This is a genomic window from Mesorhizobium sp. M0208 (assembly GCF_040322015.1).
Lineage (GTDB): Bacteria > Pseudomonadota > Alphaproteobacteria > Rhizobiales > Rhizobiaceae > Mesorhizobium.
Genome location: NZ_JAMYSP010000009.1, coordinates 111510 through 192636, shown reverse-complemented (window position 1 = coordinate 192636; position 81127 = coordinate 111510). Strand labels below are relative to the sequence as shown.

General features: G+C 61.1%; 77 protein-coding genes and 1 pseudogene (1 of these 78 running past the window's edge). 38 read left to right on the top strand and 40 right to left on the bottom strand.

Annotated features, from left to right (window positions below; all coding sequences use genetic code 11):
- The 7 genes and pseudogenes from NKJ17_RS12475 to NKJ17_RS12445 form a co-directional block, all read right to left on the bottom strand.
- Positions 1-187: pseudogene (locus NKJ17_RS12475) on the bottom strand (hypothetical protein); the annotation flags it as partial.
- Between the two features lie 359 nt (positions 188-546).
- On the bottom strand, positions 547-1020 hold the full coding sequence (locus NKJ17_RS12470; RefSeq protein WP_352688547.1) for a DUF2269 family protein: 474 nt from the start codon (positions 1018-1020) through the stop codon (positions 547-549).
- Positions 1020-2306 (bottom strand): SDR family oxidoreductase, encoded by a 1287-nt coding sequence (locus NKJ17_RS12465; protein ID WP_352506813.1) that lies wholly within the window; start codon positions 2304-2306, stop codon positions 1020-1022. The genes NKJ17_RS12470 and NKJ17_RS12465 overlap by 1 nt, the downstream gene beginning before the upstream one ends.
- A gap of 34 nt (positions 2307-2340) precedes the next feature.
- Complete coding sequence (locus NKJ17_RS12460) at positions 2341-2679, bottom strand: hypothetical protein (protein WP_352506814.1); 339 nt, start codon at positions 2677-2679, stop codon at positions 2341-2343.
- Positions 2679-3041: a hypothetical protein gene (locus NKJ17_RS12455; protein ID WP_352475750.1), complete on the bottom strand. Its 363-nt coding sequence runs from the start codon at positions 3039-3041 to the stop codon at positions 2679-2681. Before NKJ17_RS12455 ends, NKJ17_RS12460 begins: the two co-directional genes overlap by 1 nt.
- Positions 3041-4261, bottom strand: a complete 1221-nt coding sequence (locus tag NKJ17_RS12450; RefSeq protein WP_352506815.1) for an NRAMP family divalent metal transporter — start codon at positions 4259-4261, stop codon at positions 3041-3043. Before NKJ17_RS12450 ends, NKJ17_RS12455 begins: the two co-directional genes overlap by 1 nt.
- On the bottom strand, positions 4258-4653 hold the full coding sequence (locus NKJ17_RS12445; protein ID WP_352506816.1) for a hypothetical protein: 396 nt from the start codon (positions 4651-4653) through the stop codon (positions 4258-4260). Before NKJ17_RS12445 ends, NKJ17_RS12450 begins: the two co-directional genes overlap by 4 nt.
- Before the next feature lie 223 nt (positions 4654-4876).
- On the opposite strand from NKJ17_RS12445, the gene NKJ17_RS12440 reads away from it, so the two are divergent.
- The 3 genes from NKJ17_RS12440 to NKJ17_RS12430 are packed head-to-tail and all read left to right on the top strand — an operon-like array spanning position 4877 to position 5427.
- Positions 4877-5089 carry a DUF2934 domain-containing protein gene (locus tag NKJ17_RS12440; protein WP_254818839.1) on the top strand — a complete coding sequence of 71 codons (213 nt, stop codon included), beginning with the start codon at positions 4877-4879 and terminating at the stop codon, positions 5087-5089.
- Positions 5090-5095: 6 nt separating this feature from the next.
- Entirely contained in the window at positions 5096-5230 is a 135-nt protein-coding gene (locus NKJ17_RS12435; RefSeq protein WP_352688544.1) for a hypothetical protein, read from the top strand.
- A gap of 8 nt (positions 5231-5238) precedes the next feature.
- A complete protein-coding gene (locus NKJ17_RS12430) occupies positions 5239-5427 on the top strand; it encodes a hypothetical protein (RefSeq protein WP_352688542.1) in 189 nt (62 codons plus the stop codon).
- A gap of 10 nt (positions 5428-5437) precedes the next feature.
- Here NKJ17_RS12430 and NKJ17_RS12425 read toward each other — a convergent pair whose 3' ends face one another.
- From NKJ17_RS12425 to NKJ17_RS12400, 6 genes are all read right to left on the bottom strand, one after another.
- On the bottom strand, positions 5438-6256 hold the full coding sequence (locus tag NKJ17_RS12425; RefSeq protein ID WP_352688540.1) for a GntR family transcriptional regulator: 819 nt from the start codon (positions 6254-6256) through the stop codon (positions 5438-5440).
- A gap of 71 nt (positions 6257-6327) precedes the next feature.
- Positions 6328-7110 (bottom strand): SDR family NAD(P)-dependent oxidoreductase, encoded by a 783-nt coding sequence (locus tag NKJ17_RS12420; protein ID WP_352506819.1) that lies wholly within the window; start codon positions 7108-7110, stop codon positions 6328-6330.
- 96 nt (positions 7111-7206) lie between these two features.
- Positions 7207-8121 (bottom strand): PfkB family carbohydrate kinase, encoded by a 915-nt coding sequence (locus NKJ17_RS12415; RefSeq protein WP_352688538.1) that lies wholly within the window; start codon positions 8119-8121, stop codon positions 7207-7209.
- On the bottom strand, positions 8118-9314 hold the full coding sequence (uxuA, locus tag NKJ17_RS12410; RefSeq protein ID WP_352506821.1) for a mannonate dehydratase: 1197 nt from the start codon (positions 9312-9314) through the stop codon (positions 8118-8120). The genes NKJ17_RS12415 and uxuA overlap by 4 nt, the downstream gene beginning before the upstream one ends.
- Before the next feature lie 148 nt (positions 9315-9462).
- Positions 9463-10122 (bottom strand): ThuA domain-containing protein, encoded by a 660-nt coding sequence (locus tag NKJ17_RS12405; protein ID WP_352506822.1) that lies wholly within the window; start codon positions 10120-10122, stop codon positions 9463-9465.
- Between the two features lie 11 nt (positions 10123-10133).
- A complete protein-coding gene (locus NKJ17_RS12400; protein WP_352506823.1) occupies positions 10134-11231 on the bottom strand; it encodes a Gfo/Idh/MocA family protein in 1098 nt (365 codons plus the stop codon).
- A gap of 264 nt (positions 11232-11495) precedes the next feature.
- On the opposite strand from NKJ17_RS12400, the gene NKJ17_RS12395 reads away from it, so the two are divergent.
- Positions 11496-12404: a dihydrodipicolinate synthase family protein gene (locus NKJ17_RS12395; protein WP_352688536.1), complete on the top strand. Its 909-nt coding sequence runs from the start codon at positions 11496-11498 to the stop codon at positions 12402-12404.
- Here NKJ17_RS12395 and NKJ17_RS12390 read toward each other — a convergent pair whose 3' ends face one another.
- The 6 genes from NKJ17_RS12390 to NKJ17_RS12365 form a co-directional block, all read right to left on the bottom strand.
- Positions 12405-12803 (bottom strand): DUF1801 domain-containing protein, encoded by a 399-nt coding sequence (locus NKJ17_RS12390; RefSeq protein ID WP_352506910.1) that lies wholly within the window; start codon positions 12801-12803, stop codon positions 12405-12407.
- A gap of 90 nt (positions 12804-12893) precedes the next feature.
- The gene (locus NKJ17_RS12385) at positions 12894-13364 is read right to left on the bottom strand and encodes a DUF1801 domain-containing protein (RefSeq protein WP_352688534.1); all 471 of its coding nucleotides are present in this window, start codon (positions 13362-13364) and stop codon (positions 12894-12896) included.
- Between the two features lie 4 nt (positions 13365-13368).
- On the bottom strand, positions 13369-13599 hold the full coding sequence (locus tag NKJ17_RS12380) for a hypothetical protein (protein WP_352506826.1): 231 nt from the start codon (positions 13597-13599) through the stop codon (positions 13369-13371).
- Between the two features lie 86 nt (positions 13600-13685).
- Positions 13686-14078 (bottom strand): VOC family protein, encoded by a 393-nt coding sequence (locus NKJ17_RS12375; RefSeq protein WP_352506827.1) that lies wholly within the window; start codon positions 14076-14078, stop codon positions 13686-13688.
- A gap of 74 nt (positions 14079-14152) precedes the next feature.
- A complete protein-coding gene (locus NKJ17_RS12370; RefSeq protein WP_352506828.1) occupies positions 14153-14563 on the bottom strand; it encodes an SRPBCC family protein in 411 nt (136 codons plus the stop codon).
- Positions 14564-14610: 47 nt separating this feature from the next.
- Positions 14611-14883: an ArsR/SmtB family transcription factor gene (locus NKJ17_RS12365; protein ID WP_352506829.1), complete on the bottom strand. Its 273-nt coding sequence runs from the start codon at positions 14881-14883 to the stop codon at positions 14611-14613.
- 193 nt (positions 14884-15076) lie between these two features.
- Between NKJ17_RS12365 and NKJ17_RS12360 the strand changes: the two genes are divergently transcribed.
- A complete protein-coding gene (locus tag NKJ17_RS12360; RefSeq protein WP_352475764.1) occupies positions 15077-15319 on the top strand; it encodes a type II toxin-antitoxin system Phd/YefM family antitoxin in 243 nt (80 codons plus the stop codon).
- On the top strand, positions 15319-15744 hold the full coding sequence (locus NKJ17_RS12355; RefSeq protein ID WP_352506830.1) for a type II toxin-antitoxin system VapC family toxin: 426 nt from the start codon (positions 15319-15321) through the stop codon (positions 15742-15744). The genes NKJ17_RS12360 and NKJ17_RS12355 overlap by 1 nt, the downstream gene beginning before the upstream one ends.
- Before the next feature lie 138 nt (positions 15745-15882).
- Here NKJ17_RS12355 and NKJ17_RS12350 read toward each other — a convergent pair whose 3' ends face one another.
- The 9 genes from NKJ17_RS12350 to NKJ17_RS12310 form a co-directional block, all read right to left on the bottom strand.
- Complete coding sequence (locus NKJ17_RS12350) at positions 15883-17139, bottom strand: RNA polymerase sigma factor (RefSeq protein WP_352506831.1); 1257 nt, start codon at positions 17137-17139, stop codon at positions 15883-15885.
- A gap of 85 nt (positions 17140-17224) precedes the next feature.
- Positions 17225-17626, bottom strand: a complete 402-nt coding sequence (locus NKJ17_RS12345; RefSeq protein WP_352475767.1) for a YciI family protein — start codon at positions 17624-17626, stop codon at positions 17225-17227.
- Between the two features lie 265 nt (positions 17627-17891).
- The gene (locus NKJ17_RS12340; RefSeq protein ID WP_352506832.1) at positions 17892-18674 is read right to left on the bottom strand and encodes an ABC transporter ATP-binding protein; all 783 of its coding nucleotides are present in this window, start codon (positions 18672-18674) and stop codon (positions 17892-17894) included.
- 10 nt (positions 18675-18684) lie between these two features.
- Positions 18685-19482: an ABC transporter permease gene (locus NKJ17_RS12335; RefSeq protein ID WP_352688555.1), complete on the bottom strand. Its 798-nt coding sequence runs from the start codon at positions 19480-19482 to the stop codon at positions 18685-18687.
- A gap of 97 nt (positions 19483-19579) precedes the next feature.
- The gene (locus NKJ17_RS12330; protein WP_502895563.1) at positions 19580-20581 is read right to left on the bottom strand and encodes an ABC transporter substrate-binding protein; all 1002 of its coding nucleotides are present in this window, start codon (positions 20579-20581) and stop codon (positions 19580-19582) included.
- A 224-nt stretch (positions 20582-20805) separates the two neighbouring features.
- Positions 20806-21537 (bottom strand): histidine utilization transcriptional repressor HutC, encoded by a 732-nt coding sequence (gene hutC, locus NKJ17_RS12325; RefSeq protein ID WP_352506833.1) that lies wholly within the window; start codon positions 21535-21537, stop codon positions 20806-20808.
- A 30-nt stretch (positions 21538-21567) separates the two neighbouring features.
- The gene (locus NKJ17_RS12320) at positions 21568-22590 is read right to left on the bottom strand and encodes a zinc-dependent alcohol dehydrogenase (RefSeq protein ID WP_352506834.1); all 1023 of its coding nucleotides are present in this window, start codon (positions 22588-22590) and stop codon (positions 21568-21570) included.
- 15 nt (positions 22591-22605) lie between these two features.
- Positions 22606-23928 (bottom strand): histidinol dehydrogenase, encoded by a 1323-nt coding sequence (gene hisD / locus NKJ17_RS12315; RefSeq protein ID WP_352506835.1) that lies wholly within the window; start codon positions 23926-23928, stop codon positions 22606-22608.
- A gap of 80 nt (positions 23929-24008) precedes the next feature.
- Positions 24009-24782 (bottom strand): SDR family NAD(P)-dependent oxidoreductase, encoded by a 774-nt coding sequence (locus NKJ17_RS12310; protein WP_352506836.1) that lies wholly within the window; start codon positions 24780-24782, stop codon positions 24009-24011.
- A gap of 198 nt (positions 24783-24980) precedes the next feature.
- On the opposite strand from NKJ17_RS12310, the gene NKJ17_RS12305 reads away from it, so the two are divergent.
- The 4 genes from NKJ17_RS12305 (at position 24981) to NKJ17_RS12290 (ending at position 31832) form a co-directional block, all read left to right on the top strand.
- Complete coding sequence (locus NKJ17_RS12305) at positions 24981-27041, top strand: N,N-dimethylformamidase beta subunit family domain-containing protein (RefSeq protein WP_352688530.1); 2061 nt, start codon at positions 24981-24983, stop codon at positions 27039-27041.
- Between the two features lie 1137 nt (positions 27042-28178).
- A complete protein-coding gene (locus NKJ17_RS12300; RefSeq protein WP_352475773.1) occupies positions 28179-29393 on the top strand; it encodes a glycosyltransferase family protein in 1215 nt (404 codons plus the stop codon).
- A gap of 1 nt (position 29394) precedes the next feature.
- Positions 29395-30639, top strand: a complete 1245-nt coding sequence (locus NKJ17_RS12295; RefSeq protein WP_352506838.1) for a glycosyltransferase — start codon at positions 29395-29397, stop codon at positions 30637-30639.
- Positions 30636-31832: a glycosyltransferase family protein gene (locus tag NKJ17_RS12290; RefSeq protein WP_352506839.1), complete on the top strand. Its 1197-nt coding sequence runs from the start codon at positions 30636-30638 to the stop codon at positions 31830-31832. The genes NKJ17_RS12295 and NKJ17_RS12290 overlap by 4 nt, the downstream gene beginning before the upstream one ends.
- 98 nt (positions 31833-31930) lie before the next feature.
- Here the strand turns inward: NKJ17_RS12290 and NKJ17_RS12285 are convergent, their stop codons facing one another.
- Both NKJ17_RS12285 and NKJ17_RS12280 read right to left on the bottom strand, forming a co-directional pair.
- On the bottom strand, positions 31931-32599 hold the full coding sequence (locus NKJ17_RS12285; RefSeq protein WP_352506912.1) for a class I SAM-dependent methyltransferase: 669 nt from the start codon (positions 32597-32599) through the stop codon (positions 31931-31933).
- A 145-nt stretch (positions 32600-32744) separates the two neighbouring features.
- Positions 32745-33038: a hypothetical protein gene (locus tag NKJ17_RS12280; RefSeq protein ID WP_352506840.1), complete on the bottom strand. Its 294-nt coding sequence runs from the start codon at positions 33036-33038 to the stop codon at positions 32745-32747.
- A 29-nt stretch (positions 33039-33067) separates the two neighbouring features.
- On the opposite strand from NKJ17_RS12280, the gene NKJ17_RS12275 reads away from it, so the two are divergent.
- From NKJ17_RS12275 to NKJ17_RS12265, 3 genes are all read left to right on the top strand, one after another.
- Positions 33068-35782, top strand: a complete 2715-nt coding sequence (locus NKJ17_RS12275; RefSeq protein WP_352688528.1) for an ABC transporter transmembrane domain-containing protein — start codon at positions 33068-33070, stop codon at positions 35780-35782.
- 156 nt (positions 35783-35938) lie between these two features.
- Positions 35939-36388, top strand: coding sequence for a cyclic nucleotide-binding domain-containing protein (locus tag NKJ17_RS12270; RefSeq protein WP_023675957.1), 450 nt, complete (start codon positions 35939-35941; stop codon positions 36386-36388).
- Positions 36389-36510: 122 nt separating this feature from the next.
- Positions 36511-37365 carry an MBL fold metallo-hydrolase gene (locus NKJ17_RS12265; RefSeq protein WP_352506842.1) on the top strand — a complete coding sequence of 285 codons (855 nt, stop codon included), beginning with the start codon at positions 36511-36513 and terminating at the stop codon, positions 37363-37365.
- Between the two features lie 51 nt (positions 37366-37416).
- On the opposite strand, the gene NKJ17_RS12260 is transcribed toward NKJ17_RS12265, so the two are convergent.
- Together NKJ17_RS12260 and NKJ17_RS12255 are read right to left on the bottom strand one after the other, a co-directional pair.
- On the bottom strand, positions 37417-38193 hold the full coding sequence (locus tag NKJ17_RS12260) for a polysaccharide deacetylase family protein (protein WP_352688526.1): 777 nt from the start codon (positions 38191-38193) through the stop codon (positions 37417-37419).
- On the bottom strand, positions 38190-39278 hold the full coding sequence (locus NKJ17_RS12255) for a glycosyltransferase family 4 protein (RefSeq protein ID WP_352506844.1): 1089 nt from the start codon (positions 39276-39278) through the stop codon (positions 38190-38192). Before NKJ17_RS12255 ends, NKJ17_RS12260 begins: the two co-directional genes overlap by 4 nt.
- A gap of 74 nt (positions 39279-39352) precedes the next feature.
- Here NKJ17_RS12255 and NKJ17_RS12250 point away from each other — a divergent pair, with 74 nt between their 5' ends.
- From NKJ17_RS12250 to NKJ17_RS12215, 8 genes are all read left to right on the top strand, one after another.
- Positions 39353-40531 (top strand): DUF3095 domain-containing protein, encoded by a 1179-nt coding sequence (locus NKJ17_RS12250; protein ID WP_352506845.1) that lies wholly within the window; start codon positions 39353-39355, stop codon positions 40529-40531.
- 105 nt (positions 40532-40636) lie between these two features.
- Entirely contained in the window at positions 40637-41980 is a 1344-nt protein-coding gene (locus NKJ17_RS12245; RefSeq protein ID WP_352506846.1) for a nucleotide sugar dehydrogenase, read from the top strand.
- Between the two features lie 51 nt (positions 41981-42031).
- A complete protein-coding gene (locus tag NKJ17_RS12240; RefSeq protein WP_352506847.1) occupies positions 42032-43372 on the top strand; it encodes an adenylate/guanylate cyclase domain-containing protein in 1341 nt (446 codons plus the stop codon).
- A 150-nt stretch (positions 43373-43522) separates the two neighbouring features.
- Positions 43523-45418, top strand: a complete 1896-nt coding sequence (locus NKJ17_RS12235; protein WP_352475783.1) for an ABC transporter ATP-binding protein — start codon at positions 43523-43525, stop codon at positions 45416-45418.
- Positions 45415-47313: an ABC transporter substrate-binding protein gene (locus tag NKJ17_RS12230; protein WP_352506848.1), complete on the top strand. Its 1899-nt coding sequence runs from the start codon at positions 45415-45417 to the stop codon at positions 47311-47313. Before NKJ17_RS12235 ends, NKJ17_RS12230 begins: the two co-directional genes overlap by 4 nt.
- A 2-nt stretch (positions 47314-47315) precedes the next feature.
- Positions 47316-48314, top strand: a complete 999-nt coding sequence (locus tag NKJ17_RS12225) for an ABC transporter permease (protein WP_254818875.1) — start codon at positions 47316-47318, stop codon at positions 48312-48314.
- On the top strand, positions 48311-49492 hold the full coding sequence (locus NKJ17_RS12220) for an ABC transporter permease (RefSeq protein WP_254818876.1): 1182 nt from the start codon (positions 48311-48313) through the stop codon (positions 49490-49492). Before NKJ17_RS12225 ends, NKJ17_RS12220 begins: the two co-directional genes overlap by 4 nt.
- A 208-nt stretch (positions 49493-49700) precedes the next feature.
- On the top strand, positions 49701-50180 hold the full coding sequence (locus NKJ17_RS12215) for a class I SAM-dependent methyltransferase (RefSeq protein ID WP_352506849.1): 480 nt from the start codon (positions 49701-49703) through the stop codon (positions 50178-50180).
- Between the two features lie 36 nt (positions 50181-50216).
- On the opposite strand, the gene NKJ17_RS12210 is transcribed toward NKJ17_RS12215, so the two are convergent.
- Complete coding sequence (locus tag NKJ17_RS12210) at positions 50217-51632, bottom strand: adenylate/guanylate cyclase domain-containing protein (RefSeq protein WP_352506850.1); 1416 nt, start codon at positions 51630-51632, stop codon at positions 50217-50219.
- Between the two features lie 198 nt (positions 51633-51830).
- Here NKJ17_RS12210 and NKJ17_RS12205 point away from each other — a divergent pair, with 198 nt between their 5' ends.
- The 5 genes from NKJ17_RS12205 (at position 51831) to NKJ17_RS12185 (ending at position 58972) form a co-directional block, all read left to right on the top strand.
- Positions 51831-52655, top strand: a complete 825-nt coding sequence (locus NKJ17_RS12205) for a hypothetical protein (RefSeq protein WP_352506851.1) — start codon at positions 51831-51833, stop codon at positions 52653-52655.
- A gap of 73 nt (positions 52656-52728) precedes the next feature.
- The gene (locus NKJ17_RS12200; protein ID WP_302895874.1) at positions 52729-53253 is read left to right on the top strand and encodes a GNAT family N-acetyltransferase; all 525 of its coding nucleotides are present in this window, start codon (positions 52729-52731) and stop codon (positions 53251-53253) included.
- A 123-nt stretch (positions 53254-53376) separates the two neighbouring features.
- On the top strand, positions 53377-54762 hold the full coding sequence (locus NKJ17_RS12195) for a hypothetical protein (RefSeq protein WP_352506852.1): 1386 nt from the start codon (positions 53377-53379) through the stop codon (positions 54760-54762).
- A 210-nt stretch (positions 54763-54972) separates the two neighbouring features.
- Complete coding sequence (locus NKJ17_RS12190) at positions 54973-58272, top strand: ATP-binding protein (protein WP_352506853.1); 3300 nt, start codon at positions 54973-54975, stop codon at positions 58270-58272.
- Between the two features lie 19 nt (positions 58273-58291).
- A complete protein-coding gene (locus NKJ17_RS12185; protein WP_254818884.1) occupies positions 58292-58972 on the top strand; it encodes a redoxin domain-containing protein in 681 nt (226 codons plus the stop codon).
- Positions 58973-59058: 86 nt separating this feature from the next.
- Here the strand turns inward: NKJ17_RS12185 and NKJ17_RS12180 are convergent, their stop codons facing one another.
- Complete coding sequence (locus NKJ17_RS12180; protein ID WP_352688553.1) at positions 59059-61887, bottom strand: trifunctional glycosyltransferase/class I SAM-dependent methyltransferase/polysaccharide deacetylase; 2829 nt, start codon at positions 61885-61887, stop codon at positions 59059-59061.
- 413 nt (positions 61888-62300) lie between these two features.
- On the opposite strand from NKJ17_RS12180, the gene NKJ17_RS12175 reads away from it, so the two are divergent.
- The 6 genes from NKJ17_RS12175 to NKJ17_RS12150 all read left to right on the top strand — a co-directional run bounded on the left by NKJ17_RS12175 (position 62301) and on the right by NKJ17_RS12150 (position 70104).
- Positions 62301-62492: a hypothetical protein gene (locus NKJ17_RS12175; RefSeq protein ID WP_352506855.1), complete on the top strand. Its 192-nt coding sequence runs from the start codon at positions 62301-62303 to the stop codon at positions 62490-62492.
- A gap of 37 nt (positions 62493-62529) precedes the next feature.
- On the top strand, positions 62530-63195 hold the full coding sequence (locus NKJ17_RS12170; protein ID WP_352506856.1) for a DUF3450 domain-containing protein: 666 nt from the start codon (positions 62530-62532) through the stop codon (positions 63193-63195).
- Positions 63196-63289: 94 nt separating this feature from the next.
- Positions 63290-65860 (top strand): OmpA family protein, encoded by a 2571-nt coding sequence (locus NKJ17_RS12165; protein WP_352506857.1) that lies wholly within the window; start codon positions 63290-63292, stop codon positions 65858-65860.
- 15 nt (positions 65861-65875) lie between these two features.
- Complete coding sequence (locus NKJ17_RS12160) at positions 65876-66367, top strand: Rab family GTPase (protein WP_254818889.1); 492 nt, start codon at positions 65876-65878, stop codon at positions 66365-66367.
- A 3-nt stretch (positions 66368-66370) separates the two neighbouring features.
- Positions 66371-67441, top strand: coding sequence for an adenylate/guanylate cyclase domain-containing protein (locus NKJ17_RS12155; RefSeq protein ID WP_254818890.1), 1071 nt, complete (start codon positions 66371-66373; stop codon positions 67439-67441).
- A 698-nt stretch (positions 67442-68139) separates the two neighbouring features.
- Entirely contained in the window at positions 68140-70104 is a 1965-nt protein-coding gene (locus tag NKJ17_RS12150; RefSeq protein ID WP_352688521.1) for a mechanosensitive ion channel family protein, read from the top strand.
- A gap of 202 nt (positions 70105-70306) precedes the next feature.
- Here the strand turns inward: NKJ17_RS12150 and NKJ17_RS12145 are convergent, their stop codons facing one another.
- Positions 70307-71203 carry a LysR family transcriptional regulator gene (locus NKJ17_RS12145; RefSeq protein WP_352688519.1) on the bottom strand — a complete coding sequence of 299 codons (897 nt, stop codon included), beginning with the start codon at positions 71201-71203 and terminating at the stop codon, positions 70307-70309.
- A gap of 270 nt (positions 71204-71473) precedes the next feature.
- Here NKJ17_RS12145 and NKJ17_RS12140 point away from each other — a divergent pair, with 270 nt between their 5' ends.
- Both NKJ17_RS12140 and NKJ17_RS12135 read left to right on the top strand, forming a co-directional pair.
- Positions 71474-72208, top strand: a complete 735-nt coding sequence (locus NKJ17_RS12140; protein ID WP_352473458.1) for an SDR family NAD(P)-dependent oxidoreductase — start codon at positions 71474-71476, stop codon at positions 72206-72208.
- 61 nt (positions 72209-72269) lie between these two features.
- Positions 72270-72866 carry an NADPH-dependent F420 reductase gene (locus NKJ17_RS12135; protein ID WP_352688517.1) on the top strand — a complete coding sequence of 199 codons (597 nt, stop codon included), beginning with the start codon at positions 72270-72272 and terminating at the stop codon, positions 72864-72866.
- 196 nt (positions 72867-73062) lie between these two features.
- Here the strand turns inward: NKJ17_RS12135 and NKJ17_RS12130 are convergent, their stop codons facing one another.
- On the bottom strand, positions 73063-74274 hold the full coding sequence (locus NKJ17_RS12130; protein WP_352688516.1) for a carboxymuconolactone decarboxylase family protein: 1212 nt from the start codon (positions 74272-74274) through the stop codon (positions 73063-73065).
- A 571-nt stretch (positions 74275-74845) separates the two neighbouring features.
- Between NKJ17_RS12130 and NKJ17_RS12125 the strand changes: the two genes are divergently transcribed.
- Both NKJ17_RS12125 and NKJ17_RS12120 read left to right on the top strand, forming a co-directional pair.
- Positions 74846-75205: an ArsR/SmtB family transcription factor gene (locus NKJ17_RS12125; protein ID WP_352645093.1), complete on the top strand. Its 360-nt coding sequence runs from the start codon at positions 74846-74848 to the stop codon at positions 75203-75205.
- A 16-nt stretch (positions 75206-75221) separates the two neighbouring features.
- A complete protein-coding gene (locus NKJ17_RS12120) occupies positions 75222-75701 on the top strand; it encodes an SRPBCC domain-containing protein (RefSeq protein ID WP_352506867.1) in 480 nt (159 codons plus the stop codon).
- Positions 75702-76301: 600 nt separating this feature from the next.
- Here the strand turns inward: NKJ17_RS12120 and NKJ17_RS12115 are convergent.
- Entirely contained in the window at positions 76302-77195 is an 894-nt protein-coding gene (locus NKJ17_RS12115; protein WP_352688515.1) for an NAD(P)/FAD-dependent oxidoreductase, read from the bottom strand.
- Between NKJ17_RS12115 and NKJ17_RS12110 the strand changes: the two genes are divergently transcribed.
- Together NKJ17_RS12110 and NKJ17_RS12105 are read left to right on the top strand one after the other, a co-directional pair.
- On the top strand, positions 77194-77382 hold the full coding sequence (locus tag NKJ17_RS12110) for a hypothetical protein (protein ID WP_352688513.1): 189 nt from the start codon (positions 77194-77196) through the stop codon (positions 77380-77382). The genes NKJ17_RS12115 and NKJ17_RS12110 overlap by 2 nt on opposite strands.
- Positions 77383-77483: 101 nt before the next feature.
- Positions 77484-78131, top strand: a complete 648-nt coding sequence (locus tag NKJ17_RS12105) for a TetR/AcrR family transcriptional regulator (protein ID WP_352688511.1) — start codon at positions 77484-77486, stop codon at positions 78129-78131.
- 358 nt (positions 78132-78489) lie between these two features.
- On the opposite strand, the gene NKJ17_RS12095 is transcribed toward NKJ17_RS12105, so the two are convergent.
- The 3 genes from NKJ17_RS12095 to guaA all read right to left on the bottom strand — a co-directional run.
- The gene (locus NKJ17_RS12095) at positions 78490-79437 is read right to left on the bottom strand and encodes a sigma-70 family RNA polymerase sigma factor (protein ID WP_352688509.1); all 948 of its coding nucleotides are present in this window, start codon (positions 79435-79437) and stop codon (positions 78490-78492) included.
- Positions 79438-79456: 19 nt separating this feature from the next.
- On the bottom strand, positions 79457-80335 hold the full coding sequence (locus tag NKJ17_RS12090) for an alpha/beta hydrolase (protein ID WP_352688507.1): 879 nt from the start codon (positions 80333-80335) through the stop codon (positions 79457-79459).
- Between the two features lie 329 nt (positions 80336-80664).
- A protein-coding gene (gene guaA, locus NKJ17_RS12085) for a glutamine-hydrolyzing GMP synthase (RefSeq protein WP_352688505.1) crosses the window boundary here: on the bottom strand, positions 80665-81127 show its final stretch. Its footprint extends 1100 nt past the window's final position; only the last 463 of its 1563 coding nucleotides appear in the window; its start codon lies off the right edge, out of view — the gene reads right to left on this strand; the stop codon is at positions 80665-80667.

Here is an 81127-nt window from a genome sequence, read left to right as displayed (position 1 = left end):
CCGCCTTGTTGAACAATGCTTGCTTTGCTTCCGATGCGTAATCTCCGGCTTTCCTGGTGATCTCGTCACGCGCATCGTGGAGCGCTTCCGTCGCGGTCTGCTTTTCCCGTTGTAGTCTTTCCGAAAGCTCGCTTCTGGCTGTCTCGAAATCGGCCGTCTGACGGCCTTGATCGTCTTTGTCCTGCATGGTGTCTCCTAGTGGAATCCGAGGAAGGAGAGGATCGCAAGCACGACGACGACAAGGCCGATGAGATAAATAACACTGTTCATGGCGCAATCTCCTCCACTGCGCACCGAACTTGCATGTGCTTCCCGTGTTCCCCTCAGGCGTCATCTTTTTGTAAGCGAAGCCTAACCAGCCTCAAGACGGGATCTTGTCCTGTGCCGATGGGGGTGAGCGCGCGGTTGGAAATGATACGAGACCGGACTCCGGTGCGACTTACAGGTCGAGACGCACGTCCGCTCCGGCAGATATTCGCGGTGCAGGGGCCGGAATTTTCCGCAGCGCTTTGACTGGGCATTATCGCAGTGGGACCTGCCTGCGACCTACCACTCGATCGCAGGCCGCGCGATCATCAGCCAGAAAATCCCGAGCACGGCAGCGAAGGCAGGGAAGCCGAAGGCGAACCACAACCAGAACAGCCGATGGTAGCGTGGCGGCAACGGCGCGCCTGCAGCGGCGGCTTGCGATGCCAGCTTGCGCATCTCCATTTGCATCCAGACGACCGGGAGCCAGAACATTCCGGTGAAGATATAGAGCGCGATCGAAAGTACGATCCAGCCCTCCGACAGCGAGTAGCCTGCCTGCCAGGCGAGCGCGGCTCCGGTCAAAGGTTGCGCGACCACGGCCGTCGCTGTGAAAAGGAAGTCGGCGACGACGACGATACGCGCCACCGCCGCAACCGTCGCGGCATTGCCGGTCCTGTGGGCGAACAGCATGAAGAAAGCGATGCCGGCGCCGGTGCCGAGCAGCACAGATGCGCTGATAACATGCAGAAATTTCAGCAGGAAATAGAGCATCAACGCTCCTCCAGCACTGCCAAGGCCACAAAGTGCAGCACCAGGATCGGCAGCACTTTAAGGAACGGCCCAAGCGGGTCGTTCCACAGATCGGGGCTCAGGAAGCTTCCGACGACCAGATAGAAAAGCGAGAGCGCGATGCCGCCATAGAGGCCTTTTCGCGCCGCCGGCCGCCAGGCTATGAGCACGCCGATGGCGATGTCGGCAAGAGCGCCGGCGATCACGATCGGTGCCGACAAGATGCCGGCGCCCGTGCCTTGCATCAGATCGACGCCGCTGCCGTAGCCGGTTGTCAGCGACACGATTCCGGTCATGATCCAGAAGACGGGCAGGACGACGAAGATCGCCGGCTTGATGAAATACAGCCGGGCAAACCATTTCTCCTGCACCGTTGCCGGATTGAGCGCGAGGAAGCCCGCCAGGGTTTGCGGGCGTATGCCAGTCGCGGCGGTCCAGTCCGAGGGATCTCCAACCGCTCCTCGGGCGATCTCCCTGGCCGCGTTGGTGCGCATCGGTGGACGCCAGCCGAACATCGCGGCAAGGTCGCCTAGGCGGTAGAGAAGCCTTGCAACAGCCGTCGGCAAGACAAACCTGGCTGCCAGACCCCAACCGAGCCACCGGCGATAACTGCCGACGACCTCGTCCATGCTCAGTTGTTCGGGACCGACAAGTTCCAGCACGACGCGAGACGGACTGGCGGGATCGAGAAGGAAAATGACCGTTGAGACCACATCGTCGAGTAGTACCACCTGGAGCCGGCCGGTGCCGGGCATGGACGGCAGCACTGGCAGCGAAGCGAGACCCCGAAACAATGCGCTGGCCCCAAACACCGGCCGGCCGAGCACCACGGACGGGCGCAGGACAACCCAATCCAGATCAAGCGTCATAAGCGCCTGGTCCCCGGCCAGTTTCGTCGCCGAGAACGCCGAAGGCTGCGCCCGATCGACGCCGATCGCCGAGAAGTGGATCACCCGGGCAACCCCTGCCCGCGCACAGGCGAGAAAGAGTGCGACCGCCGCATCGCGATGGACTTCGCGCGTCTTTTCACGGGGGCTGTCCTGGAGAACGCCGGCACAATTCACGACGGCGTCGACACCCCTGAGATGCGGTAGCCAGTCTTCGGGCTGCAGCGCCACCGCCATGTCCAGCACCAGCAATTGGTAATTGCCGGCCCGGTTTGCACCGGGGCTGCGGACCAATCCGATTACCTCATGCCCTTCGGAAAGAAGGCGTGCCACGACGGAGGCACCGATCAGGCCGGTGGCGCCGGTAACCAGGACTTTCACTGAACCCCATTCTCCGACGGCGGGAAAGTGTCGTTCATTCCGGTTTATCGCCCTCGATACTGCCCTTCATAGCGGAAAGTTCTTCCATCGCGCACAACAGTCGCGGCTGCGTCGGGTCGGAGATGTCGAGCTTGTCCCAGGGAATGCGGTACATGCTGTCGTGACTGCGCAGTCGAAAGACTTCGAGGACCGCCGTGCCGATGGCCGAAGCGGAAAGACGCTCGAACGCCGCGTGGATGCCGACGTGGTACTCGGTAACCACGAGGTCGTCGCCATCCGGTTCGGCGCGTATCTCCTCGATATGGCCGATGCTTTTGCCGCGCTGCGAAAGCACATTTCTGCCTGCCAATTGCTCAAGGTTGACGGTGGCCATCATCCGGCTCCCGGGATACGCCTTATGACATGGTCGCGCAGCCAATCCTGCCAGTCGAAAATCGCCGTTTCACGCACGTCGATGTCGAATTCGATGTCGACGCCGATGTCGCGCACCTTGTTCCAGGCGATGCGGTGCGGTTCGGCATGGCGCTTGCCGCCGAGCCTTGCCGCAAGGCGCGCCATCCAGCGCCCGGATCGCTCGCCAAGCCGACGCGCTAGCGTGATCGAGCCGAGCTCGACCGCAACGATTTTGGGTGGCTTGCCCGGCCTGACCTCGGCTACCAGCCCGTCCACCTTGCCGATCTTGACCTGCTCACGGTCAACCACTTGCTTGTCCAGGATGTCGCGCAGCAAATCCATCACGTGCCTCCGAATATCTGCAAAGGAATGGTCACGATCGCGAGCACGAAACCGAGCGCAATGATGAAGATGACCGCGGCATTCGCGATCATGCCATTGCGGTGCTCGCCGACATAACGCTCGTCATTCAGCAGGAAAAGGAACGGCACCACGGTCAGCGGCAGGCTGGCGGCCGTCAGCGCCATGGAAAAGATGGTTAGCTTCAGCGGATCGAGACCCAGGGCGATCGGAATGGCGGCGAGAAACAGCGAGACCGTGTAGACGGTGCTGAAGCCGGGATCGTCGCGCGGTTTCAGGTCCTCGCCCCAGGTCCAGCCGAAACCCTGCGCCACTAAGTACGCTTGCTGCAGCCCGATTTCGAGCGCAGCGCCGAAGCAGGCTATGCCTAGTGAAGCAACGAACAGGACGAATCCCCAGAAACCGAAGATCTGGATCAGCATCAGCGGCAATTGATGGTAGTCGTCGACCTGCTCTATGCCGTGCGCTGCCAGCACGAGCGCCGCCACGATCAGCACGCCGATCGAGATTGTGCCGCCAAAACTCATTCCCAATCCGGCAATGGCCCGATTGGTCCCGAGATAGCTCTTGTCCCACTGGTCCTCGATGGCTCCCGACGAATAGAACATGAACAGGTAGGGCGAGACCGACGCACCAAGAATACTGACCGCCATGAACCAGTAATTGGCCGCGTCGTGCTCGGGCAGAGTGGGGACGGCACCGGCCGCGACCTGCCCCCAATCGGGCTTCAGCATGACGGCGCCGACCACGAAGCACAACGTGACCAGGCCGAGGATCGAGACGCCCTTTTCAATGAAGCCGAACGTGCCTTTCCAGAGGAACAGCCATGCCAGAAAAGCGACCGGCAGGGCCCACCACTGAAAGCCGATGCCGGTGGCGAGCTCAAGCGCAATGGCGACACCGCCGATCTCGGCTGCCATGACCATGAAGTTGACCAGCAAAGTCGCAAGCAACGGCCACAGAAAGGCGGTGAAGCCAAACCGTTCCCGAATCCCGTCGGCGATGGTGTGATGGCTGACGGCGGCGAAGCGGCCGGCCATCTCGACCAGGAAGATGATGCAGATCGTGCCCAGGAGGACGGCCCAGATCAGCTGGAACCTGAACGCTGCACCCGCCTGTGCGGCGGTTGCCATCGATCCGACCTCTAGAAAGCCACCGACGCTGGTGACGATGCCCAGCGATATTTCGAGCAGCTTCTTCATGGTTTCGGCGCGAAATGTTTGGCGTAGGATGCATTCAGGGCGGCGGTGGCAGCCTGGATATCCTGCTGCGCCTGTTCCGCCTCCGATCGGTTGCCGTCCTGCACCGCCGTCGCGGCGCGTGTCACCGCCGCCGACAGCTGTCCGATTACCGCCGTCAGACCGGCTTGCTCGCTGGGCTCAGTCGACTTGGCGGACTGGATTTGCGCACCGGCATCGACGAGCGCCTTGCCGACCGATTGCAACGTGCGCGACGTATATGTCGAAGGGGCTGCCCCGGCGGCCCAGGCACCCAGGACCAGCGATGCGGTCTGTGCGGCCGAAGCCGCGGTTTTCGACTGCTGCTCGATCTGGTCGGAAGGCGAGCATGCCGTCAGCACAAACGTTGTCAGCAACAGGCACAGCCGGTCCGGTCGAAGACCAATAGCTGCAATGGCATCTACAATACGTGTTTGTAGCGTTGCTGCCACACGATTGTTCTCCCCGGCACCAGGCGACCTCGGCGTACAATTTCATCTAGGGCGCCTGGTGGTCACGTCAACTGAACCGTCGGGAACTGCCTGGCAACGCGGAACAAACCTTCGATCGCCGGATTAGGGATATCAGGAGGCAAAGGTCATGGACAAGGAAGAGCGTATCAGGCAGCGGGCCCATGAGATATGGGAGCGCGAAGGCCGTCCGCAAGGACGCGAGCGCGAGCATTGGGACCAGGCCGTGCAGGAGATCGAAGCTGAGGGCTCCGAAGCCGAACGCGGTCCGGTCGTGCCCGATCCAACGGTTGAGACCGGCTCCGATCCCGAGGTGCGCGGCAGCAAGCGGCGGGGGAAGTGAGCCCCAATGCCTCGTCTCGTCGCCTGGATCGTGGTCGTACTGGTCGTGCTCTTCGCCGCATGGCTGATGCTTGGGCGCGACAGGACCAGCACTGGTGGCGAAACTCAGCCCTCGCCACATGCAATAGACCAGAATGGATAGGAGCTGACATGACGGCTAGGGAAAGCCATCCCGAACAGGACCCTGCGGAAGGATCGCGATCGACGATAGAAAAGCAGCTCCGCAAGGAGCAAGGCGGCGAGGCGAAGAATCGCGAAGCCAAGCCAACTTCCGACAAATCCGGCAGCAAGGCCAAGTTGCCTCCGGAAGCGCCGAAGAAAGGCTCAGGCCTGGACTGAGCGGCTGGTTTCACGTTTCCACGTCGTCATTCCTCCTCGCTCCGTCGCGCGAATGGTTGTCATTCGGGCAGATCGCCGGCAGCCGCTTCTGTCCTCTTTCCAGCCGAGCCGGTGCCTTGAAATAATGAGGATAGCGTTCCCGGACGATTGCGAGCACCTCGAAGATGCGGCGAAGATGCGTTCGCATCGCCTCTTCCGCCGCAAATGCGTCGGCCTGCTCGAGCGCATCGACGATCCGCCGATGTTGGCCGAGAACCACCGACATGCTGTCGAGGCGCGGGAAAGACAGGAAGCGGAAACGGTCCATGTGCAGCTTCGCCGCGCTGATGTCGGCCCAGATTCCGGGGAAGCCGGCATGGCTGGCAATGTGCTGGTGGAACAGCTCGTCCGACTTGAAGAAGCGCCTGTCGTCCGAGATGGAGGCGAACGTCTCCTGGGCCGCCAGTTCGCCTTTGAGCATGGCGAGCAGTTCGGCGCGGCGCGGGCTCTCGACCGCACGCTTGACCAGGCCGACTTCAAGCGCTTCGCGCAGGAACTGCGATTTCTCGAGATCGGCGATCCGCAGCGGCGCCACCATGCTGCCGCGCTGCGGATAGATGTCGATCAGGCCAAGTCCGGCCAGCCGGGCGAGCGCCTCTCTGACCGGCGTGCGGCTCACGCCGAGGGCTTCCGACATCGCCTTTTCGGAAATCAGCTCGTGCGGCTTCAGGCGGAAGGTCAGGATCTGGTCGAGCAGGACCTCGAACGTCCTCGCCGCGACTGAAGCGCCGGGGCCGGTTTCGCCAAGCCGCCCCTCGGTGATGGTCCGCATTCCCAAAAGCCTTGCCATCGGCAATTCCCTTAAAGGCTCGGCAGCTTCAAGCCGTTCATGAAATGGCTGCGCAAGCAGCAGCGCCGATGTTATTCCTTGCGCGGAGAACCGCCGATGCGCGCCAGCAGGCCGCCATCGACGCGCACGACTTCGCCGGTGACGAAGGAGGCATCGTCGGACAGCAGGAAGGCAACGACGGCCGCAATCTCTTGCGGCTGGGCGGTGCGGCCGAGCGGATGCATGTTGTCAAGGATGCGCATGATCTCGTCGGGCTTATCGTTCAGCTTGACCGCATCCCGCAGCATCGGCGTGTCGACCGCGCCCGGAGCCACGGCATTGACGCGCACACCGAGCGGCGCATAGTCGACGGCCATGGATTTGACCAGCCCGATCAAGCCGTGCTTGGCCGTGCTGTAGGCCAGAACCCCTTCCTGGCTGGCCAGGCCTTGCACCGAGCTCATATGGACGATGGCGCCGCGGCTTTGCCGCAGCAGCGGCATCGCCGCGCGGGAGAGCAGATAGGCAGCCTTGAGGTTGACATTCATCACCTCGTCCCAAAGCGCCTCGTCCGTGGTCTCCACCGTTCCGTAACGCTGGATGCCGGCATTGTGGGAAAGCATGTCGAGCCCGCCGAACGCGGACCGGGCAAGCTCGACGGCGCGGCCGCAGGCTTCGGTGTCGGCGGTCGAGCCGAGCACGGTGTGCACGGTCACGCCGCGCGCCGCAAGCTGCGCCGCGACCTCGTCCAGCTGATCGCCCACACGGTCGAAGAGGATCAGGTCGACACCTTGCTGGGCCAGCCTTTCGGCGACAGCACGGCCGATGCCCATGGCCGCCCCGGTGACCAGTGCGCGTTTCTTGAACTCAGCCATTTCTCCTCCCACGAACAGTTGCAGCGGCTGCCATGGTAGTCGATCAGCGACGTATGACGTACCCTTTTCGCTGAGCCGGCCCGAGCGTATTCGGCGTCATGTCGATCCTTGCATGAAGGCCAGTGTTTCCGCGCGCGTCGGCGCGCCGAGCCGTCCGCCAAAACGCAGGCACTTCAGCGCAGCGGCGGCGCTTGCCACTGCTATGGCCTGCTCCTCATCCCAACCTTCAGCCAGCCCCAGAGCGAAGGTGCCGTGAAACACGTCGCCCGCCGCCAGCGTGTCGACGGCTTCGACTCGCGGCGACGGCAGATGACGGACATCATTGCTGCTCGGGTGCTGGAACGCGGTGCCGTTCGCCCCATCGGTGATCGCGACGAAGGCGCCGGTCCGTTCGCCCAGAATAGCGACGGCGGAACCGGCGGAAACCTCTGGACCGCAAAGGATACGCGCCGCGGGCAGCGAAGCAATGACATGCGAGGCGAGCGGCAGCAATCGGTCGAGCACCGGTCGCGACGCAATATCGGCGTCGAGGATCGCCGGAATGCAGCATTCGCGGGCCTTCGCCAGCGCCATCGCGGCGGCTCCGGGCCAACGAACGTCGACCAGGACGGCGTCGAAGCGGGAAAAATCCACGGGCGGAAGACGGTCCGGATCGGCTTGCGTGACGGAATCGTAGAAGGGCACAATCATGCGCTCGCCGGCGGCATCGACCAGGATCGTGGCAATGGCCGAGCGGCCATCTTCAACCCTGCGCACCAACGAACAGTCGACCCGCTCCGCCGCCATCTGGGCGATGACATCGCGGCCGACGGCATCGTTGCCGACGCTTGCCCATAGCCAGACCTGCCCGCCCTGGCGGCTTGCCGACGCGGCGGCACTTGCCGCCATGCCGGCGGCGATCTGCACGGCCTCGCTCGGCAGGAACTTGCCGGCGCCGGACGGCAGGACATCGAGGCGCAAGATCGTGTCGTAGGTGAGCGCGCCGACGCAGAGCAGGCGGGGCGCCCTCATTGCAGCCTATAACCGCGCTGATGGGCAATCGCCGTCATTACGCCTCTCAGTTCGGCAAGGCCGCGAAGACGGCCGATCACGGGGTAGCCGGGATGGGTGTGCCGCGTGGCGTCATCGATCAGCTCGTGGCCGTGATCCGGGCGAAACGGCAGCAGCGCCGGTTGCCCGGCGTCGCGGCGGCGTTGCTGCTCGTCGAGCAAGATCGAGACCACCGAAACCATGTCGACATCCCCGTTCAGATGCTCGGACTCCATGAACGACCCGTCCGGATCCTTGCTGACGTTGCGCAGGTGCACGAAGTTGATCTTGTGCGCAAAGCGCCTGGCGATGGCGGGCACGTCATTGGCCGGATTGGCGCCCAGCGACCCCGTGCACAAGGTAAGGCCGCTATGGGCCGATGGCACCGCATCCAGGATAAAGGCGATGTCGTCGGCGTTCTTGACGATCCGGCACAGGCCGACGAGATCGCGCGGCGGATCGTCCGGGTGGATCGCCAACGTGACGCCCGCCTCTTCGGCCGCCGGCAGCACGTGTTCGAGAAAACGGACGAGATTCTCGCGCAGCCGGTCGTGAGACAGGCTAGACTGCTCGGCCACCACTTCGCGCAATTCCGCTATGTCATAGCGCTTGAAGGCGCCCGGCAGGCCGGCCATGATGTTGGCAAGCAGACGCTCTTTTGACGCATCCGGCGTCGCCTCGAACCATTCGCTTGCCCGCTGGAGAACATCGGACGCATAGTCGCGCTCAGATCCCTTGCGCTGCAGCATGTAACAATCGAACGCGGCAAGCTCGTGCATGTTCATGCGGAGCGCCCGTCCGCCGCCCGGCAGCGGCGCAGCCAGGTCGGTCCGGGTCCAGTCGAGGATCAGCATGAAGTTGTAGCAGACGGTGCGCACACCGCAGGCGCCGAGATTGCGTAAGGTCTGCCTGAAATTGTCGTAGAGCCGGTCGAGATCGCCGCGGCCGAGCTTGATGTCCTCGTGCACGGGCACGCTCTCGACGACGCTCCATTTGAGGCCCATCGCCTGATCCGCCTCGATAAGCGCCTGGCGCTGCCTGATGGCGTGGATCGGCCAGACTTCGCCGTAAGGAATGTCGTGCAATGCCGTCACGATGCCGGTCGCGCCGGCCTGCCTGGCATGGGCAAGCGTTGCCGCGTCGCTCGGGCCAAACCATCGCCACGTCTGCTCCATTCGACCTCCAGCTACGGCTCCCCGACGAGACTGCTGTCTATTGGATGCCACCATGGCAGTCAATTGCTTGCCGCAGCCCAGTGCTGTGTCCGCGTTCGGGCGGCCGCCCTTAGAGATTACAACGATACGTGGCGTTCAGATTGAACGGCTACGCAAGATCCGGGTTTCGGCTGGCCCAAAGCATGCCGCGCTCGAACATCGTACGCATTTGCGGCACTGCGAACTCGTCGGCGGTGTGGCCGAGTGCGCTGTAGAAGACGCGGCCCTTGCCGTAGCGGCGCTTCCAGACAACCGGCATGACGACGCCGGCGATGAAATCGAGATGCTCGCCGGTGAAAGTAGTCGTCGCCAGCACCTCGTTGGTCGGATCGACATGCATGTAATACTGCTCTGAACGGTAGGCGAAGCCGTCGATGCCCTGCATGACCGGATCGTCTGGCATGGTGATATCGACGTGATAGTCGATGATGCTGCCTGGATGGGCGACCCACTGGCCGCCGGTCATGAACTGGTATTCCGGCTCGTTGCGGAAGCTGTCGCACATCGTGCCGTGAAAGCCCGCAAGGCCGGTGCCGGCCCCGACGGCGTTGGTCAGGTTTTGCAGTTCCGGCCTTTCGATCGTCGACATGGTGATCACCGGGACAATGAGATCGAGCTTGCCCAGTTGCGGATCGGCAAGCGCCGAAGTCCCCTGCTCCAGCTGCACGTCGAAGCCGTTGCCGGCCAGCATCTCCTTGACGATGTGGGCGCTACGGGCCGGCGTGTGGCCTTCCCAGCCGCCCCAGAAAATCAGTGCCGTCTTGCTCATCGTGTCATCCCCTATTCCAGAATTCCGAAAGGTAGATCGGCGTGCATTGGCGCCGGCCGCGCGCAGCCATATCTCAGGTCGATACGCCGCCCTGTCTCTGCTGAAGAGATGATCGATTCCATGATTTCCAGGACATGGAGGGAAAGATCGAGGCTGGCGCGGTGTTGCCTGCCCGAGACGATCGCCTGCGCCATGTCGGCGAGGCCGAGGCCCCGGTAATTGCCGTCGCCATAGGAATGGATCTGATCGGCCACCGTCCAGTCGCCCTTGCGCTGGCTGGTCCTGATGTCGCCCTGGAACTGATTGGGATCAGAGACGATCATCGAGCCGGTGGTCCCGTAAAGTTCGATGTGATTGTGTTCATGCTTCCAGACGTCGAAGCTGGTGGTGATCGAAACCGCCGCGCCGTTCTCGAATGCGAGCAGGCCGGAAATATGGGTCGGCACCTCGACCCGGATGGTTTCGCCCTGGCGCGGTCCGGAACCGATGATGCGGGTGGGATAGGATGACTTCGCCTGTCCGGTCACGGATTTTACCGGACCCAGGAGATTGACTAGGCAGGTCAGATAGTACGGTCCCATGTCGAGCATCGGCCCACCGCCGGGCTGATAGTAGAAATTCGGATTGGGATGCCAGAGCTCGTGGCCGGGCACCTGCATGAAGGCAGAGCCGGCGACGATGGTTCCAACCGCATCCTCATCGACCAGGCGCCGCGCCGTCTGGTGGGAGCCGCCAAGAAAAGTGTCGGGTGCGCAGCCGACGCGCACGCCCTGTTCGCGCGCGGCCGCGACCAGCCGCTCGGCGTCGCTGAGCGTCGTTGCCAGCGGCTTCTCGGAATAGACGTGCTTGCCTTGCCCGACAGCCTGCAGGCCGACCGGCACATGATGCTGCGGCGTCGTCAGATTGAGCACGATCTCGACGCGCGGATCGGCCAACAGCGCGTCGACCGGCATCGCAGCCAGGCCGTAGGCCGCTGCCTTGGCCTCGGCTGCCGCCCGGTTGATGTCGGCGACGCCGATAATGTCGAGCACCGGGAATTGCGGCGATGCCTTCAGATAGGCATCCGAAATGTTGCCGCAGCCGATAATGCCGACACCGATCCTCCGCATGGGCTTCTCCTCAAAAGGCGGCATTGATGAAACAGCAGAACTCGTTTGTCACCCCCCTTTCGGCCGGACGCGGTTGTCCCGTGACAAGTGCTTACCTCGAGAGCCTCAGAACCGCCGCCCGATCACAATCGCGCGCTTATGCGCGAGCCGCTTGCTTTCGAGGTCGAACGGCCGGTACTCAGCAACACTGCTTCCTGTAGCTTGCTCGACATTTTGATGCCGGCTTTGAGCACAGCACAGATTTTCACCCGTAGAAGGACGCACATGATCCGCCCACAAGGAACCATCGCACCGATCCTGACGCCGTTCGAAAACGACGGCTGCATTGCCCGCGACCTCTGGATATCACACGCCAAGTGGGTGCTGGATCAGGGAGCGCATTTCCTGTCGCCGTTCGGCACCACGGGCGAGGCGTTGTCCGTCTCGTTGCGCGAGCGCATGCAGGCGCTGGAGTGGCTGGTCGAGGCCGGCATTTCGCCAAGCCGGCTTATGCCCGGCACCGGTGTCACAGCACTTGCCGAGACTGTCGAGCTGACCGCGCATGCCGTCGGGCTCGGCTGTGCCGGGGTGATGGTGCTGCCGTCGTTCTTCTATACGGCCGCCGGCGACACCGGTCAGGCCCGTTATTATGGCGAGCTGATCGAACGGGTGGCGAACCCGGCGATGAGGATGATCCTCTACCACATCCCGCAAAATTCCGGCGTAGCGGTGAGCCCGGCGCTGACCGCCCGATTGAGCGAAGCGTTTCCCGATGTCGTGGTGGCTTACAAGGACAGCGCCGGCGACTGGAACAACACCGCGGCGGTCATTGCGGCAGCCCCAAGGGTCGCGGTGTTCCCGAGTTCGGAAGCACAGCTGACGAAAGGCCTCGCCAACGGTGCTGCCGGCTGCATCTCGGCGACAGTCAATCTGAATGCCGCAGCGATCCGGGCCCTCTACGACGCAGTGCTGGCGGGAGAGGACACTACGGACGCGGATGCCGCCATCAGGGCGTTCCGCAAAATCATCCAGGACGCCGGCCTCATCACTGCGATGAAGGCAGTGCTGGCGGTACGGTCCGGCGACAGACGCTGGCTGAATCTGCGCGCGCCGCATGAGAACGCGACGCAAGCCACCGGCGAAGCCGTGCTCGCCGCTCTCGGCCCGCTAGCCGACCATATCGGCCGGAGCTGACTATCGGGCCGTGTTCAGGGCGGCAGCAGCGCGTATCAGCGCCTTGAACGCATTCTCATCTATGTCTTCGCCCTCACGGATATCGATGGCGCGCCTGGTGTTGCCTTCGAGGCTGGAGTTGAACAGGCCGGAAGGGTCCTGCAGCGAGGCGCCCTTTGCGAAGGTCACTTTCACGACGTTCTTGTAGGTCTCGCCAGTGCAGATTATTCCGGCGTGCGACCACACCGGAACGCCTCGCCACTTCCACTCCTCGACCACTTCCGGGTCGGCCTGCTTGATGAGGGCGCGGACATGGGAAAGCGTCTTGCCTCGCCAATCGCCCAGCTCGCTGATCCTCGCATCGATCAGCTGAGAGGGAGAGTTGTCTGCACTTCTTTCCATTGAGTCACTCTTCATCATCATTGTCGCTTTCCCTTGGTTGTTGCCGCTCGCCCGTCACATGAATACCGCTAGTCGGCACCGGATTTGCCGGGATGACTGGCATTCCACTCACATTCGCTCGCCTGGCAATTGGCTGGCTTGCTTTATCCAGTCGGCGAGTTGAGCTTCGTCGAGCAGGTCGTCCTCGTAGATATCGAGGTAGCGCACGTCCTTGTGCTTGGACTCACCGGGTGGGACGGGACGCAGCGACGCGCCGCGGAAGAAAGCCAGCTTGATGTACTTTGTGAAGCAATGGAAGTTGAGGAACCACCCCTGACCCTCTACGCCGTAGAAGGGCGAGTTCCATTTGACGGCCTTGCGCACGTCAGGGACGTTGCGCACGATGAGCGCGTCGAGGCGACGCGCGACGTCGCGTTTCCAGCCCGGCATGGCCGCGATGTAGGCCTGCACAGGAGCGTCACCATCACCCTTCGGGATCTGCGGGTTGCCGCCTGCGAGGAGGACCGGCTTGGCGGCTGCAGGCTTGGCGGCGGACTTCTTCGCGACCGCCGATGACTTGATGGACGTCTTGTTGGCCATGCATTCACTCCAATGCGCCGGTGCCCCCCGCGCTGCGCCGCTTGGGCGCGTAAGGCAGCACGAACATGTACAGTCCGGTAAGCAGGAGCAAGCCGAGTGGAAACAGCGGCATGAGGTATACCCAGTAGGAGGGTTCCTTGCCTACTCCCAGGCTGATGAAGATGGCGGCGACGACCGCCGCAAAGATGATCGACAGCCAGCGGTGGATCTGCCGAACCCATTTGTTCCAATCCATTGAGACCTCCTCTGAAGACGAACCGAGCGGATCGGGCGGCCCGTTTGGCGGCTCCCGCCGGGCAGCCACGCCACTGAATGCGTGCCTTACCAGCGCGCCAGCTGTGTGATTTGAATGAGATTGCCGCAGTTGTCGTTCAGCTGGGCTATGATCGAGCCGGTTACTTCGGTCGGCGGCATGGTGAACTTGGCGCCGCGCGCTTTGATGCGCTCGTAGTCCTCCTTGACGTTATCGGTGAAGAACATGACCGCGGGCTGGCCCTGCTGGAAAATAGCTTGCTGGTAGGTCTTTGCAGCGGGGTTGTCATTGAGCGCGAGTTGCAGCTCGGCACCGTCCGGCTCGTCGGGTGATGCGACGGTCAGCCAGCGAAACGGCCCATTGCTGAAATCGGCCTTCTTGGTAAAGCCGAGCGTTTCGGTGTAGAAACCCAGAGCCTTTTCCTGGTCATCCACGTATACTTTGGTCAACTTGATCTTCATTGGCTTGCCTCCATTATCGCTCCGCCATCTGCCGCCCTGTAACAGAGCCCTTGCTTGAATAGCGCAGGCGGATCTCAGTCCGTTCGCGCAAGAACCTGCTCCAGATCGTCAAAGAACCTCGGCCAGCCGACTTTGGCACCCCGGAAGTAAGGCTGCTGATCCGGCCGGAAGCCCGACTGTTCCATACGCAAGCGGGCGCCGATGCTCGTGGGGGTGATCGTCCAGGAGACGACACTCTTGAGATCCTTGGTATCCCACGTGTAAGTCAGCGTTCTGTTAGGCTCGACCGTCTGGACCTGACATTCGACAGAGCCCCAGGCCGCGTGAAGGTTGAAACGGTGGTCCGCGACAGGTTTGAAGTCGTTTTTCATGAGCCACTCCTCGATCAAGTGTGGTTGCGTGAGCGCGCGCCAGATCTTCTCGGGCGGATAAGCGATTTCCCGTTCGACAATGACGGAGAGCGTTTCGGTCGCTATTTCGTTCACTGGTCCATCCTTTTGAGCAGGTCCTCGAGGTCGTCGAACCGGCTCTGCTAGAACCCGGTCATCTGACTTGTCCAGTCGATCAAGGGGGCAAGCGCCGCAAGCTGCGCGCTATAATGGGTCTGCCGTCCCGCATGGCGGTCGCGCACCAGCCCCGCCCGCCGCAAAACCCCGAGATGTTTCGACACGGCCGGTTGCGAGATCCCGGCCTGAGCCGTCAGCGCGCCGACTGTCTGCTCTCCCTCGCGACACAGTCGCTCAAAAATAGCGCGCCGAGTCGGATCGGCAAGCGTTCTGAAGAGCACATCGTGAGCGTTTGGCATTGGGATAGATAACCCTTCGGCTATTGATCGATGCATAACCACCGGGATATGTGTGAGTCAAGCGGGAAGCGGCATAATTCTCGTTGCAGGAGCGGTCACTTGCTTCGCTCACGCAGCCAGTTGCTCATTCGCCGTGCACTGGAATTGTCACACGTAATGCGCTATATGACCATCTACATGGTCAGGAGCTGACATGGGCGCGGTCAATCTGGCGGACGCCAAGGCACATCTGAGTGAGCTCATCGACCGGGTCGAGGCTGGAGACTCGATCGACATAACCCGGCGTGGCAAGCCGGTCGCCAGGCTCACGGCCGTGGCCCGCCCTCGCAAACGGATCGACGCCGTCCTGCTCCAATCCCTGACCGCAACCATGCCTCTGCAGGCTCAGGCTGCCGCCGATCTGGTGCGATCGATGCGAGATGGCGATCGCTATTGATGTCCTATCTCGATACTTCGCTGATCGTCGCGGCGCTATCCAACGAAGCCATGACCGCGCGCGTTCAGGGCTGGCTGGCGGAGCAGGACCCAGCGCAACTTGTGATCAGCGACTGGACCATCACCGAGATGTCCTCCGCCATGGCGATCAAGCTTCGGACCGGACAGATCGACTTGGAGCAGCGCGCGGCTGCGCTCGCGATGTTCAATAAGCTGGTCGCTGAGAGCTTCACCGTGCTGCCGGTGACGGGCGGGCATTTTCAGGTCGCCGCGAAATTCGCCGATCAGCATATGCTCGGGCTTCGTGCTGGCGACGCCCTGCACCTCGCGACGGCATCGGAGCATGGCGCCACAGTGTGGACCCTCGACCAGCGGCTCGCCGAGGCAGGACCGATTCTCGGCGTACCGACGCAGTTGCTGGCATGATCAGGGCCTCTCCTCCAAAATGAATATACCCAAGCTGCGTTGCGAGTTGATCACGCTCATTGAAGGGAGCTGGCCGGGAGCGAACTGGCGGCTTTCGATGTTGCCCTAGCGGCGCGTCGGGCACGCAGAGCGATGCTGTCAACCACAAGCGTCTGCACGGGCGAGGAGAAAGGCCGCTTCGCGCGCGTTGCGGGTGAGCTTGGCCGCAGCCTCGAACTCGGCGCGGGCCTCGGCCAGCCGGCCGGCCCGAAACAGAAAATCGCCCCTCGCCGCCGGCAATGGCGCATAATTGCGCAAGGCGGCGGCGTCGGCAATCTCGTCCACCAGCCGCAGGCCCGCTTCAGGCCCGAAGGCCATGCTGTGGGCGACCGCTCGATTGAGATCGACCACCGGCGAGGGCATCACTGCTCGTAGCCGGTCGTAGAGCGCTGCGATGCGGGGCCAGTCGGTATCGGCCAGACTGCGCGCCCGCGCGTGACAGGCTGCAAGCGCGGCCTGCAACACATAGGGGCCATCGCCCCCGAGAGCTTCGGCACGGGCCAGCGCGTCAAGGCCCCGGCGGATCAACAGTTGGTCCCAGCGTGCGCGGTTTTGCTCAGTCAGGGTCGAGAGGGCGCCGTCCGGCCCGATGCGTGCGGGCAGGCGCGATGCCTGGATTTCCATCAGAGCCAGCAGACCGAACACCTCGGCATCCTCGGCCATCAGACCCGCCAGCATGCGGCCCAGCCGTTGTGCCTCCAGGCACAGGCCCGGCCGGACAAGGTCGTCGCCGGCCGTGGCAGCATAGCCTTCATTGAAGATGAGGTAGATGACCTCCAGCACCGAGGAAAGACGCACTGCACGCTCGGCACCGCGCGGCACCTCGAAGCTAAGCCCCGCCTTTCCGATCGTCCTCTTCGCGCGGACGATGCGCTGGGCGATCGTCACCTCGCTCGACAGGAAAGCACGGGCGATCTCGTCCGTCGTCAGGCCGCCGATGACACGCAGCGTGAGCGCTGCGCGAGCGTCGGCCGAAAGTATCGGGTGGCAGGCTGTGAAGATGAGGCCCAGCAGCTCGTCGCCAAGATCGTCGTTCATGGCCATTTCGTTTCCCTCGGCCGTACGGTCGCACTCGCCGTCCAGCTCCCGGGCGATCTCCTCATGCTTGCGCTCGCGCATCTTGTCGCGACGGATCGCGTCGATGGCGCGGCGTTTGGCGACCGTCATCAGCCAAGCGCCGGGATTGGCCGGAACGCCGGTCCTGGACCATTCGGAGAGGGCTATGACCAGGGCGTCCTGCACCAGTTCCTCTGCAAGGTCGACATTGCGCACGAGGCGGGCCAGGCCCGCAATGAGCCGGGCCCGTTCAATGCGAAAAATCGCCTCGATCGCCTGGTGCGTCTCGCCTGCGGTCATGCCGCCTTGTCGGCCAAAGCCACAATGGAGGCAAGCAGGTTGCGGCCGACAGGTTCAGTTGCCGCTACGCTTCTCGCGCGTCCGGTCACGGATTTCCGTGACCTCCGGCGTCAGATTCCCATTGCCAATCAGCCATCTCGTACAGCGGCCGGATTTCGATCTCGCTCGGTCCCGGCATGGGATTGGGGCAGCGCTTCACCCAGGCGACCGCCTCGTCCATGTCCTTGACTTCCCAGAGCCAAAAACCGGCGACCAGTTCGCGGGTCTCGGCGAAAGGCCCGTCGATGACCGTCCGGCGGGGACCATCGAACGCAACGCGCTTGCCCTGCGAGGAGGGCTTGAGGCCGTCGGCGTCGAGCAAGATGCCGGCATTGCGCAGCTCGTCGTTAAATCTGCCCATCGCCTCCATCGCCTCTTTCGCCTCGGGCGTCGGGAGAAAGCCCTTTTCGCTGTCCTCGGTAGCCTTCACGAGCACCATCACACGCATCGTCTGTCTCCTTGTTTGAGCCGGCCTCACCGACCGGCAGCGAAACGACGAACGGAGTTTAGGAAATCGACATTGTCCTGCAGATTTTTTTTCGAGCTTGAAGAGAAAGATGCCGATGGCTGCTCCCCTGGTCAGGGGTCGCGATGGCGCGATATCGAGATTGGGCGCTACGCTGGTCGCGGATTGTAAGTAATTCTACGCTAAAGTCCTCCGCGTCCAGCCGCGTTGGTTCCGCTCTTGGACCCGACACGCATGAGTGGCCTGCCTAAACCATTTCGGGACGTTTAGAAGCCTCGCGGATCGCCTTGTGCACGCGGCGCTGCAAATCCATGAAGGCCGGAGTTTCCATGACCTCTTCCCGGCGCGGGCGCTCGATATCGACATTGAAGGTCTGCATGATGCGTCCCGGCCCGATCCCCATCACGACGATGCGGTCCGACAGGTAGACGGCTTCTTCCACATCATGGGTGACGAAGAGCACGGTGAGCCTGTGCTCCTCCCAGATCTGCGTCAGGAGTTCCTGCATCTGATGCCTGGTCAAGGCATCGAGCGCGCCAAAGGGCTCGTCCATCAGAAGCATTTTGGGTCGATAGGAAAGGGCACGCGCTATGGCCACGCGCTGCTTCATGCCGCCAGAAAGCTCAGATGGATAGCGATTGGCGCTATGAGGGAGCTTGACCAGATCGAGATGCTCGCGCGCTATCCTGCGGCAGGTCGCGCGGTCATGACCCGCGGCCTTGAGCGCGAACTCGATGTTCTGCTGCGCCGTCAGCCAGGGAAGCAGGGTGTAGGACTGAAAGACGACGCCGCGGTCGAGGCCCGGCCGCAGGATGGGCGCACCATCGATAGCAAGATCTCCCGCGTCGAAATCCTGCAGTCCGGCAACGATCGACAGCAGCGTGCTCTTGCCGCAACCCGACGTGCCCACCAGCGAGACGAACTCGTTGTCGGCAAGATCGAGATTGATATCGCGCAGCACTTCCGTGCGCCGTGCGCCCGTGCCGAAGCTTTTGTGGAGGCCTTCGATCCGCAGTTTGGGCAAACTCATCGGCCCGGCCTCATTGCACGTGGCCCTCCTGCCGGAACAGCACTTTTCCCAGTGCCTTCATGACCTGGTCGGTAATGAGGCCAAGCACGCCCAGCAGCAGGATGTAGCCGATGATGGTGTTTGTCTGGAAATAGCGCTGGGACACGGTGATGCGGTAGCCGAGGCCTGATGTCGCCGCGACAAGTTCCGCCAACACCAGCCAGGTCCATGCCCAGCCGAGACTTATGCGCAACGTATCCCAGATGCCTGGCAAGGCGCTGGGAACGACGATGCGCGTCAGGATCTTGCGATCCGGCAGGCCGAGCGTCCTGCCAAGGCCGATGAAATCAGCGGGAACCCGCTTCACATTGTCCATGATCATCAGCACCTGCTGGAAGAAGGTGCCTATGAAGATGATCAGGAATTTCTGGGCATCGCCCGTCCCCGACCACAGGATGGAGAGAGGCACGAAAGCGACCACCGGCATGTAGCGGATGAAATCCACAAGTGGCTCGATCGCCGCTTCCCAGGTTCTGAAGCTGCCGATCAGCACGCCGATCGGAATCGCCAATGCGGAGGCGATGAGAAAGCCAACAGAAATACGGTATATCGAGGTCCTGAGATCCAGCCATAGCGTGCCGTCACCCGAGAGCTTGCCGAGCTGGGTCACCACGCTTCCCGGCGACGGCAGGAAAATTGGCTTTACCAGTCCCAGCCCCGTTGCCGCCCACCAGGCGAGGCCGAGGCCGGCAAAGACGGCCACTGCTATCATCAGGAAGCGCGAGCGTGCGATGGGCGCGCCGAGCCCGGAGGAGCGGCGACGGCGCATCGGCTGTTTGATCGCCGGCCCCGGCGCTGCGTGAGACGGGCTTGGCTCGGTCGCACGCTGCTCGGACATTTGCGTCACCACCGCGAGCCGGCCCTCGTCATTTCGCGGCCTTGACGAATGACGGGTCGATCATCTGTTCCGGCGTCACGTCCGCCTGCAGCAGCCCGGCGTTCTTGGCGGCCGCCTCTACATCCGCAAATGTCTTGGTGGAGAACTCCCCGGTCAGCGCATCCTTGTTTTCGGCGAGAGTATAGTAACGCACGCCATCAAAGGCGGTGTTGAGGTCTTCGACGCTCGACCCGACCGCCTTGGAGATGATCGCCCGGCCGTCGGGCGTGTCGGCGTTGTAGGCCTTCAGGGCCGCATCCCAGGTCTTGATCATGGCAAGCACCTGGCCGGGACGCGACTTGATCACCTCGTCGCGCACCACGAATACGTCACTGATCAGGCCGGGATCTTCGCCCGCGGTGAAGAGCAGCTTGAGGTCTTTGTTCTGCGCTCTTGCCGCGGTCAGATAAGGCTCATAGGTGACTGCGACTGGAACCTGGCCGGCGATCAAGGCGCTGCCGGCATCCGCCGCCGGCATTGGAACCGGCTGGACATCGGCGATCGACATGCCGTTCTTGGCGAGCGCGTATTTGAGCAGGATGTCGCTCGTCGTGCCTTCCTCAAAAGCAACCTGTTTGCCCTTGAGGTCGGCGACGGTGGCGATGTCCTTGCCGGCGATCATGGCGTCTGCCGTCATGCTGACGTCGAGCAGAAGCACGATCTTCACCGGCAGGCCGGCCGCAACCATTCCCATAGCCGTGTGCGTCGCGATGTTGGCGGCATCGAGCTGGCCGCTCGCCAGGGCGGCGTTGATATCCTTGTCCTCCGCGAAGTTCACGATCTGCACGTCGGACAGCCCGCTTGCCTTGAACAGGCCCTTGGCCTCGGCGACGTGCCACTGGCCGTAGCCCAGCCATGGCTCGATGCCGATCTTGAACGTTCCTGCCTCAGGCGTCGCCGGAATTGTCGTGTCGGCCGCGTAGGCCGCCGGGGCAAACCCGACAGCAGCAGCCATAACGAGCGCCCGAAATTGTCCTGCTAGATTACGCATCATCTTGTTCCCCTTGATGATCACGCCGCTTTTTTGAACCAAACTCCGGCCTGGTGAGAATGCCGGCGTCTGCTCTTGCGGCACCGTGCCTCGGCATCTTAGCTGCCCGTTCAACGAAAGTGCGACGACACTTCAACGTTAGCAATAGCGGATGTCAAGGCTAAATACATACATGCATATACAAGTTAGACCCCTCCTTCCGAGTCTGATTCGCTTCACTGCGATCAAGTTTTTTTAGACGGAGAATACCGGCTGCCAAGCGAGTAGCGGCTGCCAACGTAAGTCAGCTTGCTGATCGTGGCAACGATGGCGCCCGTCCATGTCCGGCGATGCAGAAACAGGCAGCAGCTGCCGACATCGATGCCCAGATGCCGCGCCGTCTCGGCATCGGCAGGGGTCGCCGAGATGATGTGCTCGACCTCCGTCACCGGGGTTTTCTGCATGAGGTAGTCGTAGGTTGCTGTCTTGGAAAAGTCCTGCTTGTCATAGTCGGGTATCAGGCCCGGGTTCACGAAACGCTCTTCCAGTTGCACAGGCAGGTCGTTCTCGAAGTTGACGACGATGGAATGATAGACCGGCGCGCGTTTTGCGAACTCGAAGGAAAGCGCGAGCTCCTTTGTCGGCGTGATCTTTTCGAGCACGATAACCTCGGAGCGATGCCTGTTTCCCCGCGCGACAATTTCCGCCGCGATGTTGTTGATCTCGATCAGTGCTGATTGCGGTCGAGGTGGCGCGATGAATGTGCCGACGCCCTGGAGCCGGATCAGAAAACCCGCAGAGGTCAACTCCCGCAAGGCACGATGGACCGTCATACGAGACACGCCGAGTGTCGCCACGAATTCATTTTCGGACGGCAGCTTCCGGTCCTTGCTCCATTGGCCCATTCCGATGTTCGTCAGGATGTAGTCCTTGACCTTCTCGTAAAGAGGGCTGGCGGTATCGGGCAAAGTGATCATTTCAAAATCCTTTCCGGCAACGTTCGGAAATCACACGCGCCCGGAAGACCGCATCCGGATGATTGTTTTCAAACCATCGCCCTGCCCCGCCAACAGCCGCTCATAGGCTGCGGGAACATCATCCAGGCCGATCTCGCGGTCGATCAGTTCGACCATGGGCTCGGTCAATTCGCCGAGCATCCGAATGGCGTCGGGAAGCTCATCGGCAAAGGCGTGGCATCCCAGCAATGCGATTTCGCGTTCAACCAGGATGTTGGGATCGATGTCGAGGCGCCCATGGAATATGCCGACCATCGCAACGGTGCCACCGGCATCGAGAACGCCGAGCAACTGGCTGAGTGCTGCGATGCTGCCGGTCGCTTCGACGGCAGCAAGCAGGGGGGCATCCGCGGTGGCGGCGGCAATGGCGTCCCGGTTCAAGTCGACGATGCTGGCGCCGGTCACCCGCGCCACCCGGGCGCATCGGCCAGGGTTGCGATCGGCGACGAGCACGGTACCTGCGAATGTCCGGGAAAGCAGCAGTGCGGCAAGCCCGCCAATAGTCCCGCAGCCGACCACAAGAACGGAGCCGGCCGTTTTCGGCAGACGCCGCACTGCGTGCAACGCTACAGCCAGCGGCTCGGCCATCGCAGCGACCCGTTCGTCAAGCGCGGCATCGACGACGTGCAGCAGGCGTGCGGGCAGGACCGCCTGTTCGGCAAATCCGCCGTCGCATATCTCGCCGACAAAGCCCAGCGACGTGCAAAGGTGCCGCCTGCCTGCATGGCATTGCGCGCATTCTCCACACCAGAAACGGGAATCGGCGACCACGCGGTCGCCAACAGCGACGATGTCCACGCCCTCGCCGATAGCGATCACCGTGCCTGTCAGCTCATGGCCAGCCGTCGAGGGCGCCCGGCTTATCCATTGGCCCGTGCGAAAGTTGTGAAGATCGGAACCGCAAATGCCTGCGGCATCGACCCTCAGCTTCACCCAGCCTGGCTCGGGAGCGGCTGGCGCGGCGATATCCTCGACGCGCAGGTCGCCGGGTCCATGGAGTCGCGCCGCCCTCATCGTCATCGTTTCCGCTCAGCCGGCGAGATAGCGATCGCGGATCTCCGAAACCGCGTTCTCATGCGAGCTGAACCCTTCGTAGCGGGCGAGCCTGCGGGCATGCAACGCGAGTTCCGGATAGGCCGCCGAGGTCACATAGCCGACCGACGATCTCTTGACGAAATCCGTCACCGAAAGCGGTCCAAAGGTTCGCGCCCACCGGCTGGTCGGCAGCACCGCATTGGGTCCCAGGACGAAGTTAGCGAGGGTCACCGGCGTGTGCGGTCCCATTAGGATCTCGGCGGCTTCTGTGATACGTCCAAGGTGCGCAAATGGCTCCGTTGACAGAATCTCGAGGTGCTCCGGGGCATAATCGTTGATGAAACGGTAGCTGTCCTCCAGCGACTCGGTCAGCACGATGCCGCCGCGCTTTCCAGTCAGCACCGCGCGCGAGAACTCCACACGCTGTTCGCTCATTCGGGACCAGTGTTCCGGTATCGCAATCAACGCGGCTTCGGCGACCTTGCGGCTATGCGTCACCAGATAGGCCGACGAATCCGGGCCGTGCTCGGCCTCTATCAACAGGTCAAGAGCGGCCAGGCCGCCGTCGACGCTGTCATCGGCAAAGATGATCGCTTCGGACGGGCCGGCAGGCAGGCCTGTGTTGATGATCGGGGACAACACGCTCTTTGCCGCCACCACCCACGGGCTCCCCGGCCCGACGATCTTCACGGCAGGCTTCACGGTCTCGGTTCCATAGGCGACGGCGGCGACCGCATGGGCGCCGCCGCACTTGTACACGGTCTCCACGCCGGCAATGCGGGCAGCAACCAGCGTCGCGGCGTCGACGGAACCATCCGAAGTCGCAGGCGTCACGATCGCGATCTGGGGAACCCCGGCAATCACCGCCGGAACCGAGGTCATCATCGTCACCGAGGGGAAGGCGCCTTTGCCGCGCGGAACATAAAGCGCAACGGAAGCAATCGGTGTGTATCGGTCACCCGCATAGGCGCCCGGCCGAACTTCCTTGAGCCACATCGTTTCCGGGCGCTGCTCCTCGTGGAAATGCCTTATGTTCTCAATGCCGAACCGGATACTCTCCACGACATCCTTGTCGACCTTGTCGAATGCCGCGTCGAACTCCGCTTCCGAAACTTTCAGCCCACCCTCGGCAACATCGGCTTTGTCGAGTTCGCGCGCAAACCGGAGCAAGGCCGTGTCACCTTCATCCTTGACGGCCTTGATGATTGGACGGACCTTTTCGATGAAGGAAGACAGATCTCCTTCTGCGCGTTTCAGTAAACTGGACCGCTGATCGACACTGAGGGATGACAGGCGGTGGAAGCTGACGTCAGACATGGCGGCTCCTTTTCTTAGGACGCAATTACGGTTAGCGCTTGTCGATCACTTCTGGGACACATCTCCAGCCCCTGAAGCCTTCAAATCGATGCGAGAAAGCCTCCATCCACGGGAATGGACTGGCCGGTTATGTAGGCTGCCGCATCCGAAGCGAGGAACACCGCGATTCCGTGCAGGTCCGGGAGATCACCAAAACGGCGCTGCGGAATCTTGGCGAGCATCGATTGCTGCCATGCCTGGTTGCTGTACAACACGTCTGTCATCGCTGTCCTGAAATAGCCAGGCGCAATGGCGTTGACCCGGATCCCAAGATCGGCCCACTCCGCCGCAAGCGCCCGCGTCATGCCGAGGAGGCCTGATTTCGACGAGCCGTACGGCACCGCCGTGGGAACCCCAACCTCGGAAGTTAACGAACAGAGATTGATAATGACGCCGGGCCGTCCGGCGTCTCTCATCTGCCGCGCAGCGGCCTGGGCGCAGAAGAAGGCGCCTTTGAGATTCGTATCGACAATCCTGTCCCACAAGGCCTCGTCGACATCGAGTGAAGGCCGGACCTCTTCCGTACCTGCATTGTTGACGAGAATATCGAGACCTCCGAGCAGGCTGCCGGCCTCGGCTGTCGCCGCCCGGCACCGGTCGACGTCAGTGACGTCCAGGGCGACGGCGTGCGCGACCCCGCCGGCGGTGCGGATAGCGGCCATCGTCTTCTCGAGCGAGGTCACGCTGCGCGCCGTGACGGCGACGTCGGCGCCGGCCGCGCTGAGCGCCTCGGCGATGCTGCGCCCGATGCCACGGCTTGCGCCGGTTACAAGCGCCTTCCTGCCTGACAGATCGAAGAGAGATGCGTTGCGCATGTCATCCTCCTTGGTAATGTCGCGCTTGGACCGATCACGTCGAGACTATCCGAATGCAGCTTATCTATACAAGCATGTACATCATGGCTGTAGTGCGCCATGCGAAACTCTGCTTGTCAGAGCGGCAGCGCATTGGCCGACATCGGACCGGTCTACGCGGTTCGCCCCAGCCCATCTGGAGTTCATCGGGAGGGATATATGAAGCGCGCAGTAGACCACGACGCGATGAGCGTGGTTGGCTATACCACCCCCTGGAGTGCCAAAGCAGGCCAGCGGATCAAGCTCAGCCTGTCATGCGATCGGCCGATAAAGGCCACACGAATTTGCCGGCTCGACAAGCCGGCTCCGGAATTTCTCACCTGGGCCATCGAAACAATAGGTGAAGCACGGCGTCGGCATTTCGACCAGGGGTCGTTCCTGTTCGTGCGGCCCGGCGAACTGGCCAAAGTACAAGCCCTCCACGGTATACGTTTTGAGCTGTTCCTCACGCGCAACGAAGGTGCGCGCACGATCCTGGAGGCAGGCGCCGTCGGGCTGCGCCTCCGCGACGGCGCATTAGTCGTGGAAATCGGTGACGAAACCCTTGTCGAGAAGAAGGCGCCAACCGGTGTGTGGCTCACTGTCGAGTTGGATCTGCGGCAGGAACAATCGCGTCTGCGCATCAAATCCCATGATCTTCTCGCGCCTTACGAACTCCGTGAAGGTTTTGGCAGCCCGGCGTGGAACCTCCAAGGGCACGGCATCCATTTCGGCGCAAGTGCCACCAACCACGAACCTACCCTCAACGCGAAATTTGCTGCGATCCGGCTCGACACCCCACAGGGGACTGTTGCCTGGGATTTCCCGACGCTGTTACCAACGCAACCGATCCTGTCGTCGGGCGGAGCAGATCCGCTGCTCCTAGATGTGATCAATCAGCCAGCCTTCTGCGTGACTTCGGCACGCTGGGACGGATCGAGCTTCGAGCCTCGCTTGGTGCCGTCGCACTACGACGCTATCCATTGCCACGACGACGACATCGGCCCGCTTGAGTGGCCGGCATCACACCGCGTGACGATCCCTGAAAACGCACACCCAGGCGTCTACGCGTTCCAGGTCGAATGGGAGGGTGGCGACGAACGCGTGGTGTTCTTCGTCACCTCGTCACAGGGCTCGTCGCCGCTGTTGTATCTCGTGCCGACGGCCACCTATCTCGCTTATGCCGACGAATATCTCCCGGATCATCTTTATGAATGGAAAGGCGACGACCGGGGACATCGCTTCGCGATCGCCAACAATCTGAAATCTCTTTACGACTACCATTCCGACCTTAGCGGTGTTTCCATCTGTTCCTACAAAAAGCCGAAAGTGACGCTCAGGGACGATTACGACTATCCGCTCTGCGGCTGCCCACACAATTTGCCGGTCGATCTGCACTTCCTCCGATTCTGCCACGGAAATGGAATCATGTTTGACGTCCTGACCGATCACGACTTGCACGAATGCGGCATAGACGGTCTGCGTCGACATCAAGCCGTCGTCACCGGCAGTCACCCCGAATATATGTCGATCGAGATGGAGCAGGCGCTGCGGCAGTTTGTGGCCGAAGGCGGCAGCATCGCCTATCTCGGCGGAAACGGCTTCGCTGCCACTGTGGCTTTCAAGGACGACCTGATGGAGCTGCGGCGCTCGCCGCTGGAGGCAGGCCGCACCTGGGAGGGCCCGGTCGCCGAACAGGCGCTGTCGATCACCAACGAACCAGGCGGCTATCTCCGCTCGCGCGGCCGAGGCGAATTCTCGCTGATCGGTGGCGCGATCTCACTGATGGGATTCGAAGGCGCGCGCCCCTTCACGCGCACTGAGGAAAGCCGTGAAGCAGGATTCGCATGGCTGTTCGAAGGCGTTGAAAATGCGACCTTCGGCACGGACGGCATCGTGCTGGGTGGTGCCGCGGGCTACGAAGTGGATGCGACAGATCCAGCCCTCGGCACTTCCGCTGACACCGTCGTGATCGCGCGGGCGACGGGATTTCCGGACAGCTTCTTCCAGGATCCGACGCGCTGGTATGAGGGCGGCGATACGCAACGCATCGCCCGCCGCTGCGCCGAAATGACCCTGCGAAAGCTCGCAGCAGGCGGCTTGATCTTTTCGGCAAGCTCGGTTGCCTGGTGCGGCGCGCTGCCAGCCGCAGGCGCCATGAACGATGTCGGCAGGATCACGCTCAATCTGCTTAACCGCCTCGGCACCACGAAAGGAGAACCCGGCCGAGAAAATCAATAACCTTCGGCGAAGGTACTGACCAGCGGACTGCGGGACCTTGAGGAGCGCGGCGTCCCCGATAGCGGGCGGGCATTTAGAGAGTGGTACTGCGCAGTGACTTGGGCCCTCCAAGAGTCTAAGCAGCCAGCATGCTTCTGACAGCACGAAGGAAAAACCGCCGCATACCCCGCTTTCTTGCCGTCTACACCATGGAGCCCGAAGACCTCGCTCGCTTTCGCAGCCTGCCTAAGCCGAGCAGGATGCGATTGATGCCGTCGGCTTGCAGCAATGGGCGGACTGGGAGGAGAGAAATGCCGCATTTTTTCCCCGATCGCGGCGACTTCAACGCCGTCAAAAAATTACGCTCTTGATTCTAAAGGTTAAAGTCGTCGCAAAAATATTTTGAGGTTTCGCCAACTGTCGGGACCAATCGAGCGGTTTTTGCACCTCGCGACGTTCGATGGCCCGCTCAGGTCGTCTCAAAAAGTACCGTCACCGCCCCAGCTAAGGCATTAGCCAGAGGCCATAGCGATCGACAAGCAACCGGTGCTGCACACACCCGCTGCGGGCGGTGTGTTGTGAGCGCTGGCATCCACTCGATTCCTGGCGAAATTCAGGCTAGCTTGGGCGATAGATGGCTCAGTTCTGGTCGGTGAATCATAATCAGACCGCCCGTCAAGAGATTGACGGGCAGCACCTTTGGTCTCCCAAGACCGAGAGCGATGGCGCGCGAAACGAGTTCTGCAACAACATGTGCCGTGCGACGCCCGGCGACCCTGTCCTTTCGTATACCGATCAAGCAATTGACTATATGGGCAGGATCGCGGAATTCGCTTTCACCGCTCCGAAACCGTCGAGTTCGGAGAGACCGCAGCTTTGGAATCAAGAGGGATGACTTCTGCCGATCTTTTGGACACCGCTTTCCCCTTCGATTCATCCCAAAACAACAACGGGGAGTCTCGGCCCGCTCCCGCCGAGGCGATATTCGCCCCTCCATCCAGTTTCGGACTCAGGCAATCAGAAAGCCCTATCTGACAGGCATTCCACAGAAGTAATGCAAATTCAAAATCGCGGCCTCATGTTTCAAAACCAGGATGGTTTCGAAGCCGGCGGGTCGCTCACGGTCCTCAAAGCGAGAATTCTAAGAGACGTTCAACAATGACCCAGCACGCAGAAAACGCTCGAATTCTCATGTACAGCCACGACACGTTCGGGCTCGGCCACTTGCAGCGCTGCCGAACTATCGCGCATTCGCTGGTCGAGGATTTCCGCGGACTTCAGGTGCTTATCATTTCGGGTGCGACTATCGCTGGCGCCTTCGACTACCGTGCCCGTGTCGACTTCGTGAAGATCCCCAGCGTCATCAAGCTGCGCAACGGCGAATACACCTCGCTGGAAAAGGACATCGATCTGCATGAGACGCTAAGGATGCGCCAGTCGATCATCCGCCACACGGCCGAGACCTTCCGGCCGGATATCTTCATCGTCGACAAGGAACCGCTCGGCCTGCGCGGTGAGATTGAGGACACGCTGTCCTACCTCAAGACGCGGGGCACCACGCTGGTGCTTGGCCTGCGCGAGGTGATGGATGCGCCGCATCTGCTCGAAGCAGAGTGGGCACGCCGGGACGTGATGCGCAAGATAGGCCTGTTCTACGACAAGGTCTGGGCCTATGGCCCGCCGGATTTCTACGATCCGTTGACCGGCTTGGATGTGCCGCCGGCTGTCAGGGCAAAGATGAGGTTCGTCGGTTTCCTGCAACGGAGCCTGCAGCGGAACGAGTTGCCCGGCCATCGGCCCGAGGGCGACTATATCCTCGTTACCACCGGTGGCGGCGGTGACGGCGCCGATCTGATTCACGACGTCATCGATGCCTATCAGCAGGATCCGCAATTGCAGCATAGGGCCCTGATCGTGCTTGGGCCTTACATGCCGGCGCGCAAGCGCAACAAGCTGCTCAAGAAGGGGTCCAAGATCCCCTATATCAGGATCATCGAGTTCGACAACCGCATGGAAGACCTGATTGCCGGCGCCAAGGCGGTAGTGGCGATGGGCGGCTACAACACCTATTGCGAGATACTGTCTTTCGACAAGCCGGCGCTGATCGTGCCGCGCGTCGAGCCCCGCAAGGAACAACTGATCCGCGCACGGCGCGCGGCCGAACTCGGCCTCATCGAGATGTTTTTGCCGGAAGAAGCCGAGGATTCCCGGCGGTTTGCCGATGCACTGAAGGTGCTGCCGGACCGGCCCCGCCCATCGCAGAGCAATCCGCATCTGACGCTGGAAGGGCTGCCTCATATTTCCGAAATCGTCGCGGAACTGCTCGACCGGCGGGCCGGCCATCACCTTTCAGTCATTGAAGGAATGACCTGAGTTGCAACATCGCAAGATCGTCGTGGTTCTGAAGGGTTATCCGCGGCTGTCCGAAACCTTCATCGCGCAGGAATTGCTCGGTCTTGAGCGTGCGGGGTTCGACCTGATACTTGTCGCGCTCAGGCGGCCGACCGACGAAAAACGCCACCCCGTGCATGACGAGATCAAAGCGCCCGTCCATTATCTGCCGGAATATCTGCATGAAGAGCCGCTGCGCGTGCTTCGCTCGCTGTTTGCCTATCTGCTGCGTCCGGGCTTCTGGCGCGCGCTCGGATCGCTGGCTGCCGATATGCCCCGCGACTTTACGCGCAATCGCGCGCGCCGCTTCGGGCAAGCGCTCGTGCTGGCGGCCGAATGGCCGGAAAACGCGGGCTGGCTGCATGCCCATTTCGCGCACACGCCTGCATCGGTGACGCGCTATGCCAGCCAGCTTCGTGGCCTGCCCTGGACCTGCTCGGCCCATGCCAAGGACATCTGGACTTCGGCGGACTGGGATCTGGCCGGCAAGCTTTCCTCGGCGCGCTGGACGGTCACTTGCACGAAAACCGGCTTCGACCGTCTGAAAAAACTCGCTAACGGCAACTCGTCTGTGCATCTGAGCTATCATGGGCTCGACCTTGATCGCTTCGGCAGTTTCGGCGAGGCGCGAAAGCAGCATGACGGCTCGGCGCCGGACGAACCGGTTGTCGTTCTGAGTGTCGGGCGCGCCGTTGAAAAGAAAGGTTACGACACGTTGCTGGAGGCCCTTGCCCTGTTGCCCGGCGATTTGGCGTGGCGTTTCGAGCATATCGGCGGCGGCGAAGAACTGGAACGGTTCAAGGCGCTGGCGCAAAAGCTCGGCGTGGATGGTCGCGTCTCTTGGAAAGGCGCGCTTGCGCAGGAGGAGGTGCTTGAGCACTACCGCCGTGCCGACATCTTCGCCCTGGCCTGCAGGATCACCGCAAATGGCGACCGCGACGGTCTGCCGAATGTTCTGGTGGAGGCGGCTAGCCAGCGCCTTGCCTGCGTGTCGACCGATACTTCCGGCGTGCCGGAGCTTTTATCGCCGGATGAAACCGGCTTGCTGGTTCCGACGGAAAACCCGATTGCCCTGGCACAGGCGCTGGAGCGCCTGATCCGCGATCCCGTGCTGCGCGTCCGCCTCGGCGACGCCGCAGAGCGGCGCGTGCGCGGCAATTTCGATCATATGGCAAGCATTGGACAGCTCAAGGAACTGTTCGAGCGGGAGTGGCGGGCCGCCGAATGAAGCGGCTGCGCGCTTTCTTCTATGTCCAGCACCTGCTCGGCATCGGCCATCTCGCGCGCGCCAGCCGCATTGCGGCGGCTCTGGTCGATGACGGGTTTGACGTAACCGTCGTGACCGGTGGAGCGCCGATCGCCGGGTTTCCAGGACTGGGGGTAAAATCTGTAACCCTGCCACCTGTCACCTCCGGTGATGAAGGATTTTCGGGACTTGTCGACCTGCAAGGCAACCCGATCGACGATGATTTCAAGAAATGGCGTTCAGAGATGCTGCTGCAGGCATTCCGGGATTGCAGGCCTGATATCGTCATTGTCGAGGCGTTTCCATTTGGACGCCGGCAGATGCGTTTCGAACTCTTGCCGCTGATCGAGGTCATCGACGCGACGTCGCCCAGACCGCCGCTGGTGACGTCCGTCCGCGATATCCTCCAGGAGCGCGTCAAGCCGGGCCGAAACGAGGAAACGGTCGATCTCATCAACAGGCATTTCGACCTTGTTATGGTCCACGGCGATCCGGCTTTCGCAACCATCGACAAGACATTTCCATTGGCTGGGGCGATCAGGGCCGAGGTCACCTACACAGGGCTCGTTGCCGCGCCGCCATCGCCCGCAGCCTCCGAGCGCTTCGACGTTCTGGTGTCGGTTGGCGGCGGGGCTGCCGGAAAGAGCCTTGTCAGCTCCACCATCGCAGCGGCGCGGAATGCCAACAACGCTTGGAAATGGTGTTTGATCACCGGCCCGAACCTGCCGAAAGACGAGTTTGACGCAATCGCACGCGATGCCACGCCGGGCCTGTCCATCTTCCGGTTCCGCGAGGATTTCGCCAGCCTGCTGACCGGCGCCCGCCTGTCAGTCTCGCAGGCGGGTTACAACACGGTCTGCGATGTACTGCGCGCGGGTTGTCGCTCCCTGCTCGTCCCATTTGCAGCCGGCGGGGAAACCGAACAGACGGTTCGCGCCCTGATGCTCGAAGAACTCGGTCTTGCAACGGTGCTGACGGAAAAGGACCTGACGCCTGAAGGTTTGGCGCAAGCTATCGAACAGGCGCTTGTGGGACGGACGCCATCCGCGCATCGTCTCGATCTGGAAGGCGCGCGTCGCTCGGCGCAAATCCTGCGCGAGCGGTATCGAACATGGTCCCTAAATGTGGGGCCCGGTTTCGGAAAAGTTCATGATCAAACAGACGATAGATCCTAACGCGCGTAGCGTCCGTGAGATTCGTGCGACGCGCTTCAAGTCCTGTTTTTATGCGTATCGTTGTCCCAAAACCGCTACGCACTTTTGGGCGAAATGCATTAAACAGTTCCAATCAGCATGAAGCGCGTATAATTTTTTGTCGGCAGTTCGCCGGAGAACCGCACCTCCCGTAGCGCCGCCATCTCCTCGAAGGCTGCAAGCGAAGCCACGCAGTTGATGTGCGTCGGCTCGCTGAAATAATCGTTCGATTGCAGCAGTACATTCGTGCCCGGCGGAAGCAGAGCAAGCCAGGCGCGCAGATCGGCTATGTGTTCGCAGCTCGTATTGACCATCAGGTCGGGCCGCCCGGCCGCATAGTCGAGTGCGTACATATCTGCCGTCAGCGCCCGGAACCGGTCGCCGGCTTCCCGGTTGAGGGTCCGGGCGACCGGCGCGACTTCAGGATCGATGTCGATGCTATCGATCGCCGCGATGTCGAAGCGGGCATCGTTGAAAAGCATTGCCGGCAATACGCCGTACCATCCACCCAGAACCCATATGCGCCCGAAGCGGCCGCCGCCGCTTTCGAACAGCCTGTCGAGCGCCCACATCTTGCAGGCGACCTGCTTGTGGTTGAAGGCGTTGGCAATATCGGCCTTCGGATGCTTGGCGACGACGCGCGCCAGCCCTGCCACGAGAGGGCAGTTGACATAAGCAGCAATTCCCCGTGTGAGGTCCAAGGCTTGCTCGTGCCAGTCCATGGCATTGCGTGGTTGCGTGACATCCATCATAATTCGTCTTGTATGTTGGGATTCTGGGCGACACAACGCAATCTTGCCTCCCGCAAGACTGTTTGATTCCGCGGACGTGATCATGCTGCAAGCCGCTTGGCTATTGCCCGGTGCCGGAGAGAGCCTGTTGCATCTGTCCGGATCATCGGCGTCCATCCGCCAGCACCAGCCGCGCAGCTGCGGCCTCGTGCTGCTCAGCTGTTCGCCAAAGCCCTACGAAAGCCGCGGATCGTTTGGCCAGCTGCTTTCTTCGCCGATCGACAATGCCCATGTCGTTGCCATCGACCATGCGCCGGAACTGGATCGCGCCGCCTCGCAGGTTCCTTGCATAGTTGAGCGCGGGGCAATGTCCGTGCACGGCAGCTTCGAGCTTGTCGCTGGCGATGAAGAAATTGCCGATACGCCATTCGCCAGCAGGTGCTTTTACATCCTGCATGCTTCCAACTGAAGGGTCCACAGTCGCATATGGAAGCCAGCCTAGCCCGCTATATCTGGACGCACACCAAGAAGCAGCAGCTCTGGATATTGATGATCGTCGTGCTTTCGATGATCCCGTATTTCATGTCCTTCGACCTGCCGAAGCTGATCGTCAACGGACCGATCCAAGGTCGCGGCTTCGAGCAACCGGGCGCGACCCAGCCATTCATGAGGCTACACTATAACCTGCCGTTCATTGGAGAGGTCCAGTTCTTCTCCGGTTTTCAGCTCGACCGCGAGGAGACCCTGTTTGCCCTGAGCCTTGTGTTCCTCTTGCTAGTCGTCATCAACGGCCTGTTCAAATTCTACATCAACACCTACAAGGGCCGCCTCGGCGAACGCATGCTGCGGCGTATCCGCTTCGATCTGGTCGACCGCGTGCTGCGGTTTCCGCCGGTTTACTTCAAGCGGGTGAAGTCCGCCGAAGTGGCGACCATGGTGAAGGACGAGGTGGAGCCGCTGGGCGGCTTCATCGGCGACGCCTTCCTGCAGCCGGTACTGCTCGGCGGCCAAGCGCTGACGGCCATGCTGTTCATCATGATCCAGAACGTCTGGCTCGGAATGATAGCGGTCGTGATCGTGGCGATCCAGATCGTGCTCATCCCGCGAATGCGGCGGCGGCTGATCGTGCTCGGGCGCCAACGGCAGTTGACGGCGCGCGCGCTTTCGGGCCGGGTTGGCGAAATCGTCGACGGCATCGGCGCGGTTCACGTCCACGATACATCAAACTACGAGCGCGCCGACATAGCTGCCCGGCTCGGGCTCATCTTCAAGATCCGCTTCGATCTTTACCAATGGAAATTCATGGTAAAGTTCCTCAACAATTTTCTCGCGCAGCTCACGCCCTTTCTGTTCTACATGATCGGCGGGTATCTGGTCCTCCAGGGGCGGCTGGACGTCGGCCAGCTCGTGGCCGTGATCGGCGCCTACAAGGACCTGCCCGGACCGATGAAGGAACTGATCGACTGGGATCAGGATCGGCAGGATGTCCAGGTCAAATATCAACAGGTCGTTGAACAGTTCACCGTCGAAGGTCTCATCGCGCCGAAAATCATGGCATTGACGATCGACGATCCCGATCCGATGACCAAACCGCTGTCGGCGATCAATCTGTCCATAGCAGACGATGGCGGTGCGATGCTCCTCAACCGTATCTCCCTCCAGGTCAAGCCGAGTGAGACGGTGGCACTGGTCAGTACCGCAACAGGTGGAGCGGAGGCGCTTGCAGAAGCCTTCGCGCGGCTGATCTGGCCAGACAGCGGAAAGGTCGCTTCGGGCACCGACGACCTGCTTGAACTCCCCGAAGCAGTAACCGGCCGGCGCATATCGTATGCCTCGTCGGATGTTTTCCTGTTCCAGGCAAGCCTCCGCGACAACCTGCTCTACGGGTTGAAGCATGCGCCGCTGACATCGGTGCCTTATGACGGTGCTGCGGCAGATCAGCACCGCTGGAACATTCACGAGGCGCGCCGGTCGGGCAATCCGGATCTTGATATCCACGGCGACTGGATCAACTATGCTTCCGCTGGCGCTACCGGCCCGCACGACCTCTTTGAAGCCGTGCGCCGGGTGCTCGACGCGGTTGTTCTGTCGCGTGACATTCTGGATCTCGGATTGCGCTCTTCAGCTGACCTCACGCGTCACACGGAGCTTGCCAGGCGGATCGTCGAACTGCGTGCGGCGCTGCGGACCCGGCTGGAACAAGAGGGGCTGAGCGGACTGGTGGTTCCTTTCGAACCGGGCGCCTACAACAAGGAAGCAACGATCGGCCAAAACCTGCTCTTCGGCGCTGCCGCCGGTCCCGAACTGGCCGACAGGGCGCTGGCGGCCAATCCCTATTTTGCTTCCGTGCTGAGGCAAGCCGGCCTCGACCGCACGCTCTACGAAATGGGCTTGGAGATCGCCAAACAGGCGATCGAGTTGTTTGCCGACCTGCCGCCCGATCACCAGTTCTTCCAGCAGCTCGCCTTCATGAGCGCGGAGGAGATACCCGCCTACGAAACCTTGCTGCAACGGCTCAAGAACCGTCCCTACGAGGCGGTTTCGGAGAACGATCGCGCCATGATCGTCACCTTGAGCTTTGCCTACATCGAGCCCCGGCACCGCTTCGGCCTGCTGAGCGACGAGCTGATGAGCAAGATCGTCGCTGCACGCAACCGGTTCTATGAAGACCTGCCGCCCGAGTTGCACAATGCGATCGAACGGTATGATCCTGCCAAATACATTGCCGCGGCCACGGTCATGGATAATGTCCTGTTCGGGCGTGTGGGCAACAATCATCCCGACGCGCCCGACCGCATACGCTCCATCGTCTATGACATTCTTGACGAACTCGGGCTTTATGGCGAACTTCTGGATGTCGGCCTGGACTTCAACGTCGGCTCCGGCGGGAGGCGGCTGACCGGTGGACAGCGACAGAAGCTCGATGTTGCCCGGGCCTTGCTCAAGCGTCCCGATTTTCTCATTCTCAACCGGCCGCTGTCGGCGCTCGACCAGCGCATGCAGGATAAGGTGCTGCGAAATGTGCTCGAGGAAGCCAGGCGCGACGGCCATTCGCCGGCAATTGTGTGGGTCGTGACGAATCCGGCAATGGCGATGATGTTCGATCGCGTTGTCGTCTTCGACTCGGGTCAATTGGCGGAAGACGGAACACACGAGACACTCTTGGCGGGGAACGGTATCTTCAAGGAACTGTTGTCATAGAGCAACGGACATTCAGATGGATCATTCTGCCGGTGCACGACATCGGGCTCGCCACCTTTCGCGTGGTTTGCCTCGCCATCTCGGAAAGAGAATTGATTCCATCTTGGCGTCCCTTGCTCTAGTCTGGCAAACGCGAATTTTGGAAGGTTTGCGACAATGCTGCTCAAGGATGAAGTTGGAATGCTGCAACGCGTTCCCTTGTTCTCTGCCATCGAGCCGACAAAGCTCAAGCTGCTTGCGTTCACATCCGATCGTGTGAGCTACAGCGCCGGCCAGATCCTTTTCAGGCAGGGCGACGAGGGAGACGCCGCCTATGTCATCCTTTCAGGCAGGGCGGATATTCTTGTCGATTCCGATAGCGGACCGATAAAAGTTGCCGAACTGGAGCCAAATTCGATCGTTGGCGAGATCGCCATATTGTGCAACAGCTCCCGCACTGCCACCGTCAGAGCGGCAAGTCCGCTGGAAGCCTTGAGAATCCGCAAGGATCATTTCCTGAGGCTTATGAGGGAGTTCCCGGAAATGACCATCGAGATATTGCGGGTTCTTGCCGATCGCCTAAGCCATACGACCGCGGATCTGATCGACGCACGAAGCGCCAAATAACGAAGGACGTGCGCCCGATCCTCGCCGTCGTGACGGCACTGTCCTCTCGCTGAGAAGATCACCCGGAGAAAGCCTGTCTCGCCTAGCAGCGGTTGTTTGGATATGATGGGCGAAGGGGTAGCATGGACGACAACGTTTTCCTGGTCAGGTTTTGGGGTGTCCGCGGCAGCATTTCGGTATCAGGGCCAGAATTCTCTCGCTATGGCGGCAACTCAATCTGCGTCGAAATGCGATGCGGTAAGCATACGCTTCTGTTCGACGCAGGCTCTGGCCTACGGCCTGCCGGCGCGGCACTTCAGGCGTTGGGCGTGACCGATTTCGACCTGCTTTTCACCCATTGCCATTACGATCACATCATCGGGTTGCCGTCTTTTGCGCCGATCTATGATCGGGGCGCCAAGGTTACGCTTTGGTCCGGGCATCTTGCAGGACACATGACGACCCGGCAGATGGTCGATGAGTTCATGCAGCCGCCGTGGTTTCCGGTGAAACTGGAAGCCTGCAAGGCAAGCCTCGACTATCGCGATTTCGTATCCGGAGACGTGCTTCGCCCGCGCGAAGGGGTGGTGGTCCGAACCGGCAGTCTTATCCATCCGGGCGGCTGCATAGGCTACCGGGTCGAATGGGGCGGCCGCGTCGTGGCGATGATCACAGACACTGAGCACGAGCCGGACAAACTCGATCAGGCGGTGCTCGGCCTGATCGAAGATGCCGACCTCGTCATTTACGATTGCACCTACACCGAGGAGGAAATGGAACGCCGCCGCGGTTACGGGCACTCGACATGGCAAGAGGGTGTCAAGCTCTGTGAGGCGGCCGGTGCGCGCAGGCTTGCCCTGTTTCACCACGATCCGACACGGACCGACGAGGAACTGGACGAGATCGAGAAACTGGCCAAAGACAGGTTTACCGGCGCTTTTGCCGCGCGGGATGGCCAGACGCTCAAATTTCCAGTCTCATTGCGCAAAAAGCGCTGAGCTGTTTTCCTCTATCTCTTTGTTTTGACGCAATTCCGGACGGAAAACCATTCACACTTTTCCTGGAATTGCTTTACCGGCGCTGCGCCCGATCAATGTCCTGATCGGAAGCCATACGCAGGCTTCAGTCTGTGCAGTGACTGTGAACAGCCGTTCGAGGAAGAGCCAGGCCGATTCATCATGCACGAGATGGTGGGTGAGCAGGCCGGCCGGTTCGCCTCCATCGAATGCATGCTGCAACTGCGCGATGATGGCTTGAACCAACAGGCCATGATCGCGGCAGCCGCGCGTGCCATGCCAATCCATGATGTCGACATTGCTGTTGATGACCGCAAGTGAAGCCGGTCTTGGCGGCCCATAGACCGACAATGCCGAAAATCCTATCGATCCAAGGTCGGATACCAAGCCGGCGTCGATCCTGTTCCAGGGTGGCACCAGCATCGGAACGGCACGTGCGCCGTGCAGGCCGGTTATGTGCGACAGCCCGCGGGCCAGATCATCGAGCACCGCCTCGCGTGGCCGATGCGCGCCGAGCTCCTGCTTCTTCTGGCCCTCCGGAGCATGATTTCGGTGCGCCCAGCCATGGATGGCGACCGTGGCATGCGGCGCCTCGTCAAGCCGAACGACAAGCTTCTCGTCAGTCAGGGCGGGAATGACGGCCAGAGTCACCGGAACCGCGAATTCACCAGTGAGGTCGAGCAACCGATCAAGCGCAGGCGTCGGATCAACGCCGTCATCGTCGCGCAGCCAGAACTCTGCCTTACGGTCCGCCCGTTGCCAGTTCGCCAGCTCCTCCACCAAGGGTTGCCAGATTTGATCGGATGTCATGAGACCGGGATCTTCGCAAGAAGTTCGGCCAGACGCGCCGCCGCAGCACCGAGACAACGTTCTTCGAGGATGAAACGTCTGGCTTCTGCGGCCATGATGGATCTTTCGTCGTTACGGGTCAGAAGCCTTTCAATGGCAGAAGCGAACGCCGCCACATCGTCCGGCGGGGTGAGAAACCCGGCCTGGCCATCCCGCACGACCTCCGGCACGCCGGCGACATCCTGAGCCACAACCGGAAGGCCGGCGGCCTGTGCTTCAAGATAGGCAACGCCATAGGCCTCGCCGAAACCCGGCCAGACGTAAATTCCCCCACTGTAGAGGACATCCGGCACGGCGGCTGGCTCAAGCGCGCCAAGCCATTCGATACGCTCGGCGGGCAAGCCGGCGAATTGCGCTTTGATCTCCTCGCGGGCAGGTCCGTCCCCGACGATCGACATGGTCCAGGTCAGATGACCGATCGAACCGAGCGCCTGCGCCAGCATGCGATAGCTTTCGACTTTGTCGCCCGGGCGCATCATGGCGACGGTAACGAGGCGCGTCGGACAACCCCGTGCCGGTGTTTCCCGGAATAGCGATGTGTCGATGAAGGGCGAAAGCATGCCGAAAGCGGCGTCGGGTATCGCATCTGCCAGTCCCTGAAGATCCCTTTGCGTGAAGCAGATGTTCAGCGCCGCCTGTTCGACGGCTCGCGCCACCAACGCTTGCGTATCGGCCCACAAACCGGTGTTGCGCCGCCTCGAATAGGAGGCTTCCGCTGTCACATAGGGAACACCAAAGGCCAACGCCAGTTCGGGCCCGATCAGGTCGGGCGCCTTGTAATAGGGATGATAGGTGAACCACAGATCGGGCTTGCCGTCACGATCCCAAAGCCCTGCCAGCCGCGCGGCTTCCTCCCGGGCCTCGACCTTGAGCGCATCGAAACTTTTCGAATCCGGTTCGCGTAGATAGAAGCGCAATTCAGATGCCAGTTCGACGCTGTGCCCTCCATGCTCCAGCGCCTTGACCAGCATCCGTGCCATCTGACGGTCGCCTGAGGCAACGGGATGATTGGGCGACTTCAGCGGCGCGTAGAAGGCAATTCGCATCGCCGGACCCTATCATCGGAAAGCCTGCGCAAGTCAATTTCGAAGCATGATCGACTTCACCCTCAAGCACTGGAATGTGCTATCTGATGCTCATGGAAACAGCTGCCGCGTCCGACCCGTTTGTCGCTTCCCTACCGGTCTTCGCCAGGTTCGAAAGCGTTGCCGATATCGATAACTATCGGCCTCTCCCCGATGGCTGGGCGCTGGCCACCGCAGATATCGTCGGCTCTACCAAGGCGATCGAGGCGGGGCGCTATAAAACCGTCAATATGGCCGGTGCCAGCGTCATTTCGGCGCTGCTCAATGCGCTGGGTAGGCAAGATCTTCCCTTTGTCTTCGGCGGCGACGGCGCGCTCGTGGCGTTTCCCGGCTCGGCGCTGGAGATCACCCGCAACGCGCTGGCGGCTGTCCAGAGATGGGTGGCGGCCGAACTGGATCTGACCTTGCGTGCCGCAATCGTGCCGATAAAGGATATAAGAGCGCAAGGCCTCGACGTTCGCGTGGCGAGGTTCCAGGCCTCCGATGCAGTCTTCTATGCCATGTTCGCCGGAGGTGGCGGCAGTTGGGCGGAAGCCGAGATGAAAGCGGGGCGCTACCGCATCGATCCTGCGCCGGCCGGCGCGCGGCCGGATCTGACCGGCCTCTCCTGCCGCTGGAACCCAATCGAAGCCCGGCATGGCGAAATTGTCTCGATCATAGCCATACCGGGGGCGTCGCGCGACTTGCGCGGTTTTCAGTTTCTGGTTTCCGACATTATCGCCCTAGCCGGCAGGCAGGAACGCGATGGCCACCCGGTGCCAGTGAACGGGCCGGACTACAGTTTGCTGCCCGCCGGCCTCGATATCGAGGCGCGGGCCATGGCGCCGGCAGGACGGCGGTGGCTGTCGAAGCTGTGGATAGTGTTCCTGATGACGCTTACGGCTGTTACGGATAGATATGGCTGGACGATCGGCAGATTCGATCCGAAGATCTACAAACGCGAAGTGGCCAGCAATTCGGATTTCCGGAAGTTCGACGATGGCTTGAAGATGACCATCGACGTTGACGCGGATGTATTGCAACGGATCGAGAACCGGCTGAAACAGGCGGAAGAGGCGGGCATCTGCAACTATGGCCTGCACCGCCAGAAATCGGCCTTGATGACATGCCTCGTCGCATCGCCGCTGCAGCGCGATCACGTTCATTTCATCGATGGCGCCGCCGGCGGCTATGCGATGGCTGCCGCAAGCCTTAAGGCGAAGGTGCCGGTCTGACGGCTTGCGGACATCGATTTTCCGCAATATGCCTCGGGGCTCTTGGGAGCGGTGAGCCTCACCATGGAAGCGGACGGCCTGTCCGAATTGACGGGAAGCACATTTTTGGACGCCTCACGATCGACATATGACCGTCTTCTGAACCGGATTTCGACGCGTGCCGCGCAAGTCGGCGTGATCGGACTGGGCTATGTGGGGCTGCCGCTGGCGGTTGCGATCGCACGCGCCGGCTTCCCGGTTTCCGGCTTCGACATCGAACCCCAAAAGGTCGAGAGCCTGAACAACGGCCAATCCTACATCGAGGCGGTGACGTCGCCAGCCCTTGCCGGCCAGGTGGCGAGCGGACGGTTCCGCGCCACTGCGGATTTTGCCGAACTGGCCGTCTGCGATGTCATCATCATCTGCGTTCCGACACCACTGACGAAACACCGCGAGCCGGATCTCTCCTTTGTCAGGAACACGGCAGGCACCATCGCGAAGCATCTGCGTCTCGGCCAGCTGATCGTGCTGGAATCGACCACCTATCCCGGCACCACCGACGACGTGATCAAGCCCATCCTGGAAAAAACCGGCTTGCGGTCGAGGATAGATTTCTTCCTCGGCTTCTCGCCCGAACGCGAGGATCCCGGCAACCGCAGCTTTGAAGTCGCGACGATCCCCAAGGTCGTGGCAGGTGACGGCACTGAAGCGGCGATGCTCGTGCAGGCTTTCTACCATGGCGTGGTCAAGACCGTCGTTCCGGTTTCCACCACGGCAACCGCCGAGGCGGTCAAGCTGACGGAAAACATCTTCCGCTCGGTCAACATAGCCCTCGTCAACGAGTTGAAGGTCGTGCTCGGTGCGATGGGAATCGACATCTGGGAGGTGATCGAGGCGGCAAAGACCAAGCCGTTCGGCTATATGCCTTTCTATCCTGGCCCTGGACTTGGCGGGCACTGCGTTCCGATCGATCCTTTCTACCTGACGTGGAAGGCGCGCGAATACGAACTGCCGACCCGCTTCATCGAGCTGGCGGCAGAGATCAACACGGCCATGCCGCGTCATGTGGTCGATGAACTGGCGAAGGCGCTGGACCGGCGCTGCGGCAAGGCGCTCAGCCGCTCGCGCATTCTCATCATCGGGCTCGCCTATAAGAAGAATGTGCCCGACATCCGCGAAAGCCCCTCATTGCGGCTCATTGAACTCATCGAGGAATGGGGCGGCAAGGCGGAATTCCACGATCCGCATGTTACCGAAATCCCGACCACACGGGAGCATATGGCGATCAAGGGGCGTCGCTCGGTCGAATTGACCGAGGTGGCCCTGAAGGATTTCGACGCTGTCGTCGTTGCAACCGACCACGACGCGATCGACTATCAGGCGATCGCGGATCACGCTCTACTGATCGTCGACACACGCAATATTTTTGGCCGCCTCGGGCTAGCCCGAGAGACGGTGGTGAAGGCCTGACGGCGTCCGAGCCGGCGAATTTGTGGCGGATCAAGGAGATTTCGAGATAGCATGAGCACAGCGCAAGCAGAAATTTCTGCCATTCTCATGGATAAGGTTGCCGATTGGCTGACGCAATCGGCGTTGGCGGGCGACGATCTGGAAACATTGGTAAGGGGCTTTTGTGAACGGCTGGCTGCTGCCGGCCTGCCGCTGAAGCGGGTGCATTTGAGCTTTTCGATGCTTCATCCGCTTTATGACGCGCTCGGCTTCACCTGGCTCCGCGGCCAGGGCCTGGAAGTGGAAGGCTTCCGCAAGGAGAACGGCGTTCACTCCGACAGATTCCTGACCAGCCCATACTACCATCTGCTCAGCCACAAGCTCGACCATCTGCGGCGCCGGCTCGACCCGTCGGTGCCGTCGGAATTTCCTGTTTTCGATGACCTCAAGCTGATGGGCGTCACCGATTACATGGCTTTCGTCCATCCCTTCAGCGGCAACACCAGTCAGGGCATGATCGGGTCTTGGTCCACCGACAGTGCCGCAGGCTTCAGCGACAGCATGATTGCGGCGCTGCTGCGCATCCAGAACCATCTCGCTATCGCAACCAAGATGGCGGTGCTCACCAAGCTTGCCGACAACATGATGACCACTTATCTCGGCGGCGACGCCGGCAGGCGCGTGCTCGACGGCCAGATCAAGCGCGGCGAGGGTGATACAATCCGGGCGGCACTGGTCATGGGCGACATGCGCGGGTCGTCAAGACTTGCCGAAACCTCCGGCCGCGAAGTCTATATCGATACGCTGAACCAGTTTTTCGACGCCGCTGCTGCGCCTTTCAATCGTAAGGGCGGGCAGATCATGAGTTTCATAGGGGATGGCTTCATTGCAGTTTACCCTTGCGCAAGGCACCGTTCACAGTCCGAGATCGCCTGCCAGGCCGCTCTTGCAGCAGCGCACAAGGCCACCGCGCGCATGATGGATCTCAATCTGCGCAGAAAGCAGCAGGGATTGAGCGACATAAACTATGGTATCGGCCTGCATGTCGGCAATGTGATGTTCGGCAATGTCGGGCTTACCGACCGGCTCACATTCTCCGTCTTCGGCTCGGCTGTAAACGAGGTCCAGCGCCTCCAGACCCTAACCAAGAAATATCCGCACAGCGTTCTCGCCAGCAAAGACTTCGCCAGCTATTGCGGCGCCAACAACTGGCTGGCGCTCGGCATGGAGGAACTGGCGGGCATCAGGCAGAAGCTAACGGTGCTTTCACCCGATTTGTCGGGTGCTCTCTCGCTCGACGAAGACGGTGCGCTGGAGCCGATTTACGACCGAATATCGGACGCCGAGCAGGTCATGCTGCTTCATCGCAATGCCGCGCGGCCGTCCGCGGGCGACCCGAGGAAGCTCCAGTAACCGCCACGATCCGATCCGAACGCGTTTTGGTATGCAGTCCGATCGCCGGTTCCGGCAGGGAACTTGCGACTGTTCGAATCCAAGTTGCTCTAGGCTGGCAATGCGCTAGTCTCGCCTTCTGGAGCGGCCAGAGTGGGGGCTGGTGTGAGAATGAATTTGGGCGTTGATCTGCTGCGGATCGAGGATGTTGGCATCTCTTTTGCCATTATAGGGGGACCGTTGCATGCCGTCAGGCGTGCGAATCTTCGCGTCTTGCCCGGCAAGGTTACCGCGCTTGTGGGCGAGTCCGGTTCCGGAAAATCGGTTCTCAGCCAGGCAGTGATGGGCATTTTGCCGAACACAGCCCATGTTCGCGGCCGTATCCTGTTTTCCGATCCTGAAAAGCCCGGCACGACGCAGGATATCCTGCAGATGCCGCGTGACGGACCCGAAATCCGGGCGTTGAGAGGCAGCCGCATCGGCAAAATATTTCAGGAGCCGATGACATCACTGTCGCCGCTGCATACGATCGGCAATCAGGTCAGCGAATCCCTGCAGATTCATACGCCCACGGCTCGGGTGGAGCGCAAGGCGCGGACCGAGGAAATGCTCGGACTTGTCGGCTTTCCCAACCCCAAGCGCGCCTATGACATGTATCCCTTTGAACTTTCGGGAGGATTGCGTCAACGCGCCATGATCGCCATGGCGCTTATCTGCCGGCCCGCCCTGTTGATCGCCGACGAGCCGACAACGGCGTTGGACGTCACCATCCAGGCGCAAATCCTGCAATTGCTGCGCGAGCTTCAGACGAAGCTGAACATGGCGATGCTGCTGATCACGCACGACCTTGGCGTAGTCGCCAATGTCGCCGACGAGGTGGTGGTCATGTACCATGGCGAGATCATGGAAGCGGGACCTGTGGAGGCGATATTCCGCCGGCCGGGCCACCCTTACCTGAAGGGCCTGATGGCAGCCGTTCCGCATTTCGACCTGAAGCCCGGCGAAAGGCTAAAAGCGCTCCGCGAGGTGCCGGTGAATGTCGGGAACCTGCTCGGCAAGCAGACGGCGCCAGCATCGAAGGGGCCGGACGACCTCCTGCTGTCGGTCAGGGATATGACAAAGACCTTCACGATCCGCAAGTCCGGATGGTTCGGCGGAGGTCATCAAACCTCTGTTCGCGCCGTGGACGGCGTGAGCTTTGATATCAGGCGGGGCGAGTGCCTGGGTCTTGTCGGCGAAAGCGGCTCCGGCAAAACCACCGTCAGCAAGGTCCTCATGCGGGCTGTCACCCCTAGCGGCGGCTCTGTGATCTTCAACGGCCGCGATGGTCCGATCGACGTCTTGAAAGCCGAGGGAGACGCTCTGCGCATGCTGCGCGCGAAAATCCAGATGGTCTTCCAGGATCCGGTTTCGTCGCTTTCACCTCGCATGACGGTGGAGAACATTTTGAGCGAGCCGCTGGAAATCCATCAACGTGGCAATGCCGCGTCCCGACTCGCCACGGTCAAGAACCTGATGCAGGCAATCGGACTCGACCCGCGTTTCATAAAGCGTTATCCGCACAGTTTCTCCGGCGGACAGCGTCAGCGTATCGGCATCGCGCGCGCGTTGGCACTGGGGCCTGAACTCCTGATCTGCGACGAGCCAGTTTCGGCACTCGATGTCTCTGTCCAGGCGCAGATCCTGAATCTTCTGAAGGACCTGCAGAAGGAACTGGGCCTGACCTACCTGTTCATATCCCACAACCTGGCGGTGGTGGACTACATGGCCGACCGCATCGCGGTGATGTGCGGCGGGCGTATCGTCGAGCTAGCGCCGCGCGAAATTCTGCTTAGGAAACCGGTCCACCCCTACACGCGCTCACTGGTCGCCGCAGTCCCTTTCCCCGATCTCGACAGGCCGATGGATTTCAAGACTCTGAAGCTCAGCGGCGCTTCCGACACCAGCGCATGGGGACCGCAATTCCGTGACGAGGGCGACGAGGACATGCTGTCGCCGCTCGACCTTGGCGGCGGCCACCTCGTGCTGGCGCGACGTTCGGCCGATGTCAGCGAGCTACGCCATTGATCAGCCGGCGCACCGTCCTTGGACTCATGGCTTCGGCATTTCTGCCGGGCACGTTGCGCGCCGGCGACCTGGAGCCGGAATTTCTTCAGCCGCAGATGAAGGCCAGGGCGCTGCCGGCCCTGGCCGAACGCCTGCCCAAGCGTCCGCGCGCGTTGAATCTCGCTGCGATGGGCCGGCAGCCCGGCCAATATGGCGGCACGCTGCGCACGATCATCGGCAGCCAGAAAGATATCCGGATGATGACGATCTACGGGTATGCTCGCCTGGTCGGCTATGACGAAAAGCTTAACCTGCAAGCCGACATTCTCGAAAGTTTCGATGTAGCGGATGATCGTGTCTTCACTTTCAAGATACGAGAAGGACATAAATGGTCTGACGGTAGCCTGCTGACGTCGGAGGATTTTCGCTATTGCTGGGAAGATGTCTGGCTGAACGATGAGCTTTCGCAAGGCGGGCTCGCCCCGGCCCTGCTGGCGGATGGCAAGCCGCCACGCTTCGAGATCGTCGATCCGTTGACGGTCCGCTACAGTTGGGATGCGCCCAATCCCGACTTCCTGCCCAAGCTCGCCGCTGCTTCGCCCCTATCGCTTGTTCTGCCGGCCGCCTATCTCAAGCAGTTCCACAAGAAATACCAGGATCCATTCCGGCTCGCCGGCCTAATGAAGGAGAACCGGGCCAAGAAATGGACGCTCTTGCATATCCGCATGTCGCGGCAATATCGCCCGGAGAACCCGGAACTGCCGACGCTCGATCCCTGGCAGAACCGGACCAAGCCGCCGGCTGAGCAGTTCGTCTTCGAGCGGAACCCGTTCTTTCATCGAATAGACGAGAATGGCCGGCAACTGCCCTATGTCGACCGGATAGTCATGAACGTCAGCTCGTCGGCGATCATTTCCGCCAAGACCGGTGCGGGCGAGAGCGACCTGCAAGGCATGGGAATTGACTTCACCGATTACGCCTTCCTGAAGGATGCGGAGAAGCGCTACCCAGTGAAGATGCATCTCTGGAAACGCACACAAGGTTCGCGGCTGGCGCTGCTGCCCAATCTGAATTGTGCCGACCAGGTGTGGCGCGGCCTTTTTCGTGACGTGCGCGTGCGCCGCGCACTTTCGCTCGCTGTGGACAGGCGCGAGATCAATTTGGCCGTGTTCTACGGATTGGCGCAGGAAAGTGCCGATACGGTCCTGCCGGAGAGCCCGCTCTACCGGCCGGAATTCGCGAAAGCCTGGGTCGCCCATGATCCCGACCAGGCTAATGCCCTGCTCGACGAGGTCGGGCTTCAGGCGCGTGACGATGACGGCCTGCGGATACTTCCCGACGGACGCCCGGCGCAGCTCGTAGTGGAAACTGCCGGCGAAAGCACGCTGGAAACCGACGCGCTCGAGCTCATCACTGATCACTGGCGCAAGATCGGCATCGCTCTGTTCATCCGGACTTCGCAGCGCGACATCTTCCGCAGCCGCGCGCTTGGTGGCCAGATCATGATGTCGATGTGGTCGGGCATCGACAATGGCGTGCCGACCGCCGACATGAACCCCTACCAACTGGCCCCCACCGTCGACGACCAGCTGCAATGGCCGCTCTGGGGTGCTCACTACTTGTCCCGTGGCAAGGTCGGCGAAGCGCCCGATCTTCCGCCCGTGGTCGAGTTGATGGATTTACTCAAGCGCTGGAACGCATCGACTGAAGCCACGGAGCGCGCCGAGATCTGGAATTCAATGCTGTCGATCTATACCGATCAGGTGTTTTCGATCGGCACGGTGAACGGAACGCATCAGCCGGTTCTGGCATCCTCGCGGCTGCGCAATCTGCCCGACAAGGCGCTTTACGGCTACGACCCGACCGCCTATTTCGGTGTCTATATGCCGGATACATTCTGGCTTGGAGAGTCCTGAGCGTGCTTCGATATTTGGTCTGGCGCATCGCCGTGATGGTTCCAACGCTGCTGGTCATATCGGCACTGGTGTTCACGATCATCGAACTTCCCCCAGGCGACTATTTCGACAGCTATGTTGCCGAGCTTCGGGCTCAGGGCGAAGCGGTGGATTCCGATCGCATCGAGATGATGCGCAAGGAATATGGTTTCGATAAGCCACCGGTCATTCGCTACTTCTACTGGGTCGGCGGGATGCTGCACGGCGATTTCGGCTATTCCTTCGAATATGAGCTGCCGGTTCGCGACGTCGTGGGGGACCGAATGTGGCTGACGGTGCTGGTTTCCTTCGTCACGATCATCTTCACCTGGCTCATTGCCTTTCCGATCGGCATGTACTCCGCCACGCATCAATACAGCTGGGGCGACTACGGCCTGACTTTCTTCGGCCTTCTCGGCCTTGCGATTCCGAACTTCATGCTGGCGCTGATCCTGATGTATTTCGCCAACATCTGGTTCGGCACGTCCATCGGCCATCTCATGGACCAGCAATATCTCGGCGAGCCGATGAGCTGGGCCAAGGCGAAGTCGATCCTCGCCCATCTCTGGATTCCGGTCTTGATCATCGGCACCGGGGGCACGGCAAGCATGATCCGGCGGCTGCGCGCCAATCTGCTCGATGAATTGCATAAGCAATATGTCGTGACCGCGCGCGCCAAAGGCCTTCATCCCTTCAGGGCGCTGGTCAAATATCCGCTGCGCATGGCGCTCAATTTCTTCATTTCGGATATCGGCTCTATCCTGCCGGCCATCATCTCCGGTGCCGAAATCACGGCGATCGTGCTGTCTTTGGAAACGACCGGGCCGATGCTGATCAAGGCGCTGCAAAGCCAGGACATGTATCTCGCAGGGTCGTTCCTGATGTTCCTCGCCTTCCTGACGGTCATCGGCGTCCTGATTTCCGACCTAGCGCTGGCGCTACTTGATCCGCGAATTCGTTTGCAAGGCGGCAGCACCAAATGAACACGCAATCGCCGCTGCCCGCTCCGGGTGCCCCACTGCAACACTACGTTTCCATCGAGCCCTTTGACCTGCAGTCGGTCGAGGCGATGACGCCGGAGCAGGAGAAGGTCTTTCAGGCGTCGCAGCTGCGGCTGATGTGGTGGAAATTCCGCCGGCACCGGCTTGCCCTTGTATCCGGCATATTCCTGGCAACGCTTTATTTCGGGATACTGATCTGCGAGTTCCTGGCGCCCTACGATCTGCACACGCGCAACATGGACTACATCTATTCGCCGCCGCAGCGGGTGCACCTGTTCCACAACGGCCAGTTCGTCGGGCCGTTCGTCTATGGCCGCCAGATGACGCTGGATATGGACACGCTCAAGCGAAACTACATCGAGCAACAGGATGATGTTCAGCGGATCCGTTTCTTCTGCAAGGGCGACAAGTACCGGTTCTGGGGCCTGATCGAAGGTGACAGGCATTTTGTCTGCCCCGCCGAAAACGGCCAGCTCTTTCTGGCCGGCACTGACAGGCTGGGGCGCGATGTGCTCTCGCGCATCATCTATGGCGCACGCATTTCACTGACAATAGGCCTCGTCGGCATCAGTTTCAGCTTCCTGCTCGGCATTGTCATCGGCGGACTGGCCGGCTATCACGGCGGTATCTTCGATCTGATCGTTCAACGGATAATCGAAGTTCTGCAATCGATCCCCAGTATTCCGCTATGGCTGGCTCTGGCGGCGATCATGCCGATAACCTGGAGTCCGATCCTGATCTATTTCGGCATCACCGTCATCCTCGGGCTGCTCGACTGGACCGGACTGGCGCGGGCCGTGCGTTCGAAGCTTCTAGCCTTGCGCGAGGAGGATTACGTTCTGGCCGCGCAATTGATGGGCGCCAGAAGCAGCCGCATTATCCGCCGACACCTCATTCCCGGGTTTATGTCGCATCTGATCGCGACGGCAACGATCTCCATACCCGGCATGATCCTGGGCGAGACGGCGCTGAGCTTCCTCGGGCTCGGCCTGAGGGCGCCGATAACCAGCTGGGGCATCCTGCTCACCGAGGCGCGCAGCGTCAGCGTGATCGCGTTCTATCCATGGCTGCTTTTGCCGATGCTCCCCGTCGTTCTCGTCATCTTGGCGTTCAACTTCCTCGGCGACGGGTTGCGGGACGCCGCGGACCCCTACAAGTGACATCGCTATTCCGCCGCGCGCCGCGCCGCCGACTCCACCCGGTATGATCCTTGTCGGCAGCCTGTTCGCTTGTTGCAGTGTTCATCGTTCGCCTCTACACGCGGCAAGACTCGATCGGGGTTTAACACGTCGCCTCTGGTTTCAGCCGCGAAACGCTCTGGTCGGGGGCAGTTGATTTCGTGGACTTGTTCAGGAGATACAATCGCGCATGAGTCGCCTCGACAGTTTCATCCGGAGGATGACCGCACAGCGCGACATACTCGATCATGTCTGCGCCGAGGTGGCGAAGATAGAGGGCCCCGTGCTCGAGCTCGGCCTCGGTAATGGCCGGACGTTCCACCATCTGCGCGAGCGCCTGCCCGGACGCCGGATCATAGCGTTCGACCGCGCACTTGCCGCACACGCCAGCTCAATTCCCGAAGCTGAAAACCTCGTGCTCGGCGAAATACGCGAGACGGCGAGCAGGTTCATTGGCATCGACGCCGCCCTTGTTCATGCCGACATCGGCACCGGCTATGAAGATCGCGATGCAGTGATCTCTACCTGGCTTCCCGATCTGACCGCGCGCCTACTTCGCGTCGGCGGCATCGCGGTCAGCGGCACGCCGCTCGATCACCCGCAGTTGCAACGCCTCCCGCCGCCACCTTCGGTTCCCGCCGATCGTTATTTTATCTGTAGGCGAGTGTGAGGGGCCGGGACGAGCCAAATCTTCAGGGCCAAGCCTTCAGGGGATCGTGTATACTGCTATCTCCCGGTCAATGCCGCGCAGCGAGACCTCGTGGGGCACGGGCGTCAGCGCGTTCCTGTGTAAGAGATCGGCGGTGAGATTGTCGTCGACCACCGATCGAGTGGCGAAGATCGCCTGTGCGTTGGCAAGGTTCTGGACCCGCGAAGCAATGTTGACCGTCTGGCCGAAATAGTCCTGTCGCTCATTCATAGACACGGCGATGCAAGGGCCGGCATGGACTCCGATCTTGAGCAGCAGATCCTCGCGCCCGCTCTTGTCGTTGAGCGTACGCATGGCATCGCGCATCCTGAGGGCTGCAGCAATCGCACGATCGGGCGTCGCGAAGGTCGCCATCACCGCATCACCGATCGTCTTCACCACCGCGCCTGCCTCCGCCGTGACGATCTCGTGCAGAACCTGGAAATGCTCGCGCACGAGATCGAAGGCTGAAAGGTCGCCCACCCGCTCGTAAAGCTCGGTCGATCCGCGCAGGTCGGTGAACAGGAACGTCAGGCTGGTGATCTTCAGGCGCTGGTTGATGTCGAGTGTATCCGTGCGATAGAGATCGCGGAACGTCTGGTTGGTGAGCAGGCGCTTGGCGGTCAGGAAGGGCCGGCGTTTTCCCAGGAAATCATGCAATGCCTGGCCGGCGATGAAGACCGTCGGCAGCACGCGGGTGTCGGTCCGGTTTTCCAGCGAAATGCGCAACGGGCCGGGTTGCATCTCCAGCGTCTGGTTCTGAACATGGTCGCGGTCGAAGGCCAAAGAGAGGCTTCGGCGCTCCTTTGTTGGTTCGCCCTTCCCGTCGATGAACTGCGCCGAGTGGGTGACCGGCTCGAAGACGATGATGAATTCGGACGGAAGCTGTATGGGCAGAACCGCCTTTTCACCGGGCGCAAGCTCGATATCCTCCAGCGAGAACGCTTCCATCTTTTCCGCGAAATGCTCTTCCGGCAGATCGACGCCGGACGCCCAGTAGATCTGGCGGAAATATTCCGCCACCGGCAGTTCGTGTGGATTGTGGGCGGCAATCCTGCGCACGCGGGGACTGACGGTGAATGTCACCTCGACCATCTCGTCGAGGGTCGGTGAATAGCCCTCGGAGCACAGCGCGCAGGTGTATTCGTCCTTTTGCAGGGTTTTCAGCGTGGCGTTGGTGTCGAGCACGCCGCCACAGCCGGGGCACAGAACATTCCAGGAAATGTCGAAGATGCCCACCCGCGCGGCATGGAGAAAGGCGCCTATTGCGCGCTCCTCGTCGAGGCCATGCTTGCTGGCGAAGGCTGGCGCATTGATGCGGCAAAGTTCGCGGTCCTCGCCCTCCGCGATGGTTCGCTTGATCGCGTCGATCGCCTGTGGATCGACATCGGCCGATTGTCGCAGAAGTGAGAACAGATCCTGAGCTTCGTTCATCGTGCAGGCTCCGGAAAATGCACCCCGTGGCGTTTTGACCGGACCGGTCTTTGGTCCGAATGCTCCATCTTACTTCGAAACGAACCGTGCGGCCATTCGAATGGATAAGCCTGGTGACCGTTCACTTAGGCCGATTTTAACCGGCCGCAAGCAGCATTATGATGGTCCATGGAGCCTTCATCTTTGGGATTTTCTCCCATGCCGACATCCGACAATCCGCCATTTCCCGCGACCCTGCGCCTTTTCTCTGCGGTCGTCATCATCGTCCTGATCGTAGGCGCCGGCCTGTTTTTCGTGCCTGTTCTGGTCAAACCGGGCTGGCCTTGGGCCGTCACGCCGTTCAATGCGCGCTTTCTCGGCGGCTTCTACACCGCCGAAATGGTCGTGATGGCGGCGCTGCTGGTCTGGAATCGCTGGTCGCCCGGCAGGCTCGTGCTCGTCATGGCCTTCATCTTCACCTTCATCGTGTCGGTGGCTTCGTTCATCAATCTCGGCTATTTCAACTTCGAGCGCAAAGCGCCCTGGCTGTGGTTTTTGGTCTATCTTGCTTCGGTCGCGGTATCCGGGCTGTTCCTGTGGCGGGCCAGAGCCCGTCCTTCTGCGAAAGGCGTGACCTTAAATCCCGCATGGCGCGGCTACATGCCGGTGGAATCCGCGATCCTTGGGCTCTATGGCGTCGGCCTGTTGCTGTTTCCCCTGACATTCAGTGGCATCTGGCCATGGCCGATCGATGCCTTCCACGCTCAGGTCTACAGCGCAATCTTCCTCGCCGGTGCGGGCGGTATATATCTCGTCTGGAGAAGCGCGCCGCGCGAGGAACTGCTGGTGCTCGGGTTGGCACAGTTTCTGGTTGGCCTGCTTGCCATCCTCGGCGTCGTCATCACCGACGCTGCGGTGCACCGGATCGACTGGACGGCGATCGGGACATTGTGCTGGCTCACGCTTTTCGGCTGGATCGGCATCAGCGGCGTCTTCAAACTCTACGCCGCCTCCCGGTATTTCAGCTCGCAATCGGCATCATAGGTTGAGAGACGGCTGGATTTTCAGGTGGCGTCCGGTGCATCGTACCGGTCCGATTGCCTTCGCCGGGAACGCCATGACCAGCACGACGTCGCCACCCTCCGAGAAAAGCCAGCCGCTGCTCCGGTCCGTCCGGCCAAGCGATGCGGAGGCGCTTTGCGCTATTTTCAACATGCCGGGCTTCCGCCAGGGCACGCTCAGGATGCCTTTCGAGATGGTGGAGCAGGTGGCGCGGCGCATCGCCAAGTCCGGCCCGGAAACCACCTGGATCGTTGCCGAGCTGGACGGCAAGGTCGTCGGCCATGGCAGCCTGGTCGTGCAGGGTTCACCGCGCCGTTCGCACATCGGCGAGATCAATATCGGCCTTGACGATGCCTTTGTTGGCAAAGGTATCGGCTCTGCCATACTTGGCGCGCTGCTTGACGTGGCCGACAACTGGCGCGCCCTGAAGCGAGTCGAATTGACCGTCTATGCCGACAACGAACCGGCCCTCCGTCTCTACAAGAGCCACGGCTTTGAGATCGAAGGCCGGCATGTGAAGGCCGGCTTTACCGACGGGCAGTACCACGACCTCCTGAGCATGGCCCGGCTGCGGTTCTAAGATCCGCTGTTTGCCTTGGCTGTTTAGCCAATCTGACAATTTGTGCCGAGTCAGCGAACAGGGCTGCATCCAGCAAGTCTGGTCTCGCTTGGCGTTTACACCGCAAGCGGCTAGACGGGACCAATGACCGCCGTCTTTGATCCAACCCCTACCCCTCCGCTGGAAATTCTGGCTGTGCTGTCGCTGCTCTGCCCGGAGGTCGTGCGCGACATCGAGCAGAACTGGAATGCACCGGTTTCCGATTACGCCCGCCATCTGTGGCGGCCGGTGGCAAGGCCTGCATCGGGCCCGGCGATCGCTGCCCGCTCGATCCTGCGCGAAGTCCTGCATCAGCGCCTCGATAGGATCATGCGGCCTGAGGAGATCGGCAAAGCCCTCGACGAGTTCGAGCACAGACCGGTGATTCAGTCCGGCCTGCACTGCCTGCTTCTGATGGACCGGATCACCTTCGATGCCCTCCTGCTTGCCTGGCTCGGCGCGGTCGAAAACGGGCTGTCGGCCTTCGTCGGCTTCATGGGAACGACGATGACCATGGAGACAGTTGGCCGGGAGGGGCCGGGATGGCTCGATGTCGGCGACGACAAGGTCAACCTGTTCGGCATGGGGCGCCACAAACTGTGCCGCAAAAGCGCCTGCGTGGCCGGTCCCGTCTCCCTCAACAAGCGCGCGCTCGAAGCGGTGGGCGATGAAACGGATGCCAGCCGCTGGCTGGGCACACTGCTTGCCAGCCAGGACAAGGTGTTTGAAACCGCCGCCGATGCGCTGACTGCCCTGAACCACGATCTGGTCGCCAATTGGGATCGTGCCGGCATGGCCCTGCCGGTTTTCATCGATGATCGGGCCGCCGCGGCTGCCATGGCGCGGCATCTGGAATATGACGGCGGCCTTCTTTCCAGACTGCTCATTGAACCCGCAAGACGCCAGCGTCTCGAACGTGCCTGGCAAGAGGCCGCATCGAGCCCATTTGGCAGATTCCTGCCCAATGCCACGGACTATTTCTGGGGCATTCGCGAGGAGCGCGTGCGCAAACTCGTTCTCGAGAACGGGCACCTGATCGAGCCCGACAGGCCGCAAGGTCTTTCCATCCCGTTCGAGCGGCCGTATCTCAGGCAGGCGCTGCTGGACGGCGTGCTGCTGCCGAACTTGTTCCTGACGTTCCTCGTCCTTGCCATATTGCCGCGCGCGCGGGTCGTGGGGGGCCTGAGACAGATTGGCTATGTAGCGCTTTTCCACTCGATCCTTCTGGCCGCGCTAGACGAAAACGCGCCGGAAGAGCGCGATCTGGCTGCGGAGCTGCAGGTTCGGGAAAATGCCTGGGGCATGCGGGTCATCGATGAAAAGATCTCAGTCCGCGAGCAGCTTGCCGGCCTGCCGGAAGGAGCGCTCTTCCCGGACCTGCTCCGGCAATACCGATTGCGGACATTTGCCGAGACGACCGACGACCTAAAACTGGTTCGCGAAAACGCCAGATGGCGCAAGATCGGCCAGGCAGAGATCAAGCCGACCTGAGCCTAAGTCACAACCGCAAGCTGACAGCGAGCCAGCCGTTGCATCAAGAGGTCATGCGTAGCGCTCTGCCACCGGACCCACACGGATGGCTCGATGCCCATTTGCGCTGCCGCTTGCTCGTCGACGGCTATCGGTGCATCCTTGTGAATAGCCTGGCCGTGCAGTGCGGGCGAGATCACGCCGTCACGGCCACTAGTGAGGTCTTGTTCGATGGACTGCTCGGGCTGCGGTTTCGAGATTGAGGGCGGTTACGCCTTCTGTCCGAGGTGTGGCAGGCGCCAGCCCGTGCCATGCGCCAGTTGCGGCTACGCCTGCGCACCTGATTTCGAGTTCTGTCCGAAATGTGGGGCAAGCGTCGGTGCGCCCGCAAAAGCCGTCGAACGGCCTGCTCCGGCACCAAGCCGGACCATTGTGCCGCCTTCTCGAACTCCGTCGCTGCTTCCGAACATCGAAAGCGAAGAAGGGCTGCATCCCGTCTCCGACGCCGATCGCCGGACGGTAACGGTCCTGTTCGCCGACCTTTGCGGCTTCACGACACTCAGCGAGCAGCTCGACCCCGAGGTCATGCAAGCGCTGCAGAATAAACTGTTCAAGGAATTGACGGCGGCCGTGCGAAACTTTGGTGGTTTCGTCGACAAATTCATCGGCGATGCACTGCTCGCTTTGTTCGGTGCGCCGGTCGCGCATGAGGACGATCCGGAACGTGCGCTTCGCGCCGCTCTCGACATGATCGCCCGGACGGCGCGGCTCGGCGAAAGCACCCCCCACTCCGGCTCGCCTCTGTTACTCCACATCGGCATAAACACTGGTCCGGTCGTTACTGGCGGATTGGGCATCGGCACCGCCAGATCCTATTCGGTGACCGGCGACACAGTGAATACGGCGCAACGCCTGCAATCGCTGGCCGCACCGGGTGAGGTGCTGGTAGGCGAGCTCACTCACAGGCTGACCCGGCATGCCTTCTCTTACGAGTCACTGGGTGATGTCGTGTTTCGCGGCAAGGCTGGCAGCGTGCTCGTCCATCGACTGGACGCACCGCTAGCGGTGCCGCGCCCAGCGCGCGGGCTCGAGGCGCTCGGCCTCAGTGCGCCACTAATAGGTCGTGGTGCGGAGCTCAATAGAATGATGGCGAGCCTTGACCAGGCGTGCGGCGGCTCGGCCCAACTTGTCCGCCTCGTCGGAGAAGCCGGCATCGGGAAATCGCGGCTGGTGAAGGAGTTCGTCGCCCGCGTCGGCGACGAGGAGCGTTTTCGCAACGTCGTCGTGCGGCAGGCCACGTGCTCACCGCTGGGCGAACAATCTTTTGGCGCCTTGGGCGCCGTGGTGCGCAGCGCTGCCGGGATGATGCAAAACGACAATGGGGACGAAATGCGGGGGAAGCTCGCAGGCTTGCTTGCCGATCTCGGCCTGCAGGGCGAGGAGGCGAAGCGGCTGATGCCTTTGCTCTATCATGTGCTCGGCCTTGGCGACCCCGATGCCACCTTGCAGCATGTCGAGCCTGAGCAGTTGCGGCGGCAAATTCTCTACGCAGTCCGCACAATCATCGAACGGCGGCTTGCGTTGTCGCCGCTGTTGATCGTCGTCGAAGACCTGCACTGGGCCGACGCCGTGTCGCTCGAGGCACTACGTTTCGTGATGGACAGGTTAGAACGCACGCGGTTGATGTTGCTGGTCACGCATCGTCCGGCGCCGGACAACGACCAGCTCGACTCAAGTCGGGTCAGTCACACAGCGCTCAGGCTTCCGCCGCTCAATGGTGATGACGGACGCAGGCTGCTCGCGGCGCTTTTCGGCGAGAGCTGGGTAAACTCCGCAGGAGGGCTTCTCGATCAGATCCTCGAGCGCGCGGGCGGCAACCCCCTTTTTGTAGAGGAGATTGTTCGCGGCCTTATCGATCGCGGTGTACTGATGCGAGAGGGCCAGCGATGGCGGACTGTGGCCGGCGAAGTCGCAACCGGCATCCCCGCCACTATCCAGGCGATGTTGCTTGCCCGCGTCGACCGGCTGCCCCCAGAGGTGCGCCGGTTGGCTCAGGAGGCCGCGGTAATTGGCCCGCGTTTCGATGCCACACTTCTGAAATCCGTGACGGCCGACCCCGGCCGGCTTGAAGCCGGCTGCGAACTGCTTTGCGATGCGGAAATCATCGAGGAAGTTGCCGGATCAGGCTCGGTCTTGTCGCAAAGCTACCGCTTTACGCAAACATTGCTGCAGGACGTGATCTACCAGAATCTGCTCCTGCAACGCCGGACCGACATCCACGGGCGGGTCGGTGCTGCCTTGGAGCAACTGTGCGGCGACCAGCCGGAACGGCTCGAGGATTTGACCGTGCTCGGTCATCATTTCGCACAGAGCGCCGAGCGGGAGAAGGGCGCGCATTACCTGCGGGCGGCAGGCGATCGCGCTCGCATGATATACGCCAACGACGACGCCCTTCGTTTCTACGAGCGAGCACTGACAGCATTGGACGCGATCGGGCAAACACCGCTCAAACTGGCAATTGCAGAGCGCATTGCCGATTTGAGCGGCCCGGCAGGCCGCCGCGAGATCGCGCACCACCACTACGAGACCGTGTTGCAGGCATATCGCGAAGCGGCCAATCACGTCGCCTCGGCGCGAGTTTTGCGTAAGATCGGTCGGCTGCTCTGGGACGTCGGCAAGCGGGACAAGGCAGAACCCTGCTATGCTGAGGCGGCAGCGCTCCTCGATGGGGCGGATGCCCCGATCGAGCAGGCGCATCTGTGGCAAGAACGTGGCCGACAGGCGTTCCGTAGCGGAGATCACGCTCTCGCGGCAAAATGGGCAGACGCGGCGCTGGATTGCGTACGCAATCTGACAACGGAGCATGTCTCCGAGGTTGGGTGTGATGCCACTCTTGTGACCGCCGAGGCACTCAATACCAAGGCTGTCGCGCTGGCTCGCCTCGGGCGAAACCGTGAGGCCGTGCGTCAGGTTGAGCGTAGCATTGAATTGGCCGAAGCCGCCGGTCTGCTGGGCGCGGCCTGCCGCGGCTACACCAATCTCGGCGTGCTATACACGACCATCGATCCGGCACAGGCGATGGAGGTCTGTCGGCGCGGTCTTGAAGTGGCGCGCCGTATTGGTGATTTGGGTTTCCAGGCGCGCCTCCTCGCCAATCTGGCGGTCGCTTGTTGTACTTTCACGGATCGCTGTCCAACGGAGGGCATACCTGCTGCCGAGAAGGCCATCGAGATCGACAGGGCGCTCGACCAGCGCGAGCACCTGCCGGTGCCGTTGATCGTGCTTGGGCAGATCCACCAGTGCAACGGCCGTCCGGACCTGGCCGTTGGTTTGTTCCACGAAGCACTGGACGTAGCCCGCGAAACGGGCGAACCCCAACTGCTGTTTCCGTGCTATGATGGTCTTGCAACGCTTAATCTCGACCTCGACAACCTGGCCGAGGCCGAACGCTACTTTTCCCTGGCGCAGGGTATTTGCGCCCAGCACGGGCTCGACCCGGAAGCGCTCGTGGTGCTGCCTTTTCTCGACTAGCCGGGGTTGGAGGTTGGAAATGTCCGCGCGTAGTGACTTGGTGCCGCTTCAACCGGGCGACCGTGCGCCGAACGTGGTACTCGACGCCATTACCCAGGAAGGCAAGATCGCGCTTGACGACTTTCGCGGACAAAAACCGGTGCTGGTCGGCCTGTTTCGAGGTCTGCATTGTGCGTTTTGCCGGCGCCATATCGCCGCCCAGGCGCGGCTTGATCCGGAGCTGCGCGAAAAGGGCGTGGAGAGCCTGACGGTGGTCAACACGCCGATCGAACGGGCGCGTCTCTATTTCCGCTACCATCCGATGCCGAATCTGCTTGCGGCCTCCGACCCTGAACGCGCTTCACATCGTGCTTTTGGACTGCCCAATCTCGAATTCACCCAAAACGAGACGAACTGGCCGTACAAGGTCTCGATGGCAGCGGCAAAGGATATGCGGGTCGACATACCAGGCGAGTTGCCCGGTCCTATGGATCCTCTTGAGGCCAGCGAAATCCTCAACAAGAAGGACCATTACGAACTGACCGAAGCCGACGAGCAGATGATAGCAACGGGACACGGACAATTGATCGGTCAGTTCCTGCTGGACCGGCAAGGGATCGTCCGCTGGAGCTTCACGGAGGTTCCAGAGGGCGGGCGATACATGTTTGGGGCGCCAAGCCCGCAGGAGCTGATGTCAGCCGTGTCCCAAGTCGCCCAATAGACTTGCGAACGAGGTAAGCGGAGCGGGACGCTGAACAAAACGCGGAACCAACTTGTTACAAATCTAGACACTGACAAGTTCACGGTTCATGCGAGCACGGCCTCGACAACCGCAACAAAGTCATCGAGCGAACGATCCCCACGAATCTCGATGCGCGGAAGGTCGATGGGATCGCAATCGAGGTCCGCCGGCCCGTGTCTGCCGCCGAAGCCGATTCGATAGCCGCACTCCTTGGCCAGCCTGCCAAGCCGTCGGTCGGTGACTGAGAAGGGTGCCGCGAACGCCGCGGTTGGCCGACCGGTCCACCGTTCGATGAACATACGAGAGCGCAGAAGCTCGGCGGCCAAGTCAGAGCTCGACAGACCATCGATCGCGCGATGCGTCGCCAGATGGCTTCCGAAGAAGGCGCCTTCGCCGGCGAGGCGTCGCACCGTCCCGGCGTCCATAAGCTGCGTCGGCGGGCCGCTGTAGGCGTCCCACTGTGCACTTTCACCCACCAAGTCCGTCACCAGGAACACTTCCGCGGTGAGGTCGTTCGCGCGCAGGATCGGCCAGGCATGGTCGGCAAAGTTCTGGAAGCCGTCATCGAAGGTGATGAGCACTGGGCGGCCAACGAAAGGCTGACGGTTGGCGATGAACCATTCCAGCTGCTCGGAGCTAATCGCGTGAAAGCCATTGGCGCGCAGCCATGTCATTTGGCTGGCGAATGCGGCGGGCGTGAGCCGAAAACGGGCGAGCGCGGCCGGACCTTCATCGGAGACGCTGTGATACATGAGGACAGGGATACGCCGCCGCCGCTCGCTACGTGCGACGTCGCGGCGCAAGGCCCGCGCCCCGCCCCAGACGATTTTTCGCGCGACCCCCATATCGATGCGCGCGCGGATTGGCACATGATCAATGACTGGTTCCGTCGCCACGTCGCCTGGTGACAGGCGGCGGAAGCGGTCTATGCGATAGAGCTCGGTCTGGATCGATTGCTCGAGGACAAGACCTTCGGTCCCTGCCAGCGTCTCCGAGATCGCTTGTGCACCGAATGTGTTCCAGTCGAAGCCCGTCCTCTCAGGATTGTCACGTAGCACGAATGCGTGTGCGCTGATGAAGCTGCCGCCAGGCGCCAATGCCTCAACGACTTTCTTGGCGAAGCGTTGCAACTCGGCGAGATCATCCAGGTAGTAGAGCACTTCCGAACAGAAGATCAGATCCATCTCACCCGGCAGCGTATCCGCCATGAAATCCAGTACGCCGAACTCAACGTTCGGCTGATCGCTGCATCGCGCGCGCGCCCGCTCGATGGCTATGGCGGAGATGTCAGTTGCGGTCAAATGGCTCACGCGCGGCGCCAGTTGCCGCGTGAAGTGGCCTTCCGCACAGGCCAGCTCAAGCGCCCGTCCAATGGGACCGGCAGGCAGAATTTCGAGCTGCCGCTCATATTTCTCCTGCTCATAGGACGAACCGTAATTCCAGGGATCCTCGGTCGCGAAATAGCCATTCCAGAACGACGTGCGATCCTTGTCGTGCCTGGCCCGTGCGCGGCGCAGCGCCGGGGGAGGCTCTGCAGGTTCGGTGCTCGACCGAACCAGCTCCCGCGCTTCCTCGGCCAATTGGGCGAGTTTGCCGAAGTGACTGTCCGGATCGGACCGGCCTTCAAGCCGCTCGGGGGACACGACATTCAGGATCAATTCGATCCAATAATCCCTTGTCACTGTCCCAAGTACGCCGAATTGCACGACAGCCTCGATCTGGCCATCCATCATCAGATAGGCATAAATTTGATCGATTCCTTGCGGAAGTTCGACCGTGGTCGGATTTCGCGCGTCGACACGAATTCCAAGTGTCCGCGCCAGCCTGCGCGGCGCGGCGAGATCGTCGACGTCGAGCAGCATTTGCTCAAGATGATACTGGACGCGGCGAGCCGCGTCGGGATTGTTCCAGACCTTGCCGAGTTCGATGATCAACTCGGTGAGGGAGCCGCCGAACCTGTCCCACCTGGCAGCCAATTGCGCTGGCACCGACAGGCTTCCGACCGCTAGGCCATCGAAGATCACCTTGGCGATCTCTCGCGCCCCTTTGCGTCCTGGCGGGAGGGCGCGCAGGGACTGCGGGTTGATCGAGCGCGAGCCGCTGCCGCAATCCGACGCGGCGTTCCACAACGCGAACCACGCGAGTGCCTCGGAGGCGGTACCGCCGTTCGCCTCGATCGCTCCATTGGCGTGAGCCGACGCCGGGTGTTTGACCCTGGGATCGGCGGAAAAGCCGCGGGCGATCACGATTTCAGCATCTGCCAGCATCTGCGTCGAACTGCGGCTGAGCGCGTTGGGGCTGGTCCGATAGAAAGCGAGCGGCTCATCGACCATCACCCAATTTTTGCCCAGACGTGCGAGGCGCTGCCACAGGTCCCAGTCCTCGCAGGTGCGCAGCGACACATCGAAACCGCCCAACTCGACAATTGTCTCCCGGTCGACCAGCAGCGCGTGAATGGCGATGGCACGTCTGCGGGCGAATGTCTCGAAGGGCTGAATCGCAACCTCCGTTGCGATGCTCGACGGGGTGAGTTCGCCATCGGGCATCTCGCGCCGGGAACCGCAATAGGCGGCCACTGCATCGGGAACGGATTTCAGTGCGGCCAGCATTTTTGCGAGGAAGCTGGCATCCACCCAATCGTCGGCATCCAGAAACATGAGCCAGCGGCCGCGCGCTGTCGAAATCCCGCTATTGCGCGCGCCGGCGGCGCTATACGCGCAAGACCTCAACGTCCGAAATCGGGCATCGTGCTCTACATAACCGGCGATGATCGAGGGGGTGCGGTCCATGGAGGCGTCGTCGACGATGATCGCCTCCCAATCCACTATTTCCTGATCGAGAAGGCAATCGAGTGCGCGCGCGAGCGTTACCTCCGCGTTGTGCGCAGGAACCACGATTGAAACCAAGGGATCACGCGCCACGCCGTCTTACCCGCGCCCGGTTCGAACGCACAACAAGACGCGTTGATCTTTCTTGGCGTAGGTCGTCACAATCCACGCCGATCAGTCCGTCGACCCATCGTCCATCACCCTATATCCAGTATCCGGTAGGTCTGCCTGCCGGCAAGCGTTGTGCCGACGGTTTGCTCGGCATTGAAAATCGGTACCATACCGCCTTGCGGTAGCATTGTCCTGGATCATCGAGCTTTCGTTTTCTTCGGCAAGAGTCGGCGAATGTCAAAACCGGATGACGGCATCGGATGGCAGCACTGCGCTGTCAAGATCGGGGCAAATTAGAGGCGGGCAAAAAAGACTTGAACACAGGCTGAATGGCAGCGCGCATGCCCGACGGCTTGGAGCTGAGGTCGATGCGCCAGGGCATCTCCGCTCTCGCATTTCATCGGCAAAAAGATGATCGCGGGCGAAGACACGAGCGCAAGCTGATCCGGATCGAGCCGCATGTCGAAATCTATCCGAATGGGGACGCACGAACCGACTTGAGCCGAGAAAATTCCGGCTTGCGGGTCGGCTATTTTGCTGACATGTTTATCAGTTTCTAAATTAGCGCTGTGGCAATGTCAAAAGAAGGGGCATGGGATGGCCAAGGAATCTTCGAGTACCGCTTCTTCGGCAAATAAAGCGGACGCAAATCTGACAAGTAATGCAGACGGAAGCGGGCTGAACTTCATGGCGGGCCAGGCTCGCGAGAGCGGGCCTCCCGGCGACGCTGTAGGTGTCGACAAGATACGTGATCTGCTGTTCGGCAACCAGATGCAGGACTATGACCGCCGCTTTTCCAAGCTTGAAGAACGGGTCTTGCAGCGCTTCAAGGATGTCGAATCCGAGGCCAAGCGCAATCTTGAAATGTACGAGTCAAATGCAAAGAAGCAGGTCGACTCGCTTGCGGCGCAATTGCGGAACGAAAAAGACGCGCGAGCCGACGCCGATAAAGAGATTGATCGGAATCTTCGCGAGCAAAATCAGGCGCTCGAAAAGCAGGTGCGCGCGTTGTCGGATCAGTTGAGCGAGCTTGAGCGGGAAGTTGCGGACCGGATAAATCGAAACGATCATTTGCTGCGTGAGGAAATCAAGCAAAAGAATGAAAGCATTCAGATGCTGATGGAGAAAATGTTTTCCGATCTTGGCAATGTCAAGACTGACCGAAATCTTTTGGCTGGCCTGTTTGTCGAGGTTGCAAAATGTCTAAATCAGGATCCCGTCGGCAGCAAGAACAACTCGGAGCGTACCTGGAAAGTGAGTTGATGGGAACTTGACGTCGACTGTCGACCCAATCAGCCTCCCTAAAAGAGCGGCTTCGAACGATACAGAGATTGATCGCGAGGCTCTGGCTCGCCTTTTGATCGAAATTGCCCGGAACGTTGATCCGGACTATCGTGCGCGTCTCGACGGAATCCCAACCGCCGATCCTCGCATGGAAACGCTTCGCCAGTTGCTGGTCGGCCGCGAAATTTCGGAGCTTTCACGAGTTACCCACCTGCTCGACGAACCTGAGCAGCTTGCGGCGGCAGTGGGGGGCGTCCTCCCCGGTGCAGCCGCACGCGCGTCTCATGCGCAACTCGGCGAGGCCCTTGCGCCAGTTGTCGAGAGGGCTGTGCAACGGTCCATCCAGAAAAGCCCGCGCACGCTGACGGATATATTATACCCGGTGTTTCTGCCGGCTATTCGCAAGTCGATCGGCGAAAAGATCGACCAAACCTTTCAGTCGCTGAATGAAACCTTAAGACACATATTTACTTGGCATGGGCTCAAGTGGAGATTTGAAGCTTGGAGAACGGGGGCAAGCTTCTCAGAAGTTGTTCTTAGGCATTCTCTTGTCTATCGTGTAGAACATGTCTTTCTCATTCACCGCAATTCCGGGCTTTTGATCAAGCATGTAACTGCCGAAAACGCAACCAGCGAAGATCCTCAACTGATTTCCTCGATGCTTAGTGCAATTCAGGATTTTGTAAAAGACTCATTTAACGAGAAAGAACAGAGTGGCCTGGACACTATCCGTTTCGGGGAGCTTCGTCTCTGGTCGGAAGTTGGGCCGTTTGCGACCTTGGTTGCGGTGATCCGGGGAAATCCGCCGGAGGAATTACATGAAATAATTCGCGATGTATTGCTTCGCATCCATGATGAATGCTCACAGGCCCTGGAGCAGTTTGACGGCGACAGTTCGCAGTTGGCCGGCGTCGAGACGCAGTTGCAGACCTGCGTTGATCTGAAGCAGGAGGAATCAAACCAGGGATTTCCGTGGCTGGTCCTGGCTGCAGTCCTGCTGGTTTTGATTCCCGCAGGCGGTTGGTTCTTTCTTTCCTGGCAATCCGGGCAGCGCTGGCAGGCGTATGTGTCGCGACTGGGGATCCAGCCGGGCATCATCGTTGCCGACCAAAAGGTGCGCGATGGCCAATTCTATATTACCGGCCTGAGAGACCCTCTTGCCGCCGACCCGCAGTCGCTGTTGGCCGGAACGCAGGTCGATCCCGCCCGCGTTCATTCACACTGGCAATTCTATCAGAGTCTTGAGCCGGAGTTCGTGTTGAAGCGGCTGACGGCGTCGCTGGTTCCGCCGGATTCAGTACGACTTTCGATCGTCAATGATCGCATCGTTGCCGAGGGGGAGGCTCCCGACACCTGGATAGATCGGGCGCGCGCAGCAGCCCAGCAACTTTCGGCAGGTGGACCGGAATTCGATATCTCCAGGGTTCGTGATGTGAGCCCCGAAGCACGCGCGGCGGAGCGCTGGCAGACTTATGTGTCGCGACTGGAGGCCCAGCCGGGTATTATCGTTGCCGAACAAAAGGTGCGCGATGGCCAATTCTATATTGCCGGCCTGAGAGACCCTCTTGCCGCCGACCCGCAGTCGCTGTTGGCCGGTACGCAGGTCGATCCCGCCCGCGTTCATTCGCAGTGGCAATTCTATCAGAGCCTTGAGCCGGAGTTCGTGCTGAAGCGGCTGACAGCGTCGCTTAACCCGCCGAAATCGGTTCGGCTTTCGATCGTCGAGGATCGCATCGTTGCCGAGGGTGAGGCTCCCGACACCTGGATAGATCGGGCGCGCGCAGCGGCCCGACAGCTTTCGGCAGGCGGACCGGAATTCGACATCTCCAAAGTTCGTGATGTGAGCCCCGAAGCACGCGCGGCGGAGCACTGGCAGGCCTATGTGTCACGACTGGAGGCCCAAGCGGGAATCATCGTCGCCCAGCAAACGGCGAGGGGCGGACATTTCTATATTTCCGGCCTGAGAGACCCGCAGGCCGCCGACCCGCAGGTTCTGCTGTCCGGAACAGGGGTCGATCCTGCCCGCGTTCATTCGCAATGGCAATTCTATCAAAGCCTTCATCCGAAGTTCGTGGTGAAGCGGCTGATGGCGTCGCTGACTCCGCCGGATTCAGTACGGCTTTCGATCATCAAGGATCGCATCGTTGCCCAGGGTGAGGCTCCTGCCGCCTGGATAGATCGGGCGCGGGTCGCCGCCCAACAGCTGTCCGCGGACGGACTCTCTCTAGAACTCTCCGAGCTGCGTGAGTTGACCCCTCCGGAACTGACTCATTTGAGGGAGGCTATTCAAACGGTCAGCATTTTCTTCGATTCTGGCAAGGCTGTACCGGGACCAGAGCAACTGCCGGTTCTCGACAAATTGGCGAGTCAGTTGAAGGAATTGGCCACGGACGCCCGCAAGGCAGGGGTAACAGCACAATTCATGTTGACCGGCCATTCGGACGAGACGGGCCGTGAAACGGCCAAGTTGTCGATCAGCGCGGCGCGCGCGGAAACAGTTCGTGCGCTTCTCAAGAAACGCGGCGTCGATCCGGAATTGCTCTTGGTTCGCGGCGCGGGCACCTTTGAGCCAGCGGAGACTGAAAATAGCCGAACCGGGAGCTCCGCGAACCGCAGAGTTTCGGTTACGGTAAACTTCCACTAGGCGGAGCCCAGGATATTGCAAAAGAAGATCTGCATGTTGGGCGGGTTCGCTGTCGGAAAGACGAGTCTGGTTCGCAGGTTTGTGCAAAGCATCTTTTCAGAAACCTACTTGACCACGGTGGGAGTGAAAATCGACAAGAAGAGTGTCGCATTCCCGGACAAAACCGTGGATCTGATTTTGTGGGACTTGGCCGGCGAAGACGATATCGGCTCATTCCGCGTCAGCTATGTGCGAGGTGCGAGTGGGCTCGTGCTTGTCGTCGATGGAACACGCGCTGCTACTCTTGCCGTGGCGCTCACGTTGCGCGAGCGGGCCGAGGCTGAATTCGGCGCTATGCCGTTTGTATTGCTGTTCAACAAATCCGATCTGGCCGATCGGTGGGCAATATCGGATAGTGAAATTGACGAACTGAGGCAACTTGGATGGCAAATCTATCTAACAAGTGCGCTTTCGGGTGAACATGTTGATGATGCGTTTCGTCAACTTGCTTCGATGGTCAGCAAATAAACCATGCATGTCTTGCCAAGAGAAGTTAGAAGCTGGATTTACGATTTCTTCTACAACGAGCGCTCGGTCGCATATCTAAAAATCGACGCCCAGCTTTGCGTAGCTGCGAAGGGCGGTAACGTTAAACATTACGGACTCTCGTCAGTTCGCATAGGTAAGCCTGTTGCCGAGCAGCTTGAATTCATGGAAGGTTTGTTGCCCTGCCCGGAGCTTCCATTTGATATGGACATGGTCGAACTGCCCGGCGGGCGTGTCGCGGACCTCCATCTTTTTGCTGACAATGCCTGCGTGTGGCTGCTCTTTCTTGACGCCGCTGCCGAACGCGACAATAGGCAGCGGCTTCAACAGAAGGCTTATGAAATGACGCTTCTGCAAGAGAGGGAGCGTCAACTCAACGAGAAATTACAATCGATGAACGAGGCGTTGAGGGCGAGCCAAGAGGGATTGTCGCGTGAATACCAACGCGCCGAAGCCCTACTCCTCAACATTCTTCCGGCGTCGATCGCGGAGCGCTTAAAAGCGGACGAACAAATTGCAGACAACCATGCTGACGTGAGTGTGCTTTTTGCCGACATCGTCGGTTTTACGGAAAGAGCGCGGAGCGTCGGAGCCGTAACGACGCTCGCTATTTTAAATTACTTCTTCAAGGCGGCGGATCTGCTCTCGGAGCAATACGGCTGCGAAAAGATCAAGACAATCGGCGATTGTGTAATGGTGGTCGCTGGCCTGCCCGCCGCGCGATCCGATCATGCGGAAGCCCTTGCGCACTATGCACTTGAACTGCGCAACGAGGTCAAGCGCGAACGCTTCGCAGGAGAACCGATAAGACTCAGAATTGGAATTCACTCAGGACCAATCGTGGCGGGCGTCATAGGCAAAAGGCGGTTTGCCTATGACCTATGGGGCGACACCGTTAATCTCGCCGCACGTATCCAAACGTCCGCGGAGCCCGATGAAATCCGCATTTCGGATGCAACTCATCAACTGCTTGGACCAAATTTTGCTTGCGACCCACTCGAGGAAACGGAATTGCGTGGTACAGGTCGTGTGCGAATGTGGCGGCTCCCGGCCTGATTTGCCGCATGGCAGCGCCGACTCGGAAGCGCATTGCATCTCAAGCAACATCATGGTTTCCAATGTCCGCAGCGGTGCGCGAAGCAGTTGACCACCGAGCGACCGCCAAAGGTCTGTCCTAGTCAGTTCAGGAAATCAGTTCCTGAGGTTTAACGTCGATGCCCAGTTTATAGAACGGCCGGAGACCTGGGCCGAGGTCGGAATGCCCTGCCCCCGCGGCTAAATAAACACCGCCAAGTACCCGGCGCAAGGTCCGGCTCGGAACGATGACGTCTTGCACCGCAACATCGGTTTCTTCAAGGTAAGGCAACAACGGACATAGATGTCGTTGCTTGCCGATTTGACCGGAAGGTTACAGCACGATGCCACGCATCACTCGACGATTGGGGGCCAGGAATCTGGCGCGCCCGGCACGGCGTCTCGGAGACCTGACTGCGATGCTTGCCTTGATTGCCAGGCCGCTCGTCTTTGGGATCGCCCTTTTGTTGGCTGGTCAGGCACAGGCGCAGGCGCCGGCGACGGTCCCGCCTGAAAGGGTCAAACGGCTGTTCGAGCTTCTCGACGATCCGTCAGTGAAGGCCTGGGTGGCCGAACAGCGAAATCAGGACGCCGGGTCAACGGGAGCGCCTGCCGAGCCAGGGGCTTCGCCGACCGACGCATCGTCCGGCGCCGTGGCCGCACCAGGCCCGATGAATACGATGGCATCCTCGACGCTCGATGGGATCAGGCATCATATCGAAAGAATCGTGCGAACTTTGCCCTTGCTGCCAAGCCAGTTCGCGCGCGTTCGGGCAGAGACAATGGAGGATATGTCCAGCAAGGGGCCTGCCGGCGTATTTGTGCTGATTGCAATGTTCATCGCTGCCGGCCTGGCGCTCACTTGGGCAACGTACAAGCTCACCCGCCCATTTCGTCTCTGGATTATCGCGCAACCGAAGGATACGCCCGTTGGGCGAGCCAAGAAGATTGGTGGCCGCCTGCTTTATTCCAGCCTGCTGATAGTCTCTTTCGCACTGGGCAGCGCCGGCGCATTCATGTTGTTCGACTGGCCGATGCTTATCCGCGAGATTGTACTGACATTTCTGATGGCGGCAGTCGTTACATGGGGTGTGCGCATGTACGTCATGGCCATGCTCGTCCCTTCCTTCATGAACGTCGAGAACGCCGTCGAGGTTCGTGCTTTGCCGATCACCAACGACGCGGCTGACCATTGGTCCTATTGGCTACCCCGGATCGTCGGCGTCTTCGCCTTCTTCGGCGCCGCGTTTATCCTCTTGCCAGGTCTCGGCATCGATCAGGACGGAATGATGGTCCTGTCACTGGGCGCCGATTTCGTGCTGCTGTTGCTCCTGCTGCTTGCCATTTGGCGTCGGCCAAGAACGCAGCGAGACGGTGCGAGCCACATCGGTCACACGGAAGCGACATGGCTATTGACTGCTTATTTCGTCGTCCTGTTCCTGCAGCGTATCGCCGGCCTTAATACATACTTCTGGTTCACCTTCGCCGCATTCTTCCTGCCTTTGGCGATCGTGGTGACGCAGCGCGGGGTTAATTTCGTTCTGCGGCCAGGTTCGGAAGATGTCGGCCGGCCCACGATCCCGGCGGTGACGATCGCTGTCATCGATCGCGGAATCCGAATGATTTTCATCCTGGCGGCGGCTTACCTTCTCGCACGTGTCTGGGGTCTGGACATGCAATCCGTGCGGGACAGCGATACGACGACGACGTTCATATTGCGCGGCTTGATCAATGTCGTGGTGATTGCCCTCGCCGCCGACTTCGGCTGGTCGATCATCAAAGCTTTGATTGAACGAAAGCTCGGCATCGAAACACCGCACCCTGTGATCAGCGACGAGGACGTTCCGGTCCTCGATCCGCAGCAGGCGCGGCTGCACACGCTCTTGCCGATCCTCCAGAACATTCTGCTCGCATCGATCATCGTGATGGCGGTGCTTATGATGCTCGCCTCGCTGGGAATCCAGATCGGCCCATTGATCGCCGGCGCCGGCGTCGTCGGCGTCGCCGTGGGCTTTGGCGCACAAACCATCGTCAAGGACGTCATTTCAGGCGTGTTTTTCCTGCTCGATGATGCGTTCCGTGTCGGCGAATACATTTCATCGGGCAATTACAAGGGTACTGTGGAAAGCTTCTCGCTGCGCTCGGTGAAGCTGCGCCACCATCGTGGTCCGCTGTTCACGATACCTTTCGGTGAACTCGGGGCAGTCCAGAACCAGAGCCGTGACTGGGTTATCGACAAATTCAACATCACCGTTGGTTATGACACCGATATCGACTTCGCTCGCAAGCTGATCAAGCGGATCGGCCTCGAACTGGCGGAAGATCCCGAGTTCAAACACTGGGTGCTCGACCCGATCAAGATGCAGGGCGTGCAGGAGTTCGGGGAATACGGCATCGTATTGAGGGTCAAGGCCACAACCAAACCGGGAGGCGCCTTCGGTATGAAGCGCAAATTCTATGTACGCCTCCGCCAAGTCTTCAAAGAGCAGGGCATCGAACTCCCATTTCCGACCGTCCAGGTCCAGGGGCTACAGAACCCACATGGGGCAGAGAATGCGCCGTTGGAGATCACACCCGAGTTGAAAATGGCCGTTGCGCAGTCGCACACTATTCGGCGCAGAAAAAAAGCCAGCACACCGGAGTAGGAAAGCTGTGACACCTGCCGGTCACAGCGTCGCTTTCCGCGCATCCCCCGTGGCAGGGATACTCTTCTATCTTCAACCGTTAAGACGAAAAAGACGGTCACGAGGCAGTCTACAACCAGAGTCCCTCCCGAGATTTACATCGGGCTGCGTAAGTTGATACAGCGGTACGCTCGAGACAGCGCCATCGGCTACCTGCCGCGCGTCAGTCACGCGATAAGGACCGTCCCGCGAGAAGCGGCGCGTACGCGGCGAGCGTGCGGGATACGAACTCGGTGAAGAGCCGCACTCGCTTCGTCTTGCGTGTCTCCCCCTGTGTGAGAAGCCAGAGCGTTCCGTACATGTGCAGGTCGGTGCCCGGCACCCTCACCAGTAGGGGGTCGGCATCTCCGACGAAGCACGGCAGTGTCGTCATCCCGAGCCCTTGCCGTACTGCAACGATCTGCGCCTCGCCGTCCGTGGTCCTGAACGGAACCCCCGTGGTACGAACCTCACCCTCGCTGGCCCAATCCGGGATGCCATGAATGCTTATGACGATCCACCGGATGGGATCAGGCGCGCCCGCACGCCACGCGGCTAGTCGATCGCGAGACATGTAGACGCCGCCGAACAGCTCCGGTCCCTTCAGGCCGAGAAGATTGAGCGGCAGGGTTTTGCGGTCGTAGACGACGCGGATCGCGACGTCGGCCTCCCGGTTGGTCAGATTTGCCAGCTCGCCGGACGACAAGATTTCCATCTCGATGTCCGGATGCAGACGCGCGAAATCGGCGAAATCCGGCATGAGCAGGTGTGTCGCGAGGGGCGGTGCCAGCGTCACCCGCAGAAGCCCGCGCACGCTCTGGTCGCGCCCGAAGACGCGCGTCTCCAGCTGGTGCGACGACGCTTCCATCTGGTTCGCGAGCTCGAGGACCTCCTCGCCCGCAGCCGTCAGGCGGTAGCCCGAAGGCAGCTTTTCGAACATGTGCGCCCCGAGGCGTTCCTCGAGCTGGGCGATGCGCCGCAGCACGGTCGAGTGATTCACCCCGACGCGCTCGGCGGCGGCCCGCACCGAGCCTCCGCGCGCGACGGCAAGAAAATAGCGAACGTCATCCCAGTCGATCATGGTGCAATCCGGCACCGCACGGTGCGCCTTCCAAAGCCCGTATCTAACACATCGAACAGCAGTACGGGCGGTCAATCATAGCTTATGTCGACGAGCGCGGCCCAATTCCGAACGGCGGACATCGATCGTCGCGGCTGGCGTCCCGCCGGATCGATTTTGCACCACCGATGTGCGCGCTTCCGCACTCAACACCTGACGCCGGCGGACCTATTTCGAGGTTCTCGGGGGTGTCCCCGCACAACCAAAGGCGAAGGCCTGGAAGGATAAGTCATGGGAAAGCTTGAAGGGAAGGTTGCAGTCATCACCGGCGGCGCTACCGGCATCGGCCGCGCCGCAGCAAAGCGCTTCATCGAGGAGGGCGCCTTCGTTTTCATCTTCGGCCGCCGGCAGGAAGCGCTCGACGCCGCTGTGGCCGACCTCGGGCCCAATGCCCGCGCGGTGAAGGGCTCGGTCTCCGATCTGACCGACCTCGACCGACTTTACGCTGCGGTGAAGGCCGAGCGTGGAACCCTCGACATCGTCTTTGCCAATGCCGGGGCGGGAAGCCAGCTTCGGCTCGGCGAGATCACCGCCGAGCACATTGACGAAACCTTCGACACCAATGTGAAGGGTACGATCTTCACGATCCAGAAGGCGCTGCCGCTGATGAGCGAGGGCGGTTCGATAATCCTGACCGGATCGAGCGCTGGCACCACTGGCGCCCCGGGGATGAGCGCCTACAGCGCGAGCAAGGCGGCAGTGCGCAACCTCGCGCGGACCTGGGCGGAGGACCTAAAGGGCACCGGCATCCGGGTAAACGTGCTGTCGCCCGGGGCCACTGCGACCGAGCTAGCGAAGGAAGCGCTGGGCGAGGAGGGCCAGAAGGTCTTCGCCTCGATGACTCCGCTCCAGCGCATGGCCGATCCGGCGGAGATCGGGGCGGCGGCGGCCTTTCTCGCGTCGTCGGACAGCAGCTTCATGACTGCCAGCGAGGTCGCCGTTGACGGCGGTCTTGCGCAACTCTGACGCGCTAACCCAGCGCCGTTGAAGGCCGGGGAATCAATACCAACACAAATCGGAGAAGATTATGAGCTACGCAATTGTAGGATTCGGTAAGATTGGCCAGGCCCTCGCCCACGCCTTTGCCCGTAAAAACATCGACGTGACCGTCGCGAGCCGCCGGCCGCCCGAGGCGTTGGCGCCGCAGGCTCGGGCGATTGGACCCACGATCGTCACCAAGTCGTTGCGGGAAGCACTCGAGGCCGACACGATCATCCTGGCGGTCCCGTTCGGGGAGCACCGCGAGGTTGCGAAAGCCCTGCCGAGCTGGGAAGGCAAGACGGTCATCGACGCGATGAACCTCTTTCCGGTCCCTGAAGAGCTGGACGGTCTCCCGTCCTCCGCTTTCGTCGCGAAGGCGTTCACCGGCGCCAAGTTCGTGAAAGGGTTCAATCACCTGATTGCGGCCACCCTGGCTGCCGATCCGATCGTCGAGGGCGGCCACCGGGTCGTCTTTCTGTCGAGCGACGACGAGGACGCGATCGCTCCCGTGGCGGCCTTGGCCAAACAACTCGGGTTCGCACCCGTCAAGCTGGGAAAGCTCAACGAGGGTGGCGCGCTGGTGCACGCACGCGGCCGTACTTGGGGCCAGCTTATCTTCCAGGATTTGTTCAAGAAGGAGTGACTATCGACATCAATTGGTCGATTTTTCGCTTCGCAGGCACACGCACATTCGGCATAGCGCCTGATAAAAGACCGTCAGCAGTAAAGCGCATGGGCGAGAGAGACCGTTTCGCGACGGCCTCTCCTACGTCCGCTCCGCCGTTATCGGCCGTCGTCAGCCGTTTTGAAAGCCCCTGAGGTGATCTGCCCTTTTGGGACTAACCGCGCTTAGAGAATTCCTCGGCTGCGATACGAACCGCCTGCTGTGTCGCGGGATAGCCGCTGTAAGGAGTGAGGTTTATGAGCGTTTCCAGGATTTCTTCCCGCGTCGCGCCAACGTTCAACGCGGCGTTGATGTGCACGCGAAGCGGAATCTCTGCCGTGGCAGACCCAACGGCTGCCAGAGCAGCGCAGGCGCTGAGTTCCCGAGACTTCATGTCGATTCCGCTCCGCGAGAACACCTCACCATAAGAATGCTCGACGATCATTCGACCGAGATCAGGTGCGACATCATCGAAACTGCGGACCACGGCATCGCCCGATGAACCGGACGTCTCTGCAAGCGTAGCACGCCCGCGTTCCAACCGGTCTGCGCGGCTCTCGACCACGGCGGGTGGGGGCACGTTTGCCGCAATCGTTGGCGACCCGGCAGCGAAGATATCCTTGGCGACGGCGAAAGCGTTGAGCGCTGCCGGAAAACCCCGATAGACGCTGAGCTGGATCAGCACCTCGATGATTTCCTCTCGCGTCACGCCATGGGCAAGCGCGCCGGCGAGATGAAGACGGAGCGCCGCCGCACGATTGCCGCTGGCAGCAAGCATCGAGATGATTGCTAACAGTTTGGCTTTTTGGTCGAGGCCGTCGCGCGCCAGCATTTCACCAAAGGCGAACTCGATGGAGAGTTGCGCGAGGTCAGGCGAACCGGCAGCAAAGCCATCGAAATATGCCTGCACATCGCCTCCAGAGAGCCGGTCGAGCGCCTCCAACCCGGCCTGTCGGCGTGTCGATCCATCGCCTGCGGAGGGCTCGATGGGTTCAAAAGCGAGCTTGCGCTCAGCGAACACCGCACGAATAAGGCCGATCGCATTTACCGTTGGCGGGAAGCCGAGGAGCGCTACAGATATAAACATGAGTTCGATGAGCGCCTTCGGCTCGCCGCCGGCGTTGAGGAAGCCCGCCATATGAAACTCCAACTGCGGCTGGGCGCTTCCGTCGGCAAGCAGCATTGAAATAGTGCACAGCTGACGCAATGGGAGGTCGAGACCTGGCCGCGATAGAATGTCTCCGTATGGGTATTCTACGGTGAAACGAGAAAGGTCGACGGATGTCTCGGCAAGACTATTAATCGGCGCGTCGAAATTCTCTCCGCCAATCTGCCGTAAGATTTCAAGACCGCGCGAATAACGACTAGCTTGAGATGTTGTTGTCATTGCATATGCCTTCTGATTGACCGTGGCGAGAGTCCCGCCCACGGCGACAAGGGCAGCTCCAAAGAACTCTGGCCGGGTGCGGTGCGCTGTGCTCGGTTATTGCTGCGTTAGGGCGACACGACATCGGCGATCTCTTTCACGAAGCGTCCCGGACTTGGCCGCGAAACCAAAGAAGGCATCGCGGAACTAGCCATAGTCGAAGGCGCTCGACAAGGAATGCTGGTCGCGACCGCCCCACACCAGGCACAGCCGGATTTGATACAAACCCTCGGAACGTGACCTCTGCAGTCGAGGGTTTGTATCATCGGAGCCGACGCTAATGCCGGCTGATCCCAGTCATCGCGAATTGAGAACTCTCGGCTACTTTTGCTGTGCTGGTATCGCCTACAGCGCGATATCCTATCCTACTTTACTCCACAGCACGCCCCTCACTCCCACTCGATTGTTTCTTGAGTATGGCAACGCATTGATCTAACGGCGCAATTTTTTCTACACTCAATGGAGAACCAACGCAGAGCGCGCTCGGTCTCCCCTTGAATGCCGCTAATCCGTGTGTTACATACTGAACCACATGGTTCAGTATGCTCGGATCCGCTTCGATGCCTCGTTCGCCGCGCTCTCGGACGCCACCCGACGCGGCGTTCTGGAGCATCTCGGACGTGCAGACGCTTCGATCACGGACCTTGCCGAAAAGTTCCACATGACCCTCACGGGCATGAAAAAGCATGTCGGCGTCTTGGAGCAGGCGGGGCTCGTGACCACGGAGAAGGTCGGACGCGTGCGGACCTGCAAGCTCGGCCTGCGCCGACTAGAGGAAGAGGCGGCATGGATCGAGAGGTACAACCAGCTCTGGGACGCACGCTTCGACGAGTTGGATAAGGTTATCGAGGAACTGAAACAGAAGGAGAAGGTCGATGGACGCAGGAAGTGAGAGTGAGCCTACCCCCATGAAGAACCGCACGACGGTGGAACGGAAGTCCGAGCGTGAGCTAGTCGTTACGCGTACCTTTGACGCCCCGGCGCGCATCGTGTTCGAGGCGTGGACCAAGCCCGAGCTGTTCAAGCAGTGGTGGGTGCCGAAGTCGATGGGCATGCTCCTGCGTTCCTGCGAAATGGATGTTCGTGTCGGGGGCAAGTACCGTCTCGAGTTCGAACCCGATGCTATGGTGTTCTTCGGCACGTACCTCGAAGTGACAGCGCACTCGCGCCTCGTCTGGACCAATGAGGAAGATGGTGAGGGTGGGCCCGTGACCACGGTGACCTTCGAGGAAAAAGGTGGCAAGACGCTGCTGGTCCTGCACGAGCTCTATCCCTCGAAGGAAGTTCTCGACGCTGCCGGCACCGGGGCGGCGGATGCAATGGTCGAGACGTTCGAGCAACTGGACGAGCTTCTTATCACCCTGGGCGCGCGCGTGGGACGGTCATGAAGTCGTCGATCTCGCGGTCGGCCGCTTGGCTCTTCACTACGCGGAAGAGAACCCCGACGAGGTCGTCGCCGCCCTCTGCGGACCTACGAGACCATCATCAACCTCATTGACAATACGACCAACCGAGGTGTCTCGTCGTGCGCGTCCGCCTCAACCACCTTTTTGCGCGCCATTCTACGCTGGAGCACTACCGCATTCGGAAACGCATTCTGAGGCCGACGTGCGCGGTGGGCCGCAATCAAATGTCCTCGTCGAGGATAGTTCGGCCGCACAGTCGGAACGGTAGTAGCGCCAGAAGCCTGACCGCCATGCTGATTGCAAAGCTGGCATCGCGCAGTAGATGGTGCTCTGCCGGGCGCTGCGAGTCCAAGACGCGTCGCGATAGATTTACCGGATCATTGATGTTCCGATAGTGCGAAAGTGGATTTCGAAGAGCCGTGAGGCGTCGAAGGTCAGCGGCATCCTCTTTCGTGATGATCTGACGCAGCTGACCGGCCAAAGACGCCCCTCAGGGGAGATGGGCCCCGCGTTTCCGTGGCACCGGCCCGCAACCTTCATAATATGATGGCCCGCGGCAACCGGAGAAGGGTATCTGTGCCCTCAAACCAGCATCGACTGCTGGGCGAAGATACCCGCCATCGCGCCGTGCGATGATGCCGTGGTGACCGAGGCCATGAGGGGGTTGGCGAGGTCGCCGGCGGCGTAGATGCCGGGCATGCTGGTTTCGCGGCGCTCGTCGACCTTGAGGGCGATGCCGAGGGGCGTATCGACCGTGGCGAGGCCCAGTGATTCATGCAGGCTTGCAGACGGCTTGTTGCGCGGATGGGCGAACAGGATGTCGACTGCGACATTGCGGCCGGTATCGAGACTGACGGTGGCAATATGGCCCCCGTGATGGGCGATCTCGGTGATCCGGCCATCGACGACAGGTATGTTGCGGCGCGCCAGATCGGCCCGGATATCGGGTGGAATGTCGTGACCATCGGCGAAGAGCGTCAACCTGTCGGTCCAATCGTGGAACAGCCTTACCTGATTGTGCGACTGCGGGCCGGACCAGACAAGGCCCCAATGCTGGCCGGCGACTTCAAAGCCGTCGCAATAGGGACAGGGCACGATGGACGTGCCCCAGCCTTCGGCAAAGCCCCGAACATCAGGCATCTGGTCGGCGACGCCATAGCTCAGGATCAGGCGGCGCGCCGCAAGGCTTTCGCCATCGCCAGTGAGGACGGAGAAATCGTCGATGGCGCCGGAGACGCTGTCGGCCCGGGCACTGACCAGTCTGATCGTGGGATAACGCGCCAGCTGCTGCCGCGCCTCGGCCAGGATGTCCAGCGGTGGCTTGTGATCGTGACCGAGCAGGCCATGCGAGTGGCCGGCGAAGCGATTGCGCGGCAGGCCGGTATCGAGAACGGTGACCTTGCGGCGGGCACGGCCGAGCTGAAGCGCAGCGGCGAGACCGGCAAAGCTGCCGCCGATGATGATGACGTCATCCATGGTGATAAACTCCGTGTTGTGGATGGAGGGGGTTGGGCTGGGCCTGGCGCAAAATATCGTCCAGCGATACGCGCTCGAGACGGGCAGCGAGCAGGGCTTCGGCATCGACGAGAAAGTCGCCCATCACTGTGTTGACCGGCCGGACAATGCCGCATTCGATATCGCCGGGCGGCCCAGGGAAACTTGATTTGGAGGACAGGTTGAAACCTACCCATTGGCTTGCACATTTCAGATACTACATGGTATCGTAATGCAAGAATTAGGATACTGTCAAGTACTGGAATTGTCGTGACCGAAAACAGCCAGGGTCGGCGCGGCCGGCCCGCCAACGAGGCGCTTGGCCAAACGATAGTCGACGCCGCGTGCGAACTCTTTGTGGAATTGGGTTTTCAAGCGACGACATTGGACAAGGTCGCCCAGCGGGCGAAGATATCCAAGCTCAGCATCTATCGGCACTTCGAGAACAAGGAGGCGCTGTTCAGCGCGGCCATCGCGACCCGCTGCCATCAGTTTGCACCACAGGCCCTTTTTGGAGGCCTCGACGGTTCGGCTGAAGATCAGCTCATGGCGGTGGGATCATCCCTGCTTCGCACGCTGTTGAGCTCGGACGTCCGCAGTGTCGAAGCCATGATCATGGCCGACAAGACGAATCAAAAGTCGTTAAGCAAGCTCCATTACGAAGCCGGCCCCGCCCATGTCATCGCCCAAATCGAGGCCCTGTTGCGTCAGTTGCACGCGAAGGCGGTTCTGAACGTGCCCGATCCTCTCCGGTCCGCCCGCTTGTTTGCCGCGCTTTTCAAAGGATCCGATCTCCCGATTGTCGCACGCTTCGATGAGGCGAGAGCAGAGGACGACAACGAAATCGAATCTTATTGCCGGTCGGCCGTCGCCATGTTCATCGCCGCGCACGGTGGCAACGACCACGCGGGCGGATAAGCATTTGATTGCTCCGGGCAGCTTGGCCGGGACCGTCGTCCAGGCGCTTCGTCATATTGGGCCGGCGCGCGCGGCCGAGCTTGCACAGATCGCGGCACCTCATCTTTCTCCCAACGATAAAAGACGCTCGCATCTACCGCGGTCCAAGCTCCCGGCTGGATGCGGTCGACGCTTCTCTCCATCGCAGATCCGGCAGCAGTCGGGACAACATTTGATAGGTGATGCGACGGTGCCATCCGACGATATGCGATCAGGTCCGGAACACCGATCGGTACCGCAGCCAAAGCTGCACGCCACGATTTTTCGTTGAGGACGCACCATCGTAACTCCGCCAGGCCAGAAGTGAGAAATCGTCGCCTTATGCTCTTCCCAAAATGGCTGGCCCAGTCATGAGATTCAGGTCGGTTTCCGCGGCGTTTTCCAACATCCATGAACAGGCATAATAATCTTCGATGCGATCGATGACGCGACCGGCGACATGGACACGAACCGGCCACGCGACCTGCCACCGGTCGCCTCGCTGGAAGAGCACGATCAGGACAGGCTCTCCGTCGATCGCCCCCAACTCCATGGTCCACGTCTCCGGGTTTCGCTCGTATTCGACGAAATAGGGAGAACTTCTGAGCAGGCCGTCGAAGCAGTCGGCGACCCGCAACCGAGCATCGGCGCTGGTGAGGCTCCGCACGCCATCCCAGTCATGGCGGTTGAAGAGGTCAACATAGCGCTGCAAGAGCCCCGCGGTGTCGGGATCAAGCGGACGGTTCGGTTCACCGGCAGGTTCAGGGGGCAAGTCGGCGAGCTTCGCCCGTCCGCGGGAGAGCGCGGATTTGACGCCCCCAACCGTCGAGTCCACGAGTTCTGCGGTCTCTTCCAGCGAATAGTCGAACACGTCCTTCAGGAGGATGCAGGCGCGCTCCTTGGGCGGCAAGTGGCCAACCAGCCGTTCGATGGCGCGGCGTGCATCGGTCGCTGCCGGCTCTGCAGAGACAACGCCGATGTCGTCCGAATAGGCGTGCTCCGCGCGCTCGCGCACATCGCGTCGCCTCAGAAAGTCGATGCAGCGATTGTGAGCGATGCGAAACAGCCAGGGCTTCAGCCGGCGGGCATCGTCGAGGGTCTCAATGTTCGTATAGGCCTCGAACAGCGTCTCCTGCACGAGATCCTCACCGTGGAGGCGTGAGGCCGTCATGCGGGCGCAGTAGCGATGCAGTTGGGCGCGGACGCCTGACACCGTCTCGAGGAAGGCGCGATATCGCGCATCGAACAGGCCGGTCGGTCGCTCGGGCATGTCCTTCAGCTGCCACATCTGGGTTTCAATTTGCCAGTCATGCGACCTCCTGACCTTCCGCGCGTGTTTCCGCGGTTGCGGCCAGACCAAGCTTGGGGCGAACCCATTGTGCCAACCGCGCGATCGCGTCGTCGGCTTCGGGAGCGCGGCCGGCCATCATCTGGAACGAGTGCAGCATCCCCGGAAATACGTCTATGCGCACCTCGACGCCGGCGGCTTTCGCGCGGTCGGCGAGCGCTCGGCTGTCGTCGAGCAGGGTTTCGTCTCCGCCCACTTGCAGATAGATCGGCGGCAGGCCCTTCAGATCGGCAAAGATGGGGCTGGCGAGTGGATGCCGGGGATCGGTCCCTGCAAGGACTTGCGATACCAGCATATCCACGACCGCCTTCTGGAAGAAGGCGTCCTTCTCACGGTTGCTTTCGTAGGAGTGCCCGCTCGCCGACAGATCATACCAGCCAGAGATGCTGAGGATCGCGGCCGGCAGCGGCCGTCCCGCATCGCGGAGTTTCATCGTCGCCGCAACGATCAGGCCAGCACCAGCGGAATCGCCTGCAGCTATGGTGTGCTTCGGCGCGACACCCTGCTCGGCGAGCCATTCGAACGCGGTCACGGCCTGCTCGATTTGGCGCGGAAACTTGCTCTGGAAAACGACCATCTTGCGATGGGTCCAGATCGATCCGCCGACATAGCCACCGCCGTGCAGGTAAAGCATGACCCGGTCTTTGGCTGCCGTTTTTGGCTGAATCCACAGCGCGGTCTTGTCGCCGACGTTCGTCTCGACGTAATCGACGCCGCCCGGTTCTGCCGTCAAAACGGACCACTCGGATGCTTCCTGTGGCGATTCTCGACCGCTGCGGAAAGCCTCCGCGAGCGTTTCGTATTGTATCTTGTTCGCTAGGCTCTGCTTGCTGTTCATTTGTCACGCTCCAATTCGTCCAGGAGGGCGATGTCAAGGATGACCGTGCCCATGAACAGCTAAGACGGATGAACCCAGCGGATACGTGGCCGGCAGATGCAACGCCTCGCCGGTGGCCGTTGCCGCGGACCCCGGGTGTCAAACCCAGCAAGGCTAGGCTGCTCCACCCTTCTCTGTGGGACGTTCGTTCCAGACATTCGCCGATCGGCCAGATGCTTCGTCTATGCCGTCGCCGGGTGGCCGGGGGCTGGGACTATTGACTATTATCGCCGAGCCAACATCGCTTTAAACATGCTGCTCTATCCTCTTCTACTCCGCAGTACGCCCCATCACTCCCACTCGATTGTACCTGGGGGCTTGCTCGTCACGTCGTAGACGACGCGGTTGATGCCGCGCACTTCGTTGATGATGCGCGTAGCGGCGGCACCGAGGAAGGCCATGTCGTAGTGGTAGAAATCCGCTGTCATGCCGTCGACCGAGGTGACGGCGCGCAGCGCGCAGACGAACTCGTATGTGCGGCCGTCGCCCATCACGCCGACGGTCTGCACCGGCAGCAGCACGGCGAAAGCCTGCCAGATGGCGTCGTAGAGGCCGGCCTTGCGGATCTCGTCGAGATAGATGGCGTCGGCCTCGCGCAGGATCTCCAGCTTTTCGCGGGTGATGCCGCCCGGGCAGCGGATGGCAAGACCGGGACCGGGGAACGGATGCCGGCCGATGAAGCTGTCGGGCAGGCCGAGCTCCTTGCCGAGCGCCCTCACCTCGTCCTTGAACAATTCGCGCAGCGGCTCGACG

Bases quoted from the DNA above. Each gene is read 5' to 3' on its own strand.
- NKJ17_RS12470 (WP_352688547.1), bottom strand. From the start codon at position 1,020: ATGCTCTATTTCCTGCTGAAATTTCTGCATGTTATCAGCGCATCTGTG.
- NKJ17_RS12460 (WP_352506814.1), bottom strand. From the start codon at position 2,679: ATGGCCACCGTCAACCTTGAGCAATTGGCAGGCAGAAATGTGCTTTCG.
- NKJ17_RS12455 (WP_352475750.1), bottom strand. From the start codon at position 3,041: ATGGATTTGCTGCGCGACATCCTGGACAAGCAAGTGGTTGACCGTGAG.
- NKJ17_RS12450 (WP_352506815.1), bottom strand. From the start codon at position 4,261: ATGAAGAAGCTGCTCGAAATATCGCTGGGCATCGTCACCAGCGTCGGT.
- NKJ17_RS12440 (WP_254818839.1), top strand. From the start codon at position 4,877: ATGGACAAGGAAGAGCGTATCAGGCAGCGGGCCCATGAGATATGGGAG.
- NKJ17_RS12435 (WP_352688544.1), top strand. From the start codon at position 5,096: ATGCCTCGTCTCGTCGCCTGGATCGTGGTCGTACTGGTCGTGCTCTTC.
- NKJ17_RS12430 (WP_352688542.1), top strand. From the start codon at position 5,239: ATGACGGCTAGGGAAAGCCATCCCGAACAGGACCCTGCGGAAGGATCG.
- NKJ17_RS12425 (WP_352688540.1), bottom strand. From the start codon at position 6,256: ATGGCAAGGCTTTTGGGAATGCGGACCATCACCGAGGGGCGGCTTGGC.
- NKJ17_RS12420 (WP_352506819.1), bottom strand. From the start codon at position 7,110: ATGGCTGAGTTCAAGAAACGCGCACTGGTCACCGGGGCGGCCATGGGC.
- NKJ17_RS12415 (WP_352688538.1), bottom strand. From the start codon at position 8,121: ATGAGGGCGCCCCGCCTGCTCTGCGTCGGCGCGCTCACCTACGACACG.
- uxuA (WP_352506821.1), bottom strand. From the start codon at position 9,314: ATGGAGCAGACGTGGCGATGGTTTGGCCCGAGCGACGCGGCAACGCTT.
- NKJ17_RS12405 (WP_352506822.1), bottom strand. From the start codon at position 10,122: ATGAGCAAGACGGCACTGATTTTCTGGGGCGGCTGGGAAGGCCACACG.
- NKJ17_RS12400 (WP_352506823.1), bottom strand. From the start codon at position 11,231: ATGCGGAGGATCGGTGTCGGCATTATCGGCTGCGGCAACATTTCGGAT.
- NKJ17_RS12395 (WP_352688536.1), top strand. From the start codon at position 11,496: ATGATCCGCCCACAAGGAACCATCGCACCGATCCTGACGCCGTTCGAA.
- NKJ17_RS12390 (WP_352506910.1), bottom strand. From the start codon at position 12,803: ATGATGAAGAGTGACTCAATGGAAAGAAGTGCAGACAACTCTCCCTCT.
- NKJ17_RS12385 (WP_352688534.1), bottom strand. From the start codon at position 13,364: ATGGCCAACAAGACGTCCATCAAGTCATCGGCGGTCGCGAAGAAGTCC.
- NKJ17_RS12380 (WP_352506826.1), bottom strand. From the start codon at position 13,599: ATGGATTGGAACAAATGGGTTCGGCAGATCCACCGCTGGCTGTCGATC.
- NKJ17_RS12375 (WP_352506827.1), bottom strand. From the start codon at position 14,078: ATGAAGATCAAGTTGACCAAAGTATACGTGGATGACCAGGAAAAGGCT.
- NKJ17_RS12365 (WP_352506829.1), bottom strand. From the start codon at position 14,883: ATGCCAAACGCTCACGATGTGCTCTTCAGAACGCTTGCCGATCCGACT.
- NKJ17_RS12360 (WP_352475764.1), top strand. From the start codon at position 15,077: ATGGGCGCGGTCAATCTGGCGGACGCCAAGGCACATCTGAGTGAGCTC.
- NKJ17_RS12355 (WP_352506830.1), top strand. From the start codon at position 15,319: ATGTCCTATCTCGATACTTCGCTGATCGTCGCGGCGCTATCCAACGAA.
- NKJ17_RS12350 (WP_352506831.1), bottom strand. From the start codon at position 17,139: ATGACCGCAGGCGAGACGCACCAGGCGATCGAGGCGATTTTTCGCATT.
- NKJ17_RS12345 (WP_352475767.1), bottom strand. From the start codon at position 17,626: ATGCGTGTGATGGTGCTCGTGAAGGCTACCGAGGACAGCGAAAAGGGC.
- NKJ17_RS12340 (WP_352506832.1), bottom strand. From the start codon at position 18,674: ATGAGTTTGCCCAAACTGCGGATCGAAGGCCTCCACAAAAGCTTCGGC.
- NKJ17_RS12335 (WP_352688555.1), bottom strand. From the start codon at position 19,482: ATGCGCCGTCGCCGCTCCTCCGGGCTCGGCGCGCCCATCGCACGCTCG.
- NKJ17_RS12330 (WP_502895563.1), bottom strand. From the start codon at position 20,581: ATGCGTAATCTAGCAGGACAATTTCGGGCGCTCGTTATGGCTGCTGCT.
- hutC (WP_352506833.1), bottom strand. From the start codon at position 21,537: ATGATCACTTTGCCCGATACCGCCAGCCCTCTTTACGAGAAGGTCAAG.
- NKJ17_RS12320 (WP_352506834.1), bottom strand. From the start codon at position 22,590: ATGAGGGCGGCGCGACTCCATGGACCCGGCGACCTGCGCGTCGAGGAT.
- hisD (WP_352506835.1), bottom strand. From the start codon at position 23,928: ATGTCTGACGTCAGCTTCCACCGCCTGTCATCCCTCAGTGTCGATCAG.
- NKJ17_RS12310 (WP_352506836.1), bottom strand. From the start codon at position 24,782: ATGCGCAACGCATCTCTCTTCGATCTGTCAGGCAGGAAGGCGCTTGTA.
- NKJ17_RS12305 (WP_352688530.1), top strand. From the start codon at position 24,981: ATGAAGCGCGCAGTAGACCACGACGCGATGAGCGTGGTTGGCTATACC.
- NKJ17_RS12300 (WP_352475773.1), top strand. From the start codon at position 28,179: ATGACCCAGCACGCAGAAAACGCTCGAATTCTCATGTACAGCCACGAC.
- NKJ17_RS12290 (WP_352506839.1), top strand. From the start codon at position 30,636: ATGAAGCGGCTGCGCGCTTTCTTCTATGTCCAGCACCTGCTCGGCATC.
- NKJ17_RS12285 (WP_352506912.1), bottom strand. From the start codon at position 32,599: ATGGATGTCACGCAACCACGCAATGCCATGGACTGGCACGAGCAAGCC.
- NKJ17_RS12280 (WP_352506840.1), bottom strand. From the start codon at position 33,038: ATGCAGGATGTAAAAGCACCTGCTGGCGAATGGCGTATCGGCAATTTC.
- NKJ17_RS12275 (WP_352688528.1), top strand. From the start codon at position 33,068: ATGGAAGCCAGCCTAGCCCGCTATATCTGGACGCACACCAAGAAGCAG.
- NKJ17_RS12270 (WP_023675957.1), top strand. From the start codon at position 35,939: ATGCTGCTCAAGGATGAAGTTGGAATGCTGCAACGCGTTCCCTTGTTC.
- NKJ17_RS12265 (WP_352506842.1), top strand. From the start codon at position 36,511: ATGGACGACAACGTTTTCCTGGTCAGGTTTTGGGGTGTCCGCGGCAGC.
- NKJ17_RS12260 (WP_352688526.1), bottom strand. From the start codon at position 38,193: ATGACATCCGATCAAATCTGGCAACCCTTGGTGGAGGAGCTGGCGAAC.
- NKJ17_RS12255 (WP_352506844.1), bottom strand. From the start codon at position 39,278: ATGCGAATTGCCTTCTACGCGCCGCTGAAGTCGCCCAATCATCCCGTT.
- NKJ17_RS12250 (WP_352506845.1), top strand. From the start codon at position 39,353: ATGTGCTATCTGATGCTCATGGAAACAGCTGCCGCGTCCGACCCGTTT.
- NKJ17_RS12240 (WP_352506847.1), top strand. From the start codon at position 42,032: ATGAGCACAGCGCAAGCAGAAATTTCTGCCATTCTCATGGATAAGGTT.
- NKJ17_RS12235 (WP_352475783.1), top strand. From the start codon at position 43,523: ATGAATTTGGGCGTTGATCTGCTGCGGATCGAGGATGTTGGCATCTCT.
- NKJ17_RS12220 (WP_254818876.1), top strand. From the start codon at position 48,311: ATGAACACGCAATCGCCGCTGCCCGCTCCGGGTGCCCCACTGCAACAC.
- NKJ17_RS12215 (WP_352506849.1), top strand. From the start codon at position 49,701: ATGAGTCGCCTCGACAGTTTCATCCGGAGGATGACCGCACAGCGCGAC.
- NKJ17_RS12210 (WP_352506850.1), bottom strand. From the start codon at position 51,632: ATGAACGAAGCTCAGGATCTGTTCTCACTTCTGCGACAATCGGCCGAT.
- NKJ17_RS12205 (WP_352506851.1), top strand. From the start codon at position 51,831: ATGCCGACATCCGACAATCCGCCATTTCCCGCGACCCTGCGCCTTTTC.
- NKJ17_RS12200 (WP_302895874.1), top strand. From the start codon at position 52,729: ATGACCAGCACGACGTCGCCACCCTCCGAGAAAAGCCAGCCGCTGCTC.
- NKJ17_RS12195 (WP_352506852.1), top strand. From the start codon at position 53,377: ATGACCGCCGTCTTTGATCCAACCCCTACCCCTCCGCTGGAAATTCTG.
- NKJ17_RS12190 (WP_352506853.1), top strand. From the start codon at position 54,973: ATGGACTGCTCGGGCTGCGGTTTCGAGATTGAGGGCGGTTACGCCTTC.
- NKJ17_RS12185 (WP_254818884.1), top strand. From the start codon at position 58,292: ATGTCCGCGCGTAGTGACTTGGTGCCGCTTCAACCGGGCGACCGTGCG.
- NKJ17_RS12175 (WP_352506855.1), top strand. From the start codon at position 62,301: ATGCGCCAGGGCATCTCCGCTCTCGCATTTCATCGGCAAAAAGATGAT.
- NKJ17_RS12170 (WP_352506856.1), top strand. From the start codon at position 62,530: ATGGCCAAGGAATCTTCGAGTACCGCTTCTTCGGCAAATAAAGCGGAC.
- NKJ17_RS12155 (WP_254818890.1), top strand. From the start codon at position 66,371: ATGCATGTCTTGCCAAGAGAAGTTAGAAGCTGGATTTACGATTTCTTC.
- NKJ17_RS12150 (WP_352688521.1), top strand. From the start codon at position 68,140: ATGGCATCCTCGACGCTCGATGGGATCAGGCATCATATCGAAAGAATC.
- NKJ17_RS12145 (WP_352688519.1), bottom strand. From the start codon at position 71,203: ATGATCGACTGGGATGACGTTCGCTATTTTCTTGCCGTCGCGCGCGGA.
- NKJ17_RS12140 (WP_352473458.1), top strand. From the start codon at position 71,474: ATGGGAAAGCTTGAAGGGAAGGTTGCAGTCATCACCGGCGGCGCTACC.
- NKJ17_RS12135 (WP_352688517.1), top strand. From the start codon at position 72,270: ATGAGCTACGCAATTGTAGGATTCGGTAAGATTGGCCAGGCCCTCGCC.
- NKJ17_RS12130 (WP_352688516.1), bottom strand. From the start codon at position 74,274: ATGACAACAACATCTCAAGCTAGTCGTTATTCGCGCGGTCTTGAAATC.
- NKJ17_RS12125 (WP_352645093.1), top strand. From the start codon at position 74,846: ATGGTTCAGTATGCTCGGATCCGCTTCGATGCCTCGTTCGCCGCGCTC.
- NKJ17_RS12120 (WP_352506867.1), top strand. From the start codon at position 75,222: ATGAAGAACCGCACGACGGTGGAACGGAAGTCCGAGCGTGAGCTAGTC.
- NKJ17_RS12110 (WP_352688513.1), top strand. From the start codon at position 77,194: ATGGTGATAAACTCCGTGTTGTGGATGGAGGGGGTTGGGCTGGGCCTG.
- NKJ17_RS12115 (WP_352688515.1), bottom strand. From the start codon at position 77,195: ATGGATGACGTCATCATCATCGGCGGCAGCTTTGCCGGTCTCGCCGCT.
- NKJ17_RS12095 (WP_352688509.1), bottom strand. From the start codon at position 79,437: ATGTGGCAGCTGAAGGACATGCCCGAGCGACCGACCGGCCTGTTCGAT.
- NKJ17_RS12090 (WP_352688507.1), bottom strand. From the start codon at position 80,335: ATGAACAGCAAGCAGAGCCTAGCGAACAAGATACAATACGAAACGCTC.